The following is a 115,343-nucleotide window of genomic DNA, read 5'->3' on the forward strand; positions in this document are numbered from 1 at the left end:
CAGGAGAAGTCTTCAGTCCATGCTGGTGCATGGAACGGAGAAAGGCAGCATGGCGTGCCTGGAGAACCCGGGCACCGAGGGAGCTGCTCAGATAGGCGATCTTCCGGTGTCCAAGTCCGGCAAGATAAGAGACGGCAAGCTCCATTCCCTCCTCATTATCAATACCTACATAAGCGGTGGAAGGATTCCCTACTATATAGTTGTCGAAAAGAACAGCCGGTGTGCGGCTGATTTTAAAGTCTTGAATCCAGGGATCGCTCAGGGAAAAGCCGACCACAAAAGCTCCTATATAATCATGCTCCAGCATAAAAACATCATAATGCTGGTTTCTTTGGGTCTTAATATCAACAGGCACAATTTCAACATCAAAGCCTGCTGGTTCTGCCATCTGACGAAAACCCACCAGGATATCATAGGCAAAATGATGCGGTTCCTGATACCGCATATTTTCTTTTTCTATTATAATACAGACTTTTTTCGTTGGTTTCTTATAACGCCGCAGCTTCGTATAACCCAGAGCTACGGCAGTTTCCAAAACCTGTTTCCGTAAAGCATCGCTGATATCAGGCGCGTCATTGAGCGCTTTGGATACCGTGCTCTTGGAAACTCCCATTTTATCAGCAATATCCTGAATGGTAGTCATAATCGGCAATCCTTTCACAAAACAAAAAATGTAAACTCCCAGCTATCATGATGGAGTTCTTTTAACGCTATTATATGAAGATTGCGGGAGTGCAAAGCACGTAGCAATCTGGTATCAAAGGGGTCAAAAAACCTTTTGCCCCCGTATCATTATATAAAAACATAAGATAAAAAGCAATCCATACCGTGAAAAAGAAATGTTTCGCTAAGTTTCGAAAAAAGAAAGCATCCTGCACAAAAATCATCCTGAAAATTATCTGAATTTTACGAAAGCGCAGGGAAAAATGGAAATTGATTGACGAAGAAATAAAAAAGGCTTATAGTAAAGTTACGAAACAATGCGAAACAAAAAGTGATCGTGTTTCTTACAAGGATGCAAAAAACAGCTTTAGAGCTATACGGGAGGAAAATGAGATGGAATTTAGCGGTGTATACCATAAAACTTCAGAACAGATGAGTTATGCCCTGGATGAGGACAGACTGATTGTCAATATCAAGACAGGATATGATGTAAAACAGGTTTTTATCCATTACGGAGATCCTTATGAAGCCGGAATTTTGGGCGGAAAAGAAAAGTGGATCGGAAAAAGAGAGGAAATGATATATAAAAAACGTCTGCCTTATCAGATCTGGTGGACAACAACGCTTCTTCCGGAATACAAAAGATGCAAATATTATTTCGAGCTGCGGACGGAAAAGGAAGTCTGGTATTATTTTGAGGATGGTTTCCTGACAGAAGAACAGCTCCGGATGGATGGCCGTATGCAGCAGTGCTTTATTGTACCCTGGATGAACCCGGCAGATATCAATCGCACACCGGCATGGGTAAACGAAACGATCTGGTATCAGATTTTCCCGGATCGGTTCCGCAACGGGACACCGGAAAAAAACGGAGATGATATCACACCCTGGAGAAATCACGGAACCGTAACAAACGAAGAAAAATTCGGAGGAAACCTGGAAGGGATCCGTCAGAGATTATCGTATCTGCAGGAACTTGGGATTACCGGTATTTATCTGAATCCGATCATGAAAGCAGAGTCCAACCACAAATATGACACGACCGATTATACAAAAATAGATCCGTTTTTTGGCGATGCGGATACAATGAAAGCGCTTTGCAAAGAAGCACATGAAAAAGGAATCCGCATTATGGTAGATGCAGTGTTTAATCATAGTGGAAGAAAATTTGAGCCGTGGATAGATATCCTGGAGCATGGAAAAGAGTCTCGTTATGCGGACTGGTTTATGGTAGAGGACTGGGAACAGGTTCAAAAAAGGGGAGACACCAGAGACCGACGGTTCTATTCCTTTGCATTTACAGACGGGATGCCAAAGCTGAACACAAACAACGAAGAGGTGATACAGTATTTCTGTAAAATCTGTGAGGACTGGGTACGGGAGTTTGATATCGACGGAATTCGTTTCGATGTAGGAAACGAAGTGTCGCACAGGTTCTTAAAGCGGATAAGGGAGCATTTAAAAACGATAAAGCCGGATATTTATCTTCTGGGGGAAATCTGGCATGATGCAAGCCAGTGGCTGCAGGGAGATGAATATGATTCTGTCATGAACTACCCGCTGCTGAGTGGAATCCATGATTTCTTTCTTGATAAAACAATGAAAAAAGAAGAATTTGAATATATGGTAAACCGTTGCTATACCATGTATATGCAGCAGAATAACGATGTACTTTTTAATCTCCTGGATTCCCACGATACCGAGAGGCTGATGAACCGTTTTCACGATCTGGACAAGTTCTACCAGCAGCTTGCAATCCTTTTTACGCTTCCGGGAAGCCCCTGTATTTATTATGGAACGGAGATTGCAATGGAAGGCGCTCATGATCCGGACTGCAGAAGATGTATGCCTTGGAGTGAAATTGAAAGCGAAGAGAATCAGAAAAAAATTGCAACGATGCGGAAACTGATCATGCTTCGAAGAAATGAAAAAGTGTGCAGAAGCCTGCATTTCCATTTTCCGAATGGTTATGAAAATGATCGGTGTGTAGAGTATATTAAACTAGACGAAGAGGGAAATAAAATCGAAGTTCTGCTCAACGCATCGGATGAGGAGATAAAAGTAAAAGGAGACGGGGAAGTACTTTTTGCCCGGGAATTTGATGGAGAGATACTTGGTGTAAATGGAACGTTAATTCGCAGGATGTAAGGGTTTCACCTGTTAGAAATATGTGCAGACAGGCACAAAAAAAGCATGTTTTCTGGAAAAGCCACCGGAAAACATGCTTTTTTGATCTCTTGCCTCGCCAAAAACATAAGTAAGGAGCCATTTTTCGAAGGAAAATGAGCGGATTACGAATGTTTTTGAAGATTGCGTGAGTGCAAAGCACATAGCAATCTGGTATCGCAGTGATCAGACGTTTAAAATACCGAACGACTGCAGCAGCAGTGCGGCAAGGAGCACGGGTGCAATAAACTTCACCATGACGATATACAGCCTCTTTCGACCGAACTTATATCCTCCCAGAGTCACCTCATCGATGATGACCTGCGGCTTTACAACCCATCCGATCAGAATACAGGAGAGAAGTGCGACAAGCGGCATCAGAAGGTTATTGCTGATGAAATCCATGACATCCAGGATCTGAGCCGTTGCGCCATTTGGAAGCTTCAGTTCAAAATAAAGCGCATTGTAGCCGAGGCATACGATGATACCGACGAGACATGCATAAACGGTTACAATAACCGTGCTTTTCTTTCTGCTGATGTGAAATTTGTCGATCATACAGGAAACAATGGATTCCATGACCGATACGGAAGATGTAATGGCTGCAAAGGAGACCATAAGAAAGAAAATGGTTCCGATTACGCCGCCTGCTGCTCCCATGGACTGAAAGACCTTCGGCAGGGAGACAAACATCAGACCAGGGCCGGCAGACATACCCTCTGTCCCCATAAAGGTAAATACGGCAGGAACGATCATCAAACCGGCGAGCAGCGCAACAATGGTGTCGAAAATTTCGATCTGGTTGATCGATTTCATCAGGTTTGTTTCTTTTTTTACGTAGGAACCGTAGGCAACCATGATACCCATCGCAACGCTGATCGAAAAGAAAAGCTGTCCGAGTGCATCGACAAAGACGGTGAAAAATTTCTGCGGCGTCATTCCTTTAAAATTTGGAACAAGATAAATTTTCATACCCTGCAGTCCCGTACGGACGACACCGTCTGCGTCGGTATGGGTCAGGGTCAGAGAAAAAACAGAAATTCCGATGATTAAAATCAGAAGGATCGGCATCAGAATTTTGCTGTAGTTTTCAATTCCCTTATTGACACCACGATATACAACGAATGCGGTAAGAAAAAGATAGATTCCCAACCACACAATCGGCTGCCATGTACCGGTAATATAGCCGGTAAAGTAACCATCCTCGGCAGCAGCAGTGCCATGTCCGGTGAGAAACACAGACAGGTATTTTAATACCCAGCCGCCAATGGAGCAGTAGTAAGGCAGGATGACAACCGGCACGATACTGGCGAGAAGGCCAAGACCGTTCCAGCCCGGGTGAATTTTACCGTAAGCGACAAGCGGACTTTGTCCGGTTTTTCTTCCGATGGCAATATCAGTTGTCAGCAGGGTAAATCCAAAGGTCAGAGCCAGTACGATATAAACTAAAATAAAGGTTCCGCCTCCGTCTTTTGCGGCAAGATAAGGGAAACGCCAGATATTTCCCAGTCCAACCGCGCTTCCTGCGGCAGCAAGCACGAAGCCGATCGATCCGGTAAAGCTGCCGCGCGTATGTTTCTTTTCCATATAAGATACATCTCCTTATTGATAGACTGACTGTTTTTAACAGCCGAATACTTCTATTATAAAGTTCGGACGATACTTCGTCAACCAGAAGATCTATAGATTGACAATTTCGATTAGTTGTACTATCATCTAATTAGTTGTATATGCATCTATTTGAAACAGATTGAGAATGGACAGGAGGAACAGAAAAATGGATCCAACAGAACGGAAAATAACAAAAATAGCGCGGGAAGCCGGGAAATTTACGGTTCAGGCAATGAAAGAAGAGGGCATCGGCACAGCAGAATTTGACTTTATCCATCTGGTGCGCCATCATCCGGGCATCACGCAGACGGAAGTGCGCGAACAGTTAAAGATTGATAAAGGAGCCGCTGCAAGACGCGCTGCAAGCCTTGAGGCAAAGGGATATCTGATCCGGAAACCGAATCCGTGGGACGGCAGAAGCCAGCTTCTGTATGCTACGGAAAAAGCAGAAACTTTGAAAAATTCCAAAGCAGAAATTGAAACGGTTTTTTATGAATGGCTGCTTTTGGAGCTTCCGGAAAAGGAGGCAGAAAGCTTCTGCGAAACACTGGACAAGCTGTACTGGAAATCGAAGAGAGAACGGCAGAATCATTTTGCGGAACTTTCAAAAATTTTAAGTGAAAAAGCAGATAAAACAATAAAAGCAACAGCAGAAGGAGGCAGCAGCGATGAAGGATGAAACCTTTCGCCCGAACCGGATGCTCTCTTACTTTCAGGAAGAATGGAAAATTCTCTTTTTTGTTACGGTTTCCGGTCTCATCTATAATCTGGGACTTCTTGCAGGCCCCTGGTTTGAGGGAAAAATGACAGGAAAGCTGGTTGATCTCCTCGGCGGCACAGGAACCTTCCACCAGATGCTGATGCTGGTCACGGCCTATGTCGTGAGTATTGGCATTGTGCAGGTTTCCCGCTATTTCAAACGGTTCTATGTCAGAAGATTTGCCAACAACGTCAACCGGCATATGAAGCAGATTCTTTACGGAACGCTGGTTCGCAAAAGCCGTTTGGAGCTGGAAGCGGAAGGTACCGGAAATGTACTGACGAAGGCCATTCTCGATGTAGACGATTGCGTAGAAGGAATGCGGAAATTTACAACGGAAATCTTTGATACCGGTGTTGCTCTTCTCGCCTATGCGTGTATGCTGCTCTGGTACGACTGGCGCCTGGCTCTTCTCTGCATGATTTTTCCACCCATTTCCTACGTGATTGCCGAAAAGATGAAGGTCATGGTACAGAAAACGGGCGCTGCCTATAAGGTACAGTCGGGTGCATTAAGTGCTGCAACCCTGGACCGTGCGACAAATGCCATCACGTATCGTGTCTTTGGCTGTGAGGAGGACAGAAAGGCCGCTTATGAGGAGAATCTTTCGGCTTACGAATCTGCCGCTGTGCGCGCCAATATCTGGAACACAGCTATGCCGCCGATTTACCGTATGATCTCGATGACGAGCATTCTGTTTATCCTGTATTTTGGAGGCAGAAACGTCCTGCATGAGGGTTGGACACCGTGGACCATTGCTGTATTTACCACATTTTTGTCCTGCTACACGAAGCTTGCCACCAAATCATCGAGCGCAGCAAAGCTTTTTAATGCGGTACATAAAGCGCAGGTTTCCTGGAAACGAATCAAACCTCTGTTGCAAAATTCGAAAGCCGAACCGGAGTTTCCGGCCGCAGCACCTGCAGAGCTTAACGTCGATCACCTGCATTTTGCCTATCCAAACGGAAAAGAGATCATCCATGACCTGTCGTTTCAGGCGGCTCCTGGCCAGATCATCGGTGTAACGGGACCTGTCGCATGCGGAAAGTCAACGCTTGGAAAGACTTTTCTCTGCGAGTCGCCGTATGAGGGAAGCATCACCTTCGGCGGAAAAGAACTTGGAAAAATGGAAAAAGCAGACCGGAACCGCATGGTCGGTTATCTTGGCCATGACCCGGAGCTGTTCCATGGAAGCGTGGAAGAGAATATCCGTCTCGGGGGAAAAGAGGGCGCAGAGGAGATGATCCGAGTCGTCTGCCTGGAAGATGAAGTGAAAGCAATGGAAAACGGAATCCATACTCTGGTCGGAACGGGCGGTATCCGCCTCTCCGGTGGTCAGGCGCAGCGCCTTGCCCTTGCGCGAACCCTGTACCACAAACGGCCGGTTCTGGTTCTCGACGATCCGTTTTCGGCACTCGACAAAGAGACGGAGGCACAAATTTTTTTAAATTTAAAGGAGCTGGCAAAAGACTCTATTATAATCCTCATTTCCCATCGCCTCTATCTGTTCGACCAGATGGATCAGGTCATCTGGATGGATGAGTGCCATACGAAGGTCGGCACACATGAGGAACTCCTTGCAACGGTTCCGTCCTACGCAGAGCTCTGCAGCAACCAGACGAAGGGAGGCAGCTTTTGATGCGAAAGAAAGAATCTGTATTGCGGGTAATCAAAGAAACCGTTCGAAAACACGGCGTTTTATCAGCCGCACTTTTGGGAGTCGTCTGCGGTGCGGTTATTTTCGCACTGCTCCCGCCTCTTGTGCTGGCACAGCTGATTGACCTTTTGACAAAGAAGCATACCCTCTGGATGGAAGGAATTCTGCTGTATTTCGGACTTCTTGCCCTGACGGGTCTTCTGGAGTCGGCACGAGAGAGTCTTCTGACGGTATTCGGCCAGAAAATTACACATGCACTCCGAAGCAGTCTGATGGAAAAGTTCGGACGCCTTTCCGCCAACGAGCTGAACCGCCAGGAGCCGGGCGCTCTCGTATCAAGATTTGTCGGTGACATCGACACAGTGGAAAACCTGTTTACCTCCGGGATCATCAGTATGTTTGCCGATGCGTGCAAAATCTTAAGCATTCTTGCCGTCATCTGGGTGACTAATCGTGGACTTACGATTGTTCTGATTATTTTACTCCCTGTTCTGTTCCTCTTTACCCGTTATGTTCAGAAAAACATGCTGGCCTCCCAGATTGCCAACCGCCGTGCAGTCAGCCGTGCTTCGGGTCACGTTCCAGAGACGCTGCACAACATCCGTACCATTCACTGTCTGCAGAAAGAGACGTATATGGAGCAGCAGTATGCGCACTATATTGATGACAGCTACAGCGCAATGGAGAAGACCAATTTTTACGATGCCGTCTATTCTCCGGTCATCCTGATTTTAAATGCCATTGTTGTTGCTGTTGTCATGCTGCTTTCGGCCTCCGGCAATCCGACCGTTTTAAAGCTGTTCGGCATGTCCGCCGGAACCGCCGTTGCTGTTATAAACTATATTTCCCAGATCTTTGCTCCGGTCGAAAGTCTTGGTATGGAAATCCAGACAATTCAGTCTGCGTTTGCCGGTATGGAAAGAATCAATGAATTTTACAGCCTGGAAGAGAAGAAAGAGCCGGCTGCGCTGACTGAAAATACAGATTACGGCATAGCGGCTGAGCTAAAAAATGTGACGTTTGGATATGACGAAAGCCAGGTCATCTTAAACGATGTAAGTCTGCAGATCAAAAAAGGCGAGCAGGTAACACTTTTGGGACGAACGGGTGCCGGAAAGAGTACTATTTTCAAACTGCTGCTCGGTTTATATGAACCACAGAAAGGAATGGTTCTGATTTGGGGTGTTCCATCTGTCGATCTGCCGGATGCAAAAAAACGAAAGGTTTTCGGCTATGTGGAGCAGTCGTTCCACATGGTGCCGGGATCGGTAAAAGACCAGATTACTTTGTATGATGCAAAGATTTCGGATACAGATGTAAAAAAAGCAGCAGAGCTGACCGGACTTGCAAAGACCATCGAGGCGCTTCCGGACCAATATGATACGATCTGTACACAGGATCTCTTCTCACAGGGTCAGTGGCAGCTCCTCTCGATTGCCCGTGCAGCCGCAGCGGAGCCTGAAATTCTGCTCCTCGATGAGATTACCGCAAACCTTGATGCAGAGACGGAAAAAATGGTATTAAATGCATTGCAAAGGGTTTCCAAAAACCGTACCGTAATTTCCATTTCCCACCGAACTATGGCAGAAACGGGACGCGTGATTCCAATTTCATAATTTCTTTTCGTTCATTAAATTTTTGAAACAAAGCGTGCCGGATGCATTCTGACAAAAAAAGATGCGCCGACACGCTTTCTTTGTCCCGCCAGGCAGAACAAAATAGAGCGGAGGAGCGAGTTTCAATTGACACAAAAAAGGGGAGCAAGTACAATAAAAGTAACGAAAAGAGAGGAGGCGGTATTCAGTTGAAAAAGAGAAAATGGAAATTCCGCATCGCAGGCGGCGCTGTCACGCTGCTGGGCATCTATCTGATGGCGGTCGGCTACGGAGAGACGATCACACTCACCATCGCCACGGTTGTCCTGATTTTCGGCATTGCCATCTGGTCCATGGCAACCCCGGAGAACTACAATTCCATGACGGATATGATTGCCATGATCTCCATGGAGAAGCCGCGGAAAATCGAAGAATTTTATGAGGCTTACAAGAACGTCGATACACCGTTCGGTTCTGCATGGCTTGCAAAATTCTACACGATGCGGCAGAAAGCACTCGTTTTCGGACCGGACGCCAAGGGAGAATATCTCTACTTCTGGCTGACCAAAGACGGTCATGTCGGTTATTTGGGATATTCCTTCATCGAAGGCTTTATCAAAAAGAAACTCACCACACCCGTGTATCCGATTCATGAAGATGTTGCAGAGAACCTCGCAGACCATCTAAGCTACCATTCCGATCTGATGATGTTCCAGAGCGAATTAAAAGCGAATCTGGAGCATTTCGTCAAAACCGGAACGGTACAGCCGTTTCAGAAGATTTCGGCGTCCCAGATTTACACTTTCACGGAGGATTACCGCCTGACGGGCCAGCATTTCGATCTGGAGGATACAGACGGAAACCTGGTTTACGAGATCGACAGCACCGTGCCGCTGAAAACATTTTATATCTACGATGCGATGCACACCGAAATCTTCCGCATGACGAAGGAACTGCTCCACGCGCTGCCGACCTACCGTTTTTATCTGTACGGCGAGCCGTATGGTGTGTTGAAAAAGCAGTTTGCACTCGTACGGGATCAGTTCTCGATGGAACTGCCGGAGGGAAAACTGGAACTCCGGGAATACGCCGGCTCCATCGGCCACAATTACTCGGTAAAACTGAACGGAACTATGATCGGCGCCATCGTCGACAATATGGATCTTACCGTCGGAAACATCATGTTCGACAATGCGTTTCTGATTGTCTACGATGCAAAATATCTGCCGCAGCTGACCGCACTCGCTGTGATGGCGGCAAGAGAACTGGCACGCGACAAGGACGGCGGTCTTTCCAATCGGTCCTGACAAAAGAAAGAGAGGGGAATCTATGAGAAAAACGACAAAATTGTTTTTGGGTTTTACAGCAGGACTTCTGCTTCTGTGCGGCTGCTCGGCGGCAGAAGAAAAGTTAGGGTATGAAAACGCGGATGTGGCAAAAGAAGCCCTTGCATCGGCTTCGTCCGTCCGCATGCGCTGTGATCTGGATAACGTTGACGCTTCGGGAAACATTTATGCGGATGAAAAGGCTGCCGCGTATATGAAAAACAGCGGTCTCTTTGATCAGACCTGGACGATCTCTATTTCCGGCGAAGAATGGTTCCATATGAAAATTGTGACGGACGAAGAAATCAATAAGATGACAAAATCCGCTACTACCTATGCATTCTATGATCCGGACAACAACCTGCTTGGCTATGCACAGGAGCGCGTGACGACACCGGATCAGATGCCGGAAGCGTATTACATTATTTTTCTCGATGCAGATCTGAACGAAAAACCATATTACGCATCAGAGGATGGACATACCATTTATACAGAGGGCGGAACGGTGATCGGTTCTGCGAAAAAAGAGATGGACTGGTCCGGTTCACAGTGCAATCTCTATGTGAACCTGGAGGATAACGGTACGCAGGTGATGGATTTCCAGGATAAATACGCCTTGCTCGATATGATGTACGATGAGGCAAATGAGTATTACAAAGATAACAAGTAAGGCGGAGGAAAAAGGCAGTTGAAAAAGAGAATATATACAGCCGCTGGTCTTTTTCTTGCCGCCGCTCTGGTGCTTGGCGGCTGCGGAAAAGAAAAAGTGCCGGAATCTGAGTTTGCAACTGCGGATGAGGCAAAAGAGGCGCTTACATCGGCAGAAACCATAGAAATCTACTTTGACCTGTATGGAAGTAAACGAAAGACGAAGATTGTGGCAGACGGAAAAGTGGCGGGCTATCTTCAGAAGAATACGGTCTATATCAACGAGGAGGAGTGGTTTTCGATTGACTATGTGGAGGATGAGCCCATCAATGACAGAGAAGGCTCCGGCACGACGTACGGCTATTACGACGCATCCGGTACGTGTCTTGGCTATGCGCAGGAGCAGTATGTGGATACCTCCTATGGAAAAGATACAAGACTGATTTTCCTTGATGTAGATGAAACGCCGCTCGATTACCAGAGTTCGAGAAGCGGCAGGATTCTGTATGATGAAAATGACGAGGAGATCGGCAGCGGAAAGATCGGGCGATCAGGGGTCAGTCTTCTTGACCAGTGGTACACGAATCTTTACTGTGCCGTCTTTAAGACCGAGACGGACGGCACGCGGCAGATTGATTTCATGGACCGGATGGCGATGCTGTGGCGTCTGGAGCGCGATTACCGCTCAATTGACGACAATCCTGTCAACACCGGCGTGCAGATTTATGAAACGGTTGCCGTTGTTTTTGTGCTGATCCTGTTGATTGGTTCGTCTTTCTCAAAATGGAGACAAAAAAAGAAAAATTAAAGGGAATGCTCGCTTCCTGGACGGCTGGTTTTGAGAAAAAACCACTGACAGGAAGGGGGCATTTTATACGCTTGTGAATCTTGCACAATTTCTGGTTTCATGCTAAAATTGTGCAGGTATAACGTTTGTTATACTTCTTATATTTATTTTTGAGAAAAGGTATGAAATACAAATGAACGATACAGAAACAAAAAACACAGCGGTAAAAGCGCCGGCACTGATGTCCACGCGGCCTGTGACAGCACAGGATGCGCTGGATCAGTGTGAGAAGCTTTCCCCGATGATATACTACTCTTGTTAAACGAAACTGTTTTAAGGCTTAAATACAGTGTTTTAGTGGAACCACAGATATTTAAGAAGAATTCAATGTTGCACCAAATTGCACCGAGTTGCAGGAAACGGAAACGTGTCAGTGGTACAAAGATGGTCGGAAAATGAAACTCGTTATATTTTTTTTACACGATTACGCGCACACGAAAGTTGTTTATTTTAAGGCAAAATTTTATTCTATGGGCTCGGAATCTGATAAATTATGGAGCAGATTGGAGTGTCACAGACATCTAATCAGATGCAGTTCAGGAATAAAAAGATCTGCGGAAAGCTATACAATAGCATAGAATGATTCTGAGCTAATATGGTATGGGAAGGCCTTGGAACATTGAAAGACCGTTCAAAATGCCATATACTAAGCTTGGTGATCGTTCTGTAGAAACTTGTGAAGCCTACAGACGGGGGAGGAGCCTGCGGGACTCTCCCTCCTTTACTCTGAGGAGAAATTTTATCGTATGAAATGAAAACATTGAAAAGGACGACAGTACCTATGGCTGCCGTCCTTTTTCTTATCCCTTAATTTCAACATCGTTCACACGAAAGTTGTTCGTGATGGGGATACAAAGATATGTTTGTCCATCAATATTTCTTGTTTCGAGCAGATCCAACTGATCTCGGTCGATTTTGAGCGTCATGCCATAGGCGGATATGGTGCATTTGCGGGTATCAATGATGCTGTTTGAATGTAAGACAACATTATCTGGGAACTCCCTGTCAAATGCGTTTAAATCGTCTTCCGTAGCGCCGCATTGTTCCAGAATATGATGTAAACCGTTTTTAGAGATTGTTGGATCTTCCAATTCTTCCGCTTTTTCACAGATGTTCTGATAAAGTTCAATGGATGTTTCTACAGTGTACTGTGACGAAAAGGCAGTATCAACAGCTGCCTGAAAATACTGTTTTTGATCGGGTTCCCATAACGGGAGCTGACAGTTAAGTCCGTTTGCAACGAACTCCGCGTGCATATCCCTTCTTGAATAATAGAGAAGAGAATGGCAGTTTGAAGCGCGATCATCGAAAGAAGGAAACAAAAACGCATTTTCAGGCGGAGCGACCTTTTCTAGTCGGACGAGATTTTCAAAAATGGCTTCCTTCTCATTATATCCGAGATCATTGCTTGTCTTTTTAACAGGGCAAATACAGCAGATTATGAAGCAATAAGTGGTTTCGGAGGCATCATCCATTATCGTTCCGTCCGTAGCCTTTCCCGGTACATCATAAGCCCCCAGAGCGACAAGGATAGCATAGTTTTCTACTGTAGTATAATTTTCTACGATGATTCCATACAATTCTTCCAACGCATCTTCCTGAATATCACCCGTTCCATTGCAGAATTGATATAAAAAGTGTTGTGTTCCACCGGCAGATTCTTCCGACAGAGGAAAATCCACCTGTGTTAAATTTTTTTCCTTCTTTCCGGAAAGAGCTTTTCTGAAGATGTCCAGATATTTGAAAAGTTCATCCTCTGGAAGGGATAAGGCCGGATGCTTGAATTCAGATAAGAGATCTTTCTCAGAATTAACATAACATCCGTAGATAGTGTGAATTGGGTTTCTTTGCATGCAGAGCAGCTTTCGAATTTCTGCGATTTCTTTTCTATTCATTTATAGTGGCCTCCTTTATATATGTATATCTATAGTATTGAAAATATTTAAAATAATAAATTTCACGTAGGAGATTTTTCTTATCTTTGCCGCTTTTTGACATTCTTATATGGAAAAGAAAAATGATATGAAAGGTGTGATCATATGTCAAAGAAAATAATCGTTTTTGTGGTGCTGAGTACATGTTTGACAGCATGTTCTATGGAACCAGCAAGCCCTCCGGCTATTGTTGTTCCGGATCAGAAGTCTGTAGAACAGCAAATGGAAAAGAATGTTGAAGCAAAAGCTGAAGAATATCATGTTACTCCCGAATTATCCGATGATTTTATCCAACAATATTTGGATATGGATTCCTTTGAAGAATTAAGGGAAAGAACTTTGGAAGGAATATGGATTACACAGGATCAGGCCAATATGACCAAAGATGAAATCAATTTATGGGAGCAGGTAAGCCAGGCGGAAGGCTTTACGCAATATACTTCCAAAGACTTTGAAGCGAAAAAGCAGGAACTTAATATGATCTTAGAAGATCTCGCTGCCGAGCAACAACAGACAATAGAGGAATTTGCAGAATCGTATCATATGAGTGAGGAAGAAATTCAGCAATTTATGGAGCAGCAGGCCCAAAAATATATTTCACAGGAAGAAAATGGCGCTGAGTCCTAAGAACATTTGTTTTTAATAAGATTTTCCATTCTATTCATATCAGATCAAATATCAAGAAAGGAGAACAAAATCAGATCTGAAAAACAATTTGTCCAAAAGGAGGAAATCTATGTACTTAGGATTAAAAAAATCTGCTTCTTTACATGATTCATTTGCTTTTTGATGGAAATAGATCAATTAAAAATGGAGTGATGATTGTAAAGGAGAAAAAATTATGTTAGACTATTCAAAAGAAAAGGAATCTATGGAAGAACCAGTTACTCCCTTTGATCTTGCGAAAAAGCAAGAAGCTGATTTGCAACGTATTCGCCAATTTCGTTTGATAGATGATGTGTTTATGAATAAAGTGTTTGAAGACAAAAGTTGTGTCGAACTACTGCTTCAAATCATCTTGAACAGAACGGATTTGTATGTGAAAAATGTTGATTCACAGCATGGGATTAGCAATCTTCAAGGAAGAGCTGTCCGGTTGGATATTCTGGCGGTAGATGATTCTGGAAAGATATACAATATTGAGGTCCAGAAAAATGATCATGGAGCGCAGGCCAAAAGAGCGCGCTATAACAGCAGCCTCTTAGATGCGAACATAACGGAGGCTGGTAATCAATATGAAAACCTCAAGGAAACGTACGTCATTTTTATCACAGAAAATGATGTCATGCAGGCAGGGCATCCTATTTATCATATTGACAGAATCGTGAAGGAAACAGGCGAAAACTTTAATGATGAGGCACATATTATTTATGTCAATGCTCAAATCCAAGATGAAACAGCGTTGGGAAAGCTAATGCATGACTTTTTCTGCGTCAATGCGGAGAACATGAAGTACAGTATCTTGGCTGAACGTGTACGATATTTTAAAGAAACGAAGAAAGGGGTCGTGGACATGAGTAGTGTAATGGAAGAACTTATAGAAGAAGGAATTGCAAAAGGTCGTGAAATGGAAAAGATAGAAGAAAGAAATAGATTTAATAGAATGATTGAATCTTTAATAGAAAACAAAGTTTCAGATGTACAAATCATGAAAAGCACAGGAGTGACTCCAGAAGAGTTAGACGAAATCAAGAAGAAAAAGGGCTTTTTGGTGATTTAAGCAATAGATACCCGGATACTTCTCAAGAGAGAAGGTATCCGGGTATTTTTTATTTATGGGTAATTTCTACATACTATATATAATCAGATCAATAAGCATGAGAGGAGCTTAAATATCATATGGTCTGAAAAACAATTTGTCTTAAAAGAAAGAGAGGAAAAATTATGTATCCAAAGTTCAAAGAAATTGCCCTTGACACAGCTACATGGACCGTCGCATTCCTGGGAGCCATCGAAGAGAGGGAAACAAAATCTAAAAAGCCATTTTGCACGTTTCATCTGTTGGATGGAGACATCGCTATCACAGCAAATCTGTGGAATACTGAGAAAAAAGACATCTACAAAGTGCAGGAAAAGAGTGTGATTTCCGTTCAGTTGTACAAAAAGCTGTATAATGGAGTAGAAACATATGAAGTCAAAGAGTATCAGGCTGCTCCAGATGATGCAAAACTGGAAGATTATCTTCTGACAGCACCTATTCCATCGCAGGACATGATGGACGAAATCAAGAGTATCCTTTCAAAAGAAATCTCTGAAACTGAGTTATATCCGCTGGTTATGGGAATTTTGGATGAAAATGCGGATAAGCTGCTGTACTGGGCAGCTGCAAAAACGATCCATCATAACTGCTATGGAGGCCTGCTGTATCATATGCTCAGAATGCTCAAGACGGCAGTCATTTTATCAAGAGTTTACCGTTTTGATAAAGAGTTGCTGTATTCAGCAGTTATCCTGCATGATATCGGCAAACTGCAGGAGTTAGATACAGATGCAACGGGAGTGGCTGAATATACGGTTGATGGAAACCTGTTTGGTCATACATTGCTTGCTATCGAAATGATCGACCGCAAGAGCTTTGAAAACCCTACATATCCGGCAGAAAAAATCCGTCTGTTAAAGCACTGTATTGTTGCACATCACGGACAGTTAGAGTATGGCGCAATTACCATGCCGGCAGTCAAGGAAGCAATGCTGTTACACGAAATTGACGTAATTGATGCGTCTATGTATCAGTATGAGCAGGTCGAAAAGACACTTAATCCAGGCGAAATGTCAGATCGTATTTTTGGCCTTGGCGTAAAAGTGTATAAACCAGCTGCAAATGCGGAGGAAAAAGCAAATGTTTAACGAAGAACAGCAAAAAGCAATTGAGACAATTAAGGGGCAGCTGATTTTAGTGGCTTGCCCCGGCAGTGGAAAAACGACAACTCTGCTGGGAAGAATCCATGAAATGATTCAGCAGGGAGTCCCTGCAGAGAACATTTTAATGGTAACATTCACAACCGCTGCTGCTGGAGAAATGAAGCAAAGATTCTGGAAGAAGTATGCAGAGGATGGAATGGTCACTTTTTGCACGATCCATTCTTTTTGCCTGGCTACGTTAAAGAAATTCGCACATTTTGATGCAGAATGTGTTTTGGCAACAGGTGATATCTACGAATTTTTCTTTCAGCAGCTGGTCCGCCACAAAGAAATCGTGGATAAAGTGGAATATATTAAAGCGCTGCTCTTAGACATAGCTGTTTGCAAAAACAGTATGTGTCCATTAGCCCAGTTTGAACCAAATTGCGGTGAAAAAGAACTGTTCGATGAACTGTTTAAGGCGTACGAAAACTGGAAAGATGCTTTAGGTAAGATTGACTATGATGACATGTTGCTGAAAGCATATGAATTGATGAAAAACGATAAAACGTGTTTGGAGTGGCTACAGGAAAGGTATCAATACATTCAGATTGATGAGTTTCAGGACACAAATTATCTTCAGCGAGACATTCTGTATCTTTTGGCAGGAGAAAATGGAAATATTGCTGTTGTTGGCGATGATGATCAGTCAATTTATGGATTTCGTGGTGCAAAGCCAGAAATCATGCTTAAATTTGCCGAACATTATCCTAATGCAGTATCCTTGCATCTGTCCATGAATTATCGTTCGGATCGTAAGATTATTGAGTGTGCATCAAATTTGATCCATCACAATAAGGAAAGATTCGATAAGGAATTTCTGGCGAGTCATGAGGAAGAGGGGATTGTGCATCATCAGACCTATAATGATATAGATGCTGAACAACGGGGCCTGGTAAAAATGATTCTCGAAAAGAAAATGTCAATGGACGAGTATCGTAATACCAGCATATTATACCGAACCAATAAAGAAGCAGTGCAGGTAAGTGACCTTTTGATCACAGAAAAAATCCCATTTTGGTGTACAGAGCCTATACAGGATAAGTATGACCATTGGATTTATCGTGATATTTTGAGTTATCACAAATTGGGAAACGGTATAGGAAACAAAATGGATTTGAATAGAATTCTAAATCATCCTCAAAGATTTCTATTTGATTCGCGTTTCTTCAAAACGGATGGGTCACTGAAACAACTGATGCATGTGGCAGCCACCCTTCCAGACGGAAAATGGAAAAGATCAAAGGCAATGGATAGCGTGGAAGATATGTTTTATCTGTTTAAAAAGCTTGAAGATAAAAATCCGGTAGATACCTTAAAGATTTTAGAAAGTTTTGGCAGGTACAAAATATTTCTCCATGATTATGCAGAATACCGAAATATGTCTCCGGGAGAATTATATTTTTACTGGAACAGTTATAAAGCGGATGCAGAAAAACATAATGATTGGAAAGAATGGGATGCGTACGTTCGAAAACATAAAATCATTTTACAGGAACAACTGCGAAAGCATGATGGAATCGCTTTGTCAACACTTCACCGTTCAAAAGGTCTGGAATGGGATCGTGTATATATCCTCAATTGTGTAAAGAACACGATTCCATTTGCAAAACAGGGGACTGTAGAGGATCTGGAAGAGGAACGCCGCTTGTTCTACGTGGGCTGCACAAGAGCAAAAAAAGAATTGCAGTTATTGTCTTATCAGGGAAATTCAGGGGAAATTTCTCCGTTTATTAAAGAGTTGAAATCCTCAGAGTCAGACACAGGTGACAAGGTAGATCTTGACGTACATCTTAAATACTGAAATCAAAAAGCAAAAGGATCGGGAATAATCCCGGTCTTTTTGTTTTGCGATCAATTAACAATTCTATAAATATCAGGTCAATATGAAAAGAAAGGAGTAGCTATAAATAGATCTGAAAAACATTATGTCCAGAAAGGAAAATAAGTATGAAAGAGTATACCAAAAGAGATTCTTGCATGACAATGGAAGAAGTTATTGAACGAAACACAGGAATGTCACTGAAAGCATTTCTAACACCACAGCCAAATCCTTATATTCATAATATGGATCGGGCGGTTGAGTTCTTCAAGAAAAAAGTAAATGATGCTGCAGAAGAAAAAGAAATACTGCAGATCAAAATCGTGGGTGATTATGACGCAGACGGAATGAACGCATCAGCAATTCTGTATGATGCAATCATTTCATATCTCAAGGCAAATTCCCTTGCTGAATACGCAGAGGTGTCTGTAAGGCTGCCAAGAAGGTATTCAGAAGGTTATGGTTTATCTAAAAAAATCATCGACGAATCAGAAAGTGGGTTAATTATCACGGTCGATAATGGAATCGCAGCAATTGATGCCATAAAGAAAGCAAAAGATAAAGGTATCGATGTTATTATTCTGGATCACCATTTAAGCGGAGAGGAACTTCCGTGCGCGGATATTATCGTGGACCCACACTGTGAAGGAATGTCTACTTTTAAACATTATTGCGGAGCAGGCCTCGCATACCGCTTTGCGGAAATGCTTATAACAAATAAGGATTTATTGGATAAGTTGCTGGTATTAGCTGGAATTGCTACAGTGGCAGATGTCGTTCCGCTGATCGGAGCAAACCGTTATCTGGTTCGGCAGAGCCTGAAGCTAATCAATCGCGGAATTGCTACGTCTGGAGTTCTTGCGCTAGTCCGAAAAATGCGACTGGAGAAGATTACAGCCGAAGACTATGGCTATAAAATAGGTCCGGTATGCAACGCATCCGGTCGATTGCTGGATGATGGGGCGATGGATATTTTCCATTTGCTGTCGCAAGAATTGGATGTTTTTGCACTGGATTACGACGAACAGCTTTTGAAGTTGCATGCGCTTGCGGATACTGTTATTGAAAGAAATGTAGATCGTAGGCGTATTACAGAAGAAGCATTGGAAAGGTCTGATGCATTAATATCTCAGCAATGCTTGGCTGACGATGCGGTATATATCATCTATGATACACAAGTGTCGGAAGGTGTTATGGGTATTGTTGCCGGAAAACTGGCGGAAAAATATATGCGTCCAGTAATTGTGTTTGCGCATGCACAGGATGGCGAGAAATTGAAAGGATCTGGAAGAACATATGGAAATATCCATCTGAAGAACCAGGTTTTAGATCCGTGTAAGGAGTATTTTTTTGCCTACGGCGGACATGCCGGCGCTGCAGGAATGACAATACCAGAAAAAAATCTTATGTTGTTCCGAAACAAGGTGAGAAAACTTGATATTCCAGTGCTGTATCGAGAAAAGCGTATTTTGTACGATTTGGAAGTTACAAAAGAAGAAATTCCGGAACTGTATGAAAAAATGGAGTTCTTTGCACCATTTGGCGAAGGAAATCCGGAACCTGTATTTTTTATCCGGAATTTTGAATTAAACCCGGTGCGTGGAAAATTTTATGAGCAGAATGGAAGTGACGGTAAGAGTATAAAACTCTTTACCATGCCGTATCCAAGTTCTGGTTATCAGATGGCAGCAGAATATTTGCTGATGGATGCTCCCAAGAAGATTGATATGACATTTGAAGTGTATACAATATATTCTCATGGAAAAGAGCATCGGAGATTACGTATGTTGGATTTTTGCGCAAGTAAAAATGCTGAGACGGAGACAAGTTTCAAAAAAGAACTCTCCGCGATGCTGAATTTTATGTAGATGAGGAGTAACAATAAAATGGCAAAAAATTATAAAGAAACGACAACACAGGCAGCAGTATTGCGGACAAGCACAAAAACATTGAGTTTTTGGTGCAATATCAGGGAAGCCCCACTGGAACGTTTTGCAGAACTGATCGAAGGGAATATTCGGATTGCCCTGCAGGATTTTAGCGGCGGAAAGGGCGATAAGTCTAAATTCGCATATTTTAACCTTGAAATTTCTGATATTTATGAAATTAAAGATTGTATGCAAGCAAAAAAATCCTTTTTCGCCCAGAAAATCTATGGCAAACACCCAGAAACAGGTGGTCAGTTCAACGGAATGTGCAAGTCCTTCCATTTTGCGCTGCAGTACACAGAAAAAGCTCAAAATGGAGAACTGAGTCGAAACCCATATTATCTGTGCATAAAAAATGGATTTGCTCAGGCGGCTCCTGGACAGATTGCAGGATCATTCTACGAAAGAAAAGGGACTTTTCAGGAAGGAGTTGCTGTGTTTATCCGGTTAAGCGAAAGAGATCTGAAGAATCTTTTACGGAAAGTGACTGATTATATCCGTGTTTTTCAAATGCTTGCGGGTCAGCATCTGATTCCTCTTGGACTGGCACAGATGGAAAATGAATATAGTCAGAGGAAGAATGGCTATAATTACAATGATAGTTACACGAATCCAACCGATTATTATAGTCCTGATTATTATAATCAAAACGGACAAGGAAATCCTTCACAGCAGTCTTATGGATCAGTAGGGCAGCGAGAAATGCCTGCTCAAAATACACTGCCATCCATGCAGCCACAAGGATATGGACAAGCTCCTAATTCAAATAGTGCGAATTTGCAGCAGAATAATGTGCGTGTATATAAAAAAACAGTAACCGTATTGACCTTTCCAGTAGCCACTACAGAAGGTTATGTTGCAAAGATCCTGATGGATACGAAGCAGTGGGTATGCTTTTTTGACCAAAATACAGCCGAAATTGTATCTCAGGCATGCAATTCAGGAAAAACACAAATAAAAATGAGGGTAACTCCGTACAGAGGCGGAGCAAAATGTCTTGAAATCATTGAGTAAAACGAATTGCAGGGCGTATGAATTTAATCATGCGCCCTATTTTACAATACTAATCTGTAGGAGGCCTTTTTATGAAAAAATTATTCTTTACTTTTATAGCACTGCTTATTGTATTTTTCTCAGCGTGGGGGATTAAACTCCGAATGCCCATTAATCGTCCCAATAATGTGCAAGGCGAGCAGCAGGTGGCATGGTATGAAACGCGGTATACTGCTCCAACAGCTGAAGAAGAATGGACACTAGATCCGGAAATCCCAGTTAATTATCTTCCAGTAGCTGGTGAGGATGAAGTCTACATGGTATTGGACGATTCGGGAAATATTGTTGGATACCGCCATCGAACACAGCAGGAAGACGGTTCTTGGTTATGGACGGATATTGAAGATCCTAATGCAGAACATTATGAAAAGGTGGATGGACTGGATCATATATACAAAGTAACAGACAAAGATGGAACTTCTTCTTACCAGCAATATGTCCGTAATGAAGATGGATCATACGCATACGTGCCTGTAAACGAAAACGGGGTTCCGTTGGATGATGGAGCCGATGCCACGACAATTGATACAACGCATTATGTGCATAAATCAGGAAATGTGTATGGACTATATAATGATAATGGAGTCCTTACTGGGTATCGGGAGAGAGTAAAGGATGGGGAGAACTATGTATGGAAGGTAACAGATCCTCCACAAAGTTCCACCTCAGACTTACAGGAATGGTCCGAAGCAAAAAAAGATAACGCAAATCAGGGTGACCTATCGGCAGATTCCGGTGACGGAACCCAAAATTCAGGAAATAACGGTGTTATCGTAGGCGGCAGTGGAGCAGAATCCAGTCAGATTGATAACGGTGATGGTACTTATACGAAAACAGAAACCAATGTAAGCACGAAAACAGAAGATGGATATTGCATCACCTATAAGACAACCGTTACAAGCGTATATGATACAAATGGAACCCTTATAAGTACCCAAAAAGACGGCCCATATGAGGTAAGCCGAGAAAAACTTAATGTTTCAGAAGATCCTTCCGCGGCATCAGCAGCAGACACAATAGATGCTGAAGTGGCAAGAGTATCGGGAAAAGTAAGCTATGATACAACAAAAGCGGCTGAACTGCTGGCAAAATTGAATGCAGATCGTGCAAGTGCCGGATTAGGGCAATTACAAATGAACACAAATAGTCTTACCTATAAATTGGCTGTTTTGAAGGCCGCTGATATGGCTATATATGATTATAGCTCTGATGATTCGCCATTATATGGAACATTGTCGGAGCTGGCTCAAAAATATGGTGGAAACGGCGATGATGTCTCTGAAAATATTTGGAAAGTCAGTGTGAAATCAGCCGATGAAATCGATGCTAAATTTCAGTCAAATGAAGGAAGCAGAGGTTTGAGAATGTCTACCGGCTACACGCAGGTCGGTATCGCCATTGTAGAAAAGAATAATCAGGACTATATTGCCGAAGTGTACTTGGAGTAAACGGAATCGTTTATTCCAGAGAAAGGGCTGGGATATGACAGAAACTGTAATGCAATTTAAAAGTGTAGATGATATTATTCGATTTTCAAGAGCTGCAGAACAATGCACATCTCATACATACATAATGCAGGGAAAAACAAAGATTCGCGCAGATGATTTACTGGCAATTTTTTGCGTGGATTATACAGTTCCTGTTGTAGTGATCCATGAAGATGCGACAGAATTTGCACATGCTATGATGATTGAAAAAGCAAAAGTAAAAAAGAAAAAGAGATGAGAAAAAGCTTCCGGAAACATAAAAAAGTTCCGGAAGCTTTCTTTTATACATATTCTTTCTTGATCTGACCATTTCCCTGCACTTTAAGGATAATACTATCCGAAAAATCACCGTCGATAGTTACGCTAAAGGAAATGCGTTTCTTAGGAGTTCGTGCTTTGGATGTCGGCTCTTCAGGAGAAATTCCGATGGACACCATAATATCGTTATCCATTTCTTCATAATCATTTAACTGCTCATCTGATAATCCGAGTCCAACCAAATCACCGTCAACGCTGTTGTAGTCATTGTTCTGGTATTCGAACCAATCTTTTAATCCATCATCATTACGCAAAATTCGGAGAGATCTGGTAATAGACCGTTTGACTTTGGAGACTGGAAGCCCCAGCTTTTTGGCTGTTGAAGCATAGGAAGCCTCTCCGGTTTCAGAACTGTCAAATTTTGTCATTAAAATTTTAAGATCTGTAGGATTAAGCTTTGTAAGGGCCGTGTTTAAGAGCAGCGTAGCCTGACCCTCGATATATTCTGTCTCTGGGTTTTTGACATAAGATGTCATTTTTGCTTCCAGATGATCCTGTTTGGACTGAGAATCTTCGTCATCGGTACCGTCATAGGATACTTCGTCAATATAAGTCAGCCTGAATAAAAAATCATGAACCTGACGGAGCGAATAATTCGTATATAACGCAATATTTGATTCAGTAGTGCGTTTTCCCTCTGTTTCCAGAACGTGAATAGCATGTCTTACATCATCCATCTGTTTGCCATAGTATGAATTGGAGCGATTAGTAAGGCTGTGGATGTATGCGGACATTGCCCGGTGGAGTGGTTTTGTCAGATAAGTTGATAATGTTGCACGTTCAGGATTAAATTTTGGGATGGCATCGTACAGAGCGACCATGCATTCCTGATATAATTCATCGTAGTATCTGGGTATATATGTAGGGAAGTATTTTTTGATCATAAATGTGATCAGGCGCTGTGCTTTGTTTAAAATCTGCTCTTTTGCTGACGCCACTTTCCGCGGGTCACCTGAATGATAATCTGCCATAATTTCTTTCATCATTTCTTTTTCAACATCTACCATAGTATCCTCCTTAATTAGAAATAAATCCATCAATTTGTGCTAATGCCTTCATGACATTCCGATCTTCATGTTTCTTGGCATGCACATATTCTAAAAGTGATGCAACAAAAGTATCATCGACGAGAAAATTTCCGCTCATGTTGCGCCAAACTTTGTAAATTTCTACATTAGATGCACTTGTATTTTCAGGAACCTGATACAAGAGGAAAAGAGTAATGCTTTTATATAAATCATACTTTGTCATTGTGACCTCCTTCCGACATTATGTAAAAAAGCATTTTGCTATTATTTTCCGTCTCCGTGAGTTCATTATATTATATCCAGCTATCATTTTCAAATTTTCGGTATTCACGTACGAAAAAAAATGGAAAAAAAATGGAAAATCCCGTTTTTTCTCGTACGTGAATACAAAATTTTTATTTTATTTTCAATACTATCTATGCACCTGAAAATTTATAAAGGAGGAATAGGTATGGTATTAAGAGGGTATCGCTTACAAGGTACGGATTTGACAGGCATAACACAGGAAATCAAAAAGATAAGCATGTCTGTCAACAAAATTAGAGCGCGTACATACGCGAAACTGTTAGGCAATGAAATTGCTTTTTTGGTGGACAAAATTGCTTTGAATGTGTATACGCGCGATCCAACGGTTTCCATTTACGAGTGTGCCTGCAGCCGCACTGAAGAGGAGATTCGTGTGGCACAATTGCAGGGGTTAAAGACTCCATATAATCTGCAGGTTTATGGACAGGTGTTTACGGAGGCAGATTACACCTACTTTGCGATTTCTTGTATGCAAAATGAATTTTTGAAGGCTTTTCATCGGTTGGAAGAGTATTCCGTTAGTGAATCGGAATATGAAGATCCGAATAATTCTAAGACAAAATTGTGGAAATCGCTGATGGAAAAAACAGCCACGCCGATGACGATTAACTTTGGAAATGGAATCCCGCAAATTGCAAAAGATCAGATTGTCTATCCAACCAAAAAAGAACGTTGCAGAACAGAAGCAAGGCATCAAGTGTGTAATCGAATTTTGAATCAAGTTTCCTTTGGAAAACAAATTCCACCTGAATGTCTCATGAAAAATATAGATCAGATGATGAAGATTCTGTTACAAGAAGAAAGCCAAAAGGAAATCGCAGCAAAAGAAAAAGAATTGATGAACATTTTGCCGGAATTAGAGGGGGCTGACTTTATCTTTTCGGTACCTTCCGCGGATGTTCCAGCTCAATCATAAGGAGGAAAAAATGAAAACATGGAAATCAATTTTTAAATCTAAACAGGTTAGAAAAGAATGCCTGTATTCTTTCCTGATTTTAATGGGGATTCGCTTATTGGCAACAATTCCTACGCCGGGAACAAATCCAGATTACTTTAAAACACTCATTCATGATAATTCTGCATTAACTTTCATTGATGCCATGACAGGAAATGGTCTGTCCGGGATGTCTATCATGGCATTGTCAATAACTCCATATATTACAGCATCTATTATGGTTCAGCTGGCTGGAGTCATCTATCCTCACATTCACGAAATGGAAAAGGGCATGGAGGATGAACGGAAGCGGATTCATATCATTACTCTTGTGCTGGGTGGATTCGTGGCATTGATGGAGAGCAGTATGATTGCTATTTCATTCGGTAAAAAAGGATTGCTTGTCTCGGCAAAATGGTATTGGATTTTACTTGTTATGCTTATCTGGACGGCTGGATCAGTTGTTGCAAGTTTAGCAGGCGAGCTGATTCGTAAGAAATATGATTTTAACGGATCGTCGTTGATCTTATTATTCAATATTCTGGCATCTTATCCGAGCGATGCATTATCTGTATATCAGACAATGATTTCTGAAAAGCAGATAGCATATAAAGTGATTTCGAGTATCCTGATTGTCCTCTTTGTTATTGCATTATTTGCGTATACCGTATGCCTGCAGGCTGCAGAAAGACGCATTCCGATTACGCATTCGCAGAAAATCAAAGGGGCATCTATGAAAAGTACCTTACCACTTAAAGCCTGCCCTGGAACCGTAGTCCCAATTATTTTTGCATCGTCTATTTTAACATTTCCTTCTATGATTGCTGCATTCATTGGAAAGGAAAATTTAACCGCTTTAAAGTTTTTGAATACATCATATTGGTTTCAGAAAGAGAATTTTTACTATAGCATCGGAGCTATATTCTACATTGCGATGATTATTGGCTTCTCTTTCTATTATGCAGAAATCATTTTTAACCCAACGGAGGTTGCTATGGACCTCAAAAAGAAAGGAGCAAACGTCTATTCTATCCGTCCGGGCAAGGAAACAGCAGCATACCTGCATAAAAAATCGAACGAAGTAGTTTTGATTGGAGCAGTTGGATTGTGCGTTATCGCAATGGTTCCGGCAGTATTATCCGGTATTTGGCATTTAAGTGGAATCGCTTTTCTCGGAACATCTATCGTCATAACTGTGGGTGTGAGTCTGGAATTTCGAACCCAGTGCATTGCCAAGTCTCAGAATGGAAAATACAGTTCTATGTTGGAAAAAGGAGGAATTTTCTGATGAAAAAACCAGAATTTAAAAAAGGAAAGAAACTCGCAGCAATCCTGCAGAAGATGTATTTTCCAAAAGGAAAAGAGCTTTTTTTTGATACATTGTATGTTCTTCTCTTTTGCATTGTCCTTTCTGCGTTTTTATTTGGATTCCATGAAGGAATTACATTCATCTTCCGAGTCCTGTTTTAACGATGAGACACCAGGGAAAAGCTCTGGTGTCTTTTCGGACTTATTTTTGGAGGTTTTCGGAATACTATTACTGAACCGCAAAAGAAACAGATGACAGGAGCATGAAAACGAAAGGAGAAAAACATTATGTCAAATGGGAAAAAGTTAGGTGTTAAAAGTAAGGTAAGCGACAATTATCTTGTGACAGGAAATGACTATGAGAAATTTCAAGAAGCGTTGCACGACATGGACAACCGAACAGTGATTATTCCGGTACGAAATCCAGAAAGCATGAGGATTCATTGTGTGATTGCAAAATCAGACAAAGAGCATGCATCTCCAAGATTTGTGGTATTGGACCCTATGGAAATGAAAGACTCTATTCTGCTGAGTGATGAGTCTATTTTTTCAGCCGAAAAATGCAATATCGGAAGATACAAACCAACATCAGAAGTATTCTTATCCTTGCAGAACCAGATAAAAGAAATTGAGCAGATCGGTTTCTTCTTGACCGTACATGATCAAAAGAAAATCATCGTGACTCCATCAAAAAAATTTCTTACGGCCTTATGTCAGCGCTTGGAAACAGGGACATTGGCGAAAGGAACGAACATTTTTGCGTACTGTTATTTAGCGTCCCGCTGCGTTCAGGCAAAAGAGTTTATTATCATTGGGCGGAAGGAAGAAAAGGACAGTTCCTGGGTGAAAGGATTTCATGCAGCTTCTACCAAATATGCGTATATTCCACAGCACTTTATTTTGAGAGAGCTTCAGAATTTTCAGGAAAATCATGATGTTACAACGTTGGGCTGGGAGTTAAGCAATTATTATACGACGATTGAATTGATCTTTCAGGATAAAACAGTTGATATGGGCAAGACGCAAGTCAAACTGGGGGTAAAATATTCGCTGTCTGATGTCGGAACATCTTCTCAAACAGTGCAGCCTATCTTGGTCTATGGCGATAATTCGGTTCTTATCGGCAAAAGCTTTTCTTCTCCTCATCGGAGCAAAAAAACTCCAGAAGAAATCGGTAAGGAGTTGGTAAATGCTATTGAAAAGCAGTTGCCAGAATTAGAAGCTAAAATCACAGCCACCTTTAAAAAGGCATCGACCATTTCTGTAGGCATGGATGAACAGGAAAAAATCATCTCAAAGATCATGAAAATGATACATACGGAAAAAGTAGGTGTCAGAAGAAAACAGTATATAACGCAAAATTGTCCGTATTTTCCTACCGTTTTAGCCGCTTTCCAATGGCTGTTACAATTTCCAGCGATGTATCCCGGAAAAATGGGGTACGAAACCAGAAATTATTTCAAAAAGGCGATGGGAGAAATCTGTACGCTTAGTATGAAGGAGCTGGAGGCACTTACGGAAGAATGATAGTTACAACAGAAGATAAGAAGAATGTTTTCCTTGGCGTTATACAAAAGATTAAAAAAGGATTAGGAAATGAAGAAAATGAGCTTGTAATTATCAAAGCGAAAGAAATTCAGCTTTTTCAAAATGAAGAATCGAAACAAAGCTACACATTTTTGTGTTGGCGGCACGTAGCAAAACAAGCAGCGAAAAAGAATGCTGGAGATTTTTTGTGTGTTCAATTCCGGGCGGATACAGGAGATCCATTTCGGGGGATAGCAGAACGCTTCCCCCGAAGTGGAAAATTCTTATCAGGTCCCGGGCAATCCTTGATTTATGCACCGATAATGAACAAATATTATGAAAAAAATGTCTGCTCCTGTGTGTTGGAATTCTGGACAAGGCTGGACGGGCTTCGATATGAAATTTGTTCTTATTCAAATCACATGGCTGTGAAAGCAGCAGCCAAAATTGATCTGAAAGATTCGGTGCTTTGCTTCATGACTACACACAATGGAGTTTCTACTCCGTATGCAACAACGACAATACATAACAATCGAATAGGAGAGACATTTTATGAGGACGCTAAAAACTAAGAATCGTATGCTTAGTCTGTTTCAGGATGACCGTATCATTGCGGTTATTGACACTGAAACGACCGGAATCAATTCCAATAAAGACCGCATTGTTCAGTTTTCGGGTAAGAAATACAGAATTCGGGACCAGAAAATGGAACAAATAGCAGAAATGGATATCTACATTAAGGCTCCTTTCCCCATGCCGGAAGCAGCTATGAGAGTGAACGGGATCACAGACGAATTTTTGGCTGATAAGCCATCGGAAGAAGATGTAGTGGCAGAGATTTGCGCATTCATGGAAGGCAGTATCCTTGTTGGATATAATGTTGATTTTGACATTCGCATGATCTCAGCGTTATGCGACAGAACGCATACTCCGTTACAGTGTAGTGGGAAAATGGATGTGTTGGAGGTAGCACGCGATCTTGTAGAAAAAAAAGAAGTGCAGAATCACAAACTTGAAACAATATCCAAATATTTTGGTATTGATGAAGGAATTACGTTTCATTCGTCGATTGATGACGTAGAAGCTACCGCACGTTTACTGTTATTGTTCTATACAATGTATTGTGAACAGGATATGCATGGAGAGGGAAAAACAAAATTATTTATCGAGTATACATATTTTTGGAAGGGCTATCGAAAGGAACAGGCCGGCGTATATGTACAGACAAATTTAGGAAAAGTATATTTTTCTACCTATAAAAAAGAGTGGTGTTCTTCCCAGTTGGATTTAACCCAAATTGATCTGGATGCTTTGGAGACAGATATTCTTGTCCGTTTAGGAATCACCTATGATGAACTTTCAAAAATGACGGAAAAGAAATACTATCTGTTGGAGAAAAATGCATGATCTACATAACACATATATTACTTATAATGGCTGCAATATGGGATATTAAAAAAATGGAAGTTCCGCTCACCATATCTGTGATGCTTTATCTTGTACATACTTGTGAGCTTTTATCAAGTAATTATTGGAAAATAGATTTTATTGGAATGATTTTGTGCTTTTCAATTTTTGCTTTCGCAATGATCTGGTCTAATATAGGCGGCGCAGATGCCCTGATTGCTGGAGTCATTGGATACAATCTTGGACTATATGGACTTTATGCGATTATATTAGCCTTATGTATATGCATTCCCTATCTTTTGTATATGCATGTTAAGCACAAAGAACATGATTACCCATTTGTGCCGTTTCTGACGGTCGGATATTTTATTGTATACTTTATAAGCAAAAAAGCCGGGCTATAAGCTCGGCTTTCGCTTTTGAAAATGCTCATCAAGACTCCTCTAAACGCAATGCATTTTCAGCAATGCGTTTTTCTTTCTGATAGATGCAGACCTGTTTTACTTCTTCTGCATCTTTCTGGATATCTTCCTGTAAATTGACTAAATTTTCTTCATATGTTTTTTTCTCCTCGTTGTTCATAATAAAACCTCTTAGCTTTCTTTGATGTTTAGTAATTCTCTTCCTCAGTGTCAACAATGTCAGTCAAAGATGGGACAGTGGTGATCACCTTGTACGTCCCGTTTGCAATTCTCCGCAAATCTTCCAATTGAAGATCATGCAATTGCATATCCAGTGCAGAAACGGGTTCAGCATTTACTTCTAAGTATTCCGCCAGTGTCTTCATCGCTGCAGTAACGGATTCGGGAAGCTTTGTGTCGAAACCGTTCATTCGCAATAACATTCTTGCAATTCTTTTATCTGTCAACGATACATGAGTCTGTGCAAGAAGCATCTCGTTTTTATACACCGTTTCGCTTTCGGAATTTTTAATAGCCGCGGTAAACAGAAAGGGGATATTATTCAATCCACATTCTTTCTTTAATTCGCTTACAATTGGCTTGACGTATTTGGTATATTCCTTGGTTTTGTCGTAATTGTCCATAACAGACCCCCTTATACAATTAATCCGGAAATTGCTCCGAAAATATCAAATCCATCGCTGTCATCTTCGGAAGAACTTCCAGAAGGAGTCTCGGAGGTTGCTTGCGTGGAACTATTTAATGGATTGACAGTCTCTTTGGAGAGAGCAGGAATGTTTTCCGGTTCAGCCTTTTCAGCAGGTGCAGAGAAAATTGCTGTTTCAACAACAGGTTCTGGTTTGGGCGGAGCTGGAGTTGGCGTAGCTGCGCTTTTGCTTTCAGAAGAAAGATTTAAAGTTTTCTCCGGAGCAGAAATCTGCCGGGCTGGGCGAACCTGAGCATCTGCGGACGCGTTCGAAAGGGCGTCCGGTCGAAAATATTTCTCGGCAACGGTAATATTTCGCTCTTTACGCTCTGATGACTGAACGCTATAAGTGTATTGAGCCAAATACGGAGCAATGTAAGGCTTTTGAAAATAAAACCGTAAAATATTTTTAATGGCATTATCTCTGGCTGAAGGGTGTATTGAAAATAAAAAACTTGAAATTGTTGCATCTGTTTCTTGCGCTAAGTCCAAAGTAAAGGACATAGTGTCTGCATTGATGGATGCGGCTATTGCTGGTGTATCAATAGAGAATTTGGCTTTATGCACGTATGCACTCAGCGTTTTCAGTGTCAATTCTTGCATGTCCTGCGTCTGTGCAAGGATGATCAGATCCAAATCATCCGGCCAACAAAGATTGACCCGAAGGGGAAAAACATTGTTTTTCAAAGGTTCCATAATAGGAGCAGTAAAATAGGAACGTAAAATGTTTTTGATAACTACAGTTTTATAACCATTGCGAATGCTCCTCAGAAAAGCGATAACATCTCCGTCTTTATCAGAATTAAGAATAAAATTGACGGAAGTATTCTCTGTATTGATACATTTTATTGTATTGGGCATAGGTACATAGAAAATCTCTTGTCGTACATATGCCCGCAATACATCTCGAATAACAAGCCCCATCCGAACTCCAGAATGAACTAATGCAATCAAATCAAGATCTTCTGGCGCAGTAAATCGGACTTTAATATTCATTTAACTCCTCACTTTCTAACGCAGACGATTGACGAGGGAGAAATAATATCCGCGTACGTTCGAGAATACGTTGGTAAGGGTTGGATCATTTACATTGGCCGGAATCACAGAAAATCCTTCCATATTGGCAAACACAGCGTTGAAGTCAGTCGCCCAAGCGTCGTATGTACCGCCTGTAGCAATGATGTAGTCATAAGATGAAAAGTAATCATAAATAGATTTCATCTTTTCAATTACTTCATTGCATACATCTTTTGAGCAAGCGGCCAGAATTTCACTGAAGTTGCAATTCTTAAAAATCATCTTTTTCTTGTCTTTAACGCGAACCTCACCGCTTTCCAGCAGATTCTGCAGTTCGAAGATGTTGCGTTCTTCGTGATACTTGTTCTCGATCTGATCACAGGTCCGAGAGAAAACTTCACGCATCGAATATTCGCTGAATGTTTCTGTTCCACGTTCCGAAACATTTCCATGCAGAACATTGTAAATATCCGTAGTGCCAAAGCCCGGATCAAAAACGAGAAGATTGGAACTCCAAAATTTCTTGGCGATAGGAAGCTGATAACCGTTGATATCAGTTGACGCAGACAGTAATGCTCCGAGCGGCTGCGGCATGATGGAAATATTCTGCTCGTCAAGTGAGAACGTGAATGTTTGCCATGGTGCAGTTCCGATTTTCAGCTCAAACATGTGGATACCTTTGAAAACCTCTTTAAGATCTTCCGAATCTCTCATGAATTTCGGCGGTAATCCAGTCTGGACGTACAGCTTTTTGCCGTCGGACGATTTTTCTTTTCCTTCCATCAGGGCAATACCCAGTCCGGTTCGTACGATGACTTTAAACATAGGTGAATAGTAACGTTTGCGACCGAAAACTTCCTCTTCACTTTCTGTCATCTTGGAAGCATCCATTTCCTCATAAGCCAAATTTCCGACAACCCATTCGCCTTCGTTGTCGCGGTAACGAATATCCGTGTCAGCAGCTTCTTTGAGCAGCGGACGATTCTCTGGGATCTTTTTTGCATATGCCGGAAAGCAGAAATGACGTGCAGGAGAGATTCCTTTGACGGCTGAATAGCCGATATCTAATCCGACAGCCCAATAGTTATCGCGGCAAGGAAAGTCGCGCTCCACAACCATAGTTTTTGTTTTGTAATCCTTTGTGTTCATACTCATAATAGTCCTCCTAAAATGTTTTTTTGTTTACGCTTATAGTATTGTAAATGACTATAAAATTGAATTCTCACGTACAAGAAAAAATGGAAATTTATTTTTTTTTGCGTTCGCAATACTTTATGTATCAGATTAATCCAAAGAAAGGAGTTTTCACATAAAATAATCTGAAAAACAATATGTCAGGAGGATATAAACATGAAAATCAAAGAAATTATTGTAAAAGACTTTGGAGGAATTGAAACACAGATAATCGAACCGCAAAAGATCACCTGCCTGTTAGGTAAAAATGGGGCATCGAAAAGTACCATTTTAACTGCCATCAAGAGGGCTTTCATTGGAAAGATGGAGCCAGATGATATTCGAGTTGGAGCATCAAAAGCGCATGTGACGATTGTATTCGATGACGGTACAAGCATCGAACGAATTCGTGGAAAAGATCGTTCCGTTGTTAAGGTGAACGATAAGACTACGAGTCAGGAATCTGCCAATGAGTTTTTGGTAGGAAAGCTCGGCGTTCCACTTTCCATCTATGAAACGATGTTTGGCACCGACTATTTTGCGGAACTTTCCAAAAAAGATCTTACGGCTCTTTTGCTATCTATGCTGCAGGTGCAGATTGATTATAAAAAAATTATCGAAGCTGCAGAAAGTCGCATGGATACATTGCCGGAAGCTGTCAAGGAGTACCTGAAGAAAATGTTTCCAACGGGCGTTTTTGGGTTGGAGACTATCGATGAAGTTGCTTCTAAAGTGGCAGATGCAAACAGAGCAGAGAAAAAGATTCTGGTGACGTATACAGAAAAGTCCAAATACGAAGGAGAAATCCCGAAGGATTCAAAAGAAGAACTGGAGAAGCTTCTTTCTGAGAACATGCAAAAGCAGGCCGAGTGGAAAGAAATCCAGAAAACATTGCAGAAGTATCAGATCCTTATCCAGCAAAGAGAGCAGGCTTTAAAAAAGAAAGAAAGTATCCAACATGAGCTTGAGTCATTAAGTAATGTGGCTGAGATTCCGAGGGAAGTATATGAGCAGGCAGTTAGTGACCGCCAGAAATTTTTAAATGCCAGCAGAATAGCGAATCAAAATATCGCGGCTGCAAATGCCAACATAAAATTTCAGGAACAAATCTTACATAATATTAGTTCTTTTGAGCAGAACAATCACAGTTGTCCAATATGCCCGTCAGTACATTGTAATGCAGATTTATCAGCATACGTAAGGCAGGGGCAGGGACTTGTACAAAAGAATAAAGATGTGGTTAAACAAAATAAGGATTTTTTGGTACGTTGTGATGAACAGATCGCTAAAAGAGATCAAATCATTGAAAAGTATCAGAAGAATCAGGTGGAAATTACGAAAAAACAGGCTCTTAAGAAACAACTTAAAGAGTTTGTTATTCCGCAGCTTCCAGAAAAGCAGACAAATGTTCCAAACGAAGAGGAGCTGCGTCTATTGGTAGAGCAGCAGAAGTTAATTCAGCAGCGTATGCGGACATTAGAAGAATATGAAACCACCCGTAAATACAGTAAGTTATGCAGGGAGCAGCAGGATAAAGTAGATATGCTTTCCCTTGCGGCAAAAACACTGGATGCGAAAGTAGGCGTAAAAGGCATCATTTTACAGCGAATTTTACATCCATTTGAAGAAGCCTGCACAGCATGCATGCAGAAATTATCGCGGAATACCAAGATCAAATTCATATACGATGGTGGCGTAGAGCTGTATTGTGAGAAAAATGGTGGCAAAATGGTTCCAATGAAAAAGGTATCTACAGGTGAATTTGTATTTGTTGCCTTTACCTTAATGTCCCTTATCAGCCAGATTACAGGAACGAGATTGCTTGTATTAGATAATCTCGATTCTCTGGATAATGATAATCTCAAGACATTGATTGATCTTCTGCAGAACGAGAAGCAATACGAAAATGTATTTGTTGCTGCCGTAAATCATGATGATACTTGCGCCACAATAGCCCAGTATGATGAAGTCGAAATTATCGAACTATAACTATCCAATGCGACATAACCCCGTTGTTTTAGCTGCGGGAGTATCAAGAAAGGATTCTAAACCATGATATTGTTATCTGATAACGAAGTTATACAGGAAATAAAATCATATTCCAATCCTAATTGGATTTGGATAGAAATATGGGAAATGTCTCAATATGAAGTAAGAGTGGTAGTTTCAGTGAATGAAGAAGAAGCTTGTCACTTGGGACAAAATAAAGTTATTTATATCTATTCAGCACAAACAAGGAGTAATTGTGATGAAATAGGCGAATTAAAAGCTTATGGGAGAAAAATAACAAGGTTGATAAGAAAACATTTTCCGTATAGTGAAGTTCATAGCCGACTTTATTATAAATAAAATATTTCAAAAACAAAAAATGAAGGATAACCAACGTGTTTTACGACACGTTGGTATCTTTCGCAGAAAGGTGGACTATAAAGATGGAAAAATCTAAAAATTTAATTGTCCTCTCAGGGACAATTCTTAGTATTCGGGAAAATAAGAAGAATACTGTTTTGATTGTAAAAAGTAAGGGCGAATCAAAAGAAGCAAATGTAGAATTTGTTTTTTATGATACGTCAGTTTTGAAGGGGATTACTCCCAAAATGAAAGTAAAAATCCGAGCGCATGGAGAAAACAGGAAATCTGAAGATGGATTCGGAAATGCATATTATGTTAAAGAATTTGTCGGAGACAAAATCGAACAGCAGAAACGGATGCTTGCCCCGTATGTGACCAATGAAGCTATTGACGCAACAGGCGGATATCCACGAGACACCAATGTTGTCCTTTATATTGGTACTGTTCGGCATGTGTATTGTCCGACCAATGAGCTGACTATTTTAACAATCAAAATACCAAATCAGGACAAATCAAATCAGGTAGAGATTTGCTGCTTTGCGAGTCAGGCAGAGGCAGCACGTAATCTGAAAATAGGAGATGCAGTAGCTGCGGCAGGATATATAACCAGCAATACGCGGTCTGTTAATGATCGCGTAGAGTTTCGGCAATCCGTAGTATGCCGCGATATTTCACAAATTGATGGAGTCCTTCGCTAAGGAGAAGACAAAAATGAATGAAAGACAATGTGTCCCTGCCCCGGAATCTCTTCTGATAGGATGTATGCAAACCTATCTGTGGAGAGATGAACGTTCCGGACGGTGTTACTTCCGCTTGGAAACGAGGCAGGAAATGCCAATGAAAGAAATGATTCGAGATTCATATGTTAAAAACAATTTAGATAACAAAGAGATCCGATGGAATGTCATAAACTGTGATGCAACACAAGCAGGTATTTCCTTTTTTAAGGAAAGAACTCCAATTAAGGTATATGGATACTTTTCCTTGGATTCCATGCCGGATGGTGTTGCCTATGACTTCATAGTAACGCGTGTAGAAGAAACTGATGCAGAAGAAATGACGATTTTGGAGTATTTGATTACTTTTCCAGGTATCAATTTTTCGGATGCGGTTGTTATTGTGAAAAATCATGGAACGGATATGTTTCGAATGGTCCATCAGCCAGGCATTGTTAATCGGCTAGTTGCAGAAACACGATTGCCGAGCAATGTAATTTCAAATCTGTGTAAAAGCATTGCATCTACAACGGAGGAGCGAAAAGTATTTGAATTGCTGCATGACTGCGGAGTTTCTTATGCAGCGTGTGCAAAAGCTGTGAAATTGTATGGAAGCAGTGTAGAAGAAAAGATTATGGAAGATCCGTATTCTTATGGAAAAAAGCTTGGGCTTGGTTTCTTGACATGCGATAAATTAGGGGTTAAATTTCATAAGCCTGCTGAATTTTTCGGCCGGATCAAATTAGCTGCTTTCGAGGCAGCTAATATTTTGAGTGCAAATGGACATACTTATTATACTGGTGAACTATTTCATTATAATATTCAGCGGATCTTAAATTCTGGATGTTATGCAGAACATGTTCCAACGTCCGCGGTCTTAACTGCAATTGGGAAAGATTATTTGCAGGAAGTAGACGGACAAAACTGTATTATTCATCCGCAAAAATATTTGACTGCGGAAAAACGAATTGCCAAAAATATTCGTAGATTAGCATCTGCATCATGTGAAAACCAAAGCTTTTCACCGGATCTTATTCTATATGCTGCGCGTGCATGTAAAATGAACTATGGAGAACAGCAGAGATCTGCCTTCCCTATGGTTTTACGAAAAAAGGGAGTTAAGATTCTTACCGGCGGACCGGGTACAGGCAAGACAACGACGATCTTGGGCATATTGCTGGCTTATAAAAGAATGCATCCGAAAGATACGATACGTCTTTGTGCTCCAACCGGACGCGCTGCCCAAAGAATGGCAGAATCGACACATATGGAAGCAGTTACGGTGCATCGGTTGCTTGATTTGAAGCCATACGGAGATACAACTGTATGTAAAGATTCTAGCGACCCAATAGATGCAGATCTTATTGTGGTTGATGAGATGAGCATGATTAATATTGAAGTTTTCGATCTGCTGTTGGAGGCAATCAAAACCGGAACAACATTGGTTCTGGTAGGAGATATTAATCAGCTGGAATCCGTTGGTGCCGGAGCGGTGTTACACGATTTGTTGGAGGCTCCAGAATCTTTGATTCCGCGGACTATGTTGACAGATGTTTTTCGGCAGAAAGGTGATTCTTCCATCATTTCTAATGCTATCCGGATTAATGCCGGAATCACTACGCTGGATGAACGACCGGATTTCCAAGTCATTCATACAAAATCTGCGGAAGAGTCTTTAGAACAGGTTAAATCCCTAATGAAAAAGTTATACAATCCAGAAGAACCTTTTTCAACCCAAATTCTTTGCCCTGCACGGAAAGGTATTTCTGGGGTTGAAAATATGAATATTGCTTTACAAGCGTTACTAAACCCTCAAACGAAGGGAATCACATATGGTTCAATAAAGTATCGTTTGAACGATAAAGTGATGTTTTATAAGAACAATTATTCTATTTCTTCCTACGAAGGGGAAATTGGCTTGTACAATGGAGATATTGGAAAAATTGTAAAGGTGTCAGAAAGTGGTCTTACGGTTAATGTACGTAATTCACATTACGAAATTACCAGAGATCTTATGGATAATTTGGGGTTATCTTATGCTATGACGATCCATAAATCCCAAGGATCTGAATTTTCTTGCATTATCGTTGTTATGCCGGCAGAACCAACGAACATGTTGGTGCGAAATTTGTTTTATACAGCTGTGACAAGGGCAAAGAAAAAGGTATATGTGATTGATGAATCCTATGCTATGGAAACATCAATTCGTATTGCCAAAGCAGGGAAAAGGCTCACCAATTTGGCAGAATATTTGAAATCAGAATAAGAAAAGCGGCTTCCGGTTTGAGGGAGTCGCTTTTTCTTATGAGACTATTGTTGTTCAGAACTGTCTGGCGTATCGTTAGAATTTTGGTTTTGTGTGGTCAGGGATGTAAGCGGAATATCATCACCAGAATAATCCGTAATATTAACCAATTTCCCTTGGATAATCATGCGGGTAGATCCGTGGGCAGCAACACAGGTCGATAAGGAAACAATATGATCTGTTTTGGAAGGCCAGGCATCCGGAATCGTATAGGAAGATTGATTTTTCATATCGTTTAAGTACGTTTCAAAGTCATCATCCGACGCAAACTGAGTATCATAAGCTTCCGTTGCATCTGTTACCCTCATGACATCAAAAATTCGATAGGTGTATTGTCCATTTTCTCTATAGATCCAGAAATAGGGATGCTCAAGGCAATACGATTTTTCATAGTAATAATCATTATCACCAAACATATCTCCGTTCCGCATGTTATGACCATAAACAATAGAATTTTTGTCCGAAAAATCGGAACTGTTCACGGAAGAAAGGAAAATGCTTCCGTTGATATTATAACTGCGCCCGAATCCTTTATAGAGGTAATAATCATTATCTTGTGCCTGCATAATAGGATAATCACAGGTAGGGTCCATGCGTATCCAGCCAACAATATCAGGATTTTCTGCTTTTAAAGCAGTCCAATCTGGACAAAAAGGAAGTTCTTTCGTTGAGTCTGAGTCGTTTTCCGGCGTAGATTCGTTTTCCGGTGTATTTTGAGCTTGGAGTTTTTCATATTCATCGTGTCCTTGCTTGTATTTATTAGACCATTCAAGTGTTTGGTATCCGAAAAACAATGCTGCACATAAAACTAAGATGCTTAATAATCTGAAAAATTTTCTTATCATGGTTCATACAACAGAAAAGCCCTCATGTCTTGAGAGCTTTCCCGTTTTTTCTCCTTTCTGATTAGCTGAATGGAAGTTCTTCGTCAATTCCATCAGGGATATTCATAAAACCGCTGTTCATCCCAACTGTGGGATCATTGTAACTGTTACCCTGCTGCATATTGTTGCCAACTGGCGGCTGGTTCATGAAGCCTGTTGGATTGTTGTATGTTGGTGCAGATCCAGAGTTCCGGGAATTTGCAGAATTTCCGTAATTCATGGATGCGCCATTCCCCTGTGGACCCGGGAAGTTTCCGGTCGGAGGCTGTGGTGTGCCTGCTGGCGGATTCGGGTAATTTCCATTTGGGTTTGTGGAAGTTGACTGCTGGCGATAAGTTTCGCTTGGAGCTGAACCTGTTGGCTGTGGAGAATAAGCAGCTCCTGCTGCCTGTCCCGCAGATGCTTTGCTTTCTGCAAATTCCTGATCTTCGACAACGACATCGGTTGTGTATACTTTTTGACCATCGCGGTTTGTGTAGCTTCCGGTTTGAATGCGGCCACGAATAGTAATCTTTGTTCCCTGTTTAAAATACTTTTCCGCGATTTCTGCAAATTTTCCAAATGCCAAACAACTGATATAGTCGGCTGTTGGCTGATCGCTATTCTGCGATCTGTAGCGGCGATCTACAGCAAGAGTATATCTTGCAATACAGTTCGGCCGTTCTCCCTGCGAATAACGCACTTCTGGGTCCCTCGTTAATCTTCCCATTAATACAACTGAATTCATACTTGTCCTCCTAATTCTTATGGAGGCAGAAAGGAGTCTTTTGTGGTTCTCCTTTCGCCCGATTTAATGTTCAAATATAGTATATAGAAATCAGAAAAAAATAAATTTCTTTTTTCTATGAGTATAGAATAGCAAAAAATATTTTTTCCCATTTTCACGTACGAAAAAAAATGTATTTTTATAATACTATAATTAAAATCAAATGATTAAAAAAGGATGGATAGCAGAATGAGCAGATTAAAGCAAATAAAAGCACAGCAAAAACAGGTTCGCACCCCTAAAAAAGAGCATAAAAAGCAGACCGGACTTCCCGTATATAATAGTCGTGGAAAAAATATAACACCCAGTAGAAAGCAGAAGCAAAAAAAGCTGGGGATCACTTTGATCATCTGTTCCGGAATTTTCGCATTTATTTATCTGCCGCAGTATTTTTATGTGCCTACGGCACAAACCGTTAATGTCAGCACAGACATAACAGCGATCAGAAAGGCAAATACGGTATTAAGAGAAGATCCTTCTGGCGATTATGATGGGGACGGGTTATCAAATGCAGACGAAGAGACGAATGGAACAGATCCATGGAATATTGATACAGATGGAGACGGCGCTACAGATTATTGTGAATTGAAAGTTACAAATACGAATCCGTTAAAAGCTGAAACTGTTCTGGCAGATAAACAGAAAAAGACGGATCAGGAAAATGGGAAGGAAGTTGGATCTCCTTATCAAATAGGAAACGTAATCCTTTGGGCAGACGATTATGCATCAAAATCATATGGTTCTGTTGTGGAAACTATTACAGGGTATAGGTTTTGTGGATTTACAGGATACGCTCAGTTTCCAGATTCGAAAAACAAATACGTCTACAAGAACATAAATGGAGTCCGGACGTTGCTGGATAAAAAAACGGAAGAAAATGCGTGGCGCATTGATGGAGATATGTCTGTTGAGCTGTATGATACAAAGTTAAAGCAGATTTCTGAATTTTCCTTTTTCGGACATTCCATATATCCAGATAGCAATCTCTTTTTCAAGGGTTTAACAACGATTCTTCCAGATACGGGCTTTATAACTGGAACAGAAAAGACAGCAATGGATATTGATCCAGATACACGAGCAAATACAATCACAGACATCAAGAAAATTTCATATGACGCAGATGACACAAAAAGATACACACAGAACAGCAATACATTAAATGACCTTCAGTTCGTAAGACAATCCATAGCCGAGGATAATGCATGCATCTTGGCATCACTTATGAGCGCTGAACGAGGAGAGTACATAGTTCTTATTTATGGATACGATTACGAGGGAAATTTACTTTGCGCAGATAATTCAACGGGACAACGAATTGGAACAATCCAAATCACGGAAAAAGCGAAAAAAATCTTAAACAAATCTGGAGAAATTGTATCTATCTCATATTTTGATTTCAAAGGGTTTGGCTTCAACTCAATATCCGGAGATCGAATCAGCTTTTTCGCTTCCGCTGATGGATCACAGACATCAGAAAGTAACTTCTCAAAAGAAGCAATTTCAGAAAAACAGGATGATACAGATGCGGAAAAAGAAGCAACACCTACTCCGTCCGCAACGCCAACACCATCACCTGATGTGTCTGAACAGCCCGTTTTAAGTGAATCAGAACAGACGAAAACTTCAGAAAAGAGCGATTTGACGACAAAAGAAGCTCGTGAACAGATGCAAATAGATCAGATGGAAGATGATTCGGCGGATCATCCGGAAGAATAAGAGAGGCTTTTGGCCTCTTTTATTTTTGCAGATATTTTCTATTCTATCCATAACTGGGATGGATGACGAAAGGAGCAAACAATATAATTTGAAATCCATGCCCGCCAATTATTAAAGAAATGGAGGGAGTCACAATGAAATCGATTAAATACGATAAGGAAGAATTTCAAGATCTTGTAAACAGTGTTACACCGTTACAGGCAGTAGAATGGTTATTGATGAATGGCTATCCAATACAGGTTAGAAACTTAGGAAAAAGTACAGTAGATATCTTATGTCCATCTCCGGATCACAATGATACGAATTTTGGAAATTGCAAAATATCAACGAATCGTTACGATGGAAGAGCAGGCAGCCGATGTCATTGCTACTGCTGCAATATGTCATATGACAGCTACGACATCTTAAAGCAATTTCTTTCCTATAGACAATCCATCGAAGCCTTGATCGAGATTTCTGGAAAAGTAGATTATTATCAATCTTCAAAAAAAATAAAGAAAAAGAAAGATCCTGTAGCTAAAGAAACCAAAGAATTGTTAGGTCTTGCGACATATCCGAGCTTCAATCTGGTAAAAAATTGTACTTTCGAGGAACCATCGGGATGTTATTTTCGAAAATGCGAGAATGGCTCCTATCTGATTATGGAGCAGCCCAAATGGAACCCTTGGATAGATTTGGATTTAGAAACCCGACAGTGGATTTTGAGAGAAAAGTCGAAAGAAAAAATGATTCAAATTGGACGTTTGGCACGCCAATTAACAGGATCGGAGTTTGTTTCAACCGATACACAGGAAATTTTTCAATATTTTGATCAATACGGAAGAAATGAGTTGTTAAGAGAATTAGATGGCATTTTTCGTGAATGCCAAAAGGTATATCGTAGAAATGGAGGAAAAATCCATAATTCACAAGAACTTATAAATAACCAGAGTGTTTTGGCTTAGGCAAAAAAGTGGGTTGAGAAAATGAAACCCACTTTTTTTATATGTGAATTTCTGAAAAATAGAAAATAATGATACTAATCTTAGAATGGAGGATTTACTTTGAAAGCATATGGATTTATTCATTGTCACTCAGACTATTCATTAAAGGATTCGACGAATAAGATTGAAAAACTGTGCCTTGCAGCAAAGGAAATGGGTGCAAAAGCGATTACACTGACAGATCATGGAGTGTGTGCGGGACATGTTGAATTCTTAAATGCCTGCAACGCAATAGGGATAAAAGGAATCCCCGGCGTAGAAGCATACATTCAGACGGATTATGCAGATCATGCACATTTAATACTGCTTCCCATGAACTATGAAGGATATCAGGAGCTATGCAAAGCGGTCACTTTATCAAACCAGCATATGCTTACTCTTGGACGTATTCCGTCGCCCGTTATGAACTACGAAATCTTAGAGTCTTGTTTTGCAAGTGGAAATGTAATTGCGTCAAGTGCTTGCGTAAATGGAGTTTTAAGCTGTATTCTGTTGCATAATAAACATATCCTACATGAAATTGATCTGTTAAAAAGGAGACAGAAAAAATATCCAGCTCCAAATACGCTGGAAATGAAATTATTATTGTTCGAAATTGAAAAAACGTCTATTGAAGTAGAAGCATTGAGATCTGAAAAAGAGCAGACTAAGAAATTGGCAAAAAAGACGTATAAAAAGAGGTTGCAAGGGTTAGCGTCATTGCAAGCGGATTCGCAGGTATACATAGCAACGAAACAGAAACTGGAAAACGAAATGCGAGAAACCGAAAACGCGAAAGAAAAGCTGCAGCATATCTCTGCCGAACTCAAAAGAAAGTCATCTGAAGTGACCAGAAACAAGGAACGTGTGAAAAAAGCCCAAAAAAGTCTCGATCAATGGTACAAATATGAAAGCCAAATTCAAGAAAAAAATCGGGAAATAGAACCGGATGAGAAACTGATTTCAATGGCAGAGAAGGAATTACTACGATTTCAGAAGATTTTCAAGGGGAATTTCTATGTGGAACTGCAGTATCATGGTATGGAAGATGAAGCCTATGTGATGCCAATTCTTGCTGAATTAGCGTATAGGAATGGCGTTTCCGTTGTCGCAACAAATGATGTGCATATCATTCGGCCAGAAGATGCTGAGGGACGCAGCTACCTGAAGTCATTGCGTTTTGAAAAGTTTGAACCAGTGACGGATTCGGACAGGGAATTGTATTTAAAATCAGATACGGAATTATCTCAAAAATTGTGTGAGATAATTCCAGAAAACATTGTAAAGTCAGCTATCGCTAATATCAGGGTAATATGTGACAAATGCAATGTTGATATTCCGCGTGTGCCTGAAGCACAGCATTATCCGGTTTTTCTGGACGAAATGGGACAGCGTGTCGATGCTCCGAAATTATTGCGGCAAAAGGCTTATTGCGGATTGAAAAGAAAAGTAAGTACAATTTCACAGAAATATATAGATCGAATGGAATATGAACTTAATACGATTATTGATATGGGATATGCAGATTATATTCTGATCGTAGCCGATTATGTGCAGGAGGGAAAACGGATTGCCAAGATAAATAATCCATATAAAATGGGATATGGGGTTGGTCCAGGCCGCGGTTCGGGAGCAGGATCTCTTGTGAACTATTGTATGGGAATAACTGCATTGGACCCGTTGCAATATAATTTACTGTTCGAACGATTTTTAAATAAAGAGCGAGTTTCCATGCCGGATATTGATGTGGATTTTTCAAATGAAATTAGAGACAATTTGATTCAATATGTGATGAAAAAATATGGCAGTTCTGCGGTTGCGTATATTCGGACGGTTATGACGCAGCTTGCAAAAGCCTGTATACAGAATATGGCAAGAGTCAGGGGATATGAAATGTACCCAATGCCAGAAAAAGAACAAGGGAAAAAATCGAAAGAAATCTGTGAGCAGGGAAGAAAAGAGATCCGTAGGATCGGAGAAGAACTCTGCAAAAATATTTCAAATAAAACAGGCACATTGTCAGAAAATCGAGATGATATATTAAAAGACTATGAAACTTCGAAAGAACATAGAATCATCTTGGATCGTGCCGTATCAATAGAAGGTACTATTACAGCATTTTCTGTACATCCGGCGGGCATTATTATCGGCGATGGAAAGCCCCTTTCCAGCTATATTCCAATGTATTATAATACCCAGAAAGAGCAATGGGCAGTATCCTGCAACATGGTCGAAGCAGAAGAGATTGGGTTATTGAAAATGGATTTTCTTGCTTTAAAGAATCTGGATATCATCTCTGAATCTATTCGAAGAATAAAGAAAAACTATGGAATTGAAATTGATCCTGAGAAACTTCCATTTGAAGATGAGGTTTTTTCTCACATATTTGCAGAGGGCAGAACATCCTTTATATTCCAATTTGAGTCTGATGGCATGAAAAAAATGCTGCGTGAGTTTAAACCAGACTCATTTGAAGACTTGATCTTACTGGTTGCCGCATATCGTCCCGGCCCGATGGATTTTATTCCGGATATTATAGCAGCAAAGCATGGAAAGAAAGAAACTCACTATATTATCCCTCAATTGAAAGAAATATTGGGGACAACATATGGGCAATGTATCTATCAGGAACAGTTAATGTCCATTTTCCATGAATGTGCAGGCTTTTCTCTCGGACAAGCAGACATTATTCGACGATATATGTCGAAAAAGAAAGTAGATAAGTTTCTAAAGTATAAATCCCAGTTTGTAGACGGTGTTGTTTTAAATGGTGCCGACAGAACGGATGCAGAAGCACTCTGGGAATCTTTGGAAGGTTTTGCGCGGTACGCATTTAACAGGTCGCATGCTGCGGTTTATGCGCTGATTTCATATATGACTGCATGGCTTAAATTCCATTATCCAGTAGAATTTATGTGTGCGATTTTGAATGCTTCTGAATTAGACAGGATTTCGCTTGCAGTTAAGGAATGTTCAACAATGGGAGTTTCGGTGATTTCACCAGATATTAATCGTTCAGAAATGCAGTTTTCTGATTACAATGGAAAAATCTTGTATGGGTTGGCTGCAATTAAAGGAATATCAAGTGCCAGTATGCAGGAAATGATAGAAGAAAGGAAAAAGGGAAAATTTCAGAATTATTGTGATCTGCTTGCAAGAGTTTCTATTGGAAAAGCCGACATGGAAAAACTGATCGTTAGTGGTGCATTAGATAAATGTGGTTTTTCACGCACTGCACTAAAAAATGCAATTCTTCCGGCATTTGCTATAAAAAACAAATATATCAAAGATTATACAACAGAAGAAATCTGCCGAAAATTAAAAGAAGAGATTTCCCTTTCACAAAGCTCAGATAAAGAAAATTGGCTGCTCCAATTAAATGAAGAAAAGGAGCTTTTGGGAGCTTATATATCTGGACATCCATTGGAACAATTTAAACTCTTAAAAGCAGATAAATCAATTACACCTTTATCACATGCTGAAGCCGAAAAACCACAAATTTATATGGGGGTTATATCCAATATTAAGGAATTTCGGCAGCGGAATGACGGAATAGGTGTTACATTTGATTTGGAAGATTGGGACGGATTGGCTTCATGCATTGTTTTTGCCCAACACTACAAACAAGTCCAAAAATATATCAAAGATGGAAATGTTATCAAAGTATACGGGTATTTTAATAAACAAGACGAAGAATCCTTTTCAAACGAATTGATTGCAAGGCAGATATTTCCATGTCATCCTTACAGCAACCATGTTTTTATCAGCTTCCAATCCAGGACAGAATGGCCGGATGTATGCCAAAGTTTGAAACCGTATCTGGTTGAGCAGGGACATCCTGTAATATTCTACGAATGCGACAATGGATCTATTCGTGAACACTTACAATTTAAGGGAAAGGAAATCTTTTTAAATGACGATGTATTGCATCTTAAAACAGATGCTATACGTAATATTCGAAAATTGAATTTTTGAAATCCACTCATGGGCCGAAACAGAAATGTTTCGGCCTAAAATTTTCGGACATTTTACAATACTAATAGTAAGGACCTTATTTTGAGGTTCAAAATCAGATAAGGAGAAGAAGAACATGGAAAACACAAAAACTGTTCTGAAAAATGAAATCCATATCGCAGGCACAGTAGTGTCTATGCGTATGGAAGAACGCGGAAACTGCATCTTAGTTATTCGTTCCAATGCAGAAAGGCAGATTCGGAATATTCAACTGAGATTCTATGACATTAACCAGGCAATTATTTTCCGCGTTGGTGATCATGTCCGAATTGCTGGGCATATGCAGAACCGTAGAACACAGGATGCGGAAGGAAATTATCATTCCACACCAACAATTGTTGGAGACAGCATCGCTGTTTCCAAACGTAGATTAACACAGATTCTTGATGAATCAATTCCGGAGCAAGGCGGTGGTGCGCAGGCTGATGAAAACTGGGGAGTGCTTGCCGGTATCGTAACATCGATCAGAACGCCTACGGACAAAGTTACCTTCCTGAATATTCGCATTCCCTCTGGAAGAAGAGATTATAATTGCAGAGTAACGTGCCTTGGCAGATTTCAGCGGGCAGCAGCAAATTTGAAGGAAGGAGAAAATGTTGCTGTATCATGCTATGTATCTGTACTTGACGATACCCAAAGGGAAAGCCGTCAGAGCCTTGTTTGCACAGATCTGTTCTCTTATGGAGAAAGTGACGAAGCCCCGAAAGCCCCGGAAGAGCCGACAGAAAGTCTTCAGCCAGAAGAAGAGGCGAATAATGACAAGAATGAGTCCTTTGATCCCCCTGCTGTTCCAGCAAATCCGGAAACAGGCGTTGACGCTTTCTCTGAGAAAACGCTGCAAACGGCAAATAGTAATTATGAAGAGCGGCATTCTGAGAACAATCCGGCACATGTGGAAACCGCTAATGCTCAGATGCAGTATCCATTTCAGAGAGCGCAGAACAATTACTATGAAGAGACAACCTAAGATAATAATCGCATGTTTGGTGATGGCAGTCGGGTTGACCAGTTGTACGGTCACGCCAGCAGATCCATCGACTGGTAAATATGCTACACAATATCCGCAGACAACATTGGAATATAGCATCTATATTAACAAACAGATCACTGTGTTTGTTAATGAACTATCTACGCGTCTTAACCAAGCGGTACATTCAACGGATGGCGTGTATGAGAACGAGACTGAAGCCACGGAGCAGAGTATACAGTTACTACAGGAAACACTGGATAATGTAACTGCTATGCAGCCGTCCGTCGGTAAAGAGGATGATAGATTATCCTTAATAACAGCGATGCAAACAGCACTCGATCATATGAAAGAGTATAAGGAATCTGTTGAAAGTGGAGAAACCGATCTGACGAATTATAGCCATATATTCGAAACAGACATTAATGTGCTGACGGGGATGGCCTCTCTATATAATCAATAGAAACAGGAGGGCATTATGGCGAAAGAGAACACAGTATATCTATATGGACGTGTCAAACAACCACCTCGGATATACAAGAATAAAGCAGGACAATATGTCTTGGGAAAGATTGTTGTCGATACGAACCGAAAATCTTATGCTACAGAAGAATTGTTGCTTAGAGGAGAGATTCGTAGAGATAGTATTCTTGTCCGTACAGAACATGAAGAGATGATTCGGGATGTATATACGCTTATCAATGAAGGAGATTTTGTCCAGATCAAAGGCACATTATGCACGAAAGAATACCAAAGAGAACCTTTATGCATGCACTGTCATGAAGTAATGGAACCGTATATTGAAGATGGTGTTCAGGTATATGTGAATCCAATTGCTGTAAATATTATGGAACGTGGTGAAGTCTCCTTCCATGAATTTGTCGAGCAAAACAATTTAGACCATGATATGCAGAACATGTTACTAAGTACGGGATTCTTTGCCCTTTCAGAACGTGATATTTGGCAACATCTGGAGAAAGAAATTGAATTTTCAAACCAAATATTCCTGGATGGTCAGTTATGTCGGGAACCTGTTTTTCAGCCTGGCGGAGAAAAAGGGAAACCACCATCCATGATTCAGTTTCAGATTGCTTCAAACCGTAAACGCCGGATTGTTGAGGATGGCGTAGACAAAAAGACAGATTATGTATGGATTAAAGCCTACGGTCTCAAAGCAGCAGAATATGCCGCGGCGCTGCATATCCATTCCAATGTGAGCATAAATGGGGCAATACAAACAAGGTCTTATGTGAAAGAATATGAGTGTCCATATTGCGGTCAGATCAGTAAAATAGCATATTTGGCTGTTGAAGTAATTCCGTATTCTATTGAGTATGGAGCAAATTGTACATTACCAGACCCACAAGAAAGGGGAGAAGAGTCTGATGAAACAGACGAGATTAGCGGATCGTTTGACAGCGAATCAGATTGAAGCCAAAAACGTCGAAGAACGTAACCTTTCGGAAATGAAAAGAGATATGGGAGATTCTCATATCTCTTTTCAACGATCCCGGCGTATTAAAAATAAAACATCTGTGAAATTAAAAAGGAGCAAAGAAAAGAGGTTAGCTTCGATCCGGCGGGAGCCTGCAGAGCCGGAAGAATTATATTCAGAGGATTCGTTGGAGATAAATGAATTATTGCAGCAACGGCAGGAAGAGAAAAGTCAGAAGCATCAAAAGATTTTTTCAAACATTATGAGCGGTGTATTGATTGCAGGATGCGTTTACGTATCTATTCTTATCTATGGAGTTATGGTGACCGATTATAATTACAATGAAAATGGAGAAATTGTACCGGAAGTTGTATCGGTACAAGACATCAAAGAAGAAAAAGCTTACGATACAATTCTGTATCAATACTTACAATGCCGATCGTTATATGAAGAAGTGCTAATGCTGGATTACAGATTAGGGAAGGGAGAGGAAGATCCTTTGACCTTGGCACCGCTATATGAGGAAAAATTGGATACGGTATCCTCATTATCCATAAAAACAGATGCTTTAACAGTTGAGACAAAATATTCCAAAGTGAAGGATATGCTGCTATCTTGGATCAAAAATGATATTGCAGTCTATTTGCAAAACATGTCTTCGGCTATATCTCAAAATAATTCCGAAACGGCTCAGAATGCGTTACAGGATAAAGACAGGGTATATTCTGATTTTTCGCTGATAACGCAGAATTTGGTTGCTATGGGAGAAAATCTGCAAGGAGTTGACCTAACTGATGTAAAGCAATGGACACCCGAAGACTATGTTGATGAACAGATTAATGGAGAGTAATCATGGGATCAGATAAATCATTTGATACACTATTAAATAAATATAACATTCTTCTGGCACAGACAAGAGATTTGAAAGAACAGCTGAAAAATTCTCAAGAGAAGAACCAACAATTATTATCTAAATTTGATGTTGTAGAAAAGAATGTTCGGGAATTATGCGAAGATATACTTGCCAAAGATCCTAAAGAAATGAAACTTGGAATTGAATATTCTTGGGATAAAATCGAGTTATTGGAGCTTATCCGGAAAAGCAAAAGTGCATTTCATGTATATATCAGCGCCCGGAAAGATATTTTGGAGAGAATGGCAGATTTATGTGAAGAACGCGGAAATCAAATAGAAAGTTTGAAACTGCAGATACAAAAATTACTTGAAGAGCCAACTGCTAGAACTCTGACAATGGAGGAATTGGAAAAAAGGTGTAATGAAGTCAAAGAAAAAGAAGAAATGATGACTAAGTTATCACCTAAAATGCAAGAGAAAGTGGCAAGCGGGAAAATTGAATTGATTGAAACGGAAGCAAATGATCCGGTAATTAATGAAGAAATGGATGTTGTCGTCGATGCAGAGGATATGGAGGATGAATTGATTCGAAAAAAACTTATGAGCAGTTCTATTCCTGGAACTGATCATAGAAGGACATTTCAAGCTGCTAAAAGTAAGCGGAAGGAACGCGCCAATAAGTATGCATTGGAAGATTATGACGATACGTTAAAACAATTATCTGATGAGGATAAAATGTTAATTCGTATTATTGGAACAAAAGGATATTCTCTTTACAGTGATATTTATACTGAAATTTCAAAAGAAATGCCGGAAATTACAAACGGAAAGACAAGGAGTTCGTTAAAGTTTTTAGTTGGATGTCAAATTTTACAAGAAGAAAAGGTGAAAGTCAAAACCACAATCAGTTTTTTTTATTTTTCAATAAAGGGAAGCCGAATTTTTGAAATTTTATTTCAAGAGAAGCCAATTATGTCTATGGCTGAAAAATTAATTGCAGAACATGACAATCTTGTTCATGGATATGGAATCTTTTTGACAGCAGAAATTCTTAAAGAAAATGAACGATTTCGTAATGTGAATATATGGAACCGTAAACATCCATTAAAAATACGCAAAGGTATGTCATATATTCCAGATATTATCTGCACTACACTAGATGGCAAACAAATGTACATTGAGTATGAATGTGGAAATCATACCCAGACAAATTTTAATGGAAAATGCAATAAAATATTGAATTTCACCAATACATTGAACTTTATTGTTCCAAATCGTAAAGGGGAAGAGATTATTAATTCACAGGTACGCAAGTGGATCGATAATAAAGGAATTGAAGCACTGAATTACGTAAAAATACGTGTAACATCTGCTGCAATTATAAAAGATGTGAATCTGTTAGAGGATTCAAGTTGGCATTTTGTATACAATCTTTCTAAGCGTGAAATCCCAGAAGTAAATTAAATATTTGAGCCTAAAGAGTCGAGAAGGAGTTTTGTAGTCATGAAAAGCATGCTGACTACAAGGCTCTTTTATTTTTCCCTTTTTTTTTAATTCTATTGTTAAAGAACTTTTTAACTGGGAGGTGAACTACGTGAAATCATTTTTAGCATTTAATCAAAATGCTGTTAGCAATTTTTTGTATTTGTTGAGTAGTAATGGATTTTCCTTTTTATTGGTGTTTGGAGTCCTTGGAACCATATTATTGCTGCTCAAAGAAGAATATGACATTGCTGCCAGAGATGAACATGGAGTGATTTGAAAGGAGGCACGTTATGCGTAACGATAACGAAATCGTATATCGCCAAAACATGACGAGAAATGAAGCAGTGCATATCTTGAAAGCAATTGCTTTCCCGATAGCAGTGTTTTGTCTTGGATTATTTACGATCAACATGTTTGGTGAGTTCGGAAAAAAATTGATTTGTCCATTATCGGGCGCTATGTGGGATGTTGGTGTTTTAGTCGCGCTTTTAATGCCTAGTCAGAGAAAGGATGCTCTAAACCACATGTTAATTGTATGCGCGACATATTATGGCACGTTGATTACGGTTCACGCAGTATTAAGCGTTGTGTCTGGAGTCTCATCGGAAATGATAGCAGCATCTTTCGAACAAGCCATTCCGACATCAACAGGAAATGCTATTCCTGGGTATTTACAGACGATGATGTGGTTTACTGGCGTTTTAGTTCCTCTTGGCGAGATTGGATATCAACTGAAACGATTATTTCAGTTTAAAAAGCAACAGACATTGGCAAAAACCTTTGCACAAAAGCGTGGCCTTCGAAATGGAGGGCGAAGCAACAGCAATATTTTATAAAATGAGAAATGAGGTGAAAATGTGCTTTCACTATTCCAAATCAAGCAAATATTACATCCGGTTACAGAGACTCTTCCGACAGATGACTTTCGCATTCTGGATTCGTGGGCTGAATATGATGAAAACTCCTCGAAAGATCCAGAAAAACGCAATCTGCAATATCTGTGTTATGAGATGGAAGTTATGAATCCATCTACTGGCGAACGTATCCATTGCTATAAGGCTATAAAAATGGCACGAGTAATCCGGCTGCCGGCGGATGCCAAACAGTCAACAGCACTAATGGATATGCAGGAACAAGTATTAACTGCAGTCAATCAGCAGAATGCCAACTTAATTACAATTATCGCCAATGTACTAAAACCAGTAGCGGTTGGATTGCTATACATCTATGGAATTCAAGGTGTAGCGTCTACGATCAACAAAGCAAAAGAAAAGGCAAAACACGGATTCCTTGGCTTTGTCGGATCAATGCAGGGAACTTTTCGGGTATTAGAGATGCGATGTGCAAATGCCGAAGAAACCGAATGGTTGAGGGAAAAGATGTACAATATGGATTACCTCACCGTAGTCCGCGGTATTCCCAAAGCAAATAAAGCTGGGGAGGATGCCGGAAATAAAGGAATGGGCGGATCTAATGTAAACCCAGATTCACAAGGTACCTTGGAAGAAATTATTACAGGTATGGCAGATTATGAGTACGTTCTGGAAATCCTTTCAACTCCTGTACATACAGATACATTGATGAGCTGGCAGCGCCAATCTCAGGTTGAAATGACAGATTGGTATGGACAACTGCAGGGAACGAAATCCTTAAGCCTAAATTTGTCAATCCCGATGATGTATATGGCTAATGCATCCCAAAGTCAGGGATGGAGCAAAGCATATACGGATGCCAATACAGTAAGTTATGCACGAGGAGAGTCTTTTACGACATCCCAAGGACAGTCTGTGGGACAGTCATTATCTCAGACTTATGGACAATCTATGGGGCAGAGTCAGGGACAGTCTATTTCTAATTCCTACTCTCAAGGAGTATCACATACACAGGGGGTAAGCTTTGGTCAGACCTTTGGTCACTCAATTGGGCAGAGCAGCGGATTTTCCATAAATCAGTCGCACGGAACTTCTTCCGGAGTATCTTTTGGGCAGAGCCAAGGGGTTTCAAATGGGTCCTCCTTTGGACAGAGCCAAGGGTCATCGAGTGGAACCTCCTTTGGGCAGAGTCATGGAACTTCAAGCGGAACTTCTTTTGGGCAGAGTCAGGGGACTTCGAGTGGAACTTCTTTTGGGCAGAGTCATGGAACTTCATCGGGATCTTCCTTTGGCGTATCGAAAAATGAATCGACAAACGTTGGAACTTCTGTGAATCATGGCGTAAGCCAGAATACAGGAATTTCTCAGGGACAATCCCAATCTTTCAATCAAGGAATTTCTCATAGCTATGGAACCTCTCAGAATCAAGGGATTTCCCAAAGCACCAATATTTCTCAGGGACATTCGGTATCGCAAGGAAATAGCTATAATATGAGTTATGGCCAAAATACTTCGCAATCACATAGCGTTGGGAATAGTCAATCCTATGGCTGGAGCCAAGGCCAGAGTATGAATCGGGGACAATCTGCTTCCTTTGGACAATCTTCATCTTCAAGTTTGAGTCAGGGAGTCTCATCCTCATCCTCATTTGGTATGAGTGAAGGTGTTAATAGCAGCCATGGAAGTTCTGCTAACTACGGACAATCATCTTCAGCAGGACATAGTTCAACATTTGGCGGCAATTTTGGCGGTTCATTGGGGCTTCCGTTTGGAACAGCCAGTGGAAATGCGTCTATTTCCGGTAGCAGCAGCGATTCAGCGTCATTTGGAGAATCATCATCCAATGGCATCAGCAATAGCGTTGGACAAAGCCATGGTACAAGCTTTGGGACATCCTCTGGTTCCTCTATGAGCAGCGGAGTCTCACATGGACAAAGTACATCTCAAGGAGCGTCTTTGTCATATGGCAGTTCTGCGGGCATTAGCGGCAGCTATGGAGCCAATGAAAGTTATGGAACTAATATTGGTCAGAGCATCAGCCAAGGCTGGGGAGCTAATCAATCAGTCAGCGATTCTTACAGCATCGGAAATGGTGTAAGCCAATCCGTAAGCCATGGTATATCGGAAAGTGCGGGCTTATCGCAGTCTTATGGATATGGACAAAGCAGTAGCATTAGTAATTCTGTCGGTGTTTCGGATAGCATGGGAATGTCTTATGGTCATGGAGTATCAACGGGTATCAGCGCATCACAGAATGTTGGACAATCGCAGAGTCAGAATTTCGGCATGAATTTTGGACAGTCACAAAGCCAAAATATGAGTCAAAACTATGGACAATCCGCAAGTCAGAATTTTGGACAAAATTACGGAATATCCAGTGGTGTAAATTATGGTCAAAATTATGGCCAATCCGTAAGCCAGAATGTAGGACAGAATTATGGAATATCTGATAGTGTAAGCTATGGTCAGAACTATGGACAATCCGAAAGCTACTCGCAGTCTCAAAACTATGGACAATCTGAATCTGTTGGTCAGAGTGAGACGTTTGGCAAATCGGTAGGACAGACACTCACAAATTCTGTGTCACAGTCAGCTTCCACAGGATATGGACAAAACGTTGGAAATACAGAAAGCGTGTCCAATGGAAACAGCTATACAACTTCCAATGGGTCTTCACAAGGAACCAGCAACGGAACAACCGGAACATCTTCTATGGGAACCAGTAGTTCTATGGGCTTGGGACCATCTATTGGATACAGCAAATCATATCAATGGCTGGATCAGGGAGTCAAAGATCTGCTTGAATTGATGGAATATCAAAATGAGCGTATAAAAAAAGCATTGCGCGGACAGGGAGCTTTTTATACATATGTATACATTGCGTGTCCGAGTTTGGACGCTCTTTCCACCGCACAGGCAGTTGCAAAGTCAACATGGCAAAACGAGTATGCGATGGTAAACCCAGTTCAAGTTCTTGACTTAACTGAGACAGAGCAAAAACATTTGTTATATCACTTTTCAGCCTTTTCTGCAGACGTAACCAGAGAAAATGTATTTGGAGCAGAAGAGTATAAATACTGTACAGTCCTGCTCCCGGAAGAATATGTTGCATACACGCATCTGCCGCGTGTCTCAGAGGGAGGCGTATTTTCGATTGTACAAGATGTTCCTAAATTCTCAGTTCCAGCACGTATGCAGGGAGACATATATATGGGAACCATTCTTAATCCAGAACGTTTTACTTTTGAGCATGGTTATCGAACAGCATTTGACTATAGAATCGATGAAAACAATTTAATGCATGGATTTTTTACAGGAGCATCGCGGTCAGGAAAAACTGTGGCAGCTATGCGTTTTATCGCGGAATTATCAAAAATCCGGCGAAAAAAGACAGGAAAGAGATTACGAATTGTTGTTATGGACCCGAAACAGGATTGGCGTACCTTGGCACGTTTTGTGGAACCAGAACGCTTTAACTTCTATTCTATGGGAAATCCTAATTTTAACCCAATTCATATTAATCCTTGGAAAGTGCCTCATGGTGTTAATCCGCAGGTTTGGATAGACGGAGTTATTGATATTTATTGCCGGGCTTATGGATTATTAGAGCGTGGAAAGCAAATGATTGCAGACGTTGTTTACGAACTGTATAAGGAAAATGGAGTATTCGATGTTTCAGGATCGGATAGCGAAAGTAAGGATTTAGTGGCTGAATTATCATCAAGAGTTAATTTTCAGTCTATATACCGTAGAATGGAGGAAAAGCGAGACAAACTCACAGGGGCAGGAAAATCAGGAAACGACACGAAAGATGCATATGCACGATTGATAGAGCGTCTTTCCTGCTTCTCAAGAGAATATTCCATCGAATCCAAGCTGTACGGCAGCTCAGAAGGCATTGCTATTGATGATTTGATAGGAGCTGATGAGGTTACTGTTTTAGAGTCGAAAGGTCTTGAAAACACGTTCAAAAATTTCATCTTTGGTGTTATTACAAGTGGATTCTTTAAGTTTGCATTAGCGCATGAAGGCGGATATTTGGCAGATGATCAATACGAAACTGTTCTTGTATTGGAAGAAGCCAACGAAGTATTAACTGGAAATGATTGTGCAGGTACTGGCGGCGGACAAAATTTTGGCATGTCCGGACAATCCGAATTTGAACAGATTTTGGATCAGTCTGCCGGATATGGATTGTTTATTTTTGCAATCACGCAGAAAATAGCAGATATGCCATCTTCAGTTATTGCTAATAGCGGACTTGTATTTGCTGGGCGACTCAAACGGACAGATGATATTAATGTTGTCGTACGAACGGTTGGCCGTGAAGAACGCATTGACGATCGTGATCTGGTCAAATGGTTTCCAAGAAGTCCTACCGGATGGTTTGTTTGCCAAACCTCGAGAACGTTTGACTTTAAAGATGCGGAACCCATTCTTGTACAGATCAGCAGATTGAACATTAATCCACCATCTAATATCGAGCTTGATGAGATCCTGATTCAGAAAAAGGCGAAAACGATTATGTCAGCTTGATGTTTCCTATAGAAAAAGCAGAGATGGGGAATGCAACAAAACCTAAATATCCTGAGCAGTGATTCCTGTTCAGGATATTTTTTCACTTATTAAAATTTTTTTTACAATACTATAAGAGAAGGAGGAACCAACATGAATTCAAAAAACAGAAAAATCCTTATTATCCTTATTATCGCTATTTTGGTAGCGGCAGCAGGTGGTGTTTCGTTATACCTCTATTTGACACCACAAAAGACAACCGTATATGTCTTTAACTCGAATTACGAATCAGGTACGGCATTGACAGAAAAGATGCTTACTCCTATTCGTTGCGATTCCAAAATTGTTACGGCTGGTAAAACGGCAGATGTAAAATCAAGATTCATCACTGGATCAGAGTTGACAGAAGTGTTAAATTCCGGTGATCACCTTCGCATGGATGTGGCAGAAGGTATGCCATTGACACGTTCAGAACTTTTTGTGAATGGTGGATCAGACATTGAAAAAAATATTCATGCTGGAATGATAGCGGTAACAATTCCATTGGATTCTGTGACAGGGGCTGCCGATGGCATTAGGGAAGGGTCGCATATTAACATATATGCCACAGGTTATGATGATAGCGTAGGAACAACATTATTGTTTCAAAACATGAGCGTTATCGCCGTAGAACGAAGCGAAAAAGGAACATTAACATCAGCCACAATAGAAGTAGACGCAGAACAATCCTTAAAACTGATTAATGCACAGAATAATAGTACATTGAATCTGGCTGTTGTTGATAGTACCGATTATCAATATACGGATGAGGAAACACCTACATATAATCCAAACAAATAATACATATCAACTGCCCATTTGGGCAGTTGATACATTATAGAAAGGAGAAGCTACCTCTTAACAGGAGCTATTTACAGATGAAAATATTATTAATTGACCAGAATTATTCTTTCACAACGGATATTGAAAGTCGAATGATTTTGAGTGATGATTTTGAAACAGAAATCATTACGTTGAATAATGTCAATGAGACACAGGCAAAGCTTAAAATGTTTTCGCCGGATAGAATTGTATTGAATGCGGATATTCTGCAGTATTATCCAGATTGGGATTATAATATTCCTGTTACATGTTATGCCAGAAATGTAGATACATTAAAACTTGCTGCTGAAAAAGGAATCTCCTGTTATGGCATTGTAAAGTCGGCATCACAACTTATTGATGCTATCCATAATAATTCAGTTATCACAATTCAACCGGATAGAAGCAAAGTTGAAAATTCCCGCGAAAAAACACTTTCTACATCCAGAATGCCATCGGTAAATTCGGAAAGCTTTCGGGACAATCGTCCAGAACGTGTGCCTGACAATAGAAAAGATTCTATTGCCCAGAAAAAATCTGTATTATCTGATGATATCTATACTGGTGCAGTACAGTACGAAGAGGAGGATGAAGGCGAAGATATTATCGAATCAAGAGAACCTGCTCGTGTAAAACGCCCTTCTCAAGTTCAACATTCTGAACCAATAGCTCGGAATGCCGAAAATACCAGATATTATCAGGAAATACCGGCATCAAGGAAAACGCCTGTCATGGAAGACGATACAGATGATTCGAATCAGGAAGAGGATGATTATACACTTGACTTACGGAGCAGGATGGCGAAAGTTCGGGAACAGGAAAAAATTGCCGAACAGAAACGAAAAGAAGAAGAGAAGAAGAAACAGGAGTCAATGCTTGAAAAACAGATAAGTCAGGAAGTTGGAGATACCAAAAAACGTGCCAAAATAATTACTGTGTATTCCGCGAAAGGCGGCGTTGGAAAAACAACAATTTCTTGCGAATTGGCATCATACCTTGCGCTTACGGAGCATGGCCGCGATAAATTTAAGGTCTGCATTGTCGATTATAACATTGACTTTGGGGATGTTATGGGAACCTTGCTGTATGATCCAAATAAAGCGTGCATGACCTTATGGGCTGACGAAATTCGTGGGCAATTGGAACGCATGCCTGTAAACAAGCATGGCCGCCACACGAAAGAGCAGTTGAATTCGATTCAGTATTCTGCTACACAGATCGAACGATTTCTGCAGAAGAATGAAGCATCCGGACTGTATGCACTCCTGGCACCGACCTCGAATGAAGACAGTATGGATATTTCAGGTGAAGAACTTGAAATTATGCTGAATAACATTGTTGAAAACGGAGGCTTCGATTTTGTTATTTGCGATACGGGAAACAACACCCGAGATTCGTCTTATATGACGCTTCTCAAAGCAGATCAGGTATTTCTTGTACTTACGCAGAACTTCAATACCGCCAACTGCAATAATTCGCTGTTAAAAATGTTGGATGCCCTGCATTTTGATATGAATAAAATCGGCCTCATCATCAACAAAGTACAATCTAAAAAATCAGTAGGGTTGGGAACGGATGAGCTGGAAGAAACATTTATTAATCCGTTGACAAATAAGCCCTATCCATGCATTGCACTTATCAAAGATACAAATGATATTCGACGCGCGAGCAATAATGGAGAACCGCTTGTATATAGCCCTAATAACGATTTTACGAAAAGTATTGGAAAGATCGTATCCCAAATTGTTGATGAAGAGCATGCTCTTGAACAACCGGAAAAGAAAGGATTGTTTGCACGGTTGTTTGGAAAGCGAGGATAGATATGTCATTTTCACAGTCTTCTTCTCCGACACTGATGAAGGAACAGTATCAGAAAAAGGAGAATGAAAAACAACGCATTATTGAAAAAATTGGATCTGAACATGTGCAGCCAACAAAAGAAGAACAGGACTATGCTACAGATGTTATTAAGATTATTTCTGAACAGTTTTCCGAGGATCTGATTACAAAAAACTTGGATGATCTGGATGCACCTATCAGGAGGGCAATCGCAGCCGAATGTGAAAAGCTGCAAGTTACCTTTGAAGTTCAGAAACGCATTGAAAAAACGGTCGGAATGATGGTTCTGGGCAATGGTCCTATTGAAGAATATCTGCAAGATCCCGAAGTTACAGAAATTGTTGTACAACGATATGACAATATAGTAGTCGAGCGTCATGGAAAAGTAGAACCAGTTCCGACTATTTTTAATAGCGAGGCTCACCTTCAGACCATCATCAAGCGAATTGTCCAAAAGGTAAATCGCCAGATAAATATTGGTCATCCAATTGTAGATGCACGGCTTCAGGACGGAAGCCGTGTAAATGCAACCATTCCACCGGTTTCCCCGGATGGCGCAACACTTACAATCCGTAAATTTTCACAATCTGCACTTACTGGGGCGGACTACGTAAGAATGGGATCTATGAATAGACAGATGCTGTACTTTTTGACACTCTGTGTGAAGGGAAGATTAAATATTTTTGTCTCTGGTGGTACTGGTACAGGAAAAACCACAATGCTGAATATGCTATCGTCTTATATTGCAGAAAATGATCTGATTATTACGATAGAAGATACCTTGGAATTAAAATTGCAGCAGAAAAATGTCCGAAGAATGGAGGTTCGGCTTTCAAGCACAAAGGATATGGAAATGGTTGACCAGAAATCGCTCGTTAAAGCTGCTTTGCGTCAACGTCCAGATCGGATTATTTTAGGTGAAGTACGTGATGAATCCATCATAGATCTGGTTTCTGCTATGTCAACTGGTCATGAAGGGAGTATGAGTACCATACATGCAAACAGCCCCAGAAACATGTGTGATGTGCGAATTCCGATCTTGTACTCCTACGATAAGAATGCAGATTTTTCCGAAAAATCTATAGCATTGCAAATTGCGGAAGCTGTTCAGATAATTGTACAGCTGTCACGCTTTCCTGATGGCAGCAGGAAAATAACAGCAATAACAGAGGTTGATGGACTGGAAAACTCTGGAAAATTACGACTTAATGATATTTTTTTGTATGATCGACAGAAAAAAATCTTTCATGCAACTGGTAACGTTCCTAAGACTGCTATTAGGAAAATTAGGGACCATGGTATTTCCGTAGACGAAACCATTTTTCAGATTAATGTACCAAAGGAGGAAATTAAGGCGTGAGTCTTTCTATTGTTATCGCATTATTTTGCTCTTCCATTATGTTATTTTCGCTTTTTTTTATTGCGAAAGTTCACTGCTCGGAAAGTCGCGTCAATGTAGGTGATGATTTCATTACCGTATTCCTAAAAGATCGGGAACGCGTGATAAAAAAATCAGGTTCTCGGATGGCTATTAGTACATATTTGCTAATTTTGGGCATTTCGCCATTAGCGGTAGGCGCATTTGTATATTTCTTCTCTCAAAATGGCCTTTTTTCTATCTTAATGGCATTTATGGGATTTCTGATCCCGGACATTCTTCTTATGATAATTCGAAATAGCACACAGAAAAAATATGAGGAGCGTTATGCCAGAGCTTTAAACCAGATGGGATCTTCTCTAAGAGCGGGGTTAAGCATTGCAAGAGCAGTAGAAGATGTTGCTCAATGTAAATTTGTCCATCCGTCAATGCAAAAATGTTTTGCTAAGTTGTCAGCTGATCTCCAAATGGGGCTTCCTGTATCGGAAGCTTTTCAAAGAATGGCGGATGATTGTGGTAATGAAGATGCACAAGATGTTGCACTTGCAATTGCTGTACAAGATACAGTTGGTGGACACGAAGCAGATGTGGTGTTGTCCATTGCTAAAAACATTGAAGAAAGAATTATGATGCGCAGGGAAATTAAAAGTATTTTTGCTGCAACAAGTGCGATGGTTTGGATGTTTGATTTTATTGCACCTGGTACTATTTTGTACTTTTGCATTACCAGTCCATCCTATATTGACACTTATTTTCAAGACTCTATTCATATTTTGATGTTTGTGATAATCTTGTGTATGCCATTTGTAGGATCTATCATCAACCATAAAACACTTAAACGAGTACAGAAAGGGGTGTGATTTTATGGAATTTGATGCACTTTCTATTTCTATTTTACTGGGGATAGCTATTTTTCTTTTTATTATTTTTATATCAGCGATCTTCTATAATTTGGAACATAAAGGGACTCGTTATGCCAGCGAACACCCGGACGATTGGCTATTCCATGATTTTGACTCAAAAATGTATAGTGCAATTTACGGATATGAAAAGCCAGATACTGTAGCAAATAAATTTGGAATAAAAACGGAGAAATATTATCAGAGTTGCAGTTTAGTAAGAAAACAACCAGATATGAAGCGTATGGTAATGAGATATACATATGCAATTATTTTGCTTACGATTTGTGGAGTGTTATCTATTGTATCGTCCATGTACTTTATGCCTTGCGGGATTTTGGGATTTTTTATTCTAGTTGGCTATGAACAAATGACCCTAAATGCAAAGGCGGAATCTATGAAAGCTCAAATAGCAGATGAATTGCCACGATTTCTGGATCTGCTTCAAGCAGAACTGCAGATCGGAATGCCTATTGAAAATGCAATGCTGGTTATTTGTGAGAAATTTCCATCATTAATTTCAACAGAATTTCTGAGGGCGCTTAGTGAATCACAAATGGGAGCCTCCGGCTGGCAGCAGGCCATGGAAGATGTCGCAGCGCGATATGATGAAGAAACATTAAGTGATTTTGTTCTTAACGTTTCGACTTCTTATACCAAAGGTGTTTCGATTGCAGCAACCGTATCCCGAAAAGCGGAAGATATTAGGGAAACCCATGTACTGGCGGTTAAAGAAAGAGCTGGAAAGGTTACAAATACAATTTTACTGCCGATGGCTATTTTCCAGCTTATGCCGATGATCGTATTCTTAATAATTCCAATACTATCAGAATTAACAGGGACACTTTTTTGAAAGGAAGGAAATACATATGATAGCAGAAATACTACTCATTGTTTTAAGCGGTGTTGCAGCCGTATTTGATCTGGAATACAGAAAAATCCCTAACCTCGTAATTGCAACAGGCATTTTTTGCGGATTGTTTTTATGCCAGGAGCCAAAGACAATTTTAATCCGGTGTATTGGTATAGTATTTGTATTTCTTTTTGGAATGTTTCAGCTTATGGGTATGGGAGATCTCAAATTATGGATGGCAATTGTAGCATTTGTGGGATTTTCCCGTAGCTGTTTCATCATTGTTGGCGCAGCTATACTATTATTGGGATATGCATGGTTTTTTGTACCCGGTTCGAAGCAGACAATAAAATTAACCTTACGACAGTTGTCATTAAAAAATGTACAGGTATTTGAACAGAAGGAGTTTCCCTTTGCCCCGTTCATTTTTGCCTCGTGCGTATTATATGGTATTTTGAGGAGCCTTCACGTATGTTAAAACGATTTCGGAAGGGGGCGGGAGAGTTTATCGGCTACAGCATCTCAATCCTATTCCTTACGATTTTTTATATCATCATCCTAAACTCATTGATCCTTAATAATGCCGAAAACGTGATGGAAGAATGTATCTTGAGTGTCGGAAGGCAGGTTGTAATCTGCGACTCACTGGAACAGGCACAGGAGCGAGTGCAGGATGCTGCGGAATACTATCTGGAACGCGAAACTCGGGTCATTGATCATTCATCAATTCAGGCAACGGTCGATTATGCACCAGGCTATGAAAGTAAAGATCATGTCTGGAAAAAAGGAAAATTTATTCAAGTGACTGTAACTGCAGATGTGCATGGATTTACACAATGGTTTAAAAAGCCGAAAACAGTCCGTTGCATCATGATGATTGAAAACGGGGGTGAAAGTTCTTGAAGCTGAAGCGTTTACGACGAGGCAATGGGGTTTTTATCTATGGCTGCTTTATGCTGTTACTTATCTACGCTCTGGTCATTGGCGTTATTCAGACATATGCAATTCGTCAGATGGCATTGAAAGCTCAAAATGCAGTGGATTCCATCGCTGATGGGGTTGCAATATATATGATTCAGAATGATGGTGCGTCCTATCAGGAAGCATATACGCAAGCTGAGAAGCTTAAGAAATTATTGCAGTCCAAAACCAATATAGATATTGTCGATTTACAAATGGATGCAGATGCATTTGAAAAAAACAAAATCAGAGTGACATTATCTGTAGGACAGTGGTATTTACCTAGTTTGGCATCCATTCACTGGGATCAGGACAAGACAAAATATCAAATTCAAAAAACAGCGACAACAGAATTTATTTCTTCAAACAGCTATGGTACAGGTGCAACAGCGCAAGGAACAGCTATCGTGCAATTTGCATTACAATGGGTAGGAAATCCCTATGTTTGGGGAGGAAATTCACTTACGAATGGTATTGACTGTTCGCATTTTGTATGGCAGTGTCTTACGCATTGTGGAGTATACAATGGTCCATATGCGACATCAGGTGAGTGGAGATCTTTAGGTCAGCCTGTCGCAGATTTGGCGCACGCAAAAGCTGGCGATGTCTTATGTTATGCTGGACATGTCGCAATTTATGATGGAAATGGTATGATTGTGGAGGCGAAAAATGAAACAGCGGGAATAACACATGATCGAAGCGCAGATTGTCGCCCAATTCTTGCGATTCGAAGATTTACAACAGATTAGAGGAATAAGCGATGGAAAGATTACGATCAGGAAATGGAGAATTTCTCGCGGCTGCGTTTATGAGTGTGTTTATCACTTCGATGGTGATATTGATAATTGCAGTGATGCAGATCAATTTCTCAATGAATAATCTGTCAAAAGCCATAGTATCATCGTCCAGAGCTGTAGCGGTGTGTGCAACAAAGACAAATGCCGAAAAACTATCACTGGAAGTGGCGCAAGCGTCGATTGAAAATCAGAATATATCAGATATTAAGGTTGTACTTGAATATGCAGATTCAAATTGTAATAAATGGGTTACTGGAAATCAAGTTATTATAACCGTATCCGCTTACGTAAAAACAATGTCTCCGTTTTTGTCCGGTGAACGAAGCATTGTACATATGGTTACTATAGAAGATTCTGACGAATTAGTTGGAAATGGGAATGCCGAGAAAATATGGAACTATCTTCTGTCACATGGAATTACACCCGCAGGAGCAGCCGGTATACTTGGAAATATGGCGAATGAATCCAGTACAAACTTAGATCCTACCTTGTTAGAAGAACAGGCTGTTAGAAGAACAAGGATTACGGGGCAAATGTATACGCAAATGGTAGATTCCGGTGAAATATCAAGAGCAGAAGTTATTAGCAGCTCCAGATTTGGCCTTTATTCCGGTGGAAGATATGGATATGGAATTGTCCAGTTTACAGATCCAACAATTAAGGAATATTTGTGCCGTTATACAATAGATAAGGGAAAGAGCATTGGAGACTTAAAGGGGCAATTGGATTCGCTGATGGCGTATTTGCAGCAGTATGAGCCTGCATTGCTTAATACCCTAAAATCCATACAGGATGTGGAAGCCGCATCTACTGCCTTTTTGACACAATATGAAAAGCCAGCCAATATAGAGCGTGAAAAAGGTGAACGTGCTTCAGCTGCACAATTATATTATCAACAATTATTATCTAATTGATACATCTCTAATAAGAAATAAGACCGTATTCGAAAGAAATGAGATTCCCATCAAAATTCTTCAAATACGGTCTTATTTTTACTGGTTATTTTTTATGACCTCAAAAATATAGTTTGTTATGTTTTCTTCGGTATTAAGGTTGTGCGATGCATAATACGCTTCAACGGCAGCTTCCTGATCAATTGAGAGGTTGGTTATATATAATAATTGGTTGCGACTTACCATTTCCAAAATTTTTGGAGAATATATACCAAACGTACGAAGAGTGAGATCTATAGCCCGGCGCTCGTCCAGCGAAATCTTAGACATTAACCAACCACTTTGACTTGCAATGCCATTATCGAGTAATATGTAATCTGGTTTATTATACATGTTATGTATAATAGGGTAAATTGGTCCATTCAGAGATACCTGACACTCATCAGGAATTAATTGCTTCCTATTCAATGCGTAATTTACTCCGCTTGAGAAAAATAAAAGGCATTCTAACGTTGTCGGGGTAATTTTTCCTACGTGTGTTAAAATATAATTTGCAATTTGGTAGATTTTAGAATCACGAATGCTCGATAATTCATGATACCGTTTGCAAATTTTTCCTATATGCTAAGTTTGTAAGTTTAGATTTATGCTTTTCTACACAATCAAGAAAGAAAGATTCATCATTCAGGAAGCTCATTAATATTTCTGAGTTCGCGGAACATGGCATGACTCCTTCATAATATCTTTTTACGCTAACCTTTCCGAATCCGGCAACAATGCTCAAAGCTTCCTTTCCGATATTATATTTCCGTAGTATTTCATTTGTTTGGCTTAACGTGATAATTCCCTTTAAGCGTTTATCAATTTCACTTTTGTATTGCTCTTTTTTGATGTAGCATTCCGAATCTGTTGCAACTTCGGAATCACAATGCTTACATATGCCTGTCCTATAACGTAAACAGATCTTTTCTCCCTTATACCATTCGATATGCACCTTATTTCTTATGGTACAGGGGACATATTCATTGCAATTTTTACAATAGCCAAATTCTTCCATGATTTTTCTCCAATCAATAATTCTTCCTATATAGTATTGAGAAAAAAACTGGAGAAAGGATTCACGTACAAAAAAATCCAGTATAATTTTATTTTTTTCTTCTTTCACAATACTATAGACAGACATATAGATTGGAAAGGAGGCACTATCATGTTTAAAAAATATGTCAAACAGTTTCTTACAGATGAATCCGGAATGGAATTGTTGCAGCTTGCTATTGTTGTCGTAATCACAGTAGGATTAATCGGTGTAATGACGAAATTGATGAACACGGTTCGTGAGAACATCAGTAAAGCCAATGATAATGCAAACACCGAGATGCAGGGCATCCTCAGAGATGCGAATTCTGATTCCTGATTTGGCACAACAAGACCATAGTTCCAGTAAAATCGCTGTGAGCTATGGTCTTATTTTGGAGGAATACTATATGCAGAGAAGAAAAATCCAAATATGGTTAGGAATATTGGCAATATGTACATCATTGGGAACACCCATATCGACCTATGCTGATACCCAAGATGTCACAACCAATGTTGGCGATAAAACGACCATAAAATCAGACGGAAGTGACAAAGAAACGACCAATGGTCAAGAGGATTCTTCAGATACAACATCTGGGGGTGATACAACTGTACATTACACAGAAGCGCAGTTGAAAGCAATGGACGCAAAAAAGAAATTGAATTATGAATTACGTTCAATTTTAACGGAGGTCAGGAAGAATGCAGACGAAAACGGAATGTTTCACAGTCCGAATTCGTCCATCAAGGATATTGGGTATTCTTATGGAACCGTTGATGTAAAGAAAGATCAGATCGATCAGATTTTAGATTATTTAAAAGACTTTGAATCCGTTTTAAATAAGGATAATAATCGTCAGGATTTTGATGTTATTAGTTCTGTCACTAATCCAATTTTCGATAATATGCACATGCCAAAGAAGAGCTTTAGTGAACCTACAATAGAAGATGGCGGCGGGAAAATTGCGCTTATGGATAAAAATGGAGATTTATCCTTGATTGTCAGTGCGTCAGATGCGCCGTCAGATGGCTTATTAGCCACATATGAGAAAAGTCTACAGACAGATCAAGAAAATGGAAATAAAGGGCAAGATTCGGAATCTTCAAGCAATGCTGAAGATTCAACGGATAAGAATACAAATGGTCAGAACGGATCAGATAGTAATAAGGGAGACAATCAAAATAGCTCTTATCTTACAGGAAATAGTGCAGACGACATTCTGCTTCGGCAGGTTATGGATGCTATTGCAAAGAAAATGGGATTTTCATTTTCAGACGATCAATTTCTTACGAAACTGATTCAACAAGATGGTAGAAATTATTTGCTGATATTTCAGAATAAGAAAGATCCACCTTTTAAACTGATAGAAGGTTCTAGTCTAAACCAAAACTCGAACACAAATTCATCAAATAATAGTACCGGAACTTCAAATAATGGTAATAATAGTAGCGGCTCAGACAAGAATAGTTCCAACACTGGAAGCAATAGTTCTTCTTCTGACAATATTTCCTCCGTTACGCAGATTCCAGACTACAAAGATGGCTCTACGACAATGCCGGGAGTACGTGATGACCTTGTGGATGGGGGCATGAATGCATTTTACACAATAACGGATACATATGAACTATTCTCCAGATTTTCTGGCAGCAATGCAATGAATAATTACTGTACACTGGCTTATATCAAAGATATTCATGTTGACAGTATAAGAAAAAACGTTATATTGAAGACAAACTATAAGTCCAATGTCAGACGATGGGTAGTGGAAAAGGATGGAGGATCTAAAGTGGTTGTCCAAACGGATGATCCAAAACATCAATTTGATTTTTCAACAATGGACCCAGGTGAATATACTGTTACAGCATATCAAAAAGTAACTTACACAGTTGGAACCAGTGTGAAGTATGATATATGCGAATATCTCTTCGATCCAGTTACGAATGGTCTTATTTATTTCAACGAACAGACGGTCGAAAATGGAACAAATAAGTCCTTGAGCTTGGACACAGTTACCAAAACAGGTTATGTTGCCACTGGTGATGTATTTCGAATCCATGTCAACAATCTGGGAAAAGTGGAAACGGTCAGCCCGTCAACCAATAGAACTGAATGAGTAAACAGATTGCCCCCGCGAAAAACGGGGGCTTTAATTTTGTGATGCAAAGCTTCGAAACAGGGAAATACATGTTTCCGGAAGGTCATCGGATATCGTTCTCTGCTCGTAAGCAATATTTAAAGAAAATAGATGTGAGCCATCCCATATAAGGCATTCGACAATCTGCATTTGCACAGAATCTACAACATACGTAGCTTTTGCAGTGGCTTTTGCATCAGAAGCCTGAAAGCTATTCATCATAAAACTTTGCTTGTCGCTTCCAATTAACTGTGCCATATCTGTTGCGGTCATAGAGGACAGACTGCTGTCATAATCCTGCATCGTTATTGTCATAGACGCATTGCTCGATTGATCCATTGCGACGATCGAATTAGATGATGTTCCTAAGACCCATGTGTCCGGGTATGCAAATTCAAATTGATCTGCTGATAAATACTGCAATGCGTAGCCGTCCGGAATGGGATTTTCTGCGTTCCAGGAAAAAGAATTCAGCATTTTTTCTATATAAGGAAGGATTTTTTCGTAAATTTCATCGTTAAATATGCAGGATAATCGTATAATATGCTCCCGGTCCCAATAAACTTCTTCAATATAATCGTAAGTGCTATTTTTAAGATCTTGATACATCACTTCATAACTGGATGCGCTTTTTCGTGTAAAATTTTTAAAAGTTTTTCCATCTTGTGTGATTGACGCGGAGAGAGTATCTACGGTAACGTTATTAATCGCGGGATTATACGCGAAAACCTCCATGCGTATCGTAGCTCCAGAAGGCTTGTGGATGTAAGATACAGTATCGTGGTCTATAACCTGTGTCCAATCTTTCGGAATGCTGATTGAAAAATGATATGTATTATCTGCGTAGATTTGCGTTTCGATATTGTCTTCTTCACTTGAGCTGTCAGAAAGCGTTTCCTGTTGGACGACATCTGTCGAAGTGTATACGGCCAGAGTATTGTTTTGCTTGTTTTGCCCAATGACTGCAGCAACAATAGATATGCCTAAAAAGGCGAAAAGAATTACCTTTCCATAGGTTTTGAAAAAGCCATTCTGCATAATCGTTCCTCCTCATGGCTAAATAGAGTGTATGTTTAAACGTTTTGTAAATACAAAATTCAATTTTTTAGCAGTTAAATTTTGACTTCTAAAATTGCTATTGTAATATTGTTATATTGTCATGTTTTAGTGTAATAATATATAATATATAAATTTTAACTACTAAAGTTGTTTTTTTAATTTTAAAAGTCGATTTTAGCAGTCAAAATTCGACTTCCATTCTGTTTCACTTCTTTTTCTCAAAAGCATAACTTTATCACGTTATATCATTAAAGCGAAGCTTGGATAGAAAGATACACGAATCTTAATCATCTGTTAGCAGTTAAAAGGAGCGATTCCATGTATCCCATGTTATATTGTCTCTGGTAGAAGTTGTTGAATTTATTGCTCTCATCAATGCAATCCTGAAGTTTATATTCTATTCCAGTAATAGCTGGCTGCTCTGTCTCTTCAGTACCAGACGAAGCAGTTTCTTTTGTGGAACAATCACTGTCGTTTAAAGTATGAACTGTAGTGTCTGCTATGGCATTATCCGTGTTGCTTCTTTTGGTATGTTTTTTCGAATGACGGCGGCGATAGGCATTATAATCATTTGCCCATCTGGAAATTATTTTGAGATTCATATATGTAGGTGGATATTTTTTTCGGATTTTTTCAATCTGGTATTTTATGACTTTTGCACCGTAGATATCTACCAGCATTTTGTAATCCTCCAACGGCAAAATATGACCATCGTTGCCAATTATAAGGTTTCCATCAAGAACAGGATATTCGTCAATTTTGGTGATATCTGAGTCCTGTTGTTTTACAGGTGTTTCTTTTTGAATTTTGGGGTTAGATGTTGTAGAAGAATACAATTTTTTTGAAAAAGTTTCCATAAAGGTTTGAATAAAAGCTTGCATAAAATCTGCTTGAGGTTGTTGCAAAGACAAACAATTTTTCGTGGCGTTTGACACTTCTGTAAAGTTTTCTGAGTGAGAGCTTGCAGAATCCACTTCTATGTTTGCCTTTAAATTAGTCTCTGCCAATGTGGATGGTAAAATATCACCTTGGGGTTGAATCGGTTTCCCATCAGTGCCATAAACAGAAATTAAGGTTTCTTTTCTGCGTGCCACGAAACGTTCAATTAATCCTATATCTTGGAGGCTGCGAAGCGCTTTACCGGCAGTGCCTTCTGTGCAGTGTAATAGTTTGGCTGCGTCTTTTTGCGTGCATGATATGTATTCCTGACCTGTAAGGGCTTGTGTATACAAATGCGCATACAGCAATTTTGCATCGGAAGTTAATTCACAATACGGTGCTTTGAAATAAAATTCACTAGAAATAATAATTGTTTCCATAGATAAACCTCCTTAGTACCTTTAATTTTGAACCGAGAATGTGTCCGCAAGACAAATTCATAGTTATAGTATTGAAAAAAAAGTTGAAAAAAGAATTCTCATGTACGAAAAAATTATTTAGAAGCAAATTTACCATTCTACTAAGTGTACGGAGGTGATAGATATGGCAGATAATAAGATAGAGATCCTTACTTCAAATGCCAAACAAGTTATCAATGATTATGTGCTTGGTACAGATACCGATTTTCAGAAGGTTGAAAACGCAATTCAAGAGCTTGCAGAGAATGATACTTCTACGCTTAACTGGAATTCATTGGAAAACTATCCGGATAGATCGCATGATTACCAATTTTCATATAATAATTCAGACGGAACTATAAACATATGGGATACCGAATCTGAAAGCTATCTAAGTCCATCTGAATTTTTACTAAGTGAACACTCAGATCGTCAGATGGCATGTGATCAGTATGCCCAGCATCGTCTGCAGTTTCTTGAGAACACACCTGAAGCATTAAGAGACTGTGTTTCTAACATATTTCAGACTTTAAAAGATTACCATTTGGACGTAACTATTTTGTCTGTACCTAATAAGACAGGCTCTTTGGACGGAAAGGATTTTTTCGCATTTGATGTGAGTGGAGGACGGGAACAGATTTTTCATAGCCAGACAGGTACATCGATCGGACTGAAAGAATTTCAGGAAACATTGGAACAACTGCAATTTTGGGATCATGAAGAGGATTCTACATCAGATGAGCGAATTAATCGTATTCTTGATGCAGCAGCAGATAATCCTGCGCGTCTGCGTATGGAAGTGAATTTCCTTTTTGATGATAAGATTCAGCCGAATGGAGTTGATTTTGATGAAAATGCGTCAATTACATGGACAATTCGTGGAAATCATGAAACAGAGACATTTATTTTGACACGAGATCCTGATACGCATGAAATAACGGCATATGAAGCGAACCATGGAGTCTTGAATATCGAACAGTTACAAGAAGAAGCCTCCCGGATTGGCGTTGCAGATGTGTCGCTTTCCAATCGTGTTACTTCAGATGAATACACGCAGTTAGATCATATGCAGACTATGGAAAAAGCGTCAGCCAAAGCAACTATATCGGCGGTAACAATGGAACGTGGTTTGCGCGGAATGGGATCGCTGACTTGGCATATGCATGGCACAAACGGGCAGGAAGATTTCTCCTTAGATGGAAATAGAGATGGATCTCCCATTATACGGGACAAAGCTGGAAAAGAATATGATATAGATTCTATGTATAATAAGCTGGAAGACATCGGATATTTTAAAACAGCAGATCCAGCTCCCGTCGATATGTACGCGCTGCCAGCAAGAGAAGAGTTACCGACTTACAATTCGTTATTTAATTTTTTCCCTCCAGAAGTTCGGAAGAATATGGATGCAGATGAAATAAAAGAAATACGAGCGTCCAATCCTTATTATGGCATAGTGGATGGAATTGATATGACACGTAAGACAATTCCAATCCATGTGGATAATGCAACGATTCGAAACCTCTTGGGAGAATCCTATCAAGATGCCACTATAGATCGTATGTCCGTGTCTACTCAATACGGAAATTATATCTCAATAGAAGGCGTAAAGTTCGGTATTACAGACCGTATTTATCTTGATGGCGACATCACGAAAAAGGATGGGGAAAAAGAACATATCAATGCTCAATATGCTATCCGGGCAGATGGTGTGTATGTGTATTCAATCGGTCAGGATCAGGTATCAAGTTCGCACAAAATCAGAATTGTTACTGGAAATGATGCTCCTGAGAAGATGGTTCCGTTTGATCGCCTAAGCTTATCACATCGAAAAAATTGGTTTGCAAATGATGTAAAGGCTAGGATAGAACGGTTAGAAAAAGGATCACCAGAGCGGCTGGACCAATTCAAACAAACGCCTATGTATAAAGGCTATGAAAATTATCAGAAAATACAGGAACTATTAGAGGAGTCAAAAACACTCGTGGATTCTGCAAAAGCAGATGGAGATAAGGCTATTGAAGAGTTATCTCCGGAAAAGCAGAAAGAATATGCTTTGGCCGTGCATGATTATCAGGAAGCAGTTTCTGCCGTTGAAAAAATTGTAGAAACAAAATTTGCAGCAGCGGTTAGAGATATTGTTAATAATGCGGTCGATGAAATAAAAGAGAGTGTTATGCTCGGCGGAAACATGGAGAAAAAATTTGATTTCTATCTGGATCAGAGAAATCAAACTATGGATATCCGTGATAAACTGACCGAATATCGAAACACAAAGCTAGATCGAATCCATGATTTTCAAGAGCGTTATACAAATCAAGGAAACAATATCATTGACAGTCTTGATTTTGGGCGTTTTGAAGATGCAGAAAAGGCAGTTGCAGCCTTTGGCGAATTGAGAGAAGAATACGCGGCATATAAAAAAGATTGCGCGGATGTGGAGAGAGTGCAGCCAACGATAGAAAGAGCTGAAAAATATCTTGACTTGTGCGATGCAATTATATCAAGTGCAACCAAACAGGATGCTTTTTCAAAAAGAGATATGGGACAATTTTTGGCGGATCATGGTCCGATGCAGACTTTGCGGGAATATTTATACTTTGAGGCTCGTTTCCCCATGGGATGTGATATGAGAGATTATGCTTCTGCATTGAAAGACTCTTTACGCGATGTGGACAAGCTGGAAGTACAAGAAAAGGTAGATGCTTATAACGAACGGCAGACAGATTCTGCGTATAAGCTTCATATTGGTGATGACGGTGGTATATATACCAGTTTTGGCTATCGTATCAGTTATGACTATCATGATACAACCAGAAATGTAATGCACTATTATACAGAGCGTGAAGACGGCAACACCTATATGCAGATTGATGCGCCAACATACTACTACAAAGAATCAGAAAACAAGATAACGACAGATGTCAGCAATGGACATATTCCCGTCTCTTCGAATGCCCCGCTAATTGGAAGAGAGGTCGGCGTTGATTATACCAATGCCTGGAATGCGCTGCGATATACACTTCCGGAGAGCGGGAATACTACAATGGCAGATATTTTAGAGTCTGTAAGAAGAGATTTTCTGGGAAGTAAATCAGCAAATCAATACGATTACATTCGTAAGGATATGGATGTTATTGGGCATCCGGTGGAACGTTATCGCCCGATAATTGACGATATACTAAAATCTGAAAAATCGTATACATTTGACGAAATCAAAGAAAAATTCATGGACTTAAAAGAAAACACCATGGATAAAGTTGAAAAAAATACACCAGAAAATTCCACGGCGGACTCCGAAAAGAGTGAATCTGGCATAGAAAAAAACAGACAGTATAATCTGATGACGCGGGCTGAGGTGAATTTGGAAGGTCAATTACATTTGACGCAAGAGAAAGTTGAAGCGTTAGAAGTTCAGGCAGAGAAAATAGCATCGTCCAAAGGAACAAGTATTGAAGTAGAAAAAGGAAATTTGATTCAGGAAACGTTCGAAAAAATAAAGCCGTATTTGTCCGGGCTAAAAGAATTGCAAGGGAAAATGGAGGGAATGCAGGATCGAATTGGAGATTCCCGTTTACTCCGAAGCAATACTTTTTACCAAGATTACAAAATGCAATATGATTTTTGTGCTAAAAAGGCACTTGACCTTGGTGCAGCCTATGGAAAGGATCAGGTTATTAAGAATTATATATCCAATAATGACTTAAGAATGGATCGGCAGGAGTATTATAAAACGAACTACTATACCAGTCTTGAGCAAAGAATTCTTTCGGGTGGACAAGAGGGGCTTGAAAAATATGAAACCGAAAACGGAAAGTCCTATACATATGGCACTAAATATGATCTTAGTGCTTGGGAAAAGGTAGGAAACTTTTTTGCATCTACGATATTTCGCCCGTATTTTCGCAATATTGAGAAAACGATTGATCGTGATCCTCATGCAAAAGTTGCTTACGAAACAGTCCCTGCAGTTGAAAAGCCCGAGGAAAATCCCGTTGATACTTCCTCAATGGTAAGCGGAGGAGCGCAGGGAGGCGTTACGACGGAGAATCAAGCTGCTGATGGTATGGACTCGAAAAATTCAGAAGAATCTGGAGCTTTAGCGGATGAAAAGAAAGCAGAAGAGGAGCAGCATATGGATTTAAAAGATGCGATTGAGCGTGAGAATCAGGACACAAAAGACGATGCTATGGTTGCGGAGCAGACCAGAATGGAAAGTCAGGATAACGATCAGGACAATATGACCGAGGCTGCAAATTCAAAGGATAATAGCGAATCCGTAGTGAACGGTGAAGAAGTTCATGAAATCCCGGAATCTGATGTATTGGAAACTGCTGAAATAAGCAGCGCGGATGAGGATGTGACAGCAGATTTCGAAATAAGTCAGTCAAGAGATGAGCCAGAATCTGATTCTGGTGCAATGCCAGAAAGCCTGGATGTTCAAGATAGACAGGAGGAACTGTTAATAGGGAGTGTTGGTGAAGATCATTCAGATAGTGATTCATTTTCAACGGCGGATGCTAAAAATGACACGTTTGAACCAACAACTGATGATGCAACATTAGAACGTGGGGAATCACAGGCGGAAAGCCCAACGATAGGATCTGAAAATGCAAATAGTTTCCATGAAGAGTACAAAGCACAATTTTCTGACTGTCTTAATGCGGCAAATGCATTAGATGATGTCCTTTCACAAGCAATAGAAGACGTTTTTTCAGATGAAAATCTTGGATATATGGATATTGTAAACGCAGCCGCGGATGCAATCACAGATCATTATAATTCAGATACGCCGTATTCCGAAGCTGCTGAATCGAGTGCAGATCTCGTATATGAGGTTACTGATTTGGACGGTAAGCCAATGGATAATATGGATACGATGGCTGAAAAATTACAGCAAAATGGACTTTCTGCAGAACATGTCGATCATTTATATGAGTTGGCAAGCGACCGATATGCATCTCCAGAAGAACCGTTTGAGCAACCAGATCCATATGAAGGCTTTATGGATCTGGATTCTGGTGTGACAGATTCAGTAGATAGGGTAGATATGTCGCAATCATCATCCGTAGATGCACAGCAGAAACTGGACTTTTATGAACCAAACCAGTTTTTAGATCAAATGAGCAATGATTTGGATTCCTATGTTCAGGCTATTGAGCATGCGGAAAATATAGGAACAGATGTTCCGGATACCGCGTTATCGGATATTGTTGGCTCCAGTTTTTCCGTAGATAGCCTGAAATCAGCAATTGATTTAATAGAAGCGGAAGTCAAAAGCACGGCGGATGATGATAGAGATGCCCAAGAGACTATGGATACAGATCCTGTTTTATCGGAAGATATCCCTGAAAGTTCCATAGAGCCAGAGGTGGATGATAGTTTGGATGCAGACGAGTGGAGGCGATATTTATGATGATTCAGATTCTCTTTGTACTTGTGTTTCTAGTGTTTTTCTTTATTGGCGCAGGAATCTCTATAAAAATAATTGCAGATGCGAAACGATTTAATATTCATTTTGAAAAATGTAGAATGGAAAAGCGAAAACAAAAAGAAAAGGGATACCGAAATAAGCGAGGATCAATACATAACCGTTTTACACGCCGGGAACCATATACTGATTTTATATGTATGACAGAAGGAAAGAATTCAGAAGCTCATGTGAAACATGCTCGTGAAAAAGAAGATTCTGCATATCATTATCCTAAAAAGGATGACTAAAATAGAACTGGGCCAGCATTGTCTGGTCCAGTTTTGTATCTAATTTTGAGAACAATTTTCAATACTATATATATCGGAATAGAAAGGAGGAACTGGTATGCAAAACATTAAGGTATCAAAAGATTGTTATATTCCAAAAGATAACATCAAATTATACATAGCATATGATAGTAATGCTGTGCGGAAAGATGTTCGTATCAAAAGAAAACAGGGGCTTATATACGACTATACAAATGGGAAAAAAACTATGTCGGTTATATATCTTAAAAACGGGGAGCTGGTATTAACCCCTGTTTCCGTAGATACATTGAATCAGCGAATGGAAAAGGAGTGATTGATTTGAATGATTTTTCAACTTTGATTGCGGCTGGCGCGGCAGGTCTTATGCTGGGAATTGTGTCTCCAGTGGCATACTTAAAAGTTCGAAGAAAAAAGAAAAAATATCAGTTCAAGTCAGAACCTGTTTCTAAGAAGATTACGGCGGACCGCAGGTATCTGAATGGCAGGCGTGATCACTCAACAGAGGAATACTAGAAAGGAGTTAAAATGCAGAAAAAAATTGCACGCAAAATAGCATCAATAACGGCAGTCAGTTTGGCTTCTGGACTAATAACTGTTCCGGCAGGGGCCAATGCGGATCTCACGCCAAATTTGCAGATTATGCAGAAGACAGAGATAATAAGCGACGAAGCGTTAGATCAATCATATCAATATGATTATCAATCAGATGGGAACGATCAAAGATTTACGCAGGTCGAAACGTCGTGGGATAACGCTTTCGTGGCTAAGAAATTAGTCGTTGGAGATTGGAAAAACTACGATGGAGATGTCGTTGTTTCGATTCTTAAAGATGATGGAATGGAATATCAGCTTCAAACGACCGAAAACGCTCAAGTCGAACTTTCTGATTATGGAGAAATTTCAAGCATCAAATTGCAGCCGGCAGGTGAAATTGCAAATTCAGATGCTTCAATGTCAGGGATGGTAATTGATGGCGACATTGATATGTCACAAGCGTCTGATACTGTAGAATTAAAAGGGACTATTCGGGAATCAGAAGACGGGGAGAACTTCACATCAAAGGTAGACGAAACAGTCTCAGCAACGGTTTTGAAAACGAGTTATAAAATTGAAACACCAGTATGGAAAACAGAGCAGGACAAGCTTTCTTACGGTCAAACAGCCAAGGTGACATTGGATGGTTTGGCTGGAACCGGAACAGCAGAACTTTCCAGCTATGAATGTCAACTGATCATCCCAAAAGGAACAGAAATTGAGCAGATTGATCTTCCAGAATTTGAACATGCAACAAGTACACTATTTGTTGATGGGAAAGAATATACGGAAGGAATCATTACCTCTGATTCCAAAGTTCTGTTACAAATTTGTCTCGAAAAGGACAATAATAGTTTGATTGAAGACGACAATAGTCAAGATGAAGACAACAATAGTCCTGCATATGACTTCAAACAAACAAAAAGTTTGTCACTGTTATTAAAAAACATTCAACAGGATGCAAAAAGTGAGGATGTTTTGATCCAGGCATACGTAAAAGCGGTCTATGGTGATGATCAGGAAGTAAAAACAGAAGCCTCTCAAAAGATACAGCTTATTTGTGAATATCAGATGGAAAGTCCAAAAGTTTCCAGTTCAGCCACAATAATTCCTGGACAGGATGATGTACAACTTACATTTAATAATATGAATGCAACAGCGACAACATCTGTCACGGGTTATGTGGTAGATTTTTATATTCCATCTGATTTGACAGTGGAAACAATACGTGTCCCGGAATTTGTTGATTCAGAGGGAAACTCCGTAGAACGTTTGATTACAATTAATGGTCAACATCCCAGTATCTTGAACAAAACCATTTTTTTATACGATAAAATAGGTTCTTTTCAAATGGTCGTATATACAAAAGATGGCACGTTTTCGCAAAGCAGAGATATGGTAATCACTGCAAGCAATCAAACTTCTTCTGAAAAAGAGATTGAAATCAAAGCTGTTGCAAATGGATATTATGCAAATAATCTTGTCCAAACGGTAGAATCTAACATTCAAAAGTTGACCTTACAGAAGGTTGTTACCCCGCCGGCTCCAACACCAGAGCCGACAATTGAGCCAACGGTAACACCAGAGCCAGAGCCGGAACCAACACAGACTCCGACACAGGCTCCGGAACCTTCCCCAAACCCGACAACTACACCGATACCAACACCAACGATTACGCCGGAACCAACAACAGTACCAAGCGAAAGTGATTCTGTCAAAAAAGAGGCTGCAAACCTGAAGCCACTCACACCAAATGTATCAGTTTCAAATACAACATCGGGTGATACGTTAAAAGCTGAAAAGAAGCAGGAAACAAACGATATTGTGGATAAATTGCGTCCGACTGCTACTACTGCGGTACAGGAAACTGCAGTTACAGATGATTTTTCGAATAAGCAAACTTCTGAAAAGACTGAAAGTTCTTCTGACGCTGCAAGAGTTACAACAGCCCCGGCAGAAAAAATTGAAAAGACAAGCCCAGAGAAAGTAAAAGATGCTGTAGAAGAAACGGTAAATGAAAACAGAGGAATACAAGTATTATTAATATTACTTGTGATTATCGGCTGTGGAATTGCAGTTCTTATAGGCATGTTTTTACACTTTACTCGAAAGAAGAAACATCTTTTACATCTCGAAGAAAAAATGAATGACTCGAAAAATGTAAAAGGGGATTCTTAATATGCCAAAATATATATGTGGTGCGACATCAGACATTGGGGTTGGACGAGAGCAGCAGGAGGATTTTGTGCAATTCTGCGAGCTTGATGAGGAAACATTGTTGTGCATCGTTGCGGATGGAACAGGTTCTATGCCGCAGCGACCGCAACCAGCATCTATTGTTGCTATGGACATAATTGAAAACATCAAGGATTCGTTTGGGAAAAAACCGGATTTGCTAATAAAGTATCCGAAATTTTTCCTCGAAAAGGCTATGAATGATGCGAATCGGATTTTGGGAGCATTTCAAATGGGAAATGAAGAATTGTTTTCCGGTTATTCGGCAAGTGTAACATGCTGCTTGTTTTTGCCGGACCGCAAAATAGCAATTGGACATAGCGGTAATACCAGGCTGTATATTATCCGCAATGGAAAAGTCAATCTGATTACTCATGATCATACGCAAGCGTACGAACTATTACAGGAAGGGAAGATTGATAGCGAGACATATTATGTGCATGACGGAAGATTAAAGCTAACCAGTGGAATTGGAAAGATCATTAACCCGCGGATTGACACAATTTCCGGAAAATTGCAGGAGCAGGATTTGGTATTGATGACTACAGATGGAATCCATTATGCATTGCGCCCGGATGCAATGTCTGAGATCATCCTAAATTCGCCACCGGAGGGGACGGAAGCTACCAATGCACTTGTTAATGCAGCTAAAAATATTGTTAAATATCCTGACAATATGTCCGCAATGCTGATTTACATGCCATCTGGTTTTCTGTAAATGGATAGTAAAAGAAAAGCTCCCTACGCTTAAATTAGGGAGCTTTTCTCTACTATAGCTATCCATCAGAACATGTTTCTGACGTAAAAAAGTCATATGGCATTATTTTTGGTACTTTTTCATGATTTCCTGTAAATCTTTCGGGTCGAACGTTTCCAAAAGTTGTTGAGACATAATATGCATAATAATCAGAACCGTAAAGTAAAAGGAAATTTGGCCTGTGCGTTTTGATGCCGAACTTACAGAAGTGATGAAACGAGAAATTAACTTTTTGGCTGCCCGCACTTCACTTGGATTAAGCTGTATAGCCGTGTCCTTGAGATGAATGATCATATATTTCCTCCGTTATGTTCCACTATTCAAACTGTATTGGTACGAATAATACTCATAGAAAAAGTCGTTCTGCATTTCACTAGGAAGTGTATTATGAAGAAGTTCTACGGGATTTTCGTATAGATTACGAATAGGCTCTATTAACTTGTGTTCTTTGGCAAAATGGCAGAATTTGCGTTTGTCTGCGAAAAAACCATACAGTTCTTCCACTGAATGAAAGTTTCCAAAGTGATTTAACGCATAGGCAAGGCAAATTTCCAAATTGTATTCTGCGTCTCCAGATAAGAAAAAATTTTTGGGAAATTTTTTGAGTTTTCCCTGTAATACTTTTTCGTAGACAAACAAAACCTGTTTCCGTTTGGAGATACGAATCTGTTCTGGATACACAAAAGCAGCAAGGTAGAAAAGATCTGTCTCTGGATTGCATTCGGATGGAAAGTCGATTTGATGAACAATTCTGGTTAAATGCAACTGTTCGGCTATCTGAGGGGTTAAATAGTCACGGACTTGTTCAGGCGTCCATTCTAAAAGCTCTTCAAAGATGAAACGTAAAATTTGTTTTGCTGTAGTCTTTTCTCGCAAACGGGTTAGGGATAATTGAGAAAATTTTTGAGTATTCCCTAATAAAATGCCTTCATACTCAACAAAAAGTGCATAATTCATAGTTTATGAAACCTCCTTCGTTTTTTCCCTTCAACTTATAGTATTAGAAAACAAAAAACAAAAAACGAATTCACGTACGACAGAAAGGAAATTTGAGTAATGACGAAAAAGAAAATTATTTTATGTGTCACAATAATCGCATTAAGTATTTTGGGGATTTTTGCATTTAAAAGTTTTCAAAAATACCAGAAACAATATACTGGAAAACAATGGTATGAACGGCAAAGCGACTATATTAATGATTTATCTGTATATGCGGGTGAAATGGATGACATTTTTTCTCTCTATATTGCCGAAAGCATTTCTGAGGACGATTTCTTGAATCATGTTAGTTTGCTGCAAAATCAATTAAGCGTAATTCAGGTTAGCTATCAACAGGAAAAGGAAAATCATCCTGTAAGAACTGGATCTTATACATATAATCAGAAATATGCTTGTGAAGGTGTTGAGGAGACATTGACGCATCTTCAGGAGATCTTAGATATGGCTCGTGAAAATAGTGGAGATGTTACCACACTCGCGTACAAATATTTGGCGTTACACCAAAATATCATTGATTCCATGTCAAAATATACAGCAGCACAAACGGCCATTGCCGCCGGAAATCCCTAAATTGTTATGGGATTGATTTATGATACTATAATCGAAAAGTGTTAACCGCGGTATAGTAGTTTAGGAAAGGGGAAGATTTATGAAAAGTACGAGGATATTGCCTTCTGTATTAATTATTGCAACGGTGTTGCAAACATCTAATGTGTATGCACTTAACCAAGAAGCTTCTGCTAATGTATCAAGTGTGGATAGCACTGAAATAGCACGAACATTGCAGACGTTAAAGGCAGACTATATGGATACTATTGTGGATACGGATGATTTTCAGTCCATGTATCAACAGGTTCAGAATCAGATGGCTTCGACAGAACAGCTTGATCTTGCTGAGTATTATGCTCAAAATTATGAAATTACATTTCCAACCGAGAATCTATATGATTTATCGGATGTAGATATCGCAAGTGGCTATGATAGTTCGGCCACAAATGCGCAGTATATTTCTCTGGCTTCGCAATGCATGAATACGTATAGTGATTATGTGGATGCAAGCGGGCAATCCGGAAATAGCATGCAACTCTTTCAAAGTCAATTTGGAGATGTAACGAAAGAATTATCTTTATCAACGCCTACCTTGCCAGAAGGCTATGATATGTCACATCTGGTTAGTAGTGCAGCCTCCAATGTGAGCGATATCTATAAGGATGCTTTGTCAAGTTCTGGTGTTTCTAGTGTCAAAGACAGTATCAATACACAGTGGATTTTTCAAAAGGCGGCTTCTGGACCCGATGCGTATTCAATACAATCATATTCAAAATTGAGTAAAATGAATAGCGGCGGACAGGAAGCACAGAAAACCCAGAAAGATTTATTCGACAAGGCGACAGAAGCCAATCAGAACATTTATAACAATCTGAATACCGATTTGACTCAGAAAACCCAAAAAGAGCTATTAAAGATTGTAGATACCGATTCGTCGGTGTTGTTTGCCGGATCAGACAAACAGGCAGCTAAAAATCAGCTAAAACAAATCAAGCAGGCTACCAATGCCAGCGGTAAGATTACACGAAAAGTCAATGCGATTACAGATGCGGCATCTGATTCTTGGAATAGACTAAAAAATAATGTAACTGCAAAATCCGAAGACGAGATAAAAGAAGCACTGCAATCAAATGTAGAAGCAAACAAAAAAGATAAGTGGGGACTTTGTGGAAAGAAATCCATCACAGGTTTTATTAATTAAGGAAAAGCGCTAACAGTCGATTTGATTGTTAGTGCTTTTTTTTCGTACGTGAAAATTGGAATTTGATAAATTTTGTAATTCTAAATTAAGGAAATAGCTATTTTCCTTTGAATTTCTCATTCTAATAGGGAGGTGTAAAATGTCAAAAATTGTTTGCACGTATGAAGATTACGATAAAATGTGCGAAAAATTTCGAATCATGAGGTTTCAAGCAGAAGATTACGCTCCGACTTTGTGGGATTTTTCAGAATACATTGAAAAAAATCCAGCAAAATATATTGATTTTCTGATCTGGATCGATGTTACTGGCATCACAACAGAAGAAAATAAAGAAGCTCGGAAAATGGTTCGTAAATTTTTATGTGAAAATTTGGTTTTGGTTGATTCTTTGGAAACGGAGGAAACAAAATGATTGCGATTTATGCAGAAAAACCAGATATGGGTACTAAAATCGCGGCGGCATTATTCGGGATTCCGTTGGAAAATGGTGTAGTGGTAACATTCAGCCAATTGGAAAAATACGAACGTCAGATCAAGGCCCAACGGACTAAAAATGGATATTTTAAAATCCGCTATCAGGGGCAGGAAGCTTATGTTACTTGGGGATATGGGCATATGTGTACGCTCAAGGAACTTCCGGACATTGATATACGGTATCAGAATTGGAAAAATATTCCATTACCATATATTCCAGACCATTATGAGCTTAAATTGCTTGGCAACAATACGAAACAGTACAACGTCATAAAAAACATCTTCAATAAAGCAAATCATATTATCTGTGCGACAGATAGTGATCGTGAAGGTGATTTGATTATGGATTATTTGTATCGCTATATGCAGTGTAATACTCCATACTCGCGGGCTATCTTTCATGAACAGTCCCAGGAATCTTTTCAAAAGGCTTTTTTACCTGAAAATCTGGTTAGCAGTACAGATCGGTTATCTGTTATTGAGTCCGGAAGAGCGCGTTCAACAGGAGATTTCATCGTTGGAATGAATCTTACAGTCGCCTGTACACTTAAATATCCGAACAATGGGGTACTGTCAATTGGGCGTGTACAAACAGCGGTCCTGAATATGATTGTGCAACGGGAAAATGAGATACATGATTTTAAGCCAACCCCTTATTTTGTCCTTCAGGGAAAATTTGCGACACAAAAGGGAATCCAATATATCGGAACCCATGTATCACAAAAAATTCCAAACGCTCAGGAAGCACATGAATTATTAAGTAAGCTGCAGAATGGATCACATGTTGGTGTGATATCCAATCTGCACACGGAGCAGATCAAAAAGAAAAAGCCATATTTGTACGATCTGTCCACACTGCAGATGGATGCCAATAAAAAATATGGATTTTCACTGTCTAAGACACTTTCGTTGGCACAGAAGTTGTATGAAAACGGATATATAACATATCCACGTACAGATTCCGTCTATCTGCCAGATGATATGGGGGAAGAAATGCAGCGGACCATCGACCATTTGATGTCTCTTACAGTGTATTCTGAGTACAACACTGGAAGAAGAGTAGATCCCTTAGACAGACATTATTTCGATAGTCATAAAGTTTCCAGCCATTATGCTATTGTACCAACCCCCAAAGCGGGAATGCCTACTGGTGATGAAGGAAAACTATATGACTTAATTGCGAGGTCTGTAATCTGCATGCTGTTCCCGGATGCGGTATTTAACAAAACAAAATTTCAGACAGTTGTTGAGAATGAAGTATTTGAAACAACAGGAATGACGTTGGTGTCGGCAGGCTTTTTAGCTGTTCTTGGTGTTCCAAAAGATAAAATTATCCCAAATGTTAAGAATGGTGAGATAGTTACCGCTGATTTCGAAGCGTTAAAAAAAGAAACGGAACCGCCTAAACGTTATACAGACGCAACTCTGCTGAACGCAATGATCAATTGCGGAAAAACATTAGAGGATGAAGAGCTGCGTAGGCTCATGGCTGGGAAGCCCGGGGAACGTCCGCTAGGATTAGGAAGACCTTCCTCACAGGCATCTATCGTCCAGACGCTGGAAGATAGACAATACATAGAAAAGAAAGGCAAGACAATCATTCCAACTACAAAAGGAATAAATTTGATTGCATGTTTTCCTGTTCAAGAACTAAAATCGGCCGTTATGACAGCGCAATGGGAAAAACGGCTTGATGATATAGAAAATGGAATGGATTCTTATGAATCTTTCCTCAGTGACTTACAAGCATCTGTTCGAAACTGGACAAATCAAGTTATAACAGCCCCTATAAATCCTATTTTAGGCGCTGGGAAAGAAGGAAAAATGACAGATTACACATGCCCTATATGCGGTAAGAAAATGGAAGAATATTTGAATATGTATGGCTGCTCCGGCCATAAAGAAAAAACTTGTGATTTTAAAGTTCCCAAAAAGGTTTGCGGAGTAACATTAAAAACCGCAGATCTGGAACTTTTATTCAAGGAGGGACAGACACAGACAATCAGAGGATTTGTGTCAAAAGAAAAGAAAAAATTTAATGCACGGCTGATCGTTGATCGTGAATCCGGAAAGGTAAAATTCTACTTCCCGCCGGCAGAAGAAACTGAATTAATTTGCCCATTCTGCAACAAGTCGTTGAAAAAGTATGATTGGGGATATGCTTGCCCAGATCGTTCTGGATGCGGCTTTCATTTAGGAACAAACGTTTGTAAACACGAGCTGACAGAAGATGAGGTTCGTCAGATCCTTGTTGATGGCCGAACGGCTAATTATATTTCTTTTGTGTCGAAAAAAGGAAATAAATTCCGTGCAGCAATTGTACTGGACAGGGATAGCAAGCAGACAAAATTTGAAACGGAAGAGTGGTAAGAAATTATGGAAACGAAGGAAAATATGGTAATCACCTCAAGATTGCAGAAGATCTATGAAGAACAGTCTTCTTTTGAACAGTTTAGGAAAAGCTGTATCAAAGAGGGAATTGATGAAAAACAGGCCGAGGTTATTTACTTTAAGTTTGTGGAGCAGGAAAATGCTTCTTCTGATGATACTTTATTAGAGGACGATTTTGATTTAGATTGCACTGATTCTGTTAAGATGTACCTGAACGAACTTGGAAATGATCCTCTTTTGAGTCTGGAAGAAGAGCAAGAACTTTTTAAAAGGTATGAGGCCGGAGACGCTGAGGCAAGGGATAGGATTATTCGTTTTAATTTACGTCTGGTCATAAGTGTTGCTAAACGCTATGTTGGAGGTTCGAATCTTTCCATTATGGATCTAATTCAAGAAGGAAATATGGGACTCATGAATGCGGTCACCCGCTTTGATTACAGGAAGGGATATAAGTTTTCCACTTATGCGACTTGGTGGATTCGACAGGCGATTACACGGTCTATCTGTAATGACAGTCGTACAATTCGTATTCCGGTCCATCTCTTTGATAAATTTAATCAAGCTCGCAGGATGGAAATTAAATTGAGACAGGAACTGCAGCGAGATCCAAAAGAGAGCGAAATTGCAAAAGCTCTTGGAATTTCTGAAGAGGCCTTAGCTGCGTTAAGAAATTATCAGCAACAGCCGGCATCCTTGGATTTACCAATTGGTGAGGAGGAAGATACTTCGATCGGAGATTTTGTCCCGGCTACAAATATGCAGTCAAATCCTGAAAAATCCGCTGTCTATTCATCGTTGTGTGATGCATTGGAAAAAGCAATGGATAGTTTAACAGAGCGTGAGAGAGCCGTGTTGGAAATGCGATATGGTCTTAACGGCGAAAAGCCACAGACATTAGAGGAAATTGGCTCGAAAATGAACGTCACCAGAGAACGAATCCGTCAGATCGAGGCAAAAGCCCTCATGAAAATGCGTTCTCCGCGAAGAAAAGCATTGTTAAGAGATTATTTATAATGGATATCCAAATAAGCGAGACTGTAAAAGGTTTCGCTTATTTTTTTTCGCCTTTCTAATTCTATGAATATCAGATCAAATAAACGATGAAAGGAGTATCGAAACCTATAAGATCTGAAATACATTTTGTCAAAGAGAGGACGACTTTAATGAAAAAATTCAATGAAAAATTTAATGAAACATTGGATACTTTAGGAGAAATTGGATATTGGTTAGGTGTACGGTTCGAAAGATACATCGAAGAAAACAAGGATGATATTTTGGAATTATTAGGGATCTTGGGTGCGTTTTTCGTTATGTGGTGGATTACCGTAGCTATTGAGGCGGATAAGATCTTTAAAGCTATCTTGATCATGGTGATCGGTTACTCAATTGTGATGCTTTACGAAAAATGTATTCATGAATGATTGGAGGAATTTTATGGATTGTTACAATTTTTCAAAAGGAAGTTTTTATTTCAATCTGTTTCAGGATTTTAACAAATTTTTTCGTGAAATGTATACTTCCGAAGATTCAAATGCTTTATTCTCCCAATATTCAGAGAAGTTTATCCAGTTCTACCCGGGAGACTTCTCCTTTGATCTGTTATTTGCACTTGGGCGAGTAACGGAGCAGAAAACATGGAAGACAATTAGCCTGGAACAGTATGTTGACTTTTTTAAGGAATATTATGTTTTATTCCGGAACATGCTTGGACGGGTACTCACGAGCTGCCAATCCAGTGAATCGTTTTGTAAGATGGCATATGATGGCTTGGAAGCTTTGTGGCAGAAGTATCGTGGAATCCAAACAGAAAAATGGCAATTTGGCGTAGATATGCTTGCTGCTGCTACATTTGAATTTGATCGTGCATGTAGGCGTATATGCGCTTAGAAAATCTTTGAGGAGGATTTGCCACCAGATGGCTACGCTGGGAATGATGTTTGCATGGAAGCAAAACGCAATTAAGTGAAATACATGACAGCCTGGGAAATCTCCCAGGTTGTTTTTTTTGCCTTTGATTATAGTCCTACTAAAAACTATAGTCTAAAATAATACAATAGTCTTATATTAGACCATTTTTTTGAATTTAGAACTGAAGCAAGAATTTGCTTTATCTATAGACGTTTTTGAAAGACCTTGTTTATTAGGGATAATATAGGACTCCCTCTAAATATGCCAAAAAAATAAGAAAAATCCAGTAAAAATAGCCTAAAAAAATATATTATCCTACCACTTTCCAACACGAAAGCATTATTTAGCGACCTCTGGCCTATATTTTTCCCTAATTTTGTTACCTGGGATTATCTGCGGACCGTAAAAGGTCATTTTTGAGATCTGGTACATGAAATTCATTAGCAAATTTCAAATAATTATCTGCGTTATTGTCCCAAGTGATTCAATTATCGTCCCTTACGATACAATAATAGTCTTATCTTGTACTATAAAACAATAAGATGATTGTAGTTCCGTTGTAGCCGCGGTATAATAAAGAACAGTTTGGGTTACCCGAGATATCCCAATTTTTTCATATACGTGAAAACGCAATAGAAATCTTTTTTGGAATACCATATATAACCGAAATACATCCTTAAGAAAAGAAAGGAGATCTTTTTATGAGAAAACGAACGCAAATGTCCTTATTGGTTATGACAGGATTATTGAGTACCGGATTGGGAGGATGCGGGACTCCGAAAACGCAGACTGCTCCAGAAACAGGTAATTCTGAATCCCAGAGTGTTTCCAGTTCTTCCATTGTAAAAGAAAGCCATTCCGTTGTGGATTCCTCTGAAGATATTATCACTGAGGATAATTATACTGAGGAAGATATCAAAGATGCAGTATCTGGAATTCATGATCTGTATATTTTACAAAGCGCTGATTCTCCAAACCTGCTGCATGGAATTTGTTATGATAAGGATATTGTAAATTCCATTTCTGCCAGTGGTTCAGGGATTGATTTAGAAAAAGTTGGGGAATATGAAGTAAAATATGAAGTAGAGATAAATGCAGAGAAGCTGGCTGAATATTTGTCCTCAAAAGAAAACCCGAAGGCAACCCCGGGAGGAGCCAAATATACCACCAATACAAACCCTGTTATTACCATTACCCAGAAAGTATCTGTTGTTTCCGAAACAGAAGCCGAAAAGCTGGCTGATAAAGATACGGTAGTAATTGGGTCCAAAGATGAGATCTGCAAAAAGAGCGATGGAACTGAGGTTGAAGAAAAGACAGAAATTCCGGAGTCCTGTAAAAAAAAGGGAACTACATCAGTTTCGGCTGATTCGGGAAAAGAAGTTTCAAATACGGTAACAACCTCTGACAAAAAACAGGAATCAAATACTTCCGAAAAGAAAGAAGATACAAAGAAAGCATCGCCTACACCTACGGATAAGCCAAAGGAAGAAGCCCAAAAGGATACGGAGTCCCAAAAGAATACCAGCGCAAGCACTAAAACGACCCCGACTCCGACCAAGAGTGTCCCGAAATCTTCTTCAACATCAACGCCTGCTCCAACCAAGAAGCCAAGTACCCCGGCAACGACTGCTGCTCCAACTAAGGCTCCAACCGCCACACCTGCTCCAACTAAGGCTCCTCATGAACATAATTGGGTTGAGCAGTATACGACCGTAAACATCCCAGCGAAAACCCATACCGTCCATCACGATGCAGTATATCAGACAATCCACCATGACGCGGTTACCCATGAGGAACCAATTTATGAATACCATCAGGTATGCAATGTATGTGGGGAAGATTTTGGATATGGTCCAGATGCAATCGAAGCTGTAGGTGATCATTCGGCTGTTACGGATCATAGCTATAGTTCACAAAAAGTTTGTGTTGGAAGCACAACGGTTACGGATCAGGACGCATATGATGAACAGAGATTGGTTAGCGAAGCATATGACGAAACAATTGTAGACGAGCAAGCCAGAACTGAGCAAAGATTGACTGGCTATAAGTGCAGTGGTTGCGGAGCTACTAAAAATTGATATTTCTAGTCGCTGACTTGTCCTTTCCCCCTCTTTGAGGAATAAAGCGCCCAAAGATGTTCGAATAGCTCATTTGCTTCCTTTCGGTTTGGAGCAGATGCCTTCTTTTGGCTGACTGATGATTTGATATTCTCTGCCGCTTCGAATTCATGCTTCGTGTCATCCGGGCCAGATGCACAACAATTATTTTTTACACTGTTTTTGTTTGATCTGTTTTTGTTAGTATACTTGTTTCCCGCAATCGAAAAAGTCGATTCCTCATTTTTGGTAAACGGAAAATCCGTTATTACTACCTCGTGAATTACTTTATAGTGTTGAAAAGGATCATGGAAATTTCATGGTCCTTTCTTTCTATTCTGCGCTTCCAGATCGTCTACCACTTGCCTACCATATGTCTCCGCATCATTTGATCCTCTATATTTCCCTCTTCTTTCGCATTCGTTGCGTACAGCATATAGCAAAAATCAACCCGCCGAAGCACTTTTGAAAAAACGATCAAAAAAAATAGTTGGATTTACAATACTATATACAGGGACAAATAAATATCCCTTATTCGACTCCGGATTCGTCACCCGGGTTGGATAAAAAAATATAGAAAAGGAGATTGCGTGATGATGAAGAAAATGAAGGACTATCTTCGGAAAGTCACTGCCGGATTACTGCTGGTAGCAATGAGTAGCGGTTCGGTTGGCGTAAATACCGTCAGCGCCGCAACAGATGATGACAACGATCCATCCACAACTACGGATATTATTCCAGAAGCAGTGGAACGTGGTACATTATCAATCCAGATTGATAATGCCGGCGGAAGTATTGTAGTCACAACACAGAGTAGTGATGGAAAAGAAAATACGCAGACAATCCGAAAAGAGAACGACAAAACAACAATTACCGATGCAAACGGCAATGTGACGACTGCAGAACCGGAAAATAGTTATGATCTTGTCCTTGAAGCCGATAAAGGTACTGTTGTTAAAACCAAAGTCACGAGCGATGACGGAAATTATATCGCAACGTATCGAGTAACTACAGATGCAGGAGCAGATGATGTTGATCTGCCGGAAAAAACACAGGAGTATTCAAATGATATTGCTGTGGAAGGAGACAAGATTCTTGAAATCGCATTCCAGAGGAGTGCGGATAATGAATCTGCGTCGAATGCGGCAGGCGAAGTAACATCGAATCCTTCGGAAAATGCAGCAGAGACAACGGATACGGTTGATAATTCAATTTTATCCACCGACCCAGGTGCCGACGAGCCTGCGGCTGGTCCAGAAGCCTATAAACTTCCGGATGTATCCGAAATTGCACTGTTTGATCTGTCAAGATCCAGAGCTGAAAGCAAAGAAGTAACAATCAGCACAATGGGATTTGCACATTACGGTGGTAGATCGGTTCCGATTTTTATCATCGATAATAAGAGAGCTTTCTGTATGCAGCAGGAAAAACATACGCCGGATCATAATGGATATACCAACTCCGGTGTTGCTAATCCATTTGATAACAACCTTGCCCGTACAGTTCTCTACTATGGAGAGAGCGGTCAGGGATTCAGCAAAGGTCCTCTTGCTGGTATGGGACAGGAAGAAGCCATTATTCGAACTACATTTGCGCTGAACTATGCGTACAATGGAAATGAGCAGCTGTCTGGCGAAGAGGGAAAACAGAATGGTATTGATCTTGCAAAGCCTATTCTCGATTTTGCAAAAGCACATTTGATCGAAAGTACGGAAGTTGCGTTCAGTAAAACAAAGGCTACTGCTTACTTCGATTCTACCGATGGTAAACAGCGTACACCGGATATTACTCTGAATGCGAATGATATGAACAGCGTAACAATGAAAATTCCGCAGGGTGTATACATCCATCTGTATTCTCCCGACAGAGAGTACACGAATCAGAATGTTACCATCAATGGTGGACAGAAATTTTTCTTGTTTGCGAAGGCCGGCACGAATCCGGGAAAAACCTATTCCACCGGAGAGCTTGGCGCATCCATGAATGATTCTCAGGCAATGATCGTTGATACTGGAGATGACTCCGTACAGCATACAACCTATATCCAGATGTTCCCGAATACTTCCTCTACATCGCTGACTGTAACATGGCTGCAGCAGGGCGAAGCAAAGGTAATCAAAAAATCTGCCAATGAATCCCTGACGAATGGTAATAGCTGCTATTCCTTAGAGGGTGCTGAATTTGCACTGATCGATTCAAATGGAAAACAGGTGGCAACAGCAAAAACAAATGCAAAAGGTGTTGCCGATTTTGGCAAGGTTGATGCTGGAACATACAAAGTCAAAGAAATTTCTGCTCCAGAGGGCTTTGAACTTAATACAGAAATGCCTTCTATTAAAGTAGAACCAGAAAAGACAGCAGAAGTTACCATGACAGATGAACCGTTAAATGACCCAGCAGTTATTACGATCAATAAAGTCGATTCTGAAGGAAATAAGGATACTTCTAAAGATCTTTCCGGTACAGAGTTTACAGTAAAATATTACAATAAGATCTATGAAAAAGAGTCTGATCTTCCTGAAAAAGCGACCAAAACATGGGTTATCAAAGCCATCAAGAGAACGGTTGGAGGCAAAGACATTTACCGCGCGCAGTTAAGTGAAACATGCAAAGTAAAAGGCGATGACTTCTATCTCGATGCCAATGGCAGCCCAATTTTACCGTTAGGAACAATTACTATTGAAGAAACCAGTGCTGTCAAAGGCTACAACAAAGACAATAATTTCACCAATGGCGATGTTTCGGTAAAAGGTAAATTTTTCGGTACTATTCAGAAAAAAGGTGATGCAGTTGTACTGCATTATGGTGATACCGTGATTGCAGAGGATGGATTTACTGCTTCGGATAACATCATTCGTGGAGATCTTCATTTCTATAAGATCGATGATGATGGAAGTGCAATGGCAAACATTCCATTCCTGATCACCAATAATGAAACCAAGGAATCCCACGTTGTCCTTTCCAATAAGGATGGTGTTGTAGATACCTCAGAAATCGCACATACAACCAATACCAATGGCCTTGATAAATATCAGGACGGAAAGAAGATTACCGATGAATCGAAACTTTCCGGCCAGTATGGAACATGGTTTGGTGATGGAACCGTAAATAAAGACCGTGGCGCACTGCAGTATGGAACTTATTCCATCCGTGAGCTTGCCTGCAAGGGAAATTATGGAAAAGATCTGATCGAGACTACAGTAACCGTAGATTCCGAGAAGACCAATGTAAGCTTAAACCCGCAGGTCAACCATACAATTGTCCTTAAAACAACCGCAAAAGACACAACCACAGGAACCCACAGTGTTCCAGTTGGTGAAAAGGCTACCGTAGTTGATACAGTTAAATACAGTGGTCTGAAGGTTGGACGTACTTATACGTTAAAAGGACAGCTGGTCAGAAAAGATGACAGAAGCGTAATTGCCACCGGAGAGCAGACTTTTACTGCTGAAAAATCAAGTGGCACTGTGAATATCACCTTCAGCTTTGAGAGTTCGAAACTGAAAGGAAAATCTCTGGTTGCGTTTGAGCATCTGTATTGGGATGGCATTGAAGTCCAGGCCCATGAAGATATCAACGATACCGACCAGACCGTTACGATTCCGAGTCTGAAAACTGTTGCCAAGGATGATGCAACGGCCGATCAGAGTGGTGTACGCAGCAAAAATGACAAGATTACCGATACTGTTTCCTATACAGGATTAGCCTATGACAAGGAATATGTTGTAAGAGGAACGCTTGTAAATCAGTCCACCGGAAAAGCATTAACCGGAGCAGATGGAAAAGCAATTACTGCGTCTAAGAACTTCCACGTACACAGCAAGGAAGGATCTGGTTCTGTCGATGTTACTTTCAACTGGGATTCATCTGACTTTGAGGGAACCGCGGTTATCACACAGACAATGTACCTTGTCAATGACGATAAGAGCGAAACCAAAGTAGCAGAAGCAACCGATCTGTCTGATGCAAACGAAATGGTATATTATCCGTCCATCCGCACGAATGCAGCAGATAGTCAAACAAAGGACCATGTAGGACTTGTTGGACAGACTACGATCATTGATCATGTAACATATAAAAATCTGATCCCAGGCAAAGAGTATACGGTTTCCGGAAAACTCATGGATAAAGACACCGGAAAGGCGTTACTCGTAAACGGAAAAGAAATCACAGCAACAACAACCTTCAAGCCAACCGCCAAAGACGGTACGGTAGATCTGACCTATAAGCTGGATGCTTCTGTGCTGGAAGATAAAACGGTAGTTGTTTTTGAAGATCTGATTCACAATAAGATCAATGTAACATCCCATGCGGATATTAATGATGAGGAACAGTCTGTTCATTATCCTAAAGTCCGCACCACTGCAAAGGATCACAGCACAAAAGATGATGTAGGAACCTCATCCAAAGAAGCACGCCTTGTTGATACTGTATCTTACAGCAATTTGATTGTTGGACAGAAGTACACGATCAAAGGTACCTTGATGGATAAAGAAACCGGAAAAGCCATTGAGCAGAATGGAAAGGCCGTAACAGCCGAAACAAGTTTTACAGCTACGGCAGCCCAAGGAAGCGTTGATCTTACATTTGTATATGACAGCAGCGTGCTGGAAGGAAAAACAACGGTTGCGTATGAAAAACTGTATCATAATGAAAAAGATGTTGCTCGTCACGAGGATATCAATGATGCAGGCCAGACTGTACAGATTCCGAAGATTCAGACAACAGCTACAAGTGTTGAAACTGGAGATCAGGTAGGAACTATCGGTAAAGAAGTACAGATTACCGATGTTGTATCCTATAAAAATCTGGTAGTAGGTAAAGAATACACCATTTCTGGAAAAGCAATGATTAAACCATCTGGATCGGAGCAGGCAGTTCCTGCAAAAGACAAAGATGGCAAAGATGTTGTTCAGAGTGTTACCTTTAAGGCAACAAAAGCGAACGGCGAAGTATCCTTAACCTTTACCTTAGATTCAAGTAATCTGAAAAACCGCACAGTTGTTATCTTTGAAGAGCTGCTCCATAACGGAGTCACCGTTACCACACACGCAGATATCAACGATGATAAGCAGAGCGTTTACTTCCCAGAGATCCGTACGAACGCAGTCGATAAACAGACGAACGATGGTGTCGGAACCGTCGGAAAGACAACGATTATCGACCACGTATCCTACAAGAATCTGGTAGTAGGAAAGCGTTATACCATTTCCGGCGTACTTATGGATAAAGACACCGGCAAACCGCTTGTTGCGAGCGGCAAACAAATCGCAGCGTCTGCAGAATTTGTGGCAGAGACAAAAGATGGAACGATTGACCTTGTATACAAGCTGGATGCTTCTGATTTAGCTGGGGCAACTACCGTTGTATATGAGAATCTGTACCATAACAAGAAAAATGTAACATCCCATGCGGATATTAACGATGAAGAGCAGACAATCCACTACCCGAAGATCGGTACGACTGCTTCTGATGGTTCTACCAAGGATCACGTTGGAACATCCGCAAAAGATGGCCGTTTTGTGGATACGGTTAAATACGAAAACCTTATTATCGGAAAGAGCTATACCGTAAAAGGTACTCTGATGGATAAGAATACCGGAAAAGCCATTACCCAGAATGGAAAAGAAATCACCTCAGAAATGACCTTTACAGCAACCAAAACTTCGGGAACAGTTAATCTGTTATTTAACTACGACAGCAATGCGCTGGAAGGAAAAACAACCGTAGCATTTGAGAAACTGTTCCATAACGATATTGACGTTGCACGGCATGAAGATATTTCAGACGAAAATCAGAGTGTCCATATTCCGAAAATCCATACAACCGCAACCGATGCGTCCACAAACGATAAAGAAGGCGTAATTGGCAGCACAGTAACCATTAAAGATGTAGTCCGCTATGAGAATTTAATTCCGGGCAAAGAATACACTGTAAAAGGAAGCGCAATGGTTAATCCGGGTGCATCCTATCAGTATGGTTTCCGCGCTGAATATGACGGCCTCACCGTTGGAAAGACATATCAGGTAACGGGAACTGCAGTTGATGCAGACGGAAATGATATTCCGGAATTACGTTATTCTGGTACATTAACGCCAACAGAAGCATCTGGAACTGTTATTGCAACTATTAACTCTTCTGAAACTCTGAAAGATGCGAATCCGGTATTTACCTTTGTAATTTCCAGTGGCAGCGAGAAATACACCTATACAGCATCTGAAATGTCGGCTACTGGTGCAATCAGTGGCATCAGAATGGCAACCGATGCAGAAGGAAACAATGTCACTTCCGAAAAAACATTCGTTCCGGAAAAAGCAGACGGCGAAGTAACACTTGAATTTGTCCTGGATTCTACCCAGTTACAGGGAAATGATGTCGTTATTTTTGAGGATCTGTATCACAATGGCGTAAAGGTAACATCTCATGCAGATATGAAAGATGATGGACAGACTGTGCATTATCCGGAGATCCATACCACAAATGTAGATCAGACAACCGATGATCATCAGGGAGCCGTATCTGGACAGACAACACTTGTTGATATCGTACAGTACCGTAACCTGATCGTTGGCCATGAGTATACCGTAACCGGAAAGCTGATGAAGAAAGTTCCTGTAAAGAATGAGGACGAATCGAATGATTCCAATCAGGATGCAGAAACCCCAGATGTTCCGGATGATTCCGAACAGCCTGCAGATGAAGTCACCTATACGGAAGAACCTGTGCTGGTTAACGGAAAAGAGGTTACGGCATCTACAACCTTTACAGCAGAAACCAAAGATGGTTCTGTTGATGTAGTCTTTGTCTTTGATGCAGAATCCGTAGCAGGCGAAACTGTAGTTGCATTTGAAGATCTTTCTTATAAAGGTATTCAGCTGACAACACATGCAGATATTAACGATGAAAATCAGACCGTATATCTGCCGGATATCCATACATCAGCAGTCGATGCTGAAACGGGTATCAAGAACTCTTACCGCGATGGACATATCACAATCACAGATACTGTAACCTACGAGAATCTGATCCCGGGAAATACATATGTATTGAAAGGATCACTGCAGGAAAAAGTAGAAGAAGATGGTGAGATCACCTACAAAGCGGTAGAAGCAAAAATGATCACATCTGAAAATGATGAAGAAACGGTAGCTGATGAAGCCACTCCTGTAACTGGACAAACCACATTTGTCCCAGAGGCAGCGAACGGAACAGTTGACGTTATCTTTACCTTTGATGGAACCGAACTGGAAGATGTTGAACACACTTATGTTGCGTTCGAGGATTTATATTATCAGAAGGGTGATGATGAAATCATCGTTCGTGAGCATAAAGATATCAATGACGCAGAGCAGACCGTGTATGTTCCGCATATCCAGACTGAAGTACAGGATACGGAAAGCAAGAGCCATAATGCTCTCGCAGACGAAAAAGTTACTCTCGAAGACACAGTTTCTTACGAGGGACTGATTCCGGGTAAAGAATATACCATGACGGGAACCCTGATGGACAAAGAAACAGGAAAAGCACTTCTTGTCAACGACAAAGAGGTTACTGCTGAAACCAAATTTGTTCCAGAAAAAGCTGATGGAACCGTTGTTGTTACCTTTACCTTTGACGCAACCGGACTGGAAGGAAAAACTCTGGTAGCATTCGAAACCTGTACCTATGAAGGAAAGAATGTGGCTGTTCATGCTGACATCAATGATGAGAAGCAGACAATCTATGTTCCGGAACTTCATACAACCGCAACGGATAAGGCAGATGGCGATAAGCAGCTCACCTCCAAAGGAACTCTTACCGTAGTAGACAAGATCGCTTATAAAAATTTGATTCCTGGCCAGAAATATACTGTAACAGGTGTATTAATGGACAAGGTGACTAAATCAGCTCTTGTTATTGGCGGAAAAGAAGTTACAGCAACAAAGACATTTGTCCCGAATAAAGCAGATGGAACCGTTGAAATTGAATTTACTTTCAAAGGAGACGGTCTTGAAAGCAAAACTCTGGTAGCGTTTGAGACAATCTCGACCAATGACAGTCCTGTTGGCGAGCATAAGGATATTAATGATACGGATCAGACCGTAACATTAACCCCGCCGCCGATTCCGGCTGTTCAGACAGGTGATACCAATACTATGCCGATTCTGGCAGTGGTTACGGCTGTACTTGTAGTTCTTGGAGCAGGCCTCTTTATTGCAACAAGAAAGAAAAAAAATAAGAAATAATTTTCAAGCCCTCCGGTAATTCAAAAACCGGAGGGCTTTTCAATTTGTTTTTACAATACTATAAGTAGGAGGGAAAAATCATGAATTCAGGACTTTGCGAACATTGTCTCCATGTAGCCTATTTAGTTACAGATATGACCATATTGTTAGGCATGGACGAAAAGGCGACTATGGATGTCCAGTTGGCAGCAATTTATCATGATATTGGAAAAACTCAAATTCCAGAGCAGGTCCTAAATAAGCCTGGAAAATTAACTCCGGGGGAATACTTCATCATGAAGTTGCATGCTGAAATTGGATACCGTATGATTCAGTGCCATACTTCACCGGAAACCGCCCAAATGGTCCTATACCACCATGAAGATTACGATGGCGGCGGATATTTTGGATTGCAGGGAAATGATATCCCCTATGGAGCCAGAATTCTTCGGATCTGTGATGTATATGATGCTTTGACATCATTCAGATGCTATAGAGAGCCCTGCAGCCCTGAAAAGGCGCTTCAATACCTCAAAAATAACGCTGGAACAAAGTTTGATCCTAAATTGACCGAGGTATTTGCGCGGTTAAAGCCCAACTGAAAAAAACGAAGCTTTTTTTCAGTTGGATTTACAATACTATATATGGAAGAAGAAAAGCCGTAGCATTCTTTTACGTGCTGAACTCAAAGTCGCCTCCTGACTTTTTTGAGCTTTTTCGAATGTGTAAACCCATCATACCGCTATTTGCACTGCACTCATCCCAGACGGAAAAATGCGGCGGTACAACCAAGATCCTAAACAGGTACAAAAAAGGAATGTTGCGGCTGCTCCCTTCTCCAAAATGTATATATGAATTTTTGGAATGTAAAATTTCGTTGGATTTACAATACTATATATGGTGGATATTTGTAAGACAGAATCATTAGAGAATAGGAGAATAAGCTTATGGAACCAATTGTGTTTTATGACTTTAAGCCAGATACAGAAGATCCGAATAATAAAATAGTGATTAAAAAGGCAGATTTTGAAAAACTTCTGAATAAAACATATGCCGCGGGTTATCAGGATGGATTAAAAGAGCCAAGACCAGCACAAGTCTGGATGACCAGCAAAAGAGGTTTTGACACGGAACCTAAAGTTTTAAGTATATGAAAAGCAAAGGAGATTTTGTAATGAAGAGTTTTTCGAAAGCCTTTGGAAGGATCGTCTTGATCTTAACTGTTGTAATTGCTCTTGTGGCTTCTGTCTTTGCCGTCCCGAAATTGTTTGGGATAAATCCTTATGTTGTTCTATCGGGATCTATGGAGCCACAAATACATACAGGCGCAATTGCTTTTGTGAATACGAAAGATACTGCAGTTAAGGTAGGAGATGTAGTAACGTATCGGCTGGCTAATGATGAGCTGGTTACACACCGTATCATCAAAAAAGATCAGTCTGAATATACCTTTCAGGGCGATGCAAACGATAATCCAGATGCTCATACAGTTACACAGGATCAAATTGTTGGAAAGTATCTTTTCAGCATTCCAAAAGTTGGATTTCTAATTTCAGCTTTGGGCAAAAAAGGGATGCCTGTGATAATTGCATGGATTATCATTCTGAACATAATGAGCCTTATTCTGGAGAGTACCTGTTCTTCAGGAGATAAGAAAAAGACAGCAGAGCCTCAAAATGAGGATTGAAATAAAAAAAATTTAGAGAGGAGAGCGTATCCTTATCTGCTGGAATAAAGGATATGCGAAAAAGAGCAATGAATAAGAAAAAAGCATTAACAACAATGGCTGCATGTGGACTTGTAGCAGCACTTGGTGTAGGAGGCACAATGGCTTACCTGACCGATTCTGAGCAGACTACCAACACTTTCACCATCGGCAAAGTAAAAATCGATGTGCAGGAGCCGGGTTGGGATACAACCGATAAAAACAACAACAATATCCCGGATAAAGCCGAGGATGTTGTTCCGAATCAGGAACTGGCAAAGAACCCGCTGATCGAAAACACCGGATCGAACAGCGCAGTAGTATTCCTCAAAGTTACCGTTCCGACCAAATATGTTACCCAGGTTGCTGATGACGGCACTGTAAGCAAAGACGGCCGTAAGAGCCAGGAGATCTTCTACTTCAAAGATGTTGCTGATGCTCAGAATCAGGAAAGAAACAACTTCGATGCGAACTGGCAGGAACTGGTTGACGAAGAGGTTCAGGATACCGGCGCAACAGCTTCGAAAGACGGTGTTCGTACTTACGTCTTTGGTTATAAAACCAAACTGCTGAAAGGACAGAAGACATCTTCTCTGTTCGATAAGATCCAGATGAAAAACGTCATCGAGGACGAAATTCTTCCGGATTCCGCAAACGACATCAAGGTTGAAGGCTTTGCAATCCAGTCCGAGGAGATCCTGGACAAGACCGGAAAAGATCTGACCGATGAGCTGACCACAGCAAATCTGAAGACCATCTACGACATCTTCATCAAACAGGGAACAAGCTACGATGCAGCTCACGGTACGACTACCGGACATGACTACAGCGGCAACGAAAAAGACGCGAACACCAACAACAGCAAAGATGTTCATGGCAACAATCGCTAATCAGCGGCGCGCCGCCTGCAATTTTGAAATAATTTTTTAATTCCTCTCAAAAGGCAGACCTTGAACCGTCTGCCTTTTTTGGGAAAGAGAAAGAGGAGAGTGGATATGAGTAAAAAAAGAATGCAAATTTCAGCTACATTACTTGGCATTCTGCTTTCAGCAGGAACGTTTGCCAGTGCATATCCTGTATTCGCCGCACAGTCCGAAGTGTCTGTGGAAAACAATGTAGACATTGGCAATATCAATATCAGTCTGGAAAAACATGGCTTAGACGAAAAGGGAGAAAAAACTGATTTCGATGATGCGCAGGTGGTTGTCCCGGGACAGGTAGTCGATGAGTTAGTTGATATCTTCAATCTGGCCAATGATGCATGGGTGCGAATGAAGGTCACATTTGATGATTCGACCATTGATGGAAATATGCTGGATGATTCGCTGCTGAATCTGGGTGATGACTGGGTTAAATGTGGTGATTATTATTACTACACCAAGCCTGTAAAACATGGCGAAGCTGCAGAATTTCTGAAATCCGTCAGCATTCCTGCGGAATGGACAGAAGCTCTTTCAGAAAAAGATCAGAAAATCAATTTTACTGCGGATGCAGTTCAGGAAAAGAATTTTACTCCGAATTTCAAATCTGATGATCCGTGGTTTGGCACCGTTATCGAACAGAGTGTAACGGATGCATATACAGTTCCGGTTACCAGCAATAACCCGTTTTCCGTTGCATACGAAGGTGGAGCAGCTGGGTTGGTTAAGGTGGGAGATGATTTCTTCTCCAACTGGGGAACCCTTATGCCGGGGGATGTGGTATCTGGAAAAGTCACGATTTCCAACAAATATGCCCAGTCGGTTAAAATTTACTTCCGAACGGACACGATTGCGGATGATAATCTGCTCCAGAAGCTGCATCTGAAGATCGCCTGCGATGGTCAGACATTATACGATGGCAGCATGGCTGGCGAGATTACCAATAAAGTGTTATTGGGTGATTTTGCACAGGGCAGCTCCAAAGATCTTACTTACACGCTTACAGTTCCTGCAGAGCTGGATAATCAGTATGCGATGAATAAGACCAAGACCAAATGGATTTTCACCGCTGAATTACCGGAAACTCCAAATAAGACAGTTGCAACGGGAGATTCTTCTCTTCCATCCGCATTTGCCGGATTAAGCATTTCTCTCGGCGCAGCCGGAATCATTATGCTTTCAGCATCAACGAAAAGGAGAAAAGGCAATGAAGAAAATTAACGAAAAAATCAAAAAAGCTCTTTCGTTTCTTCTGATTCTTACTATGGCTATGACATCTGTCGGGGTCAGCACTTTCTCCGCCTTTGCGGATTCAGAAGATGGAACGGGAACAACAGAGCTGAATCTCGATACGGATGCAGAGAACACCGCATCGGATGATACCGTAGATCTTGCTTTTCAGACCGATGGTCATGGAAAATTTCTGATCAACGGTGAAGATAAAACCAATCAGACAATTACTGTAAATAAGGGAACAGAAGTCACTTATGAGGTAACTGCTGATGATGGATATCAGATCCAGAAAATCCGTACATCATATGCTGATGGCACAGAAACGGAAGTAGAAAGCAAAGAATCCGATCTCACGCAGAATGTTGTTGCAGATCAGTCGCTTACGCTTTCTGCTGAATTTGCCGAAAAGCAGGAAGAAGATACTCCGGCAACCGTAACGACTCCGGCTCCTGTAGTGGTTACAACTCCGGAAGATGACAAAAACACTGCTAAAGAAGACGATACCAAAACTTCTGCAGACACTACAACCTCTTCGTCAGAAGAAAATGTTAAGTATAATAACAGACTTTCTGATGTTACCGCCGACTGGGGTGAAAATGAGTTCTTAAAAGAACATTTAAGCGCCAGTGATCTTATTGAATTAAGCAATGGAATCAGTCTTTTCGCAAGCAGATCCGGGAAAGTTTCCGCAGGTATGGATGGTCTTAATTCTGTTGCAACCGCGAAAAAAGGAAGTATTGTTACTAAGAATACACCAATTGACGGAAATTATTATTTTACCCCAATTATCGGTAGCAAAACAAAAATCACTTTTGGTACAACCGATAGCAATTATACATGGGATAATGAATTTTGTAAAAACGCCCAATATTATTCTAAAGCTATTTCCAATTGGTGGGCGCCACAGGCTGATACGACCAACTGGAGTAATACACGTTCTTTTATTCCGCATGATGGAGCGCAAGGTCATCTGTATGCAGAATATACCAATGTGGGATATTATGACGGCTCCCCTGTCAACATGAAAATCTGGTTCCTAGATTGGCAAAACACAAAGGTTCCGGATGAATACAAAGCACCACACAAACCAGCTATCGGAGATGACATCGATGCCGTTATTGTTTCTCTTGGCCCGAATAACTCCAAAGATTTATCCAAAGGATATACTCCGTTAATCGACATCAAGGGTTTAAAATGGATTAAAGTCAAGTTTGCATATTACAAACAGAATGGAGATCCTATCTCCTTAATGGGTCATTTTACCATGTCCGACCTTGACTTTGCGCAGGGCTTCCATATTCAGGAAAAAGTAGAAAATATTTATTTGACACAGGAAGCAGACGATCGTCTGGTGTATGATCCGCGAACAGACGCTATCTGGTCTGCTAGAAGAGGTGGTGAAAGTGATGGAGGAACAACTCCTGATAATTCAAATGGCTGGGTAACATATACCTTTGAAGGAGACAGCCAGACCGTTATCTTCTATAATGGAGGCACGATTAGTAAGGTTACAGGTCCTGGAGGAGGATTAAAAGAGGAAGGAATCCAAAAATATCCAGATTCATTTTATAATGGAGAAGGTTCCAAATTTAATGGATGGGAAGGCTCGTCCAACACAACGTCAGCATCACCGAATACTTGGTATACTTCAGAATTTGGTTATACATCCGAATATGTTGGCTCAATGTCGAAAGTAGGTGTGCTTCGTATCAATAAAACTGACTCTGACTCAGGTGCAGTCTTAAAAGGTGCGAAATTTACCGTTTACAAATGGAAGAACAGTAAATGGCAGACCTACGCCAATATGAACTGGGTAGAAGCAGATAAGTGCTACTTACTTAACAACATTCAGGGCGATGAAGCAGATGGCAACAAATTCAAAGTTGTCGAAACACAGAACCCTGACGGTTACACCGGAACTTTTTCACAGGAGTTTACCGTTGACCAGGCTGGTGTAAAAACAATTGTTTTGGATGCCAAGAATACACAGGATACCTTCAAAGTAACTGTAAATAAGGTATCCGGCAATACAACGATTACAGCAAATAACGGAAACTATGCACTGAAAAACGCCAAATTTGAGATTTATGCTTCCGATAAGACAACAAAAGTAGCCGATGCTTATACCGACGAGAACGGTTCTTTCTCTGTTAAGCTGAAAAATGGAACCTATTGGTTACATGAAACCATTGCTTCTCAGGGATATTCGTTGGCAGAAGATCAGCAGTTTACGGTAGACAAAAAAGACCTTTCCGTTACCGTAAAAGAGCCTCCGAAAACCGGAACAATCAATCTTGTCAAAAAATCCACCACCGATCTGCATTCAGACTACGAATCCTACTATTTAAAAGGTGCTGAATATGGTGTTTACAATGCTGCCGGCACAAAGGTGGGAACCATCGTTACAAATGCGGAAGGAAAAGGATCTTTATCGAACCTGCCGTTAGGAACCTATACTCTGAAAGAGTTAAAAGCTCCGGCTGGATATTATCTTTCCACCGATACACTGACAGCTTCTCTGACATCCAGTGTTGTGACTGCCAACGTGACAGGTAAGGATAAACCGGGACAGGTTCCTGCTCCAGAAGTTATTCTTGAAAAAGTGGATGCAGAAACAGGACTTGCTAAACCACAGGGAGCAGGCTCCTTACAGGGTGCGGAATACACCATGAAATATTATGATGTAGTCTCCACAACCGATCCGGCAGCTTCTGGCAGAAAAGCAAAATACACATGGGTATTAAAAACAGATGCAAAGGGACAGATCAAACTGGATGCAGATCATCTGGTAAGCGGTCCAGACTTCTATAAGGAGAACGGAAAAGTTGTATTCCCAGTTGGAACCACAACATTCCAAGAGACAAAAGCACCAAAAGGATATCAGCTGGATTCTAATGTATATGTTATGAATTCTGTGATCGAAAATGATAAGGCTGTATTAAAAAACAAACCAGTATCCAAAGAAAAAATGTATAGAGGTTACATTCGTTTCAATAAAACAGATGAGAAAAACAAGGCCATGGCCAATATTCCATTTAAAATCACGAGTAAAACAACCGGCGAGTCACATATTGTGAATACTGCCAGTGATGGTTATATCTATGAAAAAGATGTGAATTTTGGAAGTGGTAAAGGATTCTTATATGATACCTATCTTGTCGAGGAGCAGTCCTGCACAGCGAATAAAGGTTATATTTTGGAGTCTTTTGAAGTGACCATTAATGAAAATGGAGCAACCGTAGATAAAGGCACTCTTCAGAACTTACCTAAAACTAAGCAGATCACACTTACAAAACGTATCAAAGCATCTGACATCAATTTCAAAAACGGTGATCCAATCTTTATCCTTAAACTGACGGGTACTGATTATGCAGGAAAATCACACACCTATTATCGACAGGTACGATTTGATGCCGCCACCGTTAAGAAAAATACCGGATCAGACGGATATGTATCTCTGTCAGAGGTATTTAAGGATATTCCGATGGGCGATTATGTTGCAACCGAGGAAGAAACAGGACGATATAAGTTGTCTACCCTTACATCTCAAGGTGGTACAGTTTCTGGAGAACATGTAACTTTCAACATGACACCAGCAAATGATACTTACAATGCAACATTTACAAACTTCAAATACGATTGGCAATACTATACGCATACGGATGTTGTAGACAACACGCTGCAGTCTACCAAAGACAATAGCGTGAAGTATACCTTTACTGCTAAATGGGTTGGTAGCAGTCCTGTATCTGGCGGATCTTCGGTAGATAAAAATCAAATTGAAGCCACATTGACTACCAATGACGGAACCAAGGATTCCAGTGTTATTGTAGATGCAAGCACCTACACGACAAGTATTCAGACGTTCCCGAATAGTAGCGGCAATTGCACGGTAACTGTCACTTACAACAAAGATGGCGTTAAATTAACAGCCTCGTTTACCGTACCTGTTAAAGCGAAATAATTTTGGAGGACACAAAGATGAAGAAAGTAAAAGGTAAGAAACGGTTTTTCCTCATTACTTGTTTGATGCTTCTTTGTGCTGTCGCTGGAATTGGTGGAGTGCTTGCGTACTTCACCGACTCCGAGCAGACAAATAATAAGCTCAAAGTGGCTGTAAATGATACCAACATCGAAGAGGTTTTTCCAGACCCGAGTTTTAAGCCCGGAAGCGTAGTAAAAAAAGAGGTTCGCGTCAAAAATAATGGCAGCGATACATATGTTCGTATGCAGATTTTGTTTTCAGACAGTGATATGCAGCAGTATTGCACTGTAAACTGGAATACGACCGACTGGGAACTTAAAAATGATGGCTACTATTATTATAAGAAGATTCTCCCAAAAGGATCTAAAACAACCCCACTGTTTACTACCGTAACTGTTTCGAAGAATGCACCAGAAGATGAGATGAAAGATTTTGATATCATCGTCCGCGAAGAAAGTCTGCAGGTTGGATACTTCAAATCTGCGGATGAAGCATGGAGTGCATATAAAAAGAACAAATAAGTAAGTGGATTATTGGCAGGACTTTTACCACGACATGATAGAAATTCTGCCAATTTTTTGACTAAAATACAATCAAGTGATTGTTTTTGCAAGGTCAAAGTGGTACACTTAATACAATCATTGTGGAAAACTGTGGTTTTGTAATAATGATTAATTTCTATTTTTTTTCGTACGTGAAAATTCATTTGAATTTTTTTTGTCATACTATGAATGTAGACAAAAACGAATCTAAATGGAATAGGATCGTTGATTATCAAAATTGCTAAGTACAGGAGGAAATAGGACAATGAAAAAAGAAAAAGTAGTTGCAACTCTGGCTATGGGTGTTGTTGCAGGTGGTGTGGCAGTTGGAGGAACATCCACTGTTCATGCTGAAACATTAGATGAAAATACTGAAAACACCGTACAGGCTCCAGAAGAAACCGAAGCTCCGGCAGACCCGGAAACCAAAGAAGAAGCCAAGGATCAGCTGGATCAGGCGCAGGAAAAGGAAAACGAAGCAAAACAGGATTCCGATCAGGCCAAAGCAGATTATGATGCCGCTAAAGAGGACGAAGATAAAAAGCAGGCAGAGGCCGATCAGACGCAGAAAGATATCGACCAGGCTGAAAAAGATGCACAGGATGCTTTCGATCAGGCGCAGAAAGATGCACAGGATGCTGCTGACCAGGCTAAAGCAGATGCAGATAAAGCCGCTGAGGACCAGAAAAAAGCAGAGCAGGCAGAAAAGGATGCACAGGCCGCTTTAGAAGAGCAGGAAAAGGCAGAGCAGGATGCACAGCAGAAAGCAGACCAGACCACGACCGATGAAACACAGGAAAGTGTGGATCAGAAAAAGAATGATCTGGATAAAGCAAATAAAGATCTGGAAGATGCCAAAGCAGAGGATGCCAAAAAGCAGGAAGAGCTGGATGAAGCAAAGAAAAATGAATCTTCTGCAGAGCAGGACAAGGCGGATGCACAGGATAAAGTTGATCAGGCAGAATCCGATGTAAAAGATGCAGAAAAAGACGCGGATGCTGCAAAGAAAGATGCAGAAACCGCAAAAGACTTGTATGATACCGCTTCCAATGCTGCAGATAAAGATTCCAAATATGCACAGGCGAAAAAGGATGCGGAAGAAGCAGATGCCGCTGTAAAGGCACAGCAGACCGTTACAGACAATGCGAAAAAAGATCTGGATGCCAAGAAAAATGCGCTGGAAGATGCGAAAAAGGGTCTGGCAGAAGCAAAAGTGAACGCAGATGCCGCCGCACTTGCAGAACAGCAGAAAAAGGTTGATGCCGCGCAGAAAGAATATTCTGATGCCTTTGATGCGCTGATCGCAGCGAACAGCAAGCTGGACGAGCTTACCGCAGATTACCAGAAAAAAGTATCTGCCGCTGAAACTGCCAAAGCTGAGATGGATGCGGCACAGTCCAATGCAGACCAGAAAGAAAATGCACAGAATACCGCCAAAGCTGAAATGGATGCGAAGAAAGATGCAGTGTCCAAATCCGAAAGCAACATGTCAGATGCACAGAACAGCAAAGCAAATGCTGAGTCTAATGTAGAAAAAGCCAAAAATGAGCTGGATGCAGCAAAAGCAGCTTTAGATGCGGCAAAAGCGGCTGCAGAAGAAGCGAAGAAGCAGGAAGCACTGGGATCAAAAGGATTCTTCGACAGTATCGGTGAGACAGCAGCATCTGATCTGTTTTCACAGGGAGATTATCCAGACAAAACCAACATGGGTGCGGAAGATGATGCAACCAGTCTGAAAAACATGCTGTACGCTCTGGATTTTATTGAAAAATCCAATGAACTCAGAAGAGCAAATAATCTGGAAGAGTTTAAAATTTCTGCAAGAGCAATGGCTGCGGCGCAGTATCAGGCAAATGCTTCTTTACATACAGAAGATCATACTTTCCAGTTCGGTTATGGTGAAAACCTTGCATGGGGAATGGATGATCCGGAAATCGCCTATATGGCATGGTATGACAGTGAAAAAGACAGCACTATTTTAAGCGAAAGACTGCATTATCTTGCTCTCGTCAGCGCCAATAACACAGTTACAGGTTTTGGACTCTGCTATAACAGAACGAATCCGGATTTATACAGTTCTTGTGAGAGTCAGGTGTTTGGCTCTGTAAACGATGAAGACGAGGGTTACTGCTACACAGTAGCTGAGTTCCGCGCTCTCCTGCAGGCCTACATTGACAAACTTACTAAAGCCCAGACCGATCTGGATAAAGCCCAGGCTGATTACGATGCGAAACTGGCGGCTTACAATGCAGCACAGGATGAAGTGGCAAAATGGGATGCACTTCTGAAACAGTATCAGAACGAGAAATCCGTCAACGAAGATGCTCTGAAACAGGCTACCGAAGCATACAACAATGCCGTACAGGAGCTGAATAAAGCAAAAGCGGATCTCGATTCCAAGACAACGGCATATGAAACAGCTCAGAATGCAGTTGCTGAGAGCGCATCTGCAGTGGATGCTGCAAAAGAAAATATCGCATCCTGCAAACAGGTATCCGACCAGAAAGAAAACGCACTTACTGCTGCAAAGGCAGAAAGAGATCAGCTTCTTGACAAGCTGACAGAATCTGTGATCGCAATGACTGGCGATAAGAATGCCAAAGTAGAAACCAACTACGAATACCATCAGGTATGCAATGAATGCGGAGAAGATTTCGGCTATGGACCGGATGCTATCGAAGCGGTTGGTGACCATTCTGCAGTAACGGGTCATTCTTACAGCTCTGTAAAGAAAGCTGTTGGATATAAGATCGTAACCGCGTCCGGAACACAGGTAATCAAGAACCTGTCCAAGACAGATGCAGACAAAGCCCTGGCAGATATCCAGAAAGCCATTGCAGACGGACAGACAGCAGTCGATGCCGCACAGGCTACATATGACAATGCTGTAAAGAAACTGGCAGCAGATCAGCAGACCGCAAAAGAAAAGAATGATTATCTGGCACAGCTGAACAAAAACATTGCCGATCTGAAAAAGGATATGGAAGCAAAACAGGCTGTTGCTGATCAGAAAGCAGCTGCTCTGAAAGAGAAACAGACCGCCCTTGCGGATGCCAAAGCAGAGCTGAAACAGAAAGAGGATGCTCTTGCGAAAGCAAAAGAATCGGTTGAAAAACTGCAGGCTGAGAAAGATACAACCGCACAGAAAGTTGCCGCTAAATCCGCGGCTGTAGCACCGCTCCAGAAAGCATACGAAGCTGCCAAAGCATCCCTGAATGCATACCAGAATGCGCAGAACGCTCTGAAAAAGGCAAAAGAAAATGTTTCCGCTGCGAAATCTGCTGTAGAAGCCGCTAAGAAAGATGTAGCTGCGAAAAAGCAGGCCGTAAAAGAGAAAGATAAGGCATACACCGATGCCTGCGGTGTTCTTGCAATTGCCAAGAATATCACACTGGCAGATGCCATGAAGACCCCGATCACAGAAGAGGGCTTCACCTATCTGAACGATTACGTAACCAAGATCAATTCTGCAAAAGCCGCTTACGAGACAGCAAAAGCTGATCTTGCCAAAGCAAAAGAGAATACGGCTGTGAAGAAAGTTGCTTATGAGGAAGCCGCTGCAAAACATGCCGAGACTCTTGCGGATCTTGTAATTGCAAAAGCAAACTATCAGAAGTTTGTAGATGCAGAGAAAAAGGCAGAGGAAGAGAAGAAAGCAGAAGAGGAGAAGAAAGCGGAAGAAGTCAAGAAAGCAGAAGAAGCCAAAAAGGCGGAAGAAGCGAAGAAGGCAGAAACCGTGAAGAAAGAACAGCAGAGCGGCGGCGCTACTCTGACCGCAAGCACTGGAAGCATTGCAAAAGACAATGAAAAAGGTACCACCATCACCAAAGCCGGAAGCGTAGCAACAGGAGATACGACCCCGATCGGCATCTTAATGGCTCTGGCGGCAGGATCTTTCGGTGTTCTGGAAGAAACCGTCCGCAGAAAAAAACGCCAGTAACACGGTGATAATTTAAGAAATATGGAAACGAGGAACGGTATGGCTTAACGGCTATGCCGTTCTTTGCTTTTTTGTATACGTTAGAAACCCGGGCAGTTGAAGTTTGTATTGGAATAGCATCTTCCTGTAAAAAGCGCTCGTATAGAGCGTTTAGACCTTCTTCTGCGTTCGGCTAATACCCCGTGGCATCTGACAACCACACATTATTTTCGAGCAATTTAATGTGTGGTTGTCAAGAATGTTTATAAATCTAAACGTCATAGTGTTCTTCAGTTGATTTTTGTTATATGGAAGATGGGCGCAAGCAATATTAGTTGACGAGGTTGAAGATACGGTGGTGGCTCAATGACGGACAAACACATTAGGTTATTTGGGAAAGATGACAGATATGTATAAGGTTTGCAAAAAAATTGGATTATGGTTACACAAAACGAATCAAAAAAGGAGATTGGCTTCATGAGTTTATTTTAAAACCAAATTTCTTGATGAATTTATTATATCATTATTCCTGGCAGAAGCAATAAAAATTCAAATAATTTCGTGCCAAAGATTATTTTTTTGTAAACAATTTGCAGTTTATGCTTTTGTAATGTATAATAAATTTATCTACATAGTTGCACGAAACGAATCAAAGAGGAGGACGACTTCATGAGTTCAGAACAATTTAGTTTATTATTCTATGCTTGCATGCTGATTGACGCAATTGGATGGTTTGGATTCGTTGCACTTCCGCGAATTCGAAAATTGCTTTCCTGTAAAGAGAGAGCTGATGGTATTGTGGAAGATGTAGTGGAAATTAAAAACGCCAAAGGGCAGCCGCTTTTCCATGCTGTTGTCCGCTATCAGGCGGGACTTGCTTCTTACACATGTGAAACAGTGAATGCAACGAAAGCAGTTTGGGAAAAAGGAGAGCCTGCGATCGTTTATTATCAGAATTCCAAACCGGAAAATGCATTTGTCAAAAACGCGGCATGGACAGGCCGTTTAATATTAGGAATTATGCAGTCACTTGTTGCGGTGGCTATCGGGATTGCCTACTATGTAGGTACTCATTAATTTCTGCTTTTTATCTGCTCCGGCATGACCAGCATATATGTGCGCGCTGATCTGTCGGAGATTTTCTTGTCCTTTCATTCACATATAAATGCAACTTAAAACGCAAAAAATTTGTAATACTAAATATAGGGAAAATATTTTTAAGGAAAGAAGGATGATATATGTCTGTAAGTGCTGCTCGCTTGTTTTTAGGGGGCGGAGTGGTAATCAGCCTATTTTTCTTTTGTATGGGATGTATTCTAAAAATCTGCGTTCTTCGTAAGAAAAGACGTTGTACGCAAAAACTTCAAGGACGTATTGCTTCCATAGAAGGTTTTCGAACCTCGAACATGCCAATGGTTTTGATCGAATTTTTCTGGCCGGAACGATATCTGCTCCCTTGTTTGTTAGAATCCCCCAGTCAACCCCTATGGATCGGAATGCCGATAGAAATCTGGATCAACCCACAAAATCCCTATGATTTTCGAATTCCTGGTCAGAAATACAAAAATTTTTCTCGACTATGTGCGATCGGACTGGTGGAAATGCTGATTTTACTTTTTTTCATGATTTTTATACAAAAATAGGGGAATATAAGGAAAAGAAATTCGTGAAATATGAGGGCTTGTATAGGATTTTTTAACATGATACAATTTTTGAAGAGGAGCGATAAGTATGAAAGTTTTGATGAAAAGCAGAGTCCCAAACTCTCTTACCATATTGTTATGCGAGCAAGAAAAAGATGATGTACCCACTGAAACAATCCGCATGAAAGATTTGGATTTTCATATAGAAAACATTGATTATGGAGATACAACGGCTCCGTATCCGCATCAGATTGTGATTTTCTTTCGAACCTCGGAAGTAGCAAGAGGAAACGAGGCATTTTTTGTGTAAGGGCAGCATTTTTGTGTAAAAGCATAGACATATGAATGAGGAAGAGGGATTTTCCCTCTTTTCTTTTTGTCTTTTTCTCTTGTACGCTCAAATCGAGATTTTAATTTTTTCACATACTATTAGTGACCAGATAATTGTGTTGTGCTTGGAAAAGAAAGAGGTGGTTTAATTGAAAGTATGGACACTGATAACCAGAGAGACGCTTCGATTGTTGCAGGAAGGCATTCCATATTATGGGGATAAAAAGATATGCCCTGTTGTGGATTTTCCGTATACCCCCGGCGGTTATTCTTTGCTCGTCAATAAGATGATACAAACAATTGGGTTTCCGCCAGATCCTTCCGCTGCGCCTATTTGGGGATATTATCTTTATGGCGGCGAAAACAATATCCCTGAGAACTTGGATTTTGACAATTTCCCTGAAGAGGCCTCCGTCTGCCTTACACTGGAAGTTCCGGATCGAAAATTGCTTTTGAGTGATTCTTTAATGTGGGATAGCATTTCGCTTGGAGAATACATTCCGCATGGAGATACACCGGAAGAATTGGATAGCGACTATGAAGCATATAGAAATGCTGACGCTGCCAAACAAGCATTCATGAGGGTGTTATCCTGGCATCAGGTATTTAACATCATACATTCAGATTATGTTTATGTCCATTTTTGGGAGATCCGGAAGGAAATGATCCGCGAAGTGCTATTCTTATAGCCAATTTTTAAAATAATAGAATATTTACCACAAAAGGAGATGCCTGATACTGCAGAAAGGGCATCTTCTTTTTTATGATTGTAGCATCCGAGTCTACTTAGAGGGTTGATACTGTTTTTTTGTACGTGAAATACGATTTAACATTTTTTTCTAATACTATATGTGAAAAGAGTTTATAAGGAGGGAAGAATTGTGCAAAGCATAACAATTGAGAATTCTTTGTATGTAGGTTCAAATGATGCCGTACGTCTGCAGCTTTCTGATGGTACAAGCATTTCTGGAATTATTTCGAATCTGAACAATTTCATTGTTGTGGTCGAAGATGAAAATGGAACCGAAACCTCAATCTATATTGGGGATATTGTGGGTTGCGCTTCGGAAGTGTCTAAAAAGAAGTAACGCCGCATACATCAAAAAATATTCAGAGAAAGGATTTGGGTATGAAAAAGGGAAAAATTGTGTTAGGATTATGTGGATTTTGCCTCCTTTTGAGCAGTTGCGGCAGCTCCCAAAATGCAACAGTAGGCAATAACACTGATCCGAACAACCATTCGGTATCTACAACTTCAATGAGCAGGGAAACGTCCGATATCCAGTATCTTAAAAAGGATCTGGAGAATGGAACAGTATCTATCTGGTATTTTGAGACATCAACCCCGCAGGATACCATCGCCATTCCGGAAGAAATTAACGGAAAGACAGTCAGTCAGATTGGTGAGCGGCTTTTTGAAGGAAATGAAGAAGTAAAGACGGTTATTTTACCGAAAACGGTTCGGGCAATTGGCAACAGCGCATTTAACTTTGCAACAACACTGGAAAAAGTTGAAATCTCAGGTCCAGTGGAGATATTAGAAAACAGCAGCTTCTATGGCTGCGATTCCTTGCAAGAGCTGAATTTCCCGGACGGATTAAAAAAGATTGGGGATCACGCAATCACAGCGTGTAGCTCTTTGACAGATCTTTATCTCCCGGGAACCGTAGAGGAAATTGATGAGGACAATTTTGCATTGTGCGGAGAGCCATTAAAGATTCACGTTCCGGCGGGATCGGAAACGGAAGCACGGTTACAGGAAATCATGAAAAGCAATGACGATTTGAATATACAAATTGTAGAAGAATAACCGTTTATCTTGGCGATAAGTTTGGAAATCTTTTACGTGAAATTGTCGAGAAAAATATAGAAAGGATTTATTGAAATGTCTGGTTTGGATAAAAATATGCTACTCGTAATCGAATGTTTGGCTAAAAACAGAATTCAAGATGCGAAAAAAGCAGCAATAGCATGTTGTGCGAATGACACAACGAAAAAAAATCAACGGCAGATTAATTACTGCAAAAACCTGCTGAACATCGGCAGCTTAGAGTTGACTACCTTGCCGGCTAATTTGCAAGGGCTTATCCATATTCAGGATGTGTCTGATTTTCCCGAAAATCGTTATTATGTAGGCACTGTTCAACGGCAGTTATACGATAAGATTTATGCGGGAACTCAGGTTGCATACAGATTAGCGGACTATGCTATTTCATACCGTAACGGCAGTTTGATTTACGGATTACCGGGAACTGGAAAGACGGAATTTGCAAAGTATGTTGCATATAAACTGCAAATTCCCTATATATACCTTAACTTTTCCAATTTAATTGAATCCTATCTTGGAAAAACTGCTAAGAATTTGCAGACGGTATTTCAATATTGCCAAAACGTCCCTTGTGTATTGATGCTGGATGAAATTGATTGTATCGGTCTTGAGCGCGGTCATGATACGGGAGCAGATGGGGAGCTTGGCCGAACAACGATTTCCTTAATGCAATGCTTAGATACACTTGCCGCAGGGCAAGTGGTAATTGCAGCAACAAATCGCTCAGACAGACTGGATAAGGCTCTGCTTCGAAGATTCCGTAATAAGGTGGAGTTTACCCCGTATGGACCGGATGAAGAGTTGCAGATGATCCAAAAGTTCATTAAAGATATTGATGCCTTAGAACTGGATACTGATCTGCAGAACTATGCAAAAGGGAACCATTCACAGGCGGAAACCGTAGATTACCTTACGGAAAAGCTTGGGTCACTCCTGCTTCAGGATATTTTGGAAGCAGAGAAGAAACGTGCTAATTAATAGGGGGGGGGATTTTAGATGATCCTAAAAATCGAACAACAGCGAAAAGAGCTGTTTTCAGCAGATTTTACAATCTGGCATTTAGAGAAAAAAGTGGGTTCTATTTCAGTTCAGGGAAAATTGGGAAGTATGGAAGCCGAAATCACCATCCACTTGTTCGATAAGGACTATTATATGGTATATGCTGGCGGCTTTTTGAAAGAACGTCCGCTGCCAGACAAAAGCAAAGCTTACAGGCCGTATAAGATTTTCAACTCTGAACATCGAATCTTAGGTAACGTTGCACAGATTGATCAAAGAGAAGGCTGGTTTACGACTATCAGTTATATGCACATGTACATAGTCGACCAGGAGCAGTATGATCTGTATCCGATTGGCTTTGGAGCAGAAGGAGGAAAACATCCGGTTTATTGTGGTAATAAGCAGATTGCTCAGATTGATAAACCCTGTGAAATCTATAATGATCTCCATCATTATACAATCTATGCTGTAGATCAAGATGCCGCAGAAATCTCAGCCTTATTTGCTGCCTATATGTATTTTAAATGAAGGGCAAACTCACTGGCTTTTTGACGGATCCTGCATGGATAAATGATCCGGTTAGTTTTTAAGGCCCCAATTGTATAGAAGCCTTTCTGAATAAAACTGTCCATCACTTTTGCAGATGTGTACCAGCTGTCACAAAGGAAGTAAGAGATCACTGGAGCTATGGG

The 115,343-nt window shown here is 40.4% G+C and carries 95 protein-coding genes and 1 pseudogene (2 of these 96 running past the window's edge); 79 read left to right on the plus strand and 17 right to left on the minus strand.

Features of this window, described 5'->3' with window-relative positions; all coding sequences use genetic code 11:
• A protein-coding gene (locus DXD92_RS03905; RefSeq protein WP_117804963.1) for a LacI family DNA-binding transcriptional regulator crosses the window boundary here: on the minus strand, positions 1-643 show its 5' portion. The gene continues 359 nt to the left of window position 1, outside the view; 643 of the gene's 1,002 nt are visible here — the first part of the coding sequence; it begins with the start codon at positions 641-643; its stop codon lies off the left edge, out of view.
• Positions 644-1,056: 413 nt separating this feature from the next.
• Here DXD92_RS03905 and DXD92_RS03910 point away from each other — a divergent pair, with 413 nt between their 5' ends.
• Positions 1,057-2,811, plus strand: a complete 1,755-nt coding sequence (locus DXD92_RS03910; RefSeq protein WP_118594445.1) for a glycoside hydrolase family 13 protein — start codon at positions 1,057-1,059, stop codon at positions 2,809-2,811.
• A 204-nt stretch (positions 2,812-3,015) separates the two neighbouring features.
• On the opposite strand, the gene DXD92_RS03915 is transcribed toward DXD92_RS03910, so the two are convergent.
• Complete coding sequence (locus DXD92_RS03915) at positions 3,016-4,416, minus strand: sodium-dependent transporter (protein ID WP_118594444.1); 1,401 nt, start codon at positions 4,414-4,416, stop codon at positions 3,016-3,018.
• Positions 4,417-4,606: 190 nt separating this feature from the next.
• Here DXD92_RS03915 and DXD92_RS03920 point away from each other — a divergent pair, with 190 nt between their 5' ends.
• The 7 genes from DXD92_RS03920 (at position 4,607) to DXD92_RS19160 (ending at position 11,534) form a co-directional block, all read left to right on the plus strand.
• Entirely contained in the window at positions 4,607-5,119 is a 513-nt protein-coding gene (locus tag DXD92_RS03920; protein ID WP_022461532.1) for a MarR family winged helix-turn-helix transcriptional regulator, read from the plus strand.
• Positions 5,109-6,839, plus strand: a complete 1,731-nt coding sequence (locus DXD92_RS03925) for an ABC transporter ATP-binding protein (RefSeq protein WP_117812798.1) — start codon at positions 5,109-5,111, stop codon at positions 6,837-6,839. The genes DXD92_RS03920 and DXD92_RS03925 overlap by 11 nt, the downstream gene beginning before the upstream one ends.
• Positions 6,839-8,473, plus strand: a complete 1,635-nt coding sequence (locus DXD92_RS03930) for an ABC transporter ATP-binding protein (RefSeq protein WP_117812797.1) — start codon at positions 6,839-6,841, stop codon at positions 8,471-8,473. Before DXD92_RS03925 ends, DXD92_RS03930 begins: the two co-directional genes overlap by 1 nt.
• 188 nt (positions 8,474-8,661) lie before the next feature.
• Positions 8,662-9,759 (plus strand): hypothetical protein, encoded by a 1,098-nt coding sequence (locus DXD92_RS03935; protein ID WP_117508921.1) that lies wholly within the window; start codon positions 8,662-8,664, stop codon positions 9,757-9,759.
• 22 nt (positions 9,760-9,781) lie between these two features.
• Positions 9,782-10,447 carry a hypothetical protein gene (locus DXD92_RS03940; RefSeq protein ID WP_055228134.1) on the plus strand — a complete coding sequence of 222 codons (666 nt, stop codon included), beginning with the start codon at positions 9,782-9,784 and terminating at the stop codon, positions 10,445-10,447.
• Positions 10,448-10,465: 18 nt separating this feature from the next.
• Positions 10,466-11,233, plus strand: coding sequence for a hypothetical protein (locus tag DXD92_RS03945; protein WP_022461039.1), 768 nt, complete (start codon positions 10,466-10,468; stop codon positions 11,231-11,233).
• Between the two features lie 172 nt (positions 11,234-11,405).
• Entirely contained in the window at positions 11,406-11,534 is a 129-nt protein-coding gene (locus DXD92_RS19160; RefSeq protein WP_279220640.1) for a hypothetical protein, read from the plus strand.
• A 538-nt stretch (positions 11,535-12,072) separates the two neighbouring features.
• On the opposite strand, the gene DXD92_RS03950 is transcribed toward DXD92_RS19160, so the two are convergent.
• A complete protein-coding gene (locus DXD92_RS03950; protein ID WP_118640114.1) occupies positions 12,073-13,167 on the minus strand; it encodes a DUF4317 family protein in 1,095 nt (364 codons plus the stop codon).
• Positions 13,168-13,311: 144 nt separating this feature from the next.
• Between DXD92_RS03950 and DXD92_RS03955 the strand changes: the two genes are divergently transcribed.
• The 8 genes from DXD92_RS03955 to DXD92_RS18345 all read left to right on the plus strand — a co-directional run bounded on the left by DXD92_RS03955 (position 13,312) and on the right by DXD92_RS18345 (position 22,635).
• Positions 13,312-13,833 (plus strand): hypothetical protein, encoded by a 522-nt coding sequence (locus DXD92_RS03955; RefSeq protein ID WP_118640115.1) that lies wholly within the window; start codon positions 13,312-13,314, stop codon positions 13,831-13,833.
• Positions 13,834-14,047: 214 nt separating this feature from the next.
• Positions 14,048-14,926 carry an Rpn family recombination-promoting nuclease/putative transposase gene (locus DXD92_RS03960; protein ID WP_330427566.1) on the plus strand — a complete coding sequence of 293 codons (879 nt, stop codon included), beginning with the start codon at positions 14,048-14,050 and terminating at the stop codon, positions 14,924-14,926.
• Between the two features lie 164 nt (positions 14,927-15,090).
• Entirely contained in the window at positions 15,091-16,053 is a 963-nt protein-coding gene (locus tag DXD92_RS03965; protein WP_118640116.1) for a 3'-5' exoribonuclease YhaM family protein, read from the plus strand.
• Positions 16,046-17,911 carry an ATP-dependent helicase gene (locus DXD92_RS03970; RefSeq protein ID WP_158581758.1) on the plus strand — a complete coding sequence of 622 codons (1,866 nt, stop codon included), beginning with the start codon at positions 16,046-16,048 and terminating at the stop codon, positions 17,909-17,911. The genes DXD92_RS03965 and DXD92_RS03970 overlap by 8 nt, the downstream gene beginning before the upstream one ends.
• Before the next feature lie 176 nt (positions 17,912-18,087).
• Entirely contained in the window at positions 18,088-19,797 is a 1,710-nt protein-coding gene (locus DXD92_RS03975; protein ID WP_158581759.1) for a single-stranded-DNA-specific exonuclease RecJ, read from the plus strand.
• A gap of 18 nt (positions 19,798-19,815) precedes the next feature.
• Positions 19,816-20,871, plus strand: coding sequence for a hypothetical protein (locus DXD92_RS03980; RefSeq protein WP_118640119.1), 1,056 nt, complete (start codon positions 19,816-19,818; stop codon positions 20,869-20,871).
• Positions 20,872-20,942: 71 nt separating this feature from the next.
• Entirely contained in the window at positions 20,943-22,358 is a 1,416-nt protein-coding gene (locus tag DXD92_RS03985; RefSeq protein ID WP_118640120.1) for a CAP domain-containing protein, read from the plus strand.
• A 34-nt stretch (positions 22,359-22,392) separates the two neighbouring features.
• Positions 22,393-22,635 (plus strand): hypothetical protein, encoded by a 243-nt coding sequence (locus DXD92_RS18345; RefSeq protein ID WP_147399285.1) that lies wholly within the window; start codon positions 22,393-22,395, stop codon positions 22,633-22,635.
• Between the two features lie 43 nt (positions 22,636-22,678).
• Here the strand turns inward: DXD92_RS18345 and DXD92_RS03990 are convergent, their stop codons facing one another.
• Together DXD92_RS03990 and DXD92_RS03995 are read right to left on the minus strand one after the other, a co-directional pair.
• The gene (locus DXD92_RS03990) at positions 22,679-23,722 is read right to left on the minus strand and encodes a sigma-70 family RNA polymerase sigma factor (protein ID WP_158581760.1); all 1,044 of its coding nucleotides are present in this window, start codon (positions 23,720-23,722) and stop codon (positions 22,679-22,681) included.
• Between the two features lie 10 nt (positions 23,723-23,732).
• A complete protein-coding gene (locus DXD92_RS03995; protein ID WP_118640122.1) occupies positions 23,733-23,966 on the minus strand; it encodes a hypothetical protein in 234 nt (77 codons plus the stop codon).
• 228 nt (positions 23,967-24,194) lie between these two features.
• Here DXD92_RS03995 and DXD92_RS04005 point away from each other — a divergent pair, with 228 nt between their 5' ends.
• The 7 genes from DXD92_RS04005 to DXD92_RS04035 all read left to right on the plus strand — a co-directional run bounded on the left by DXD92_RS04005 (position 24,195) and on the right by DXD92_RS04035 (position 29,629).
• Positions 24,195-24,965 (plus strand): hypothetical protein, encoded by a 771-nt coding sequence (locus tag DXD92_RS04005; RefSeq protein ID WP_118640124.1) that lies wholly within the window; start codon positions 24,195-24,197, stop codon positions 24,963-24,965.
• A 10-nt stretch (positions 24,966-24,975) separates the two neighbouring features.
• Positions 24,976-26,271, plus strand: coding sequence for a preprotein translocase subunit SecY (locus DXD92_RS04010; RefSeq protein ID WP_158581761.1), 1,296 nt, complete (start codon positions 24,976-24,978; stop codon positions 26,269-26,271).
• Positions 26,271-26,453: a preprotein translocase subunit SecE gene (gene secE, locus DXD92_RS19620; protein ID WP_117802271.1), complete on the plus strand. Its 183-nt coding sequence runs from the start codon at positions 26,271-26,273 to the stop codon at positions 26,451-26,453. Before DXD92_RS04010 ends, secE begins: the two co-directional genes overlap by 1 nt.
• A 126-nt stretch (positions 26,454-26,579) precedes the next feature.
• Complete coding sequence (locus DXD92_RS04020) at positions 26,580-27,818, plus strand: hypothetical protein (protein WP_118640126.1); 1,239 nt, start codon at positions 26,580-26,582, stop codon at positions 27,816-27,818.
• On the plus strand, positions 27,815-28,390 hold the full coding sequence (locus DXD92_RS04025) for a hypothetical protein (RefSeq protein WP_117802269.1): 576 nt from the start codon (positions 27,815-27,817) through the stop codon (positions 28,388-28,390). Before DXD92_RS04020 ends, DXD92_RS04025 begins: the two co-directional genes overlap by 4 nt.
• Entirely contained in the window at positions 28,371-29,225 is an 855-nt protein-coding gene (locus tag DXD92_RS04030) for a 3'-5' exonuclease (protein ID WP_118640127.1), read from the plus strand. Before DXD92_RS04025 ends, DXD92_RS04030 begins: the two co-directional genes overlap by 20 nt.
• Positions 29,222-29,629, plus strand: coding sequence for a prepilin peptidase (locus tag DXD92_RS04035; protein ID WP_117802267.1), 408 nt, complete (start codon positions 29,222-29,224; stop codon positions 29,627-29,629). The genes DXD92_RS04030 and DXD92_RS04035 overlap by 4 nt, the downstream gene beginning before the upstream one ends.
• 28 nt (positions 29,630-29,657) lie before the next feature.
• On the opposite strand, the gene DXD92_RS18465 is transcribed toward DXD92_RS04035, so the two are convergent.
• From DXD92_RS18465 to DXD92_RS04050, 4 genes are read right to left on the minus strand one after another with little or no spacing between them, the layout of a single operon-like run.
• Positions 29,658-29,807: a hypothetical protein gene (locus DXD92_RS18465; RefSeq protein ID WP_158568364.1), complete on the minus strand. Its 150-nt coding sequence runs from the start codon at positions 29,805-29,807 to the stop codon at positions 29,658-29,660.
• Between the two features lie 28 nt (positions 29,808-29,835).
• Complete coding sequence (locus DXD92_RS04040; protein WP_117802266.1) at positions 29,836-30,270, minus strand: hypothetical protein; 435 nt, start codon at positions 30,268-30,270, stop codon at positions 29,836-29,838.
• Positions 30,271-30,281: 11 nt separating this feature from the next.
• Positions 30,282-31,328: a hypothetical protein gene (locus DXD92_RS04045; protein ID WP_117802265.1), complete on the minus strand. Its 1,047-nt coding sequence runs from the start codon at positions 31,326-31,328 to the stop codon at positions 30,282-30,284.
• A 15-nt stretch (positions 31,329-31,343) separates the two neighbouring features.
• Positions 31,344-32,504: a ParM/StbA family protein gene (locus DXD92_RS04050; protein ID WP_118640128.1), complete on the minus strand. Its 1,161-nt coding sequence runs from the start codon at positions 32,502-32,504 to the stop codon at positions 31,344-31,346.
• Between the two features lie 195 nt (positions 32,505-32,699).
• Here DXD92_RS04050 and DXD92_RS04055 point away from each other — a divergent pair, with 195 nt between their 5' ends.
• The 3 genes from DXD92_RS04055 (at position 32,700) to recD2 (ending at position 37,856) form a co-directional block, all read left to right on the plus strand.
• On the plus strand, positions 32,700-34,511 hold the full coding sequence (locus tag DXD92_RS04055) for an AAA family ATPase (protein WP_118640129.1): 1,812 nt from the start codon (positions 32,700-32,702) through the stop codon (positions 34,509-34,511).
• Between the two features lie 443 nt (positions 34,512-34,954).
• Entirely contained in the window at positions 34,955-35,572 is a 618-nt protein-coding gene (locus DXD92_RS04060) for a hypothetical protein (protein WP_118640130.1), read from the plus strand.
• Positions 35,573-35,711: 139 nt separating this feature from the next.
• A complete protein-coding gene (gene recD2 / locus DXD92_RS04065; RefSeq protein WP_158581762.1) occupies positions 35,712-37,856 on the plus strand; it encodes an SF1B family DNA helicase RecD2 in 2,145 nt (714 codons plus the stop codon).
• Between the two features lie 44 nt (positions 37,857-37,900).
• On the opposite strand, the gene srtB is transcribed toward recD2, so the two are convergent.
• Both srtB and DXD92_RS19465 read right to left on the minus strand, forming a co-directional pair.
• Entirely contained in the window at positions 37,901-38,740 is an 840-nt protein-coding gene (gene srtB / locus DXD92_RS04070) for a class B sortase (RefSeq protein ID WP_117802259.1), read from the minus strand.
• A gap of 343 nt (positions 38,741-39,083) precedes the next feature.
• Positions 39,084-39,506: pseudogene (locus tag DXD92_RS19465) on the minus strand (single-stranded DNA-binding protein); the annotation flags it as partial.
• Between the two features lie 228 nt (positions 39,507-39,734).
• On the opposite strand from DXD92_RS19465, the gene DXD92_RS04080 reads away from it, so the two are divergent.
• The 20 genes from DXD92_RS04080 (at position 39,735) to DXD92_RS04190 (ending at position 64,867) form a co-directional block, all read left to right on the plus strand.
• On the plus strand, positions 39,735-41,261 hold the full coding sequence (locus tag DXD92_RS04080) for a thrombospondin type 3 repeat-containing protein (protein ID WP_117802257.1): 1,527 nt from the start codon (positions 39,735-39,737) through the stop codon (positions 41,259-41,261).
• 134 nt (positions 41,262-41,395) lie between these two features.
• Positions 41,396-42,205: a hypothetical protein gene (locus DXD92_RS04085; protein WP_118640133.1), complete on the plus strand. Its 810-nt coding sequence runs from the start codon at positions 41,396-41,398 to the stop codon at positions 42,203-42,205.
• A gap of 99 nt (positions 42,206-42,304) precedes the next feature.
• On the plus strand, positions 42,305-46,198 hold the full coding sequence (dnaE, locus tag DXD92_RS04090) for a DNA polymerase III subunit alpha (protein ID WP_118640134.1): 3,894 nt from the start codon (positions 42,305-42,307) through the stop codon (positions 46,196-46,198).
• 115 nt (positions 46,199-46,313) lie between these two features.
• Complete coding sequence (locus DXD92_RS04095; protein ID WP_117802253.1) at positions 46,314-47,204, plus strand: hypothetical protein; 891 nt, start codon at positions 46,314-46,316, stop codon at positions 47,202-47,204.
• Positions 47,188-47,667: a hypothetical protein gene (locus DXD92_RS04100; protein ID WP_118640135.1), complete on the plus strand. Its 480-nt coding sequence runs from the start codon at positions 47,188-47,190 to the stop codon at positions 47,665-47,667. The genes DXD92_RS04095 and DXD92_RS04100 overlap by 17 nt, the downstream gene beginning before the upstream one ends.
• Before the next feature lie 15 nt (positions 47,668-47,682).
• Positions 47,683-48,636, plus strand: coding sequence for a single-stranded DNA-binding protein (locus DXD92_RS04105; protein ID WP_117802251.1), 954 nt, complete (start codon positions 47,683-47,685; stop codon positions 48,634-48,636).
• Positions 48,590-49,489: a hypothetical protein gene (locus DXD92_RS04110; protein WP_117802250.1), complete on the plus strand. Its 900-nt coding sequence runs from the start codon at positions 48,590-48,592 to the stop codon at positions 49,487-49,489. Before DXD92_RS04105 ends, DXD92_RS04110 begins: the two co-directional genes overlap by 47 nt.
• A 2-nt stretch (positions 49,490-49,491) precedes the next feature.
• Positions 49,492-50,958 carry a hypothetical protein gene (locus DXD92_RS04115; RefSeq protein ID WP_118640136.1) on the plus strand — a complete coding sequence of 489 codons (1,467 nt, stop codon included), beginning with the start codon at positions 49,492-49,494 and terminating at the stop codon, positions 50,956-50,958.
• A gap of 130 nt (positions 50,959-51,088) precedes the next feature.
• Entirely contained in the window at positions 51,089-51,256 is a 168-nt protein-coding gene (locus DXD92_RS18470; RefSeq protein ID WP_158568362.1) for a hypothetical protein, read from the plus strand.
• Between the two features lie 13 nt (positions 51,257-51,269).
• On the plus strand, positions 51,270-51,815 hold the full coding sequence (locus DXD92_RS04120) for a hypothetical protein (RefSeq protein WP_117802248.1): 546 nt from the start codon (positions 51,270-51,272) through the stop codon (positions 51,813-51,815).
• Between the two features lie 21 nt (positions 51,816-51,836).
• The gene (locus tag DXD92_RS18350; RefSeq protein WP_158581763.1) at positions 51,837-56,387 is read left to right on the plus strand and encodes a serine-rich protein; all 4,551 of its coding nucleotides are present in this window, start codon (positions 51,837-51,839) and stop codon (positions 56,385-56,387) included.
• A gap of 132 nt (positions 56,388-56,519) precedes the next feature.
• The gene (locus tag DXD92_RS04150; protein ID WP_117802242.1) at positions 56,520-57,206 is read left to right on the plus strand and encodes an RcpC/CpaB family pilus assembly protein; all 687 of its coding nucleotides are present in this window, start codon (positions 56,520-56,522) and stop codon (positions 57,204-57,206) included.
• A gap of 77 nt (positions 57,207-57,283) precedes the next feature.
• A complete protein-coding gene (locus DXD92_RS04155; RefSeq protein ID WP_117802241.1) occupies positions 57,284-59,047 on the plus strand; it encodes an AAA family ATPase in 1,764 nt (587 codons plus the stop codon).
• 2 nt (positions 59,048-59,049) lie between these two features.
• The gene (locus DXD92_RS04160) at positions 59,050-60,426 is read left to right on the plus strand and encodes a CpaF family protein (protein ID WP_118640139.1); all 1,377 of its coding nucleotides are present in this window, start codon (positions 59,050-59,052) and stop codon (positions 60,424-60,426) included.
• Complete coding sequence (locus DXD92_RS04165) at positions 60,423-61,304, plus strand: type II secretion system F family protein (protein WP_117802239.1); 882 nt, start codon at positions 60,423-60,425, stop codon at positions 61,302-61,304. Before DXD92_RS04160 ends, DXD92_RS04165 begins: the two co-directional genes overlap by 4 nt.
• A 4-nt stretch (positions 61,305-61,308) precedes the next feature.
• Entirely contained in the window at positions 61,309-62,196 is an 888-nt protein-coding gene (locus tag DXD92_RS04170) for a type II secretion system F family protein (protein WP_117802238.1), read from the plus strand.
• 16 nt (positions 62,197-62,212) lie between these two features.
• On the plus strand, positions 62,213-62,674 hold the full coding sequence (locus DXD92_RS04175; RefSeq protein ID WP_117802237.1) for a prepilin peptidase: 462 nt from the start codon (positions 62,213-62,215) through the stop codon (positions 62,672-62,674).
• Complete coding sequence (locus tag DXD92_RS04180; protein ID WP_118640140.1) at positions 62,668-63,099, plus strand: hypothetical protein; 432 nt, start codon at positions 62,668-62,670, stop codon at positions 63,097-63,099. The genes DXD92_RS04175 and DXD92_RS04180 overlap by 7 nt, the downstream gene beginning before the upstream one ends.
• Entirely contained in the window at positions 63,096-63,905 is an 810-nt protein-coding gene (locus tag DXD92_RS04185; protein ID WP_118640141.1) for a C40 family peptidase, read from the plus strand. The genes DXD92_RS04180 and DXD92_RS04185 overlap by 4 nt, the downstream gene beginning before the upstream one ends.
• Positions 63,906-63,916: 11 nt before the next feature.
• Entirely contained in the window at positions 63,917-64,867 is a 951-nt protein-coding gene (locus DXD92_RS04190) for a phage tail tip lysozyme (protein ID WP_118640142.1), read from the plus strand.
• A 571-nt stretch (positions 64,868-65,438) separates the two neighbouring features.
• Here the strand turns inward: DXD92_RS04190 and DXD92_RS04200 are convergent.
• Positions 65,439-65,903: a hypothetical protein gene (locus DXD92_RS04200; protein WP_118640144.1), complete on the minus strand. Its 465-nt coding sequence runs from the start codon at positions 65,901-65,903 to the stop codon at positions 65,439-65,441.
• 150 nt (positions 65,904-66,053) lie between these two features.
• On the opposite strand from DXD92_RS04200, the gene DXD92_RS04205 reads away from it, so the two are divergent.
• Both DXD92_RS04205 and DXD92_RS04210 read left to right on the plus strand, forming a co-directional pair.
• Positions 66,054-66,260 carry a hypothetical protein gene (locus tag DXD92_RS04205; RefSeq protein ID WP_117802233.1) on the plus strand — a complete coding sequence of 69 codons (207 nt, stop codon included), beginning with the start codon at positions 66,054-66,056 and terminating at the stop codon, positions 66,258-66,260.
• Positions 66,261-66,330: 70 nt separating this feature from the next.
• The gene (locus tag DXD92_RS04210) at positions 66,331-68,037 is read left to right on the plus strand and encodes a hypothetical protein (protein WP_118640145.1); all 1,707 of its coding nucleotides are present in this window, start codon (positions 66,331-66,333) and stop codon (positions 68,035-68,037) included.
• Positions 68,038-68,070: 33 nt separating this feature from the next.
• On the opposite strand, the gene DXD92_RS04215 is transcribed toward DXD92_RS04210, so the two are convergent.
• Entirely contained in the window at positions 68,071-69,096 is a 1,026-nt protein-coding gene (locus tag DXD92_RS04215; protein ID WP_118640146.1) for a hypothetical protein, read from the minus strand.
• 308 nt (positions 69,097-69,404) lie between these two features.
• Positions 69,405-70,436 (minus strand): hypothetical protein, encoded by a 1,032-nt coding sequence (locus DXD92_RS04220; protein WP_118640147.1) that lies wholly within the window; start codon positions 70,434-70,436, stop codon positions 69,405-69,407.
• Positions 70,437-70,599: 163 nt separating this feature from the next.
• Here DXD92_RS04220 and DXD92_RS04225 point away from each other — a divergent pair, with 163 nt between their 5' ends.
• From DXD92_RS04225 to DXD92_RS04250, 6 genes are all read left to right on the plus strand, one after another.
• Positions 70,600-75,870 (plus strand): hypothetical protein, encoded by a 5,271-nt coding sequence (locus tag DXD92_RS04225; protein ID WP_118640148.1) that lies wholly within the window; start codon positions 70,600-70,602, stop codon positions 75,868-75,870.
• Positions 75,867-76,175, plus strand: coding sequence for a hypothetical protein (locus tag DXD92_RS04230; RefSeq protein WP_117802228.1), 309 nt, complete (start codon positions 75,867-75,869; stop codon positions 76,173-76,175). Before DXD92_RS04225 ends, DXD92_RS04230 begins: the two co-directional genes overlap by 4 nt.
• Before the next feature lie 97 nt (positions 76,176-76,272).
• Positions 76,273-76,509, plus strand: coding sequence for an extracellular matrix/biofilm biosynthesis regulator RemA family protein (locus DXD92_RS04235; protein WP_117802227.1), 237 nt, complete (start codon positions 76,273-76,275; stop codon positions 76,507-76,509).
• Positions 76,510-76,514: 5 nt separating this feature from the next.
• A complete protein-coding gene (locus DXD92_RS04240) occupies positions 76,515-76,709 on the plus strand; it encodes a hypothetical protein (RefSeq protein ID WP_117802226.1) in 195 nt (64 codons plus the stop codon).
• A gap of 12 nt (positions 76,710-76,721) precedes the next feature.
• Positions 76,722-78,908 (plus strand): hypothetical protein, encoded by a 2,187-nt coding sequence (locus DXD92_RS04245; RefSeq protein WP_118640149.1) that lies wholly within the window; start codon positions 76,722-76,724, stop codon positions 78,906-78,908.
• Position 78,909: 1 nt separating this feature from the next.
• The gene (locus DXD92_RS04250) at positions 78,910-79,683 is read left to right on the plus strand and encodes a PP2C family protein-serine/threonine phosphatase (RefSeq protein ID WP_117802224.1); all 774 of its coding nucleotides are present in this window, start codon (positions 78,910-78,912) and stop codon (positions 79,681-79,683) included.
• 102 nt (positions 79,684-79,785) lie between these two features.
• On the opposite strand, the gene DXD92_RS04255 is transcribed toward DXD92_RS04250, so the two are convergent.
• Together DXD92_RS04255 and DXD92_RS04260 are read right to left on the minus strand one after the other, a co-directional pair.
• Positions 79,786-80,016, minus strand: coding sequence for a hypothetical protein (locus tag DXD92_RS04255; protein ID WP_117802223.1), 231 nt, complete (start codon positions 80,014-80,016; stop codon positions 79,786-79,788).
• 12 nt (positions 80,017-80,028) lie between these two features.
• The gene (locus tag DXD92_RS04260) at positions 80,029-80,679 is read right to left on the minus strand and encodes a hypothetical protein (protein ID WP_117802222.1); all 651 of its coding nucleotides are present in this window, start codon (positions 80,677-80,679) and stop codon (positions 80,029-80,031) included.
• Between the two features lie 99 nt (positions 80,680-80,778).
• Between DXD92_RS04260 and DXD92_RS04265 the strand changes: the two genes are divergently transcribed.
• The 25 genes from DXD92_RS04265 (at position 80,779) to DXD92_RS04385 (ending at position 115,179) form a co-directional block, all read left to right on the plus strand.
• A complete protein-coding gene (locus tag DXD92_RS04265; RefSeq protein WP_117802221.1) occupies positions 80,779-81,291 on the plus strand; it encodes a hypothetical protein in 513 nt (170 codons plus the stop codon).
• A gap of 79 nt (positions 81,292-81,370) precedes the next feature.
• Positions 81,371-82,471: a hypothetical protein gene (locus DXD92_RS04270; RefSeq protein ID WP_117802220.1), complete on the plus strand. Its 1,101-nt coding sequence runs from the start codon at positions 81,371-81,373 to the stop codon at positions 82,469-82,471.
• 139 nt (positions 82,472-82,610) lie between these two features.
• The gene (locus DXD92_RS04275; RefSeq protein ID WP_117802219.1) at positions 82,611-82,883 is read left to right on the plus strand and encodes a hypothetical protein; all 273 of its coding nucleotides are present in this window, start codon (positions 82,611-82,613) and stop codon (positions 82,881-82,883) included.
• Positions 82,880-85,315: a type IA DNA topoisomerase gene (locus tag DXD92_RS04280; protein WP_117802218.1), complete on the plus strand. Its 2,436-nt coding sequence runs from the start codon at positions 82,880-82,882 to the stop codon at positions 85,313-85,315. The genes DXD92_RS04275 and DXD92_RS04280 overlap by 4 nt, the downstream gene beginning before the upstream one ends.
• Before the next feature lie 6 nt (positions 85,316-85,321).
• On the plus strand, positions 85,322-86,350 hold the full coding sequence (locus tag DXD92_RS04285) for a sigma-70 family RNA polymerase sigma factor (protein ID WP_117802217.1): 1,029 nt from the start codon (positions 85,322-85,324) through the stop codon (positions 86,348-86,350).
• A 149-nt stretch (positions 86,351-86,499) separates the two neighbouring features.
• Complete coding sequence (locus DXD92_RS04290; protein ID WP_117802216.1) at positions 86,500-86,757, plus strand: hypothetical protein; 258 nt, start codon at positions 86,500-86,502, stop codon at positions 86,755-86,757.
• 13 nt (positions 86,758-86,770) lie between these two features.
• The gene (locus DXD92_RS04295; RefSeq protein WP_118640150.1) at positions 86,771-87,223 is read left to right on the plus strand and encodes a hypothetical protein; all 453 of its coding nucleotides are present in this window, start codon (positions 86,771-86,773) and stop codon (positions 87,221-87,223) included.
• Positions 87,224-87,945: 722 nt separating this feature from the next.
• Positions 87,946-89,325, plus strand: a complete 1,380-nt coding sequence (locus DXD92_RS04300; protein ID WP_118640151.1) for a hypothetical protein — start codon at positions 87,946-87,948, stop codon at positions 89,323-89,325.
• A gap of 611 nt (positions 89,326-89,936) precedes the next feature.
• Positions 89,937-97,568 (plus strand): VaFE repeat-containing surface-anchored protein, encoded by a 7,632-nt coding sequence (locus DXD92_RS04305; protein ID WP_118640152.1) that lies wholly within the window; start codon positions 89,937-89,939, stop codon positions 97,566-97,568.
• An 80-nt stretch (positions 97,569-97,648) separates the two neighbouring features.
• Complete coding sequence (locus tag DXD92_RS04310; protein ID WP_118640153.1) at positions 97,649-98,149, plus strand: HD-GYP domain-containing protein; 501 nt, start codon at positions 97,649-97,651, stop codon at positions 98,147-98,149.
• Between the two features lie 345 nt (positions 98,150-98,494).
• Entirely contained in the window at positions 98,495-98,701 is a 207-nt protein-coding gene (locus DXD92_RS04315) for a hypothetical protein (RefSeq protein ID WP_117802211.1), read from the plus strand.
• Positions 98,702-98,721: 20 nt separating this feature from the next.
• Entirely contained in the window at positions 98,722-99,234 is a 513-nt protein-coding gene (locus DXD92_RS04320; RefSeq protein WP_158581764.1) for a signal peptidase I, read from the plus strand.
• Positions 99,235-99,287: 53 nt separating this feature from the next.
• A complete protein-coding gene (locus tag DXD92_RS04325; protein ID WP_118640155.1) occupies positions 99,288-100,142 on the plus strand; it encodes a SipW-dependent-type signal peptide-containing protein in 855 nt (284 codons plus the stop codon).
• Positions 100,143-100,247: 105 nt separating this feature from the next.
• Positions 100,248-101,393, plus strand: coding sequence for a hypothetical protein (locus DXD92_RS04330; RefSeq protein WP_117802208.1), 1,146 nt, complete (start codon positions 100,248-100,250; stop codon positions 101,391-101,393).
• Entirely contained in the window at positions 101,380-105,369 is a 3,990-nt protein-coding gene (locus tag DXD92_RS04335) for an MSCRAMM family protein (RefSeq protein WP_118640156.1), read from the plus strand. The genes DXD92_RS04330 and DXD92_RS04335 overlap by 14 nt, the downstream gene beginning before the upstream one ends.
• Before the next feature lie 17 nt (positions 105,370-105,386).
• A complete protein-coding gene (locus DXD92_RS04340; protein ID WP_118640157.1) occupies positions 105,387-105,911 on the plus strand; it encodes a BsaA family SipW-dependent biofilm matrix protein in 525 nt (174 codons plus the stop codon).
• A gap of 286 nt (positions 105,912-106,197) precedes the next feature.
• The gene (locus DXD92_RS04345; protein ID WP_118640158.1) at positions 106,198-109,872 is read left to right on the plus strand and encodes a CAP domain-containing protein; all 3,675 of its coding nucleotides are present in this window, start codon (positions 106,198-106,200) and stop codon (positions 109,870-109,872) included.
• A 648-nt stretch (positions 109,873-110,520) separates the two neighbouring features.
• Positions 110,521-110,928 (plus strand): DUF3592 domain-containing protein, encoded by a 408-nt coding sequence (locus tag DXD92_RS04350; protein ID WP_117802204.1) that lies wholly within the window; start codon positions 110,521-110,523, stop codon positions 110,926-110,928.
• A gap of 161 nt (positions 110,929-111,089) precedes the next feature.
• A complete protein-coding gene (locus DXD92_RS04355; protein WP_118640159.1) occupies positions 111,090-111,494 on the plus strand; it encodes a hypothetical protein in 405 nt (134 codons plus the stop codon).
• Between the two features lie 88 nt (positions 111,495-111,582).
• Positions 111,583-111,804 carry a hypothetical protein gene (locus tag DXD92_RS04360; protein WP_117802202.1) on the plus strand — a complete coding sequence of 74 codons (222 nt, stop codon included), beginning with the start codon at positions 111,583-111,585 and terminating at the stop codon, positions 111,802-111,804.
• 169 nt (positions 111,805-111,973) lie between these two features.
• Entirely contained in the window at positions 111,974-112,513 is a 540-nt protein-coding gene (locus DXD92_RS04365) for a DUF3841 domain-containing protein (RefSeq protein WP_117802201.1), read from the plus strand.
• Positions 112,514-112,705: 192 nt separating this feature from the next.
• Positions 112,706-112,912, plus strand: a complete 207-nt coding sequence (locus tag DXD92_RS04370) for a hypothetical protein (protein ID WP_118640160.1) — start codon at positions 112,706-112,708, stop codon at positions 112,910-112,912.
• A 170-nt stretch (positions 112,913-113,082) separates the two neighbouring features.
• The gene (locus DXD92_RS04375; RefSeq protein ID WP_158581765.1) at positions 113,083-113,634 is read left to right on the plus strand and encodes a leucine-rich repeat domain-containing protein; all 552 of its coding nucleotides are present in this window, start codon (positions 113,083-113,085) and stop codon (positions 113,632-113,634) included.
• A 75-nt stretch (positions 113,635-113,709) separates the two neighbouring features.
• Complete coding sequence (locus tag DXD92_RS04380; protein WP_118640162.1) at positions 113,710-114,630, plus strand: AAA family ATPase; 921 nt, start codon at positions 113,710-113,712, stop codon at positions 114,628-114,630.
• An 18-nt stretch (positions 114,631-114,648) separates the two neighbouring features.
• On the plus strand, positions 114,649-115,179 hold the full coding sequence (locus DXD92_RS04385) for a hypothetical protein (protein WP_118640163.1): 531 nt from the start codon (positions 114,649-114,651) through the stop codon (positions 115,177-115,179).
• Here the strand turns inward: DXD92_RS04385 and DXD92_RS04390 are convergent.
• Positions 115,161-115,343, minus strand: partial view of a transposase gene (locus tag DXD92_RS04390; RefSeq protein ID WP_243104835.1) — the 3' portion only. The gene runs 435 nt beyond the window's last position; only the last 183 of its 618 coding nucleotides appear in the window; its start codon lies beyond the right edge, outside the window; it ends in the stop codon at positions 115,161-115,163. The genes DXD92_RS04385 and DXD92_RS04390 overlap by 19 nt on opposite strands.

Origin of the sequence: Blautia sp. TM10-2, assembly GCF_003480845.1 — a bacterium.
Lineage (GTDB): Bacteria > Bacillota > Clostridia > Lachnospirales > Lachnospiraceae > Fusicatenibacter > Fusicatenibacter saccharivorans.

What these genes read in the sequence shown, in the direction of transcription:
- DXD92_RS04360 (WP_117802202.1), top strand. Translation starts at nt 111,583, where the DNA reads ATGAAAGTTTTGATGAAAAGCAGAGTCCCAAACTCTCTTACCATATTG.
- DXD92_RS04260 (WP_117802222.1), bottom strand. Translation starts at nt 80,679, where the DNA reads ATGAATTATGCACTTTTTGTTGAGTATGAAGGCATTTTATTAGGGAAT.
- DXD92_RS04170 (WP_117802238.1), top strand. Translation starts at nt 61,309, where the DNA reads ATGGAATTTGATGCACTTTCTATTTCTATTTTACTGGGGATAGCTATT.
- DXD92_RS04200 (WP_118640144.1), bottom strand. Translation starts at nt 65,903, where the DNA reads ATGGAAGAATTTGGCTATTGTAAAAATTGCAATGAATATGTCCCCTGT.
- DXD92_RS04375 (WP_158581765.1), top strand. Translation starts at nt 113,083, where the DNA reads ATGAGCAGGGAAACGTCCGATATCCAGTATCTTAAAAAGGATCTGGAG.
- DXD92_RS04175 (WP_117802237.1), top strand. Translation starts at nt 62,213, where the DNA reads ATGATAGCAGAAATACTACTCATTGTTTTAAGCGGTGTTGCAGCCGTA.
- DXD92_RS04355 (WP_118640159.1), top strand. Translation starts at nt 111,090, where the DNA reads ATGTCTGTAAGTGCTGCTCGCTTGTTTTTAGGGGGCGGAGTGGTAATC.
- DXD92_RS03990 (WP_158581760.1), bottom strand. Translation starts at nt 23,722, where the DNA reads ATGGTAGATGTTGAAAAAGAAATGATGAAAGAAATTATGGCAGATTAT.
- DXD92_RS04215 (WP_118640146.1), bottom strand. Translation starts at nt 69,096, where the DNA reads ATGCAGAATGGCTTTTTCAAAACCTATGGAAAGGTAATTCTTTTCGCC.
- DXD92_RS03985 (WP_118640120.1), top strand. Translation starts at nt 20,943, where the DNA reads ATGAAAAAATTATTCTTTACTTTTATAGCACTGCTTATTGTATTTTTC.
- DXD92_RS04295 (WP_118640150.1), top strand. Translation starts at nt 86,771, where the DNA reads ATGGATTGTTACAATTTTTCAAAAGGAAGTTTTTATTTCAATCTGTTT.
- DXD92_RS04055 (WP_118640129.1), top strand. Translation starts at nt 32,700, where the DNA reads ATGAAAATCAAAGAAATTATTGTAAAAGACTTTGGAGGAATTGAAACA.
- DXD92_RS04040 (WP_117802266.1), bottom strand. Translation starts at nt 30,270, where the DNA reads ATGGACAATTACGACAAAACCAAGGAATATACCAAATACGTCAAGCCA.
- DXD92_RS04150 (WP_117802242.1), top strand. Translation starts at nt 56,520, where the DNA reads ATGAATTCAAAAAACAGAAAAATCCTTATTATCCTTATTATCGCTATT.
- DXD92_RS04280 (WP_117802218.1), top strand. Translation starts at nt 82,880, where the DNA reads ATGATTGCGATTTATGCAGAAAAACCAGATATGGGTACTAAAATCGCG.
- DXD92_RS04115 (WP_118640136.1), top strand. Translation starts at nt 49,492, where the DNA reads ATGGGATCAGATAAATCATTTGATACACTATTAAATAAATATAACATT.
- DXD92_RS03955 (WP_118640115.1), top strand. Translation starts at nt 13,312, where the DNA reads ATGTCAAAGAAAATAATCGTTTTTGTGGTGCTGAGTACATGTTTGACA.
- DXD92_RS03920 (WP_022461532.1), top strand. Translation starts at nt 4,607, where the DNA reads ATGGATCCAACAGAACGGAAAATAACAAAAATAGCGCGGGAAGCCGGG.
- DXD92_RS03965 (WP_118640116.1), top strand. Translation starts at nt 15,091, where the DNA reads ATGTATCCAAAGTTCAAAGAAATTGCCCTTGACACAGCTACATGGACC.
- DXD92_RS04250 (WP_117802224.1), top strand. Translation starts at nt 78,910, where the DNA reads ATGCCAAAATATATATGTGGTGCGACATCAGACATTGGGGTTGGACGA.
- DXD92_RS04290 (WP_117802216.1), top strand. Translation starts at nt 86,500, where the DNA reads ATGAAAAAATTCAATGAAAAATTTAATGAAACATTGGATACTTTAGGA.
- DXD92_RS04190 (WP_118640142.1), top strand. Translation starts at nt 63,917, where the DNA reads ATGGAAAGATTACGATCAGGAAATGGAGAATTTCTCGCGGCTGCGTTT.
- DXD92_RS04020 (WP_118640126.1), top strand. Translation starts at nt 26,580, where the DNA reads ATGTCAAATGGGAAAAAGTTAGGTGTTAAAAGTAAGGTAAGCGACAAT.
- DXD92_RS04325 (WP_118640155.1), top strand. Translation starts at nt 99,288, where the DNA reads ATGCGAAAAAGAGCAATGAATAAGAAAAAAGCATTAACAACAATGGCT.
- DXD92_RS04285 (WP_117802217.1), top strand. Translation starts at nt 85,322, where the DNA reads ATGGAAACGAAGGAAAATATGGTAATCACCTCAAGATTGCAGAAGATC.
- DXD92_RS04045 (WP_117802265.1), bottom strand. Translation starts at nt 31,328, where the DNA reads ATGAATATTAAAGTCCGATTTACTGCGCCAGAAGATCTTGATTTGATT.
- DXD92_RS04230 (WP_117802228.1), top strand. Translation starts at nt 75,867, where the DNA reads ATGATGATTCAGATTCTCTTTGTACTTGTGTTTCTAGTGTTTTTCTTT.
- DXD92_RS04255 (WP_117802223.1), bottom strand. Translation starts at nt 80,016, where the DNA reads ATGATCATTCATCTCAAGGACACGGCTATACAGCTTAATCCAAGTGAA.
- DXD92_RS04210 (WP_118640145.1), top strand. Translation starts at nt 66,331, where the DNA reads ATGCAGAGAAGAAAAATCCAAATATGGTTAGGAATATTGGCAATATGT.
- DXD92_RS03925 (WP_117812798.1), top strand. Translation starts at nt 5,109, where the DNA reads ATGAAGGATGAAACCTTTCGCCCGAACCGGATGCTCTCTTACTTTCAG.
- DXD92_RS03960 (WP_330427566.1), top strand. Translation starts at nt 14,048, where the DNA reads ATGTTAGACTATTCAAAAGAAAAGGAATCTATGGAAGAACCAGTTACT.
- DXD92_RS04010 (WP_158581761.1), top strand. Translation starts at nt 24,976, where the DNA reads ATGAAAACATGGAAATCAATTTTTAAATCTAAACAGGTTAGAAAAGAA.
- DXD92_RS04095 (WP_117802253.1), top strand. Translation starts at nt 46,314, where the DNA reads ATGGAAAACACAAAAACTGTTCTGAAAAATGAAATCCATATCGCAGGC.
- DXD92_RS03950 (WP_118640114.1), bottom strand. Translation starts at nt 13,167, where the DNA reads ATGAATAGAAAAGAAATCGCAGAAATTCGAAAGCTGCTCTGCATGCAA.
- DXD92_RS03980 (WP_118640119.1), top strand. Translation starts at nt 19,816, where the DNA reads ATGGCAAAAAATTATAAAGAAACGACAACACAGGCAGCAGTATTGCGG.
- secE (WP_117802271.1), top strand. Translation starts at nt 26,271, where the DNA reads ATGAAAAAACCAGAATTTAAAAAAGGAAAGAAACTCGCAGCAATCCTG.
- DXD92_RS03970 (WP_158581758.1), top strand. Translation starts at nt 16,046, where the DNA reads ATGTTTAACGAAGAACAGCAAAAAGCAATTGAGACAATTAAGGGGCAG.
- DXD92_RS04035 (WP_117802267.1), top strand. Translation starts at nt 29,222, where the DNA reads ATGATCTACATAACACATATATTACTTATAATGGCTGCAATATGGGAT.
- DXD92_RS04275 (WP_117802219.1), top strand. Translation starts at nt 82,611, where the DNA reads ATGTCAAAAATTGTTTGCACGTATGAAGATTACGATAAAATGTGCGAA.
- DXD92_RS04350 (WP_117802204.1), top strand. Translation starts at nt 110,521, where the DNA reads ATGAGTTCAGAACAATTTAGTTTATTATTCTATGCTTGCATGCTGATT.
- DXD92_RS04155 (WP_117802241.1), top strand. Translation starts at nt 57,284, where the DNA reads ATGAAAATATTATTAATTGACCAGAATTATTCTTTCACAACGGATATT.
- DXD92_RS03930 (WP_117812797.1), top strand. Translation starts at nt 6,839, where the DNA reads ATGCGAAAGAAAGAATCTGTATTGCGGGTAATCAAAGAAACCGTTCGA.
- DXD92_RS04270 (WP_117802220.1), top strand. Translation starts at nt 81,371, where the DNA reads ATGAAAAGTACGAGGATATTGCCTTCTGTATTAATTATTGCAACGGTG.
- DXD92_RS04005 (WP_118640124.1), top strand. Translation starts at nt 24,195, where the DNA reads ATGGTATTAAGAGGGTATCGCTTACAAGGTACGGATTTGACAGGCATA.
- DXD92_RS04300 (WP_118640151.1), top strand. Translation starts at nt 87,946, where the DNA reads ATGAGAAAACGAACGCAAATGTCCTTATTGGTTATGACAGGATTATTG.
- DXD92_RS03995 (WP_118640122.1), bottom strand. Translation starts at nt 23,966, where the DNA reads ATGACAAAGTATGATTTATATAAAAGCATTACTCTTTTCCTCTTGTAT.
- DXD92_RS04305 (WP_118640152.1), top strand. Translation starts at nt 89,937, where the DNA reads ATGATGAAGAAAATGAAGGACTATCTTCGGAAAGTCACTGCCGGATTA.
- DXD92_RS04335 (WP_118640156.1), top strand. Translation starts at nt 101,380, where the DNA reads ATGAAGAAAATTAACGAAAAAATCAAAAAAGCTCTTTCGTTTCTTCTG.
- DXD92_RS19160 (WP_279220640.1), top strand. Translation starts at nt 11,406, where the DNA reads ATGAACGATACAGAAACAAAAAACACAGCGGTAAAAGCGCCGGCACTG.
- DXD92_RS04160 (WP_118640139.1), top strand. Translation starts at nt 59,050, where the DNA reads ATGTCATTTTCACAGTCTTCTTCTCCGACACTGATGAAGGAACAGTAT.
- DXD92_RS18345 (WP_147399285.1), top strand. Translation starts at nt 22,393, where the DNA reads ATGACAGAAACTGTAATGCAATTTAAAAGTGTAGATGATATTATTCGA.
- DXD92_RS04385 (WP_118640163.1), top strand. Translation starts at nt 114,649, where the DNA reads ATGATCCTAAAAATCGAACAACAGCGAAAAGAGCTGTTTTCAGCAGAT.
- srtB (WP_117802259.1), bottom strand. Translation starts at nt 38,740, where the DNA reads ATGATAAGAAAATTTTTCAGATTATTAAGCATCTTAGTTTTATGTGCA.
- DXD92_RS04030 (WP_118640127.1), top strand. Translation starts at nt 28,371, where the DNA reads ATGAGGACGCTAAAAACTAAGAATCGTATGCTTAGTCTGTTTCAGGAT.
- DXD92_RS04345 (WP_118640158.1), top strand. Translation starts at nt 106,198, where the DNA reads ATGAAAAAAGAAAAAGTAGTTGCAACTCTGGCTATGGGTGTTGTTGCA.
- DXD92_RS04340 (WP_118640157.1), top strand. Translation starts at nt 105,387, where the DNA reads ATGAAGAAAGTAAAAGGTAAGAAACGGTTTTTCCTCATTACTTGTTTG.
- recD2 (WP_158581762.1), top strand. Translation starts at nt 35,712, where the DNA reads ATGAAAGAAATGATTCGAGATTCATATGTTAAAAACAATTTAGATAAC.
- DXD92_RS04105 (WP_117802251.1), top strand. Translation starts at nt 47,683, where the DNA reads ATGGCGAAAGAGAACACAGTATATCTATATGGACGTGTCAAACAACCA.
- DXD92_RS04310 (WP_118640153.1), top strand. Translation starts at nt 97,649, where the DNA reads ATGAATTCAGGACTTTGCGAACATTGTCTCCATGTAGCCTATTTAGTT.
- DXD92_RS03915 (WP_118594444.1), bottom strand. Translation starts at nt 4,416, where the DNA reads ATGGAAAAGAAACATACGCGCGGCAGCTTTACCGGATCGATCGGCTTC.
- DXD92_RS04080 (WP_117802257.1), top strand. Translation starts at nt 39,735, where the DNA reads ATGAGCAGATTAAAGCAAATAAAAGCACAGCAAAAACAGGTTCGCACC.
- DXD92_RS04225 (WP_118640148.1), top strand. Translation starts at nt 70,600, where the DNA reads ATGGCAGATAATAAGATAGAGATCCTTACTTCAAATGCCAAACAAGTT.
- DXD92_RS03910 (WP_118594445.1), top strand. Translation starts at nt 1,057, where the DNA reads ATGGAATTTAGCGGTGTATACCATAAAACTTCAGAACAGATGAGTTAT.
- DXD92_RS04320 (WP_158581764.1), top strand. Translation starts at nt 98,722, where the DNA reads ATGAAGAGTTTTTCGAAAGCCTTTGGAAGGATCGTCTTGATCTTAACT.
- DXD92_RS03975 (WP_158581759.1), top strand. Translation starts at nt 18,088, where the DNA reads ATGACAATGGAAGAAGTTATTGAACGAAACACAGGAATGTCACTGAAA.
- DXD92_RS04315 (WP_117802211.1), top strand. Translation starts at nt 98,495, where the DNA reads ATGGAACCAATTGTGTTTTATGACTTTAAGCCAGATACAGAAGATCCG.
- DXD92_RS04050 (WP_118640128.1), bottom strand. Translation starts at nt 32,504, where the DNA reads ATGAGTATGAACACAAAGGATTACAAAACAAAAACTATGGTTGTGGAG.
- DXD92_RS04180 (WP_118640140.1), top strand. Translation starts at nt 62,668, where the DNA reads ATGTTAAAACGATTTCGGAAGGGGGCGGGAGAGTTTATCGGCTACAGC.
- DXD92_RS04085 (WP_118640133.1), top strand. Translation starts at nt 41,396, where the DNA reads ATGAAATCGATTAAATACGATAAGGAAGAATTTCAAGATCTTGTAAAC.
- DXD92_RS04380 (WP_118640162.1), top strand. Translation starts at nt 113,710, where the DNA reads ATGTCTGGTTTGGATAAAAATATGCTACTCGTAATCGAATGTTTGGCT.
- DXD92_RS04265 (WP_117802221.1), top strand. Translation starts at nt 80,779, where the DNA reads ATGACGAAAAAGAAAATTATTTTATGTGTCACAATAATCGCATTAAGT.
- DXD92_RS18465 (WP_158568364.1), bottom strand. Translation starts at nt 29,807, where the DNA reads ATGAACAACGAGGAGAAAAAAACATATGAAGAAAATTTAGTCAATTTA.
- DXD92_RS04220 (WP_118640147.1), bottom strand. Translation starts at nt 70,436, where the DNA reads ATGGAAACAATTATTATTTCTAGTGAATTTTATTTCAAAGCACCGTAT.
- DXD92_RS03940 (WP_055228134.1), top strand. Translation starts at nt 9,782, where the DNA reads ATGAGAAAAACGACAAAATTGTTTTTGGGTTTTACAGCAGGACTTCTG.
- DXD92_RS04120 (WP_117802248.1), top strand. Translation starts at nt 51,270, where the DNA reads ATGCGTAACGATAACGAAATCGTATATCGCCAAAACATGACGAGAAAT.
- DXD92_RS04100 (WP_118640135.1), top strand. Translation starts at nt 47,188, where the DNA reads ATGAAGAGACAACCTAAGATAATAATCGCATGTTTGGTGATGGCAGTC.
- DXD92_RS04330 (WP_117802208.1), top strand. Translation starts at nt 100,248, where the DNA reads ATGAGTAAAAAAAGAATGCAAATTTCAGCTACATTACTTGGCATTCTG.
- DXD92_RS04245 (WP_118640149.1), top strand. Translation starts at nt 76,722, where the DNA reads ATGCAGAAAAAAATTGCACGCAAAATAGCATCAATAACGGCAGTCAGT.
- DXD92_RS04110 (WP_117802250.1), top strand. Translation starts at nt 48,590, where the DNA reads ATGAAACAGACGAGATTAGCGGATCGTTTGACAGCGAATCAGATTGAA.
- DXD92_RS04060 (WP_118640130.1), top strand. Translation starts at nt 34,955, where the DNA reads ATGGAAAAATCTAAAAATTTAATTGTCCTCTCAGGGACAATTCTTAGT.
- DXD92_RS04025 (WP_117802269.1), top strand. Translation starts at nt 27,815, where the DNA reads ATGATAGTTACAACAGAAGATAAGAAGAATGTTTTCCTTGGCGTTATA.
- DXD92_RS04235 (WP_117802227.1), top strand. Translation starts at nt 76,273, where the DNA reads ATGCAAAACATTAAGGTATCAAAAGATTGTTATATTCCAAAAGATAAC.
- DXD92_RS04205 (WP_117802233.1), top strand. Translation starts at nt 66,054, where the DNA reads ATGTTTAAAAAATATGTCAAACAGTTTCTTACAGATGAATCCGGAATG.